Source organism: Arthrobacter sp. TJ-238 (assembly GCF_058269215.1).
The window spans coordinates 165,745-273,398 of sequence record NZ_JBZCNH010000004.1 but is presented as its reverse complement, the minus strand read 5'-3'; the positions used below and the strand labels follow the sequence as shown (position 1 = coordinate 273,398).

92 protein-coding genes and 1 tRNA gene (1 of these 93 running past the window's edge) are annotated in these 107,654 nt (G+C 70.6%); 46 read left to right on the top strand and 47 right to left on the bottom strand.

What is annotated here, in order from left to right:
* The first annotated feature begins 325 nt into the window (after positions 1-325).
* Positions 326-757, top strand: coding sequence for a PaaI family thioesterase (locus AC4D2O_RS10140; protein WP_490906894.1), 432 nt, complete (start codon positions 326-328; stop codon positions 755-757).
* Positions 754-1,632 carry an SGNH/GDSL hydrolase family protein gene (locus tag AC4D2O_RS10135; RefSeq protein ID WP_490906893.1) on the top strand — a complete coding sequence of 293 codons (879 nt, stop codon included), beginning with the start codon at positions 754-756 and terminating at the stop codon, positions 1,630-1,632. The genes AC4D2O_RS10140 and AC4D2O_RS10135 overlap by 4 nt, the downstream gene beginning before the upstream one ends.
* A 120-nt stretch (positions 1,633-1,752) precedes the next feature.
* Here AC4D2O_RS10135 and AC4D2O_RS10130 read toward each other — a convergent pair whose 3' ends face one another.
* Positions 1,753-2,433 carry a TetR/AcrR family transcriptional regulator C-terminal domain-containing protein gene (locus AC4D2O_RS10130; protein ID WP_490906892.1) on the bottom strand — a complete coding sequence of 227 codons (681 nt, stop codon included), beginning with the start codon at positions 2,431-2,433 and terminating at the stop codon, positions 1,753-1,755.
* 106 nt (positions 2,434-2,539) lie between these two features.
* Here AC4D2O_RS10130 and AC4D2O_RS10125 point away from each other — a divergent pair, with 106 nt between their 5' ends.
* From AC4D2O_RS10125 to AC4D2O_RS10105, 5 genes are read left to right on the top strand one after another with little or no spacing between them, the layout of a single operon-like run.
* Positions 2,540-3,289 carry a DUF4386 domain-containing protein gene (locus tag AC4D2O_RS10125; RefSeq protein WP_490906890.1) on the top strand — a complete coding sequence of 250 codons (750 nt, stop codon included), beginning with the start codon at positions 2,540-2,542 and terminating at the stop codon, positions 3,287-3,289.
* A gap of 58 nt (positions 3,290-3,347) precedes the next feature.
* Positions 3,348-3,668, top strand: a complete 321-nt coding sequence (locus AC4D2O_RS10120; protein ID WP_490906889.1) for a VOC family protein — start codon at positions 3,348-3,350, stop codon at positions 3,666-3,668.
* Between the two features lie 58 nt (positions 3,669-3,726).
* Positions 3,727-4,680, top strand: coding sequence for a 1,4-dihydroxy-2-naphthoyl-CoA synthase (locus AC4D2O_RS10115; RefSeq protein ID WP_490906888.1), 954 nt, complete (start codon positions 3,727-3,729; stop codon positions 4,678-4,680).
* 7 nt (positions 4,681-4,687) lie between these two features.
* Positions 4,688-5,818 (top strand): AMP-binding protein, encoded by a 1,131-nt coding sequence (locus tag AC4D2O_RS10110; RefSeq protein ID WP_490906886.1) that lies wholly within the window; start codon positions 4,688-4,690, stop codon positions 5,816-5,818.
* A gap of 50 nt (positions 5,819-5,868) precedes the next feature.
* Complete coding sequence (locus AC4D2O_RS10105; RefSeq protein WP_490906885.1) at positions 5,869-6,753, top strand: 1,4-dihydroxy-2-naphthoate polyprenyltransferase; 885 nt, start codon at positions 5,869-5,871, stop codon at positions 6,751-6,753.
* Positions 6,754-6,772: 19 nt separating this feature from the next.
* Here the strand turns inward: AC4D2O_RS10105 and AC4D2O_RS10100 are convergent, their stop codons facing one another.
* Positions 6,773-7,078 carry a DUF4229 domain-containing protein gene (locus AC4D2O_RS10100; protein WP_490906883.1) on the bottom strand — a complete coding sequence of 102 codons (306 nt, stop codon included), beginning with the start codon at positions 7,076-7,078 and terminating at the stop codon, positions 6,773-6,775.
* Positions 7,079-7,108: 30 nt separating this feature from the next.
* Here AC4D2O_RS10100 and AC4D2O_RS10095 point away from each other — a divergent pair, with 30 nt between their 5' ends.
* Positions 7,109-7,570 (top strand): PLD nuclease N-terminal domain-containing protein, encoded by a 462-nt coding sequence (locus AC4D2O_RS10095; RefSeq protein ID WP_490906881.1) that lies wholly within the window; start codon positions 7,109-7,111, stop codon positions 7,568-7,570.
* 302 nt (positions 7,571-7,872) lie between these two features.
* Here AC4D2O_RS10095 and ccsB read toward each other — a convergent pair whose 3' ends face one another.
* The 5 genes from ccsB to AC4D2O_RS10070 form a co-directional block, all read right to left on the bottom strand.
* The gene (gene ccsB, locus AC4D2O_RS10090) at positions 7,873-8,907 is read right to left on the bottom strand and encodes a c-type cytochrome biogenesis protein CcsB (RefSeq protein ID WP_490906880.1); all 1,035 of its coding nucleotides are present in this window, start codon (positions 8,905-8,907) and stop codon (positions 7,873-7,875) included.
* A complete protein-coding gene (gene resB / locus AC4D2O_RS10085; RefSeq protein WP_490906879.1) occupies positions 8,907-10,625 on the bottom strand; it encodes a cytochrome c biogenesis protein ResB in 1,719 nt (572 codons plus the stop codon). The genes ccsB and resB overlap by 1 nt, the downstream gene beginning before the upstream one ends.
* Positions 10,626-10,677: 52 nt before the next feature.
* Positions 10,678-11,394, bottom strand: coding sequence for a cytochrome c biogenesis CcdA family protein (locus tag AC4D2O_RS10080; protein ID WP_490907493.1), 717 nt, complete (start codon positions 11,392-11,394; stop codon positions 10,678-10,680).
* Between the two features lie 114 nt (positions 11,395-11,508).
* Positions 11,509-12,129 (bottom strand): TlpA family protein disulfide reductase, encoded by a 621-nt coding sequence (locus AC4D2O_RS10075; protein ID WP_490906877.1) that lies wholly within the window; start codon positions 12,127-12,129, stop codon positions 11,509-11,511.
* 39 nt (positions 12,130-12,168) lie between these two features.
* The gene (locus AC4D2O_RS10070; protein WP_490906876.1) at positions 12,169-12,843 is read right to left on the bottom strand and encodes a histidine phosphatase family protein; all 675 of its coding nucleotides are present in this window, start codon (positions 12,841-12,843) and stop codon (positions 12,169-12,171) included.
* A gap of 177 nt (positions 12,844-13,020) precedes the next feature.
* Between AC4D2O_RS10070 and AC4D2O_RS10065 the strand changes: the two genes are divergently transcribed.
* Positions 13,021-13,578, top strand: a complete 558-nt coding sequence (locus AC4D2O_RS10065) for a YceI family protein (protein ID WP_490906875.1) — start codon at positions 13,021-13,023, stop codon at positions 13,576-13,578.
* A 257-nt stretch (positions 13,579-13,835) separates the two neighbouring features.
* The gene (locus AC4D2O_RS10060; protein ID WP_490906872.1) at positions 13,836-14,549 is read left to right on the top strand and encodes a hypothetical protein; all 714 of its coding nucleotides are present in this window, start codon (positions 13,836-13,838) and stop codon (positions 14,547-14,549) included.
* A 40-nt stretch (positions 14,550-14,589) separates the two neighbouring features.
* Here AC4D2O_RS10060 and AC4D2O_RS10055 read toward each other — a convergent pair whose 3' ends face one another.
* Both AC4D2O_RS10055 and AC4D2O_RS10050 read right to left on the bottom strand, forming a co-directional pair.
* Positions 14,590-15,297 carry a redox-sensing transcriptional repressor Rex gene (locus tag AC4D2O_RS10055; protein ID WP_490906869.1) on the bottom strand — a complete coding sequence of 236 codons (708 nt, stop codon included), beginning with the start codon at positions 15,295-15,297 and terminating at the stop codon, positions 14,590-14,592.
* A 135-nt stretch (positions 15,298-15,432) separates the two neighbouring features.
* Positions 15,433-15,687, bottom strand: coding sequence for a glutaredoxin family protein (locus AC4D2O_RS10050; RefSeq protein WP_490907492.1), 255 nt, complete (start codon positions 15,685-15,687; stop codon positions 15,433-15,435).
* A gap of 90 nt (positions 15,688-15,777) precedes the next feature.
* Here AC4D2O_RS10050 and AC4D2O_RS10045 point away from each other — a divergent pair, with 90 nt between their 5' ends.
* Positions 15,778-16,590: an HAD family hydrolase gene (locus tag AC4D2O_RS10045; RefSeq protein ID WP_490906868.1), complete on the top strand. Its 813-nt coding sequence runs from the start codon at positions 15,778-15,780 to the stop codon at positions 16,588-16,590.
* Between the two features lie 148 nt (positions 16,591-16,738).
* On the opposite strand, the gene AC4D2O_RS10040 is transcribed toward AC4D2O_RS10045, so the two are convergent.
* From AC4D2O_RS10040 to AC4D2O_RS10025, 4 genes are all read right to left on the bottom strand, one after another.
* Entirely contained in the window at positions 16,739-16,837 is a 99-nt protein-coding gene (locus AC4D2O_RS10040; protein WP_003792170.1) for a 30S ribosomal protein bS22, read from the bottom strand.
* A gap of 185 nt (positions 16,838-17,022) precedes the next feature.
* Entirely contained in the window at positions 17,023-17,235 is a 213-nt protein-coding gene (locus AC4D2O_RS10035; protein ID WP_490906867.1) for a helix-turn-helix domain-containing protein, read from the bottom strand.
* Between the two features lie 203 nt (positions 17,236-17,438).
* Positions 17,439-17,963, bottom strand: a complete 525-nt coding sequence (locus tag AC4D2O_RS10030; RefSeq protein WP_490906865.1) for an ArsR/SmtB family transcription factor — start codon at positions 17,961-17,963, stop codon at positions 17,439-17,441.
* Between the two features lie 54 nt (positions 17,964-18,017).
* Positions 18,018-19,214: an acetoin utilization protein AcuC gene (locus AC4D2O_RS10025; protein WP_490907491.1), complete on the bottom strand. Its 1,197-nt coding sequence runs from the start codon at positions 19,212-19,214 to the stop codon at positions 18,018-18,020.
* A 173-nt stretch (positions 19,215-19,387) separates the two neighbouring features.
* Between AC4D2O_RS10025 and AC4D2O_RS10020 the strand changes: the two genes are divergently transcribed.
* The 3 genes from AC4D2O_RS10020 to AC4D2O_RS10010 are packed head-to-tail and all read left to right on the top strand — an operon-like array spanning position 19,388 to position 22,839.
* The gene (locus AC4D2O_RS10020; protein WP_490906864.1) at positions 19,388-20,800 is read left to right on the top strand and encodes a TrkH family potassium uptake protein; all 1,413 of its coding nucleotides are present in this window, start codon (positions 19,388-19,390) and stop codon (positions 20,798-20,800) included.
* Positions 20,793-21,461 carry a potassium channel family protein gene (locus AC4D2O_RS10015; RefSeq protein WP_104116380.1) on the top strand — a complete coding sequence of 223 codons (669 nt, stop codon included), beginning with the start codon at positions 20,793-20,795 and terminating at the stop codon, positions 21,459-21,461. Before AC4D2O_RS10020 ends, AC4D2O_RS10015 begins: the two co-directional genes overlap by 8 nt.
* 31 nt (positions 21,462-21,492) lie before the next feature.
* A complete protein-coding gene (locus AC4D2O_RS10010) occupies positions 21,493-22,839 on the top strand; it encodes a glycosyltransferase 87 family protein (RefSeq protein ID WP_490906863.1) in 1,347 nt (448 codons plus the stop codon).
* Here AC4D2O_RS10010 and proC read toward each other — a convergent pair.
* From proC to trhO, 6 genes are all read right to left on the bottom strand, one after another.
* Complete coding sequence (gene proC / locus AC4D2O_RS10005) at positions 22,805-23,662, bottom strand: pyrroline-5-carboxylate reductase (protein WP_490906861.1); 858 nt, start codon at positions 23,660-23,662, stop codon at positions 22,805-22,807. The two genes, AC4D2O_RS10010 and proC, sit on opposite strands and share 35 nt — an antisense overlap.
* A gap of 234 nt (positions 23,663-23,896) precedes the next feature.
* Positions 23,897-24,697, bottom strand: a complete 801-nt coding sequence (locus AC4D2O_RS10000) for a sugar phosphate isomerase/epimerase family protein (protein ID WP_490906860.1) — start codon at positions 24,695-24,697, stop codon at positions 23,897-23,899.
* Position 24,698: 1 nt separating this feature from the next.
* Complete coding sequence (locus tag AC4D2O_RS09995) at positions 24,699-25,712, bottom strand: Ppx/GppA phosphatase family protein (RefSeq protein ID WP_490906859.1); 1,014 nt, start codon at positions 25,710-25,712, stop codon at positions 24,699-24,701.
* A gap of 59 nt (positions 25,713-25,771) precedes the next feature.
* Positions 25,772-28,519 (bottom strand): type I DNA topoisomerase, encoded by a 2,748-nt coding sequence (gene topA, locus AC4D2O_RS09990; protein ID WP_490906858.1) that lies wholly within the window; start codon positions 28,517-28,519, stop codon positions 25,772-25,774.
* Between the two features lie 120 nt (positions 28,520-28,639).
* A complete protein-coding gene (locus AC4D2O_RS09985) occupies positions 28,640-30,256 on the bottom strand; it encodes a DUF7059 domain-containing protein (RefSeq protein WP_490906857.1) in 1,617 nt (538 codons plus the stop codon).
* Positions 30,256-31,182 (bottom strand): oxygen-dependent tRNA uridine(34) hydroxylase TrhO, encoded by a 927-nt coding sequence (trhO, locus tag AC4D2O_RS09980; RefSeq protein WP_490906855.1) that lies wholly within the window; start codon positions 31,180-31,182, stop codon positions 30,256-30,258. Before trhO ends, AC4D2O_RS09985 begins: the two co-directional genes overlap by 1 nt.
* An 86-nt stretch (positions 31,183-31,268) precedes the next feature.
* On the opposite strand from trhO, the gene AC4D2O_RS09975 reads away from it, so the two are divergent.
* The 4 genes from AC4D2O_RS09975 to AC4D2O_RS09960 all read left to right on the top strand — a co-directional run bounded on the left by AC4D2O_RS09975 (position 31,269) and on the right by AC4D2O_RS09960 (position 37,333).
* Complete coding sequence (locus tag AC4D2O_RS09975) at positions 31,269-31,919, top strand: GNAT family N-acetyltransferase (RefSeq protein ID WP_490906854.1); 651 nt, start codon at positions 31,269-31,271, stop codon at positions 31,917-31,919.
* A gap of 48 nt (positions 31,920-31,967) precedes the next feature.
* Positions 31,968-34,334, top strand: a complete 2,367-nt coding sequence (locus AC4D2O_RS09970) for a DEAD/DEAH box helicase (RefSeq protein ID WP_490906852.1) — start codon at positions 31,968-31,970, stop codon at positions 34,332-34,334.
* A gap of 242 nt (positions 34,335-34,576) precedes the next feature.
* Positions 34,577-35,908 carry a BTAD domain-containing putative transcriptional regulator gene (locus AC4D2O_RS09965; RefSeq protein WP_490906850.1) on the top strand — a complete coding sequence of 444 codons (1,332 nt, stop codon included), beginning with the start codon at positions 34,577-34,579 and terminating at the stop codon, positions 35,906-35,908.
* Positions 35,909-36,070: 162 nt separating this feature from the next.
* Positions 36,071-37,333: a sensor histidine kinase gene (locus tag AC4D2O_RS09960; protein WP_490906848.1), complete on the top strand. Its 1,263-nt coding sequence runs from the start codon at positions 36,071-36,073 to the stop codon at positions 37,331-37,333.
* A 339-nt stretch (positions 37,334-37,672) separates the two neighbouring features.
* On the opposite strand, the gene AC4D2O_RS09955 is transcribed toward AC4D2O_RS09960, so the two are convergent.
* The 7 genes from AC4D2O_RS09955 to ssd all read right to left on the bottom strand — a co-directional run bounded on the left by AC4D2O_RS09955 (position 37,673) and on the right by ssd (position 43,008).
* Positions 37,673-38,059, bottom strand: coding sequence for an Rv3654c family TadE-like protein (locus tag AC4D2O_RS09955; RefSeq protein WP_490906846.1), 387 nt, complete (start codon positions 38,057-38,059; stop codon positions 37,673-37,675).
* Positions 38,052-38,534, bottom strand: a complete 483-nt coding sequence (locus AC4D2O_RS09950; RefSeq protein ID WP_490906844.1) for a TadE family type IV pilus minor pilin — start codon at positions 38,532-38,534, stop codon at positions 38,052-38,054. Before AC4D2O_RS09950 ends, AC4D2O_RS09955 begins: the two co-directional genes overlap by 8 nt.
* Positions 38,534-39,085 carry a DUF4244 domain-containing protein gene (locus tag AC4D2O_RS09945; protein ID WP_490906842.1) on the bottom strand — a complete coding sequence of 184 codons (552 nt, stop codon included), beginning with the start codon at positions 39,083-39,085 and terminating at the stop codon, positions 38,534-38,536. Before AC4D2O_RS09945 ends, AC4D2O_RS09950 begins: the two co-directional genes overlap by 1 nt.
* A gap of 146 nt (positions 39,086-39,231) precedes the next feature.
* Positions 39,232-39,837, bottom strand: coding sequence for a type II secretion system F family protein (locus AC4D2O_RS09940; RefSeq protein ID WP_490906840.1), 606 nt, complete (start codon positions 39,835-39,837; stop codon positions 39,232-39,234).
* On the bottom strand, positions 39,837-40,625 hold the full coding sequence (locus AC4D2O_RS09935) for a type II secretion system F family protein (protein WP_490906838.1): 789 nt from the start codon (positions 40,623-40,625) through the stop codon (positions 39,837-39,839). The genes AC4D2O_RS09940 and AC4D2O_RS09935 overlap by 1 nt, the downstream gene beginning before the upstream one ends.
* The gene (locus AC4D2O_RS09930) at positions 40,622-41,800 is read right to left on the bottom strand and encodes a TadA family conjugal transfer-associated ATPase (protein WP_490906836.1); all 1,179 of its coding nucleotides are present in this window, start codon (positions 41,798-41,800) and stop codon (positions 40,622-40,624) included. Before AC4D2O_RS09930 ends, AC4D2O_RS09935 begins: the two co-directional genes overlap by 4 nt.
* 131 nt (positions 41,801-41,931) lie before the next feature.
* Positions 41,932-43,008: a septum site-determining protein Ssd gene (ssd, locus tag AC4D2O_RS09925; RefSeq protein ID WP_490906832.1), complete on the bottom strand. Its 1,077-nt coding sequence runs from the start codon at positions 43,006-43,008 to the stop codon at positions 41,932-41,934.
* A 103-nt stretch (positions 43,009-43,111) separates the two neighbouring features.
* On the opposite strand from ssd, the gene AC4D2O_RS09920 reads away from it, so the two are divergent.
* Entirely contained in the window at positions 43,112-44,809 is a 1,698-nt protein-coding gene (locus AC4D2O_RS09920; protein WP_490906829.1) for a bifunctional 3'-5' exonuclease/DNA polymerase, read from the top strand.
* A gap of 8 nt (positions 44,810-44,817) precedes the next feature.
* Here AC4D2O_RS09920 and AC4D2O_RS09915 read toward each other — a convergent pair whose 3' ends face one another.
* Genes AC4D2O_RS09915 through AC4D2O_RS09905 form a run of 3 tightly spaced genes read right to left on the bottom strand, consistent with a single transcriptional unit; the run spans position 44,818 to position 47,950 of the window.
* A complete protein-coding gene (locus tag AC4D2O_RS09915) occupies positions 44,818-45,498 on the bottom strand; it encodes an NUDIX hydrolase (protein ID WP_490906827.1) in 681 nt (226 codons plus the stop codon).
* A gap of 16 nt (positions 45,499-45,514) precedes the next feature.
* Positions 45,515-46,324: an endonuclease III gene (gene nth / locus AC4D2O_RS09910; RefSeq protein ID WP_490906824.1), complete on the bottom strand. Its 810-nt coding sequence runs from the start codon at positions 46,322-46,324 to the stop codon at positions 45,515-45,517.
* Between the two features lie 60 nt (positions 46,325-46,384).
* The gene (locus tag AC4D2O_RS09905; RefSeq protein WP_490906821.1) at positions 46,385-47,950 is read right to left on the bottom strand and encodes a hypothetical protein; all 1,566 of its coding nucleotides are present in this window, start codon (positions 47,948-47,950) and stop codon (positions 46,385-46,387) included.
* A gap of 240 nt (positions 47,951-48,190) precedes the next feature.
* Between AC4D2O_RS09905 and acs the strand changes: the two genes are divergently transcribed.
* The gene (gene acs / locus AC4D2O_RS09900; protein ID WP_490906818.1) at positions 48,191-50,149 is read left to right on the top strand and encodes an acetate--CoA ligase; all 1,959 of its coding nucleotides are present in this window, start codon (positions 48,191-48,193) and stop codon (positions 50,147-50,149) included.
* 56 nt (positions 50,150-50,205) lie between these two features.
* Here the strand turns inward: acs and AC4D2O_RS09895 are convergent, their stop codons facing one another.
* A complete protein-coding gene (locus AC4D2O_RS09895; RefSeq protein WP_490906815.1) occupies positions 50,206-50,628 on the bottom strand; it encodes an organic hydroperoxide resistance protein in 423 nt (140 codons plus the stop codon).
* Positions 50,629-50,737: 109 nt separating this feature from the next.
* On the opposite strand from AC4D2O_RS09895, the gene AC4D2O_RS09890 reads away from it, so the two are divergent.
* The 5 genes from AC4D2O_RS09890 to AC4D2O_RS09870 all read left to right on the top strand — a co-directional run bounded on the left by AC4D2O_RS09890 (position 50,738) and on the right by AC4D2O_RS09870 (position 56,363).
* A complete protein-coding gene (locus AC4D2O_RS09890; RefSeq protein ID WP_490906813.1) occupies positions 50,738-51,322 on the top strand; it encodes a TetR/AcrR family transcriptional regulator in 585 nt (194 codons plus the stop codon).
* A gap of 147 nt (positions 51,323-51,469) precedes the next feature.
* Entirely contained in the window at positions 51,470-52,795 is a 1,326-nt protein-coding gene (locus AC4D2O_RS09885; protein ID WP_490906809.1) for an MFS transporter, read from the top strand.
* A gap of 7 nt (positions 52,796-52,802) precedes the next feature.
* Positions 52,803-53,330: a type II 3-dehydroquinate dehydratase gene (gene aroQ / locus AC4D2O_RS09880; RefSeq protein WP_490906806.1), complete on the top strand. Its 528-nt coding sequence runs from the start codon at positions 52,803-52,805 to the stop codon at positions 53,328-53,330.
* A 56-nt stretch (positions 53,331-53,386) separates the two neighbouring features.
* Entirely contained in the window at positions 53,387-55,285 is a 1,899-nt protein-coding gene (locus AC4D2O_RS09875) for a dipeptide ABC transporter ATP-binding protein (protein ID WP_490906805.1), read from the top strand.
* A gap of 82 nt (positions 55,286-55,367) precedes the next feature.
* Positions 55,368-56,363, top strand: a complete 996-nt coding sequence (locus tag AC4D2O_RS09870; protein ID WP_490906804.1) for a DUF5996 family protein — start codon at positions 55,368-55,370, stop codon at positions 56,361-56,363.
* 188 nt (positions 56,364-56,551) lie between these two features.
* On the opposite strand, the gene AC4D2O_RS09865 is transcribed toward AC4D2O_RS09870, so the two are convergent.
* The 3 genes from AC4D2O_RS09865 to AC4D2O_RS09855 form a co-directional block, all read right to left on the bottom strand.
* On the bottom strand, positions 56,552-57,493 hold the full coding sequence (locus AC4D2O_RS09865) for an ABC transporter permease (protein ID WP_490906803.1): 942 nt from the start codon (positions 57,491-57,493) through the stop codon (positions 56,552-56,554).
* Positions 57,490-58,494, bottom strand: a complete 1,005-nt coding sequence (locus AC4D2O_RS09860) for an ABC transporter permease (protein ID WP_490906801.1) — start codon at positions 58,492-58,494, stop codon at positions 57,490-57,492. Before AC4D2O_RS09860 ends, AC4D2O_RS09865 begins: the two co-directional genes overlap by 4 nt.
* A gap of 99 nt (positions 58,495-58,593) precedes the next feature.
* Positions 58,594-60,288, bottom strand: a complete 1,695-nt coding sequence (locus AC4D2O_RS09855; protein ID WP_490906800.1) for an ABC transporter substrate-binding protein — start codon at positions 60,286-60,288, stop codon at positions 58,594-58,596.
* 210 nt (positions 60,289-60,498) lie between these two features.
* Between AC4D2O_RS09855 and AC4D2O_RS09850 the strand changes: the two genes are divergently transcribed.
* A complete protein-coding gene (locus AC4D2O_RS09850) occupies positions 60,499-61,503 on the top strand; it encodes a DUF2332 domain-containing protein (protein ID WP_490906799.1) in 1,005 nt (334 codons plus the stop codon).
* 15 nt (positions 61,504-61,518) lie between these two features.
* On the opposite strand, the gene AC4D2O_RS09845 is transcribed toward AC4D2O_RS09850, so the two are convergent.
* Positions 61,519-62,718, bottom strand: coding sequence for a MarP family serine protease (locus AC4D2O_RS09845; protein WP_490906798.1), 1,200 nt, complete (start codon positions 62,716-62,718; stop codon positions 61,519-61,521).
* 227 nt (positions 62,719-62,945) lie between these two features.
* Between AC4D2O_RS09845 and AC4D2O_RS09840 the strand changes: the two genes are divergently transcribed.
* A complete protein-coding gene (locus AC4D2O_RS09840) occupies positions 62,946-63,623 on the top strand; it encodes a Crp/Fnr family transcriptional regulator (RefSeq protein ID WP_104050098.1) in 678 nt (225 codons plus the stop codon).
* 139 nt (positions 63,624-63,762) lie between these two features.
* Here the strand turns inward: AC4D2O_RS09840 and AC4D2O_RS09835 are convergent, their stop codons facing one another.
* The 3 genes from AC4D2O_RS09835 to sp36 are packed head-to-tail and all read right to left on the bottom strand — an operon-like array spanning position 63,763 to position 65,327.
* Positions 63,763-64,677, bottom strand: a complete 915-nt coding sequence (locus tag AC4D2O_RS09835) for an NUDIX hydrolase (RefSeq protein ID WP_490906797.1) — start codon at positions 64,675-64,677, stop codon at positions 63,763-63,765.
* A gap of 3 nt (positions 64,678-64,680) precedes the next feature.
* On the bottom strand, positions 64,681-65,169 hold the full coding sequence (locus AC4D2O_RS09830; RefSeq protein WP_490906795.1) for a RidA family protein: 489 nt from the start codon (positions 65,167-65,169) through the stop codon (positions 64,681-64,683).
* Positions 65,170-65,171: 2 nt separating this feature from the next.
* Complete coding sequence (gene sp36 / locus AC4D2O_RS09825; RefSeq protein ID WP_108724255.1) at positions 65,172-65,327, bottom strand: Sp36 family protein; 156 nt, start codon at positions 65,325-65,327, stop codon at positions 65,172-65,174.
* A gap of 35 nt (positions 65,328-65,362) precedes the next feature.
* On the opposite strand from sp36, the gene AC4D2O_RS09820 reads away from it, so the two are divergent.
* The 5 genes from AC4D2O_RS09820 (at position 65,363) to AC4D2O_RS09800 (ending at position 72,612) form a co-directional block, all read left to right on the top strand.
* Positions 65,363-67,666 (top strand): transglycosylase domain-containing protein, encoded by a 2,304-nt coding sequence (locus AC4D2O_RS09820; RefSeq protein ID WP_490906793.1) that lies wholly within the window; start codon positions 65,363-65,365, stop codon positions 67,664-67,666.
* A gap of 1 nt (position 67,667) precedes the next feature.
* Entirely contained in the window at positions 67,668-68,615 is a 948-nt protein-coding gene (locus tag AC4D2O_RS09815) for a metallophosphoesterase (protein ID WP_490906792.1), read from the top strand.
* Positions 68,616-68,726: 111 nt separating this feature from the next.
* Positions 68,727-70,562 carry an ABC transporter ATP-binding protein gene (locus AC4D2O_RS09810; RefSeq protein WP_490906791.1) on the top strand — a complete coding sequence of 612 codons (1,836 nt, stop codon included), beginning with the start codon at positions 68,727-68,729 and terminating at the stop codon, positions 70,560-70,562.
* Positions 70,559-72,451 (top strand): ABC transporter ATP-binding protein, encoded by a 1,893-nt coding sequence (locus AC4D2O_RS09805; protein WP_490906790.1) that lies wholly within the window; start codon positions 70,559-70,561, stop codon positions 72,449-72,451. The genes AC4D2O_RS09810 and AC4D2O_RS09805 overlap by 4 nt, the downstream gene beginning before the upstream one ends.
* An 87-nt stretch (positions 72,452-72,538) precedes the next feature.
* Positions 72,539-72,612 (top strand) — tRNA-Pro (locus AC4D2O_RS09800).
* 55 nt (positions 72,613-72,667) lie between these two features.
* Here AC4D2O_RS09800 and AC4D2O_RS09795 read toward each other — a convergent pair.
* The 3 genes from AC4D2O_RS09795 to purD all read right to left on the bottom strand — a co-directional run bounded on the left by AC4D2O_RS09795 (position 72,668) and on the right by purD (position 78,090).
* Positions 72,668-75,796, bottom strand: a complete 3,129-nt coding sequence (locus tag AC4D2O_RS09795; RefSeq protein ID WP_490906789.1) for a hypothetical protein — start codon at positions 75,794-75,796, stop codon at positions 72,668-72,670.
* A 105-nt stretch (positions 75,797-75,901) separates the two neighbouring features.
* Complete coding sequence (locus AC4D2O_RS09790) at positions 75,902-76,801, bottom strand: phosphoribosylaminoimidazolesuccinocarboxamide synthase (protein WP_490906788.1); 900 nt, start codon at positions 76,799-76,801, stop codon at positions 75,902-75,904.
* Positions 76,798-78,090 carry a phosphoribosylamine--glycine ligase gene (gene purD, locus AC4D2O_RS09785; protein WP_490906787.1) on the bottom strand — a complete coding sequence of 431 codons (1,293 nt, stop codon included), beginning with the start codon at positions 78,088-78,090 and terminating at the stop codon, positions 76,798-76,800. The genes AC4D2O_RS09790 and purD overlap by 4 nt, the downstream gene beginning before the upstream one ends.
* 103 nt (positions 78,091-78,193) lie before the next feature.
* Between purD and AC4D2O_RS09780 the strand changes: the two genes are divergently transcribed.
* Positions 78,194-79,906 carry a molybdopterin-dependent oxidoreductase gene (locus AC4D2O_RS09780; RefSeq protein WP_490906786.1) on the top strand — a complete coding sequence of 571 codons (1,713 nt, stop codon included), beginning with the start codon at positions 78,194-78,196 and terminating at the stop codon, positions 79,904-79,906.
* A 113-nt stretch (positions 79,907-80,019) separates the two neighbouring features.
* On the opposite strand, the gene AC4D2O_RS09775 is transcribed toward AC4D2O_RS09780, so the two are convergent.
* On the bottom strand, positions 80,020-83,349 hold the full coding sequence (locus AC4D2O_RS09775) for a S8 family serine peptidase (protein WP_490906784.1): 3,330 nt from the start codon (positions 83,347-83,349) through the stop codon (positions 80,020-80,022).
* A 209-nt stretch (positions 83,350-83,558) separates the two neighbouring features.
* Here AC4D2O_RS09775 and AC4D2O_RS09770 point away from each other — a divergent pair, with 209 nt between their 5' ends.
* The 6 genes from AC4D2O_RS09770 to purM all read left to right on the top strand — a co-directional run bounded on the left by AC4D2O_RS09770 (position 83,559) and on the right by purM (position 89,709).
* The gene (locus AC4D2O_RS09770) at positions 83,559-84,563 is read left to right on the top strand and encodes an asparaginase (RefSeq protein ID WP_490906783.1); all 1,005 of its coding nucleotides are present in this window, start codon (positions 83,559-83,561) and stop codon (positions 84,561-84,563) included.
* Between the two features lie 12 nt (positions 84,564-84,575).
* On the top strand, positions 84,576-84,941 hold the full coding sequence (locus AC4D2O_RS09765; protein WP_490906781.1) for a sterol carrier family protein: 366 nt from the start codon (positions 84,576-84,578) through the stop codon (positions 84,939-84,941).
* Positions 84,938-86,440, top strand: a complete 1,503-nt coding sequence (locus AC4D2O_RS09760; protein ID WP_490906780.1) for a DUF2079 domain-containing protein — start codon at positions 84,938-84,940, stop codon at positions 86,438-86,440. Before AC4D2O_RS09765 ends, AC4D2O_RS09760 begins: the two co-directional genes overlap by 4 nt.
* A 19-nt stretch (positions 86,441-86,459) precedes the next feature.
* Positions 86,460-86,924: a hypothetical protein gene (locus tag AC4D2O_RS09755; RefSeq protein WP_490906779.1), complete on the top strand. Its 465-nt coding sequence runs from the start codon at positions 86,460-86,462 to the stop codon at positions 86,922-86,924.
* 116 nt (positions 86,925-87,040) lie between these two features.
* Positions 87,041-88,600 carry an amidophosphoribosyltransferase gene (gene purF / locus AC4D2O_RS09750; protein ID WP_490906778.1) on the top strand — a complete coding sequence of 520 codons (1,560 nt, stop codon included), beginning with the start codon at positions 87,041-87,043 and terminating at the stop codon, positions 88,598-88,600.
* Positions 88,597-89,709: a phosphoribosylformylglycinamidine cyclo-ligase gene (purM, locus tag AC4D2O_RS09745; protein WP_490906775.1), complete on the top strand. Its 1,113-nt coding sequence runs from the start codon at positions 88,597-88,599 to the stop codon at positions 89,707-89,709. Before purF ends, purM begins: the two co-directional genes overlap by 4 nt.
* A 118-nt stretch (positions 89,710-89,827) precedes the next feature.
* On the opposite strand, the gene AC4D2O_RS09740 is transcribed toward purM, so the two are convergent.
* Together AC4D2O_RS09740 and AC4D2O_RS09735 are read right to left on the bottom strand one after the other, a co-directional pair.
* Positions 89,828-92,863 carry an endo-1,4-beta-xylanase gene (locus AC4D2O_RS09740; RefSeq protein ID WP_490906773.1) on the bottom strand — a complete coding sequence of 1,012 codons (3,036 nt, stop codon included), beginning with the start codon at positions 92,861-92,863 and terminating at the stop codon, positions 89,828-89,830.
* Positions 92,864-93,048: 185 nt separating this feature from the next.
* On the bottom strand, positions 93,049-94,194 hold the full coding sequence (locus tag AC4D2O_RS09735) for an endo-1,4-beta-xylanase (RefSeq protein ID WP_490906772.1): 1,146 nt from the start codon (positions 94,192-94,194) through the stop codon (positions 93,049-93,051).
* A 179-nt stretch (positions 94,195-94,373) separates the two neighbouring features.
* Here AC4D2O_RS09735 and AC4D2O_RS09730 point away from each other — a divergent pair, with 179 nt between their 5' ends.
* The 3 genes from AC4D2O_RS09730 to AC4D2O_RS09720 all read left to right on the top strand — a co-directional run bounded on the left by AC4D2O_RS09730 (position 94,374) and on the right by AC4D2O_RS09720 (position 98,251).
* Positions 94,374-95,411, top strand: a complete 1,038-nt coding sequence (locus AC4D2O_RS09730; RefSeq protein WP_490906771.1) for a LacI family DNA-binding transcriptional regulator — start codon at positions 94,374-94,376, stop codon at positions 95,409-95,411.
* A 119-nt stretch (positions 95,412-95,530) separates the two neighbouring features.
* Entirely contained in the window at positions 95,531-96,721 is a 1,191-nt protein-coding gene (gene xylA, locus AC4D2O_RS09725) for a xylose isomerase (protein WP_490906770.1), read from the top strand.
* A gap of 3 nt (positions 96,722-96,724) precedes the next feature.
* Complete coding sequence (locus AC4D2O_RS09720; RefSeq protein ID WP_490906769.1) at positions 96,725-98,251, top strand: FGGY family carbohydrate kinase; 1,527 nt, start codon at positions 96,725-96,727, stop codon at positions 98,249-98,251.
* Positions 98,252-98,357: 106 nt separating this feature from the next.
* Here AC4D2O_RS09720 and AC4D2O_RS09715 read toward each other — a convergent pair whose 3' ends face one another.
* Positions 98,358-99,260: an alcohol dehydrogenase catalytic domain-containing protein gene (locus tag AC4D2O_RS09715; RefSeq protein ID WP_490906767.1), complete on the bottom strand. Its 903-nt coding sequence runs from the start codon at positions 99,258-99,260 to the stop codon at positions 98,358-98,360.
* 101 nt (positions 99,261-99,361) lie between these two features.
* Here AC4D2O_RS09715 and AC4D2O_RS09710 point away from each other — a divergent pair, with 101 nt between their 5' ends.
* A complete protein-coding gene (locus AC4D2O_RS09710; RefSeq protein WP_490906766.1) occupies positions 99,362-99,853 on the top strand; it encodes a MarR family winged helix-turn-helix transcriptional regulator in 492 nt (163 codons plus the stop codon).
* Positions 99,854-99,987: 134 nt separating this feature from the next.
* On the opposite strand, the gene AC4D2O_RS09705 is transcribed toward AC4D2O_RS09710, so the two are convergent.
* Positions 99,988-100,605: a hypothetical protein gene (locus tag AC4D2O_RS09705; RefSeq protein ID WP_490906765.1), complete on the bottom strand. Its 618-nt coding sequence runs from the start codon at positions 100,603-100,605 to the stop codon at positions 99,988-99,990.
* Between the two features lie 322 nt (positions 100,606-100,927).
* On the opposite strand from AC4D2O_RS09705, the gene AC4D2O_RS09700 reads away from it, so the two are divergent.
* Positions 100,928-101,776: a DUF2382 domain-containing protein gene (locus AC4D2O_RS09700; RefSeq protein ID WP_490906764.1), complete on the top strand. Its 849-nt coding sequence runs from the start codon at positions 100,928-100,930 to the stop codon at positions 101,774-101,776.
* A 345-nt stretch (positions 101,777-102,121) separates the two neighbouring features.
* Positions 102,122-103,285: an ROK family transcriptional regulator gene (locus AC4D2O_RS09695; RefSeq protein WP_490906763.1), complete on the top strand. Its 1,164-nt coding sequence runs from the start codon at positions 102,122-102,124 to the stop codon at positions 103,283-103,285.
* A gap of 149 nt (positions 103,286-103,434) precedes the next feature.
* Here the strand turns inward: AC4D2O_RS09695 and AC4D2O_RS09690 are convergent, their stop codons facing one another.
* Positions 103,435-103,674: a DUF3073 domain-containing protein gene (locus AC4D2O_RS09690; protein ID WP_490907490.1), complete on the bottom strand. Its 240-nt coding sequence runs from the start codon at positions 103,672-103,674 to the stop codon at positions 103,435-103,437.
* Positions 103,675-103,972: 298 nt separating this feature from the next.
* Here AC4D2O_RS09690 and AC4D2O_RS09685 point away from each other — a divergent pair, with 298 nt between their 5' ends.
* On the top strand, positions 103,973-105,331 hold the full coding sequence (locus tag AC4D2O_RS09685; protein WP_490906762.1) for a septum formation family protein: 1,359 nt from the start codon (positions 103,973-103,975) through the stop codon (positions 105,329-105,331).
* A gap of 69 nt (positions 105,332-105,400) precedes the next feature.
* On the opposite strand, the gene clpB is transcribed toward AC4D2O_RS09685, so the two are convergent.
* Positions 105,401-107,654, bottom strand: partial view of an ATP-dependent chaperone ClpB gene (gene clpB, locus AC4D2O_RS09680; RefSeq protein WP_490906761.1) — the 3' portion only. The gene runs 371 nt beyond the window's last position; 2,254 of the gene's 2,625 nt are visible here — the last part of the coding sequence; its start codon lies beyond the right edge, outside the window — the gene reads right to left on this strand; it ends in the stop codon at positions 105,401-105,403.

Below are 107,654 nucleotides of genomic sequence, written 5' to 3'. Positions count from 1 at the left end.
GAGGGGGTGGTTTCCGGGAGCACCCGGAACCCACCGCCGGTGCGAGTGGGTACTGCAGACCGAGACCGGGATCCGACCGGGAGATCAGACCCGGTGGGAGCGCTCTCACGCTGTCGGACCATCCTGACTGTGACGCACGGCACTGTCAAGTGGGAGCGCTTCCACGGCTGACGGATTCTTGATGGAACCTGCATCGTCGCAGGTCAGGGGCCGCGCCTACCTCGTCGCGTGATCGGATCGTTATCCGATTCGCGCTCTCCGCCGCTCCCGGCACGCCGCTAGAGTGGCGCATGCCCCGCTTCCCGAGCCAGGAGAACCAGTTCCGATGACGCATGAACCCTCCTCCCCCTGGACCATCGTTCTCGGGGAACTCGACGAGAAGATGGGCGTCCGGATCGTGGAGCAGTCGGTCGAGCGCGTGGTGGCCACCATGCCGGTGACCGGCAACCGCCAGTCCTTCGGCCTCCTCCATGGTGGCGCCTCCCTGGCGGTCGGCGAGGCCGTCGGTTCGTGGGCAGCCGTGATCCACGCCTCGACGCTCGGGAAGACCGCCGTCGGAGTGGATGTCTCCGCGACACACCACAGGGGTGCCCGCGAGGGCACGGTGACCATCACGGCGACGCCCATCCACCTGGGCCGCACCCTGACCACCCACGAGGTGCTGCTCACCAACGAGGCGGGGCAGCGCCTCTGCACCCTCCGCATCACCAATCTGCTCCTCGACAGGCCCATCCCGGCCGGTAGCGTGGAGGGATGAGCAGGCACTGGCCATCCGGGTTCCGCGCAGCCCTCCTCGCCGTCGTCGCCCTCGGCGCGACCCCGATGCTCGGTGGTGCCGCCGGCCCCGCCGCAGCACCGCCGCGGGACGCGCTGTCCTACGTGGCGCTCGGCGACTCCTATGCCTCCGGATTCGGTGCCGGGTCCTACTCCGACGACTGCGGCCGGTCCCCGCTCGGCCTGCCCGGCCTGCTCGACGACAGGGAACAGGTGGACCTGATCGCGGATGCCACGTGCGCCGGCGCGAGGGTCGCGGACCCGGGCGATGCCGGCGGTCCTCGCGACCTGCCGGAGCAGGTCGCGCAGGTCGTCGCCGCCGGCGCCCTGTCCGCCGACACCGACCTGGTGAGCATCTCGGCCGGCGGGAACGACGCAGGCTTCGGTGAGGTGGCAGCGGTGTGCGCCTCGCAGCCTCCGGCGGTCTGCTCGGAGGTGATCGCCGCGCGGAACACGACGTCGCTCCCCGTGCTGGCAGGAGCTCTGGACACGCTCTACGGAGACATCCGCGCCGCGGCACCGGATGCCACAGTCCTCGTCACCGGGTACCCGCACCTCTTCTCCCCGGCGTTCGGCAACGAGGTCATCCCCCTGGCCTCGCAGGAGGCGTTCAACGCCGGCACGGACGAACTCAACGCCGCGATCCGGGAGCGCGCCGAGGCCGCCGGCTTCGTGTTCGTCGATCTCGTGCCGGCCTTCGAAGGTCACGGCCTCGGCTCCCCCTCGCCGTGGATCACGCTCCGGGCCGACGCGATCGACAACCTGCACCCCACGGCCGAGGGCTACCGGGACGGGTACTACTCCGCGGTGCGCGGCACCGTGGACCTCGACCGGCTCCGGTGCCAGGCACCCCGGTGACAGGGCCGCGAGCGGCGCTTACGGGGCTCCTCACGTGGTGCGCCATGCTCGACCCGGAGGGCAACGAGTTCTGCATCACGTGACCTCGGCCAGCGGGGCCACCGACGCATCGACGCGGACTCAGACCGCGCGCCACGACTCCCGCAGCGCATCGATCCCGTCCAGAAGCACGTCCAGCCCTACGGCGAACTCCTCGTCGTAGTCGTAGCCGGACCGCGCCAGTTCGACGACCACCTCCATCAGGTAGGGGTACAGCTCCGCGGCCTCGGAGGCCTGCCCCTCCCGTGTCGCGGCAGCCACCTCGGCGGACTCCTCCGGCGTCTCGAACGACAGCGTCTTCTGCTGCAGGGCGAAGCCGTAGACGTAGGCGTCCAGGGCGGAGGTGACGTGGACGGTGGACCGGAAGGAGAAACCGCTCTCGCGCAGGCACCCCATCATCGCGTTGTGCTGCCGCAGGTTCTCCGGCCCTGGAGGGCCGTGGGCCTCCATCAGGCCGATGGCCCAGCGATGGCGGGTGAGCGCGGCGCGCAGGGAGACGGCGCGCTCACGCATGGCCCGCTTCCAGCCCCGTTCGGCACCCGGCTCGGTCACCTCGCCCCAGACGATGTCCACCATCCCGTCGAGCAGGTCCTGCTTGTTCGCGACGTGCTTGTAGAGCGCCATGGGGACCACTCCGAGGCCCTGAGCGAGCGTGCGCATCGTGAAGCCGTCGATCCCCACGTCGTCGGCGAGCTCGATGCCTGCGCGCAGCACAACCTGCCGGTTGAGGCGACGCCGCCCGGGCTCCTCCTGCTGGGCCACGGCTGCTCCTTCCCTGATATGGACTGGACCGTTGACAAAGTGTACGTGATACACCTACGGTCATCCCCAAGGTGTACAACGTACACATCAAGCCGACAGGAGCATCATGACATCCGACGACAGGGCTGCCCGCATAGCCGGGATCTTCTTCCTCCTCACGTTCATCTCGGCGATCGCGGGTGCCGTGCTCTACGCGCCGGTGCTCACCGACCCCGGTTACGTCGGCGGACCGGGGGCGGACGTCCGTATCCTCCTCGGCGTCGTGTGCGAGATCGTGCTGGTCATCACGAACATCGGCACGGCGATCGTCCTCTTCCCCGTGCTCCGGCGCCACCACGAGGCGGCGGCCCTCGGCTACGTCGCCGCGCGGATCATGGAGTGCGCCCTCATCGTCGTCGGAATGCTCGGCATGCTGACCGTCGTCACCCTCCGCCGGTCCGCAGTCCAGGGGGACGGCGGGGACACCGAGTCCTACCTGCCCGTGGCCCGCGCCCTCGTTGCTCTCCATGACTGGACGTTCCTCCTCGGCCCCGGCTTCGTCGTCGGGATCGGGAACGGTCTGCTGCTCGGGTTCCTCCTGTACCGGTCGGGCCTCGTGCCCCGTCGAATGGCGCTGCTGGGCCTCATCGGAGGGCCCCTCATGTCGGCCTCCGGGATCGCCGTGCTCTTCGGCGCCTACGAACAGACGTCGGTCTGGTCCGGGTTGGCCACACTCCCGGAGATCGCGTGGGAGGCATCGCTCGGGATCTACCTCGCGTTCGTGGGGTTCCGGCGGAAGGGCCCCGAGGGCATCGAGGGCGCCAAGGGCGTCGAGGGTGCCGCCGGAACGGCAACGGCATCGCACCTCGCTCCGTGACGGTACCCGCAGGCGCCTCGGGAGCACCCTGACTGCCGACGAGGCATTCCTCGACAGGATGATCGCCGAGGGACACGCCCGTGCGTCGGACGTGATCGAACGCCACGGCAGGCGTGTCTGGAAGGACGGCACGGCGATCTGCCGTGCGGACGACGTGGGGCGACCGGGCCGCGAGCGCATGCTCTTCCAGCCGGTCCCTGAACCGAAGACCGTGAAGAACCGCATGCATATCGACATCGACCTCGCCGGCTCGGACCGGGACGAACAGCGTGCACTGCTCGAGGCGAGGGGCGCCCGCTACGTGGAGCGGCACTCACAGGGCCCCCTCACGTGGCACGTCATGCTCGACCCGGAGGGCAACGAGTTCTGCATCGCGTGACCACGGCCACTGGAGCCACCCGAGCCGCCGCCGGCTGCCGCGCGGCTAGACTCGACGGGTGACTTCAGAGCTTCCCGCCAAGGTATCCGACATCTTCGACCCGACCCGCTGGCGGGTCGTGACGGGATTCGAGGACTTCACGGACCTGACGTACCACCGGGCGGTGGAACGCGACGCCGCAGGCGCCGTGGTCCGCGACCTCCCCACCGTGCGCATCGCCTTCGACCGACCCGAGGTACGCAACGCGTTCCGCCCGGGCACCGTCGACGAGCTCTACCGGGCGCTCGACCACGCCCGCATGTCTCCCGACGTCGCCACCGTCCTGCTCACCGGCAACGGCCCGAGCCCCCGCGACGGCGGCCACTCCTTCTGCTCCGGCGGGGACCAGCGCATCCGAGGCCGCGACGGCTACCGGTACGCCGGGGGCGAGACGACCGAGACCATCGACCCGGCGCGCGCCGGCCGCCTCCACATCCTCGAGGTCCAGCGGCTCATCCGCACCATGCCCAAGGTCGTCATCGCCGTCGTCAACGGCTGGGCGGCCGGAGGCGGGCACAGCCTCCACGTGGTCGCGGACCTGACCGTCGCCTCCGCGCAGCACGGCCGGTTCAAGCAGACGGACGCCACCGTGGGCAGCTTCGACGCCGGCTACGGCTCAGCCCTCCTGGCCCGGCAGATCGGCCAGAAGAAGGCGCGGGAGATCTTCTTCCTGGCCCGCGAGTATTCCGCACAGGACATGGTGGAGATGGGCGCGGTGAACGAGGCCGTGGACCACGCGGTCCTCGAGGAGACCGCGCTCGCATATGCCGCGGACATCGCCCGCCAGAGCCCGCAGGCCATCCGCATGCTCAAGTTCGCCTTCAACCTCCCCGACGACGGCCTGGCGGGTCAGCAGGTGTTCGCGGGCGAGGCTACCCGCATGGCATACATGACGGACGAGGCGGTGGAGGGCAAGGAGGCGTTCCTCGAGAAGCGGGCCCCTGACTGGTCCCCGTTCCCCTACTACTTCTAGGAGCGGCGTGGAACTCCTGCCCGTCCACACCCCTGATGGCTTCGACCCCCTCGGGCTGCTGAAACCCCTCGCCGCGGCCCTCGCGGGCGAGGGCCCCGCGGTCGCACCCCATGTTCGGCCGGACCAGACTTTCGACGGCACACTGCCGAACGACGAGATCGCAGCGGTGATCAGCACGTCCGGTTCCACGGGCGTGCCGAAGCAGACGATGCTCAGCGTCGACGCCCTGGCCGCGTCCGCCATGGGTACCGCCTTCGCGCTCAAGGCCGAGGGGCAGTGGCTGCTGACGCTCCCCGTACACTACGTCGCCGGCTTCCAGGTGCTCGTGCGGTCCCTGTTCGCCGGTACGCAGCCGTGGGTCATGGACACGACCGCGGGCTTCACGCCGGAGGCCTTCACCAGTGCCGCGGGAGAACTGACCGACCGGGTCCGGTTCACCTCGCTGGTCCCGACACAGCTCCACCGGCTGCTGGCCGATCCGTCGCCGGAGACCCTCCGCGTCCTGCGCCGGTTCGACGGGATACTCCTCGGCGGAGCTCCGGCCGGGGCGTCGCTGCGCTCCCTCGCCCGCAGCCACGGCCTGAAGGTCGTCGAGACGTACGGCATGAGCGAGACCTGCGGTGGCTGCGTCTACGACGGCACGCCCCTCGACGGCGTGGAACTCCGCTCGGTGGGCGGCCGCCTGCGGATCGGCGGACCCGTGCTGGCCGAGGGCTACTTCGGCGCACCGGACCTCTCCGGGGAGAAGTTCGTCTTCAACTCCGGTGAGCGCTGGTTCGTCACCGACGACGCCGGCGAGGTGGCACCCGACGGGTCGGTCACCGTGCACGGGCGCCTCGATGACGTCATCATCACGGGCGGCCTGAAGGTGTCCGCGACGAGGGTCTCCGACGTCATCGAGGCACTGGCCGGGGTGGAGCAGGCTCTGGTGCTCGGCATCTCCAGTGAGGAATGGGGCACAGCCGTGGCTGCGGCGGTGGTGGGTGACGTCGCCGCCGAGGTCATCCAGCAGGCCGTCCACGTCGAACTGGGAGCGCACGCCGTCCCCAAAGCCATCGTCTCCCTCGACGCCCTGCCCCTGCTGCCGGGCGGCAAGCCCGACCGCCGTGCCATCTCCATGCTCCTCGAACGCGCCTAGGCGTTCCAGGCATCCCGCTTCCCGCTCGACCCGACGACAAGGACCTCCCCGTGGCGACTGCCGCACAGTGGCTTGAAGGAGCCCGCCCCCGCACCCTGCCCATGGCCCTCGCCCCCGTGATCATCGGGAGCGCGGCCGCGTTCGGGCTGGGCTCGTTCAAACCGCTCAACGCGGTGCTCGCGGCGATCGTCTCGGTCCTGCTGCAGGTGGGCGTGAACTACGCCAATGACTACTCGGACGGTATCCGCGGAACGGACGACGAGCGCGTGGGTCCGCTGCGCCTCACCGGATCCGGGGTGGCCCGGCCCCGGCAGGTGAGGAACGCGGCGTTCGCCTGCTTCGGTCTCGCCGTCCTCGCGGGCCTCGCACTGATCCTGCTGTCGCAGGCGTGGGTGCTGCTGCTCGTGGGCGTGGGCTGCGTCGCCGCCGCGTGGGGCTACACCGGAGGCAAGAACCCGTACGGGTACCTGGGCCTGGGCGACCTGTTCGTCTTCGTGTTCTTCGGGCTCGTCGCAACACTGGGCACCACCTTCACCCAGGCCGACCGGCTGAGCGCGGCGGCGTGGATCGGTGCGGTCAGCACGGGCCTGATCGCGATGGCCCTGCTCATGGCCAACAACGTGCGCGACATCCCGACGGACAGCGCGGTGGGCAAGCGGACCCTCGCGGTGCGGCTCGGGGACACCCCCGCTCGGATCAGCTACGTGATGATGCTCGCCGCCGCCGTCCTGCTGCCGCTGTTCCTCAGCTACGACTACCCGTGGGTGCTGCTCGTCCTGCTGCTCGTGCCGGCCTGCCTGATGCCGAGCTGGCTCATGCTCAAGGGCAAGAAGCGCAAGAGCCTCATCCCCGTCCTGAAGCAGACCGGCCTGATCAACCTGGCGTTCAGCGTCCTCTTCGCCGCCGGGATCGTGGTCACGACGGCCCTCGCCTAGCCGGGCCGCAGCGTCCGTATCAGGCCGTGTTGCCGCGGGGCTTGCGGTCCGCGTTGACCGGGGTGTTGGGGTCCAGTGCATCCTCGGCGGCGGCGTCGTCGACCTCCACGGCCGTCCGCACGGGCGGGGCGCCCGGGGTGAGCCGGCGCTGCAGCGTGGCCGCGGCAGCGTCGCGCAGGTTCCGTGCGAAGAGGTAGGTCACGCACCAGGCGAGGACCGCGGCGACCACCGCGGAGAGGAACAATCCGAGGCCCAGCAGTACGCACGCCACGTAGAAGACGACGATCAGGAGCAGGCGCAGTGCTGTGAATTTGAGGAAGGCCACGCTCCAAGTTTACTCGCCTACAATTGGCGCATGCCCCGCCTCCTCCTCTTCGCCGCGATCCTGGCAGTCGCCGTCATCATCTATGCCCTGATCGATTGCGTCATGAGCCGAAAACACGAAGTGCGGAGCATCTCGAAGACCGCCTGGTTCCTCACCATCCTCCTGCTGCCGATCATCGGCGCCGGTATGTGGTTCCTGTTCGGTCGCCCCCGCAAGCAGGGGCCGTCCGGGCCGCGACGCCCCTCGCCGCGCCAGCCCACCGCCCCGGACGACGATCCCGCGTTCCTCCAGAACCTCGAGACCCAGCGCTGGCAGCGGGCCCGCGAGGAGGAGAGGCGCCGGCGCGAGCAGGAGCAGAAGGAACGCGACGCGAAAGCGCGCGACGCGAAGGCGCGCGAGACCGGCAAGGACTCCCCCGCCCGTGAGGACAAGCACGACGGCGAGGGCAACGACGACGCCGGGTCCGGTTCCGCAGGAGCCCGCCACCCCTGACGGGAAGTACCCGTCCCATCAGAACCGCCCCTCAGGACCGCCCCTCATGAGCGCCCCTCATGAGCGCCCCTCCGCGATGATCATGCCCACCGAGCCGCCCGCTCGGTGGGCATCGTCGTTCCTGCAGAGTGTGCCGCCCGGCTCCGTGAGCGGTGAGGTCCCGGACTGCTGGACCGCGCCGCTCGGTGGGCGGCGCGGTTCCGGCTCCCAGCGCCGCCGGGCTCCGTGAGCGGCGAGCACATGTCCCGGACACACGAGAGCCCCGCAGCGGATGCTGCGGGGCTCTCGTGGAAGGCGCCCGATCAGACGCCGGAGTAGCTGTGCAGTCCCGAGAAGTAGATGTTCACGATCGTGAAGTTGAAGACGATGCAGAGGTACCCGACGATCGACAGCCACGCCGCACGCGTGCCCGTCCAGCCACGCGTCGCGCGGGCGTGCAGGTACCCGGCGTAGACCGTCCAGATCACGAAGGTCCAGACCTCCTTGGTGTCCCAGCCCCAGTACCGGCCCCAGGCCTGCTCGGCCCAGATGGCGCCCGCCATCAGGGTGAAGGTCCAGCCGACGAACGCGACGGCGTTGAGGCGGTAGGACAGGTTCTCCAGGCTCAGGGCGGACGGCACGAGGCGCAGGAACCGGGCGGTGTCGGCCTTGCCGGCGAGGAGCTTGGCCTCGCGCGAGGTCTGCAGGAGCTGCAGCACCGACATGGAGAACGTGATGGTGAAGAGCGCCGAGGACGCCACCGCGATGGAGACGTGCACGATCAGCCAGTAGCTCTGCAGGGCCGGGATCAGGCGGGCGACGGGCGTCGGGAACCCGACGGTGGCGGCGCACAGCATGATGACCACGAGCCCCACCACGAAGGAGCCCACGAATCGGAGGTCCTTGCGCGTGAGCGCGATGAGGAAGATGAGCGCGACGAGGAACGCACCGGTGGTGCAGAACTCGTACATGTTGCCCCACGGCACCCGGTGCGCCGCGATGCCACGCGTGATGACGGCGGCGCCGTGGATCACCGCGGCCAGGACGGTCAGCGAGACGGCCACGCGGGCCAGTCCGCGCCGGGGGCCGGAACCGTAGTCCATGGAGTCGTCGGCCGTCGCCGGTGCGGTGGGGACGGCCGCCGTCGACGACCCTGCCCCGCGCACACCGACCCCGGCGAGGGCACGGGCCGGAGCGGCCTTCTCGCCGGCGAGGCGCGACTCGAGCGCCCCGATGGTGGAGCTCGACTTCACGAGGTCGAGCACGAAGAAGACCAGGGCCACCACGTAGGCGATGGAGGCCAGGAGCATGAAGAGCTCACTGACCTGCCCGAGCTCGGCATTGACTGGTTGTGGCATCAGATGTCCTTTGCGTCGTGGTGCACAGAGCCGGCTGCCGGCTGCGCGGCCCCCTGCTCCCTATGGTCCCCCGCGGGTGCGGACGGGACCAACCAGTGGTCCGCCAGCAGTTTCTCGACCGCCCTGCCCTCGGCGAGGAGCCGGGGGTCCTCGCCGCGGGCCAGCAGTCCGTATTCCAGCATGATGCGTCCGTCCGGATGCTCCCCGGTCCGTACCCACAGCCTGCGGCGCCCGATGAACAGGGAGGCCGTCAGCCCGAGCAGGGCCAGCGTCGAGAACACGAGGGCTCCCACCTGACCCGGGTCGTGGTGGATGTCCAGGGCGATGTAGCGCTTGAGCCCGTCGAACGTGACCGATCCCTTGCCCTCGGGCAGGTCGTAGGTCTGGCCGACGCCGAGCACGATGCCGCCGTCGTCGTTGTTCCGGCTGTTGAGCTCGGTCAGGTTCTCCGTGTCGAGGACGTACACGTTCTCCGGGGTGCCGTCGTCGAGCCCCAGGTCCCCGTAGTAGGAGTTGAGGTTGAGCTGCGGATTGAAGGGGTCCGGGTCCCGTGAGAAGGACACGCCCTCCTCGTCGACGAACGCCGTGGGGAGGAAGAAGCCCACGAAGCCGAGCTGGTCCGGCTTGGCGTCCGGCGCCTTGAGGACGAACAGGGAGGTGTAGAGGGCGTCGGAGGGGACCGAGACGACGGGACCCTGCGACGCGACGTTGCCCTCGCCGTCGCGGACGGTCACGACGGGCGCATAGCCGTTACCCACGAGGTACACGTTCGTGCCGCCGATGGTGAGCGGTGCGTTGACCTTGAGGACCTGCTGCTCCTCGTCCTCGCCGGGGCCGTCCTGCGTGGTGACGGCGGCGGTGAAGTCGAGCGGCTGGCCGTAGTGGCTCTCCTGCTCGCGGTCGAAGCGGACGTCGAAGGAGTCGAGGCGGAGGGAGTAGGGCGTGAGCCGGTCGTCGGAGAAGTTCGAGCCGGGGCTGAAGCTGTCGTAGCCGATCAGGGTGTTGACGAAGCTGTCGCCCTCGACGAGGACCTTCTGCCCGTTGTAGCCGAAGAGCCCGCCGACGGCCACCGAGACCAGCACGCCGATCAGGGAGGTGTGGAACACGAGGTTGCCGAGCTCCTTGGCGAGGCCGCGTTCGGCGCCGACGGACGGACGCTCCGTCACGGCGTCGCGCACGTCCACGCGGTATCCGCGCTTCTTCAGGAGTGCGGCGGTCTGCTCGGCGGCGGCGGCGGGGGTGAGCCGTGCGTCCCGGGCGCGGTGAGCGGGCACCTCGAGCGTGCCGTAGACGGGCAGGCGCGAGAGCCGCTTGGGCGTCCGCGGGGGCTTCGAACGGACGGCCCTGAAGTGGGCGATGGCACGCGGGATCACGCAGCCGATGAGCGACACGAACAGCAGGAGGTAGATCGCGGAGAACCAGACCGACGAGTAGACGTCGAAGAGCTGGAACCAGTCGAGGACGGGCCCGGTATCGGGGTTGTCCTGGAGGTACTGCGTGACGACGGCGGGGTTCGCGGGCCGCTGCGGGAACAGCGAACCGGGCACGGCCGCGACGGCGAGAAGCAGGAGCAGGAACAGTGCGGTCCGCATGCTCGTCAGCTGTGTCCATGCCCACCGCAGGGTGCCGAGGAACCCGAGCGAGGGCAGGACGACGTCGGACCCGGCGCGCCCGGCGCCCGCCCTGTCCTTCGTGTCCTGCGAGACGTCCTGCTTCACTGTGCCCTTTCCATCGGTCGCGAGCCCTCGTGGCGTGATGCGGTGCTGCGTGTCATATCGGCAGGACCACGTTCCCGATCAGCAGATCCTGCAGCTGCGTGATGAGCAGGTTCCAGACGCCGCTCACCATGAGGACGCCGACGAGCACGAGCATCCCACCCCCGGCCCGCTGCAGGAGCAGCCGGTGCCTCCGGAAGAACGCGAGCGCACCCATGCCGCGGCGCACCCCGAGCGCGATCAGCACGAACGGCAGCCCGAGCCCCATGCAGTAGACGAACGTGAGCACGGCGCCCTTGAGTGCCGTGGCATCGTCGCCGGAGATGGCGAGCAGCTGAACGGCGCCGAGGGTGGGCCCGATGCACGGCGCCCAGCCGAGGCCGAAGGTGACACCGAGCAGGGGTGCCCCCAGCAGGCCGGCAGGCACCCTGGCGTGCACGCGGCTCTCGCGCTGGAACCAGGAGAGGCCGCCCATGAAGACGATCCCCAGGAGGATCACGACGACGCCGAACACCTGGATGAGCCACCCCTGGGAGACGCGCAGGAAGGCGCCGAGCTGACCGAACAGCGTGCCGTAGGCCATGAAGACCACGGAGAAACCGAGGACGAACAGCCCGATCCCCGCGACCATCCGCCCCCTCCTCTGCTTCTCGAGGTCCACCCCGGTCAGTCCCGTGACGTACCCGAGGTACCCGGGCACCAGCGGCAGGACGCAGGGTGAGGCGAAGGAGACGAGGCCTGCCAGCAGGGCCACCGGCAGGGCGAGCAGCATGGAACCGTTGAGGACGGCGTCGGCGAAGCCGTTCCCCGCGGCGAGCGGGACGGACGCCGGCAGGCCCGCCGACAGGATGGTCGGGGGATTCATCGGCACGGCGCGACGGGCGCGCTACTCGGCGAGGGCATCGGCGATCAGGGCCTTGAGCGTGCTGCGGTCCGCGAGCCCGAGGATCCGGGCGGAGACCCGCCCCTCGCGGTCGAGGACGATCGTCGTGGGAACGGCCTGCGGCGGCACGTACTGCGTCATGTCGAGCAGCACCCTGCCGTCCTTGTCGTCGAAGCTGCCGTAGGGGATGCCGAAGCTGCGTTCGAAGGCTTCGGCCGTCGCGCGCTCGTCGCGGATGTTCACGCCGTAGAAAGCGGCACCCTGCGGGCCGAACTCGTCGTGAAGCGACACCAGGTCCGGCGCCTCCTCGCGACAGGGGGCACAGGAGGCGTACCAGAAGTTGAGGACGGTCACCTGGCCGTCCCACTCCTCGCTGGAGACGGACGTGCCGTCGAACAGGGCACCCTTGACCTCGACGGGCTCGCCCCGGTCCGATTCGGCGTACTCGGTGACGGAACCGTCACCGGCGATGTAGTTCTTGCCGTCGCCCGCGGCCGCCTGCTGCGCGAGCGGGTCCTCGGCCGCACACGACGTCACCGCGAGCGAGACGGGCACGGTGAAGGCCAGGGCCATCCCCAGCGTGAGCAGGCGACGACGCTTCGTGGAGCGAATGCTTGAAGTCACGGCATCTTCCGTTGATTTCTACGACGTGTAGTAATTCTATTACGCGCCGGGGACATTCGCCGCACCGGGCAGCAGGTCGGCGCAGGGCTCGGCGTAGCGCACCCGCTCGATGGTGTCGCCCACGAAGTCGATCGACGTGATCGAGGTGAGGGTGCACTCGCGCTGCCGCGGGTCGTGCCACAGCCGGCGGCGCTCCGCGGCGAGCCGTGTGACCCAGATGGGGAGCTGGTGGCTGACCATGATGACTTCGGCAGGGCGGTCCGAGGTGTCGCCGGCAAGTTCGACGGCGCGGCGGCGCGCGTCCTGCACGCCGGCGAGCACGCGCTCGGCCTGCAGGGCGTAGGGCTCGCCCCACGACGGCCGGAAGGGGTTGACGAGCAGCGGCCAGTAGCGCGGCTGGCGGAGGCGGCTCTTGATCCGTGACATCCCTTCGAACCGGTTCTCCGCCTCGATGATGCGCGGATCGGTGGTGATGTCGAGGCCGAGCGATTCCGCCACCGGCTGCGCCGTCTCCTGCGCGCGGACGAGCGGGGAGGCCACGAGGTGCACGATGTTGGCCCCGGCGCGACGCCGTTCCTCGAAGTGGCCGGCCATCTGCGCGGCCATCCGACGGCCGAGGTCGGAGAGGTGGAATTCGGGGAGTCGGCCGTACAGGACGCCCTCGGGGTTGTAGACCTCACCGTGGCGCACCAGGTGGACGGTTGATCGCTGCATTCCTCCAGTTTCCCGCATGCGCGCGCACTAGGGCGAATCGGGGAACCGGCGAACCCGTGCCTCGACCCGCGGTGCGGCGCGGTTTGTTGAACATTTGACCCATCCATGGAATAAATCATGCATACGCATGCTTATCCTTGGCGTACACATCGTCCGGCCCACCTTCAGGAGTTCATCATGACCGTTCCCTCCAGCCTCACCGCAGGCACCTGGTCCTTCGACCCCGCGCACAGCGAGGTCGGGTTCAGCGTCCGCCACGCCGGCATCAGCAAGGTGCGCGGGTCCTTCGGCGACGTCGACGCCTCCCTCACCGTGGGATCCTCGCTCGAGGACTCCAGCATCTCCGCGACCGTCCGCACCGCCTCCTTCACCTCGGGTGACGCCAACCGCGACGGTCACGTCAAGGGCGCCGACTTCTTCGACGTCGAGGAGTTCCCCGAGATGACCTTCGTCTCCACCTCCCACGAAGGCTCGGGCGAGACCTACCGCATCCACGGCGACCTGACCATCCGCGGCATCACCAAGTCCGTGGTGCTCGACGCCGAGTTCAACGGCGTGGCCGTGGACCCCTTCGGCGCCACCCGCGCGGGCGTCTCCGCTTCCACGAGCATCTCCCGCAAGGACTTCGGCCTCACCTGGAACGCAGCCCTCGAGGCCGGCGGAGTGCTTGTGGGCGACAAGGTGACCATCACCATCGAGGCAGCCTTCGTGGCCCCCGCCGTCGCGACGGTCTGATCCACCCGGTCCGATCCACCGGTCCGATTCACCCAGCTGATTCACCCAGCTGATTCACCCAGCTGATTCTCCGCGGCCCTCGGGCTGCCCGCTCCAGCCGGCGCTGTCCCCGTGACGGCGCCGGCTGTTGCCGTTGGGCCCTGTTCCGGCCGGCAACCGACGAACTACCCTTGCAGTGACCACATCCGCGTCGGGTACGTCCAATGGGGGCACCGGCGCACGGATGACCGCACCGCAGCGCAACGGAGGACGCCGAGATGAGCACGCCACAGGACAACCCAGGGACCGGGCAGGGCGACGGGCCGGCCTGGAACCCGCCCGGAACGAGCGGCAGCCAGACGCCGGCGGGCCAGTACGGCCAGCAGGGGCAGCAGGGCCAGTACGGCCAGCGGGACGGCCAGCAGGGCCAGTACGGCCAGCCAGGGCAGTACGGCCAGCAGGGCCAGGGCCAGTCCGGCTACCAGGCGGCCCAGCCCTACGCCTATCCCGGCGGCGGTGCGCTGCCTCAGCAGGCGGACAAGGGCCCAGCCCCCAAGGAGGTCATGAGGGCCTACTACCTCATCCTGGCCGCCGGCGCCCTGTACCTCGTCTCGTCCGTCATCACCTCGCTGACGACGGAGACGACAGGCCTCCCCGGCGCTTCCGTGGGTGTGGCGTTCGGCCTGGTGTTCGCCGTCGTCTTCACGGCCATCTACGTGGTCCTGGCCATCTTCATCCGGCGCGGCCAGAACTGGGCACGCATCACCGCCACCGTACTGGCGGCACTCGACGTCCTGGCGGTCGCCTCGACCCTGGTGCTCCTGCCGCTCGCGAGCGAGGCGGCCGCGTCGAGCGGCCAGACCATCCCGCCCACCTCCGGGCTCGCGACGGCCCTGAGTGTCGTCGTGATGCTCCTCGGCGTCGCCGGTGTCGTGATGACGTGGCTGAAGCCCGCGCGGCCCTACTTCGTGCCGCAGAAATTGGGTTACTGAGCGGGTAGGGACATGCCGCGGCGGTTCCGCAGCAGCATGATCACTGGGCGCGGGAGATCGGACCGAGGTCCGGCTCCTGCGCCCTCTGCGCGTGATAGGCCAGGATCTGCAGTTCCGTGGCCATGTCCACCTTGCGCAACTGCACGTGCGGCGGCACCTGCAGGACCACGGGCGCGAAGCTGAGGATGCTCGAGATGCCCGCTGCGACGAGCCTGTCGCACAGCTCCTGAGCGACCGCTCCGGGCACGGAGAGCACCGCCATGTTGGTGCGCGTCCTCTCCAGCACCGTCTCGAGGTCGTCGACTGCATTGACTCGGAGGTAGCCGACCTCCGCCCCCACCACGAGCTGGTCGGCGTCGAAGAGCGCCACGATCTCGAAGCCCCGTGACACGAAGCCGGAGTACCCGGCGAGCGCACGGCCGAGATTACCGGCCCCGATGATGGCCACCCGCCAGTCGAGAGTGAGGCCGAGGGCGAGGGAGATCTGGCGATTGAGGACCTGCACGTCGTAGCCGACCCCCCGGGTGCCGTACGAGCCCAGGTAGGAGAGGTCCTTGCGCAGCATGGGCGAGTTCACTCCGGCCGCGTCCGCCAACTCCTCCGACGACACGCGTTCGGTGCCCTCGGCGAGCAGCGCGTTGAGGGCCCGCAGGTAGATGGTGAGGCGGGCAACGGAGGCGGGCGGGATGTGGCGGGCCCCGTCCCCCACGGGGTGGAGGCCTGGCATGTCCGGTGGTGTCACTGTCATCGGCTCCGTTGCTAGCGCCACCGTCCGCGGTGGGCGGGCGGGCCCTCCGGCACCTCGTCGGGGGCGGAAGTACCCCCACTGTATGCCGCGCGTGCGGGGTCACCAAGCCGGCGGTCGGAACCCCCGCGGACGGGCTCAGGCACCCGGCGACGGGGACAGCAGCCGGCGGAGCCTGGCCTCGTCGATCGACCAGAAATCACGCTGCACGCCGTCGATGAACAGGACCGGCAGTTCCTCGGCGAAGCGCGCCCCGAGCGCGGGTGCCTCGACCACGGAGAGTTCCCGCCAGCCCAGCCCGACGTCGGCCGTCACCCGCGCCACCACCTCCCGCGCGTCCTCGCACAGGTGGCACTCGGGGCGGGTGAGGAGCACGACACCGGGGCCCGGCATCTCGGCTGGCGTTTCCATCCTCCCACCGTACTGCCGCGCCGCGGAGAGGGTCGGAGAGAGGGCAGGCAAGGGAAGAACTACACTACGAACATGCCGGACGCCGCCCGGGCCACGAAGCCCCTCCCAGAGCACCCGGCACCCCTCAGGGGGGAAGCGGCGTTCTTCGACGTCGACAACACCATGATGCGGGGCGCGAGCCTCTTCCATGTAGCCCGGAAGATGTACCAGCGGAAGGCCTTCACCCTGCGGTTCGCCGCGGGCCTGGCCTGGAAGCAGCTCCGCTTCATCATGCGCGGCGAGACCATGACCGATGTGAACTCGGTGCGGGATGCCGCCCTCGCCTTCGCCATCGGCATCGCCCACGAGGACATCCTGGCGCTCGGCGAGGAGGTCTACGACGAGATGATCGCGTCCAAGATCTGGCCGGGCGCCCGCGCCCTGGCCGAACAGCACCTCTCCTCCGGCCGGCAGGTCTGGCTCGTGACGGGGACACCCGTGGAGGTGGCGGGCGTCATCTCCAGCCGGCTGGGCCTGACCGGCGCCCTCGGGACGGTGGGGGAAGTAGCCGACGGCCTCTACACGGGCAAACTGGTCGGCGAATTCCTGCACGGCCCGGCCAAGGCGGCAGCGGTCCTGCTCCTCGCGGAACGCGAGAACCTCGACCTCGCACGGTGCTGGGGGTACAGCGACTCCTTCAACGACATCCCGCTGCTGAGCGTCGTCGGCCACCCCGTCGCCATCAACCCGGACAGCAGGCTGCGCCGCCATGCCCGCGCGAACAACTGGCCGGTGTACGACTTCCGCAGCGGCCGCCGCGCCGCCACGTTCGGCCTGCGTGCGGCCACCGTCGCCGGGTCCGTCTACGGACTGTGGCGCGGCTTCTCACGTTTCCGGAGCCGCTGACCACGTCCCGCCGTCGCGGGGCACGTCCTGCTCCCGCGTCCTGCCTCAGGAACGGCGACGGCCCGGGAACGACGACGGCCCGGGCCCCTGCCACATGGGCGGGGGTCCGGGCCGGTCGGCACGCACCGGCTCTGGGCCGGGCGGCTGGCTACTTCTTGTTGCGGCGCTGGTGACGCGTCTTGCGAAGCAGTTTGCGGTGCTTCTTCTTCGCCATACGCTTGCGGCGCTTCTTGATTACTGAACCCATAGAGTCCTCACAGACTGTCGTGGTGCCAGCGCGGACCGCGGCCTGAAGCCGATGAGCCAGCACTGGTGGCGGAAGGCACGTGCCTGGTGGCAGCTGCCCTGATGAAGTCGGGCGGGCCGAAAGCCCACCCAAAACGCTCCTTAACAGCCTACATCCGTTTGGAGAACAGGCCGGACGGCCCGAACTCAGGCGCTCTCGGACTGCCCGTCCACCTGGGCGCCGCGCAGGAAGTTCCCGACGGCGGACTCGGGGACACGGTAGGAGCGGCCGAACTGCACGGCCGGCAGGTCTCCTGCATGGACGAGCCTGTACACGGTCATCTTCGACACGCGCATGAGATCGGCCACCTCCGCGACCGTCAGGAACTGCACATCCGAGAAGGAATTCCCGTCTGCCATCGCACCACTTTTCCTTTGCATGGGGCCCACTCTCCACCTGAGACCGGCATCGAGAAGCTTACCCCGGGGCGACCCCGCTCGGCGTGTCGCCTTGTAGCAAAAGGATTATCCGTCTAGGGAATCACTGTAGCGGCTGGAGTGACGGATGTGGAAGCTCTTCGTCGACCTCTGCGGCGCCGACACCCCCGGGCTCCGGGACGATCCTAGGAGGACGGATCGCGACGACGGCGCAGCTGTGAGAGCAGGTCGGCTGCCCGCTCGGCCGCCCGGCCCATGGTCCTGCCGATCTGGGGGCGCGGGATGTCCACCTCCGTGGGCCCCGGTCCTGCGAGGACCGCCGCAGCCAGCACCCCGGCGTCGGCCGGCTCGGGGTCGGCGGCGGCGATCGTCTCCGCGAGGGCTCCGGGCAGCGGACCGGGACGTTCGTGCTGCGCGCCGGGATCAGCGGGCAGGCCGTCCGGGGAACCCTCCTGGTCGAAGCCCGCGAGCCATTCCCGGACGTGGCCGAGCGGTGCGGTCTCCAGCGAGTAGTAGCGCTTCTGGCCCTGGGCCCGCATGGTGACGAGCCCTGCTTCCCGCAGGACCTTCAGGTGCTTGGACACCGTCGGCTGGCTCACCTGCAGTTCGACCACGAGCTCGCCCACCGCCATGTCGCCGTCGCGCAGCTGCCGCAGGATCTGCCGGCGTGTGCCTTCGGCGATGACGGCGAATACATCATCGATTCCCATTCGCCCACCCTAGCGATATATGCGCCCTACGGCATCCTGCGACTGCCGGCGCGTTCAATCGAACCAGGGGTCGAGCCCGTGCAGGGGGAACAGGGCCTTCCGCGTGGCCATCACCGTGCGGTCGAGGTCGTCGTTGGGGTCGTAGCCGACCTCCCATGAACGCCACCACGTGTCGGCCCCGTCGCCCATGAGGTCCGGGGTCTCCACGCCGTGCCGCTCGAGGACGTACTCCCGCCAGGCAGCCGGCACAGGGGTCTTGGGGCCCGTGGACGCCCCCGCCGCCACGGCGACGAGCAGGGCCCAGGACCGCGGGACTACGCTCGCAAGGGCGTACCCGCCCCCGCCCGTCGCGATCCACCGGCCCTCGCACAGGCGGTCCGCGAGCTCCCGGACGGCGAGCATCATGGCGTGCTGGGCGTCGACACTGACCCGCAGGTTGGTGAGGGGATCCTCCCGGTGGGAGTCGCACCCGTGCTGGCTCACGATGACATCCGGCGAGAAGGCCGCGGCGAGCTGCGGGACGACGGCGTGGAAGGCGCGCAGGATCGCGGCGTCCCCGGCGGTCGTGGGCAGGGCGACGTTCACCGCGTAGCCCTCCGCGTCCGGTCCCCCCGTCTCTGCCGCGAAGCCCGTGCCCGGGAAGAGGCTCATACCCGTCTCATGGAGCGAGACGGTCATGACTCGGCGGTCGTTCCAGAAGATGCTCTGGGTGCCGTCGCCGTGATGGGCGTCGACGTCGATGTAGAGGACGCGCTGCGCGCCGCGGTCGAGCAGGCGCTGCACGGCGGCCGCGGCGTCGTTGTAGATGCAGAATCCGCTGGCCCGCGACCGGGCGGCGTGATGCATCCCTCCGCCGAAGTTCACTGCCCGGACGGCCCTGCCGTTGAGCACCGCGTCCGCTGCACCGAGGGATCCGCCGGCGAGGCGGGCACTGGCCTCGTGCATGCCCGGGAACGCCGGGGTGTCCTCCGTCCCGAGCCCCCGGGCTGCGTCGGAGGCCTCCGGGTTGCGGCTCACGTGCCGGACGGCGCGGATGTAGTCGGGGCTGTGGACCGTCGCGAGGTCCTCGTCGGACGCGACGGACGGGTCGGAGACCACCACACCGTCGAGGTCGAGCAGGCCGCAGTCGCGGACGAGGCGTGCGGTGAGATGCAGCCGCTCGGGGTTCATGGGGTGGCCGCCGCCGAAGTCGTAGGCCAGCATGGATTCGTTCCAGACGACCTGGAGGGGCACCGCTGACCTGGAGTGCATAGACATCCCTGCAAGGGTACGCGATGGGCGATATCCCGACGACGCACCCGGATGGGATGCTTTACTACTGCAAGGACAATCCACCCGCATCGATCGGCCCCGGCGAGGACCGACGCGGGTGGACACGGTGCCGCTTCGGCGGGAGGACCAGTAACGGGGCAGAGCAGGCGTCAATGGTAAGTCAACAGCCACAGTGGCTGGCGGACGATCGACACGGGTACGTCAGGCTGCTGGCCTCGATCCGCGACTTCGTCGACTCCTTCGCGAACAGCTCGCCCGCCCGCCTCGCCCTCTTCATCTTCACCGGCGTCATCCTGTTCTTCACGGTGCTGCTCAGCCTGCCCATGGCGGCCGCCGACGGACAGGTCACACCCCTCCATGACGCCTTCTTCACCGCGGTGTCGGCGGTCTGCGTCACGGGCCTCACCGTCGTGTCCACCGCCACACACTGGTCCTTCTTCGGCCAGCTGGTGATCCTGCTCGGCATCTTCATCGGCGGCCTGGGCACCCTGACGCTGGCGTCCCTCCTCGCCCTGATCGTGAGCAAGCGCCTCGGCGTCCGCGGCAAGCTGCTGGCGCAGGAGGCACTGAACAACGCCAGCCGCCTGGGAGAGATCGGTACACTGCTGCGGATCGTCATCACCACCTCGGTCGTGATCGAGATCGTGCTCGCCGTCGTGCTGATCCCCCGCTTCATGATCCTCGGCGAACCCTGGTGGCAGGCGCTCTGGCACGGCGTCTTCTACTCCATCTCCGCCTTCAACAACGCCGGCTTCACGCCGCACAGCGACGGGCTGGTTCCCTACGAGACGGACCTCTGGATCCTGACGCCGCTCATGATCGGCGTCTTCCTCGGCAGCCTCGGCTTCCCCGTGATCATGGTCCTCGTCCAAGTGCGGCACCGCTTCAGCAAGTGGACGCTCCACGCGAAGCTGACCGTGGCGGTCTCGCTGATCCTCCTCGTGGCCGGAACCTTCGCCTGGGGTTTCCTCGAGTGGGAGAACGACCGGACCATCGCGAACCTCAGCGTCGTCGACAAGACCATCCACGCCCTGTTCGCCTCGGTCATGACGCGCTCCGGCGGCTTCAACCTCGTGGACCAGAACGACATGGGCAGCACGACGATGCTCCTGACGGACGCCCTGATGTTCGCTGGTGGCGGCTCCGCCTCCACGGCCGGTGGCATCAAGGTGACCACGATCGCGGTCATGTTCCTCGCGATCGTCGCGGAGGCGCGTGGCGACGCCGATGTCCGCGCCTGGGGCCGGACCATTCCCCACGGAGCCATGCGCGTCGCCATCTCGGTCATCTTCATGGGCGCCACGCTTGTGCTGGTCGGCAGCGGCCTCATCCTCGCGATGACCGACGAACCGCTCGACAAGGTGGTCTTCGAGGTCATCTCGGCATTCGCCACGTGCGGGCTCAGCACGAATCTCAGCGCCGAGTTGCCACCCGAGGGCAAGTACGTCCTGTCCGCCCTGATGTTCGCCGGGCGCATGGGCACCATCACACTCGCCTCGGCCCTCGCGCTGAGGCAACGCAGTACGTTGTACCGCTACCCCGACGAGAGGCCGATCATTGGCTGAAAGACCCGCCCACAACGCACCCGTCCTCGTGATCGGCCTCGGCCGCTTCGGCGCGGCCACGGCCGAGCAACTGGTCCGGCAGGGCCGCGAGGTCCTGGCGATCGAGCGCGATCCGCAGCTCGTCCAGAAGTTCTCGAGCATCCTCACGCACGTGGTGGAGGCCGACGCGACGAACATCGACGCCCTCCGGCAGCTCGGCGCCCAGGAGTTCTCCGCCGCCGTCGTCGGCGTGGGCACCTCGATCGAGTCGAGCGTGCTCATCACCGCGAACCTCGTGGATCTCGGCATCGACCACCTCTGGGTCAAGGCCATCACGCCCTCGCACGGCAAGATCCTCAAGCGCATCGGCGCCAACCATGTGATCTATCCGGAGGCGGACGCCGGGCAGCGGGCTGCGCACCTGGTCGGCGGGCGCATGCTCGACTTCATCGAGTTCGACGACGGCTTCGCGATCGTGAAGATGTACCCGCCCAAGGAGACGCAGGGCTTCACCCTCGCGGAGTCCTCCGTGCGCTCGAAGTACGGCGTCACCGTGGTGGGCGTGAAATCGCCGGGCGAGGACTTCACGTATGCCCGCCCGGACACGAAGGTCTCCGGCCGGGACATGCTGATCGTGTCCGGGCACGTGGACCTGCTCGAGCGCTTTGCCGGCCGGCCCTAGGATGCCCGGCGCTGCTCCCCGGGCGGACCGCGTGACGGGCTCCGCCGGGTCACGCCGGCGTGCACACGCCGCAGCTGCCCGGCCGCACCCGCTCGTCGGGCCCCTCGGACCGCTCGCACGCCTCGGACCCCTCGGGGCGGCAGTCGTCGCGCTCGCGGGAGCGCTGGTGCTCGCCGTCGTGGTCCTGGCAGCGCAGATCCACGGGTTGGACCTGTCCGTGTACCGGCAGGGTGCACTCGCGCTGCTCGGACGGGCCGGCGACAGCGAGCTGTACGACGACGCGCTCGTGCAGACGGACACGCGCGGGCTGCCCTTCACCTATCCGCCGTTCGCCGCGATCCTCTTCGTCCCGCTCGCGCTGGTGCCGGCGTCCGTGGGGCTCGGGATCGTCACTGCCCTCTCGTGCCTCTGCCTCGTCGGCGTGGCCGTCGTCGTCGTGCGCTACCTGCGTGCGGCGACGCCCACCGGCGGGGCCGCCCCCTGGCGCGCCCCCGCGGCGGTCCTCGCGGCGATGCTGCTCATCGGCATCAGCGGCCCGTGGCGGGAGGGGCTCGGCTTCGGTCAGGTCAACGCGCTCCTGATGATCCTGATCCTCGCCGACCTGCTGCGGTCCACGCGCCTGCCGTCCGGCGTGCTGATCGGGATCGCCGCCGGCATCAAGCTGACGCCGCTGGCCTTCGGCCTGGTGTTCCTCGCCCGGCGCGACTGGCGGTCGCTGGCATGGATGGCGGCGTCGTTCGGCGGGACGGTGGCCGTCGGGTGGCTCCTGGCGCCCCGGGAGTCAGCGGCCTTCTGGCTCGATGCGCTGTTCGACGCCTCCCGCGTCGGCGCGACGGCGGACCTCTACAACGTCTCGCTCAACTCGATCGTCGCGCAGTCCGGGCTGGCCGCGACCGTGCAGCGTCCCGTCTGGCTTCTCGCGTCCCTGGCGGTCGTCGCCGTCGGCTACGTGGCGATCCGGCGGGCCGGCCGCGACGGCGACAGCCTCCGCGCGATCACCGCCAACGCCGTCGTGATGCTCGCGATCTCACCCATCTCGTGGTTCCACCACTGGGTGTGGATCGCGCTGGTCCTGCCGGTCGGCTACGTGGTCGCCCGGCAGCACGCCGGCGCCCGACGGACGGTCAGCCATGTGCTGCTCGCCGTCCTGGTGCCCGTGATGATGTTCTCCTCGATCACGGTCACCCTGACGCTCACCGGCACGGTCTCCGGTGAAGGGCCCTTGCCGCTGCGTCTCTTCACGGGCCTCGGCGTGGTGCTGCCGGTCGCCCTGCTGATCATCTGGGCGTCACTGCCCGCAAGGTCCACCCGGTCCACCCGGTCCACCTCGTCCGCATGCCCTGTCAGGACGACGGCGGGACCGCCAATCCGCGCGTGATCTCTGCAGCCCGCGCCGTCGCGGCCCGGGCCCCGTCGGCGACGACGCCCGCCAGCCCCCGTGCCTCGAACGTCTCGATGGCGGCCTGCGTGGTGCCGTTGGGGCTCGTGACGGCCCTGCGGAGGGCTGCGGCGTCAGCGCCCTCCTCGGCGAGCATGAAACCCGCCCCCGCGACCGTCTCCCGGGCGATCAGCGCGGCGAGTTCCGCGTCGAGGCCGAGCTCGACCCCGGCGGCGGCCATCGCCTCGGCCAGGAAGAATGCATAGGCGGGGCCGGACCCGCTGACGGCCGACAGCGCATCCACCTGGTCCTCGGGGATCTCGACGACGGTGCCGGCGGGCCGCAGGAGGCCGCGTGCCTGCTCCATGAGTTCCGGACCGGCGCTGGACCCGGCGGAGATCGAGAGCACTCCCCTGCCGAGCCGCGACGGCGTGTTGGGCATCGACCGGATGACGGGCTGGCCCTCGGGCAGGGCGGCCTCGATCATCGCGAGGGACACCGCGGCGGCGACGCTCACGACGACGGCTGACGGCTTGAGGGCGGCCGCGATCTCCCGGGCCAGCGGCACGATGCCCACCGGCTTCACGCCCAGCACGACGACGTCCGCGTCCTGCACGGCGGTGACGTTCGCGGCGTCGTCGTCGGCGGTGGCGAGCGCCTTCACGCCGTGGCGCTCCGCCAGCTCCGCGGCGCGGGCGGACCTGCGTACGGTGGCGGTGACCAGCGCCGGGTCGAGGCCGGCGGCCAGGAGCCCGGCGAGGATGGACTCGTTCATCGATCCGCAGCCCAGGAAGGCGACATGCTGCGCGGCTGGAGGTGTCATGGCCCCATCCTGCCACGCGTGCGCCCAGCGTTCTCCCAGCATCCTCGGTGCTCCGGCACAAGGACGGGTCCTACTGTTGGGGATACCTCATAAGGGTGCGAGTGAGACCGGACGTCCTGATCCGGTCCGGCGCCGGTGGAACCAGATGATCCCCCCAACATCTGGACGGTCCATCGGCGCCACCCCTCTTTAACGCTGTTCCACCGGACCCGCCGGCCTCCCGAGCGAGAGACCTCAGTGGCGCAGGTGTTCGCGCGCGAAGCGCAGCGTCTCCGCCAGCCACTCCTCGCGCTCCCCCGCGCCGCGCGCGCGGCGCGTGCTCACCTCCACGGCCACCACGCCGTCCCACTCCGACGCCGCGAGGTGGCCGAGGGCCTCGGCGCACCGCTGCTCCCCCTGGCCCGGCAGCAGGTGCTCGTCCTTGCCGTTGGGTGTCCCGTCGGTCAGGTGCACGTGCGCCAGCCTGCCGCCGAGCGCGCGGATCTCCTCGTAGGAGTCCATGCCCGCGATCGCGGCGTGCGAGAAGTCCCACGTGATGCGCTCGTAGGGCTCCGGGATGGGGTTCCAGTGCGGCAGGTAGGCCTTCGCCTCGCGGCCCCGGACCTTCCACGGGTACATGTTCTCGACGGCGATCTCGACGCCGTACTCCGCAGCCACCCGCGCGATCCCCTCGGGGAACTCCTCCGCGTAGCCGGTCTGCCAGCGGAAGGGCGGGTGGGTGACCACGGTCCGGGCGCCGACCTCGGCGGCCATGGCCGCGGACAGCTCGATCTTCGTCCAGGCCTTGCCCCACACCTGCTGCGTCAGGAGCAGTGTCGGCGCGTGGATCGCGAAGATCGGCATGCCGTACCGCTCGCTGAGGACGGCGAGCTGGTCCGGGTCCTGGCTCACCGAGTTGTTGGTGACCATGACCTCCACGCCGTCGTAGCCGAGATCCTGCGCGAGTGCGAAGGCGTCATGGACCGCCAGCGGGTACACGGAGGCACTGGACAGGGCCACCGGGATCGCGGGCAGGCCGCCGGCGGTTCCGGCCATGTCAGGCCCCCCTGGGCAGGGACGTACGCCGTATGGAGTCGAGCTGGGCGTGTCCTACCCCGGCCCCCGGCAGCGGTTCCTCGGCGTCGAACATCTTGGCGTCGAAGCGCCGCAGCAGCAGTCCCTCGCGCAGCGCCCAGGGGCAGATGTCCATGGACGGCACCTTGAACAGTTCGAGGGCGCACTCGGCAACGAGGGCACCGGCGAGCAGCTGGGGCGCCCGCAGTTCGGAGACGCCGTCGAGGTTCGTGCGGTCGGCGGCGCTCATCGCGGCGAGCCGCTTGGTCCACAGCGTGAGGTCCCCGAGGCGCAGCTCCCTCCGGACGAACGGCCCGGCGGCCGACGGAGCGGCGCCGGCGATGCGTGCCAGCGACCGGAACGTCTTGGAGGTGCCCGCGACGAGGTGCGGTTCACCGAGGTGCGCGAACTGCGGCACGGCCTCCCGGAGCGTCGCCCTGATGTACCGGCGCAGCTCCTTCACGCTCTTGGCCGACGGCGGGTCGCCCTGCAGCCAGTCCCGGGTGAGCCGGCCGGCGCCGAGCGGCACGGACAGCGCCACCTCCGGGAGCTCGTCCGTACCCATGGCCATCTCGAAGGAGCCACCCCCGATGTCCAGGTTGAGGATGGACTCCGAACCCCAGCCGTACCAGCGGCGGACCGCCTGGAACGTGACAGCGGCCTCCTGGTCGCCCGAGAGCTCCTGGAGGTCGACGCCGGTCTCCTCCCGCACGCGGGCCAGGACCTCGCTGCCGTTCCCGGCCTCGCGGATCGCCGAGGTGCAGAACGCGAGGAAGTCCTCGGCGTCGTGCCCTGCGGCGAAGGCCCGGGCTTCGCGGACGAATCCGACGAGCTCGTCCTGTCCCTTCCGGGAGATCCTGCCCTGCTCGTCGAGGTACGCCACGAGCTGCAGGGGCTTCTTGTGGGACGCGAACGGCACCGGCCGTCCTCCCGGATGGGCATCCACGAGTAGCAGATGGACCGTGTTCGACCCTATGTCCAGCACACCTAGCCGCATTGTTCCCGCGCTTCCAGCTCTACTCCCGCTTGTGTCCAGTGTCCGCTTGCCGCGGGGGGCTACTTGCCCGCCGAGACCTTGCGCTTGGCGGGCGCCCGCCGGGTGGTCTTCTTCGGCGCCGGGCCCTTGGCCCGCTTCTCGGCGAGCATGTCGATCGCCTGCTCACGCGTCAGTTCCTCGATCGCCGTGCTGCCCGGCACCGTGATGTTGGTGATGCCGTCGGTGATGTAGGGGCCGAACCGGCCGTCCTTCACCACGATGGGCTTCTCCGTCACGGGGTCGTCGCCGAACTCGGCCAGCGGAGGGGTGACCGTGCGGCCGCCGCGCTGCTTGGGCTGCTTGTAGATCTCCAGCGCCTGCTCGAGGGTGATCGTGAAGATCTCCTCCTCCGAGCCGATGGACCGCGAATCGCTGCCCTTCTTCAGGTACGGGCCGAAGCGGCCGTTCTGCACCGTGATCTCTTTGCCGTCCTCGTCCGTCCCGAGGACGCGCGGCAGGTTCATGAGCTTCAGGGCATCCTCGAGCGTGACGGTGTCCACGGACATCGACTTGAAGAGGGACCCCGTGCGCGGCTTGACCTTCGCAGGCTTCTTCGGGGGCTTCGGCTTGCCGTTCTTGTAGTACTCGACCGGCTGGCTGGCGAGGTCCTCCGCGGTGACCTCGGGGATGAGCTCGATCACGTAGGGCCCGTAGCGGCCGTCGCGGGCCACGACGGTGCGCCCCGTCTCGGGGTCGGTGCCCAGCACGCGCTCCTGCGAGGTGGGGGCTTCCATCAGCTCGAGGGCCTTCTCGACGGTCAGCTCGTCGGGTGCGAGGTCCTCGGGCACGTTGGCGCGCTGCGGTTCGGTGCCCTCCGGGGCGTCCGCGGGCAGCGGCTTCTCGAGGTACGGGCCGAACTTGCCCACGCGCAGCGTGATGCCCTCGGCGATCTCCACCGAGTTGATGCTGCGGGCATCGATCTCGCCCAGCTCGGAGACGATCGTGTGCAGCCCGGTGTCCTTGCGGTCGCCGTAGTAGAAGCGGTTGAGCCACTCCACGCGGCCCGCTTCACCGCGCGAGATGCGGTCGAGGTCCTCCTCGAGCTCCGCTGTGAAGTCGTAGTCGACGTAGTCGTTGAAGTGCTCCTCGAGCAGGCGCACCACCGAGAACGCGATCCAGCTCGGCACGAGGGCCTGCCCGCGGGCGCTCACGTAGCCGCGATCCATGATCGTGGACATCGTCGCCGCATAGGTCGAAGGGCGACCGATGCCGCGCTCGTCGAGCACCTTCACGAGGGATGCCTCGGTGTAGCGCGGGGGCGGCGAGGTCTCGTGGCCGACGGCCTCGATCGCCGTGGCGCCCAGCGGGTCGCCCTTGGCGACGTCGGGCAGGCGCGTGCCCTGCGCGTCGTCGTCGGTGCCGTCCTCGGAGCGGCCCGCGTCGCGGCCCTCCTCGTACGCGGCGAGGAAGCCGCGGAACGTGATGACCGTGCCGGAGGCGGCGAACTCGGCGTCGCGGCCGTCGGTGCTCCGCGCACCGAGGCGCAGGGACGCCGTCGATCCCTTGGCGTCGGCCATCTGCGAGGCGACGGTGCGCTTCCAGATCAGCTCGTACAGGCGGAACTCGTCGCCGCGGAGGGACTGGGCCACCTGCGCGGGGGTGCGGAACGAGTCGCCCGCGGGGCGGATGGCCTCGTGGGCCTCCTGCGCGTTCTTGGCCTTGCCCTTGTACACGCGGCGTGCCTCGGGGACGTACTCCGGGCCGTACAGCTCGGAGGCCTGCCGGCGGGCGGCGTTGATGGCCTGGTCCGAGAGCGCCGAGGAGTCGGTACGCATGTAGGTGATGTAGCCGTTCTCGTACAGACGCTGCGCCACCTGCATGGTGACCTTCGAGCTGAAGCGCAGCTTGCGGGCCGCCTCCTGCTGCAGGGTGGACGTGGTGAACGGCGCGGCGGGACGGCGCGTGTAGGGCTTGGTCTCGACGGAACGGATCTCGAACGCGGCGCTCTCCAGACCCGTGGCGAGTGAGCGCGCGGCGTCCTCGTCGAGCCGGACGGCGTTGGCGGCCTTCAGCTCACCACGGTCCGAGAAGTCCTTGCCGGAGGCGATACGGCTACCGTCCACGGCCACGAGCTTGGCCGGGAAGGCGCCGCCCTTGGCGGAGTCCTCGGGCGTGAAGGTGCCGGTGAGGTCCCAGTACGATGCCGCACGGAACGCCATGCGCTCGCGTTCCCGCTCGACGACGAGGCGCGTCGCCACCGACTGGACGCGGCCGGCGGACAGGCCGCGGGCCACCTTGCGCCAGAGGACGGGAGAGATCTCGTAGCCGTAGAGGCGGTCGAGGATGCGCCGGGTCTCCTGGGCGTCGACCATGGGGATGTCGACGTCGCGCAGTTCCCCGAGGGCGCGGGTGACGGCTTCCTTGGTGATCTCGCCGAAGGTCAGGCGGTAGACGGGGACCTTCGGCTTCAGGACCTGCAGCAGGTGCCAGGCGATGGCCTCGCCCTCGCGGTCGGCGTCGGTGGCGAGGTAGAGCTCGTCGGCGTCCTTGAGCGCCGCCTTGAGCTCGGCGACGGTCTTCCGCTTCTCCGGCGAGACCACGTAGTACGGCTCGAAGTCCTTGTCGAGGTCCACCGCGAACTTGCCCACGGAGGACTTCTTCAGCTCGGCGGGGAGGTCGGACGGCTGGGGCAGGTCGCGGATGTGCCCCATGGACGCCGCGACCTGGAAACCCTCACCGAGGTAGCCCGAGATGCTCTTGATCTTGCTGGGGGACTCAACGATGACGAGCTTCTTGCCGTGCTTCTTGTCCGTGGCCTTGGTCGGCACTTCTCTCCTATGAATACGGGTGCGATGCCGCGGATCGAACGCGGGCATCCGGTCCGAATGCCGCTGGCCGCGCTCCCCCAGTATGCGTCATGAGTACCTGCACAAGGGTAACCGCTGGTTTCAGGGGGCCGGAATCAGGAACCCTTCGCGGACGAGCTGCTCGACATCCACGAGCAGTTCCGAGGTGAAGGCCGCGTCGGGACGATCCAGCAGCATCGCCAGCGCGCCGGCGATCTGGCCCGCGGTCAGATCGCCGTCGCACGCGGACACGAAGCCCGCGAGCTCCGTGCTCAGCAGGGTGGTGCGGCGCAGCCCGGCCCCCTGCCGCAGCAGGATGACGCCGGGGTGCTCAGCCCCGGGCCGCTGGTGCCGTTCCTCGGTGACGTCATCGGCCACGAGCAGGAATTCGTCGGCGAGCCCGATACCGGATGCGGCCTGCTCGGTGTGCTCGGCGAGCCAGTCCCCGCGTCCGACGGTGGCCGCCAGGTGCGGACCCACCGGCTGCTCGATCTCGTGCGTGATCTCCTCGAGCACCACGCGGACGAGGTCGCTCGGATTCCGGGGGCGCCGCAGCCACACCGACCCGAACCCGATGCCCTCGACGTCCCGGGAGGCGAAGTCCGCGAGGTAGTCGGCGAAGCTCCGCAGATAGGCGTCGCGGTCCCGGTTCTCGGCGGCGTCCCGCAGCCACGTCTCCGCGTACTGCACGGGCGTCAACTGCTCGCGCTGGATGATCCACGCGTCGACGCCGGGCGGCACGAAGCCGCGGATCCGCCGCTCCCAGCCGGTGCCGTCGGTGATCTCCCAGTTACCGAGCAGCTGCGCCGCCCCACCCGGCGTGAGGATGCCGGGCAGCTCCCGGACCAGGGTCTCCACGATGGCGTCCCCGGCGAGGCCGCCGTCGCGGTAGGTGTAGGACCCGGCCGGGTCACCCGTGCGCGGGGTGATCACGAAGGGAGGGTTGGACACCACGAGGTCGAACCGCTCCCCCTCGACCGGCTCGAGCAGACTGCCGAGCCGCAGGCTGACCCGCTCGCCGGGTCGCTGCGCGTCGAGGCCGAGGGCCGGGGCGTTCAGCAGGAGGTTGAAGCGCGCGAAGGCGAGCGCACGCATGGAGATGTCGGTCAGGGTGACATGGCGTGCGTGCGACAGGAGGTGGAAGGCCTGGATGCCGCAGCCCGTGCCGAGGTCCAGCGCCCGGGCCACGGGTGCCCTCATCACGGCCTGCGCCAGGGTCAGCGACGCACCGCCGATCCCCAGGACGTGGTCGTGGGGCAGCGGCCCCGGGCGCTGCTCGGAGCCGAGATCGCTCGCCACCCAGAGGTTGCCGCCGACGTCGGAGGCGTAGGGGCGGAGCTCGACGGCGGCACGCCAGGAGCGCGGAGCCAAGGGCTCGATGAGCCTGAGCCCTTCGAGGCCTGCGACGCCGATGGTGGGGAAGGCTTTCGCGAGGTCGTCCTCGGCCACGGTCTCACCCAGGAGCCACAGCAGCACGGGGACGGCATGGTCGCCGCCGCCCGTCCCCAGGAGGCGCCGACCCTCCAGCAGCGCCGGCGCCGGCTGGTTGCGGCCGAGGGCCGCGTAGGCGGCGCTGCCGAGAAGCGCCTCGACGCCGTCGACCGTGTAGTCGAGCGCTGTCAGGTCGGCCGCGAGCGCCTCGAGCGCCGGGAGGTCGTGGCTGGACGGCGCCGAGGCGACGTCGTCGTCGAACTCCTCGCGGGCGGTGGCGACCGGCATCAGGCGGCGCCCGCTGCCGTCGCCTCGGCCTCGTCCGATTCGCAGCCCTGCGGGCAGCGCAGCGTGACGGGGTCGGCGGCGCATCCTGCGCAGTACAGGGTGAGGTTGCGGCAGGCGGGGTTGGAGCAGTTCTCGAAGGTGCTCGTGGGCGCGTGGCACCGCACGCACTTGCCGAGGGTGACGGCGTCGTCGCTGAACTCCAGGTGCATGCGCCTGTCGAACACGTAGAGGGACCCCTCCCACAGCCCGCCGTCGCGGTACTTCTCGCCGTAGCGGACGATTCCGCCGTCGAGCTGGTAGACCTCCTGGAAGCCGCGGTTCACCATCAGGCTGGAGAGCACCTCGCACCGGATCCCACCGGTGCAGTAGGTGACCACGGGCTTGTCCTTGAGGTCGTCGTACCGGCCGGAATCGAGTTCGCGGACGAAGTCGTGGGTGGTCCGCACATCGGGCACGACGGCGCCCCTGAACCGTCCGATCTGCGCCTCGAGGGCATTCCGGCCGTCGAAGAAGACGACCTCCTCCCCCGCCGCACGCTTGGCGTCGACCAGCGCGTGCAGTTCCTCGGGGGCCAGGTGCGTGCCGCCACCCACCACGCCGTTCTCGTCGACCGTCAGTTCACCGGGCGCGCCGAAGGACACGATCTCGTCGCGGACCTTGACGCTCAGGCGCGGGAAGTCGTCGGCACCGCCGTCGGACCACTTGATCTCCATGCCCTTGAAGGCCGGGTACTCGCGCGTGGTCTTCACGTACTGCTTCACCGCACCGATCTCGCCGCCGACGGTGCCGTTGATGCCGTCCTTGGAGATGAGGATCCTTCCGCGCAACCCCCACTTCTCGCAGAGGGCGCGCTGCCACAGCCGGATGGCTTCGGGATCGGGCAGGGGCGCAAAGGCGTAATACAGGGCAATACGGTTCATCGACACGTTTTAAAGCCTACTTCGCGTCTCGGAACCGTCACCCTCACGGCCGACTATGTGCATCCTCCCCGCCGGGAACTAGGGTTCAGCACATGGGCGCAGAAGCAGACAGGGAACTCCTCCAGACCTGGATCACCGGGTGGTCCGCGTGCAGGGGCTACGAACCGCACGACGACGGCCGCACCATCTCCGTGCTCCTGACGGACCAGCAGAATCAGACGGAACACTTCCTCTTCGAGCCCACCGACGAGCAGCTGCTCGACGTGGCGTCGGAGATCCGGGAGGACCCCCTGCGGCTGCTGACCGTCGTCACCAACCGGATGCAGGCCCTGATCGACGCCGTCGGGCCGCTCGGGATGCGCGTGACCGACCGCCAGCAGTCGCTGATGCGTGTCGACATGGGCGGACAGGACGTCGAGGATCCGCGGCCCCCCGGCGACGGTTTCGCCCTGGAACGCACCCGCGAGGGAGCCTGCCGCCGCGTCACGGTCCACTCCGACGGTGTCCTGGCGGCCCGCGGGTCGGTCTCGGTGGTGGGCGAGTACGCGGTCTACGACCGCATCGTCACCGAGCAACTCTTCCGGCGCCGTGGGCTGGCCAGCTACGTGATGCGCGATCTCACCGCAGCGGTGCTGGAGGATGACGTCACCGCGGGCCTGCTCATGGCATCCGCCGATGGGCGGGCACTGTACGAGTTCCTCGGCTGGCAGTACCTGGCGGACGTGTTCGTCATCAGAGGATAACGGCCGTTTCCGCCGTCCCCCCGCGTGTGCCGGTGCGATGATTGCGGCGTGGCTGTGCACTCCCTCATTCCCCTGCTCGGGGGTGGTCCCGACCCTGAGCAGCTGCTGCATGTCCGGGAGATCCCCGCGCGGGACGCCGAGCACGCCCCGTGGCCGGAGTGGGCCCACCCCGACGTCGTCTCCGCGTTCACCCTGCGCGGCGTCCGCGAGCCCTGGCGCCACCAGGTGGAGGGTGCCGCCTCCGCCCACGACGGAGCGCACACCATCATCGCCACGGGTACCGCGTCCGGGAAGTCGCTCTGCTACCAGCTGCCGGTGCTCGACGAGATCCACCGCAGCGAACTGGCGAACCGGGTCACGCTGGCCCCGAACGGATCGGTGGCCCTCTACCTCGCGCCCACGAAGGCGCTGGCCGCCGATCAGCTCTCGGCCATCAACGCACTGAAGCTGCCCACCGTCCGGGCCGAGACGTACGACGGTGACACGGAATCAGGCGCTCGGCGCTGGATCCGCGACCACGCCAACCTGATCCTCGCGAACCCCGACATGCTCCATTACGGCATCCTGCCGAACCACACGTGGTGGGCGCGGTTCTTCCGCCGGCTCAAGTACGTGATCATCGACGAGGCGCACAGCTACCGGGGGGTGTTCGGATCCCACGTCGCGAACCTCCTGCGGCGTCTGCGCAGGATCTGCGCGAGCTACGGGGCGCATCCCGTGTTCATCGGGGCGTCGGCGACCTCGGCGGCGCCTGCCGCGTCCTTCAGCAGGCTGATCGGCGCTCCCGCGCGGGCCGTCGACGAGGACTGCTCACCGCACGGTTCCACGACGGTGGCCTTCTGGGAGCCGCAGCTCACCGGGTTGAAGGGCGAGAACGGCGCGCCCTCCCGGCGGACCGTCATCGCCGAGACGTCCGACCTGCTCGCGAACCTGGTCTCCGCCCGGGTGAGGACCATCGCGTTCATCAAGTCCCGGCGCGGGGCGGAGAGCATCGCGCAGACCACCCGACGGATGCTCGAGGACGTGCACCCGAACCTGCCGCACCGCATCGCGGCCTACCGTTCGGGCTATCTCCCCGAGGAGCGACGAGCGCTCGAGTCGTCGCTGCGCAGCGGCGAGCTGCTGGGAGTGGCGAGCACCTCCGCCCTGGAACTCGGGATCGACATCTCGGGCCTCGACGCCGTCCTCGTGGCCGGCTGGCCGGGAACCCGCGCGTCCCTCATGCAGCAGATCGGCAGGGCGGGGCGGTCCGGCCAGGACGCCATCGCCGCGTTCGTCGCCAGCGACGATCCCCTGGACACCTATCTCGTGCACCATCCGGAGGCCGTGTTCGACCTCGCCGTCGAGGCCACGGTGTTCGACCCTCCCAATCCCTACGTGCTCGGACCGCACCTGTGCGCCGCAGCGGCCGAGCTCCCCCTCACGGGAGCGGACCTCGAACTCTTCGGGGCGACGTCGGAGACCCTGCTCGGCACCCTGTGCGAGCAGGGTTTCCTGCGGCGACGGCCCGCGGGCTGGTTCTGGACCCACCCCCAGAGTGCGGCGGCGATGGTCAACCTCCGGGCCGACGGCGGCGGCCCGATCAACATCGTCGACGCTGACTCCGGTGCCCTGCTGGGGACCATGGACTCGCCGCAGAGCCATTACCAGGCGCACCCGGGTGCGGTGTACGTGCACCAGGGCCGGACGTTCGTGGTGCAGGAGCTCAACGAGCAGGACCACTGCGCGGTGGTGTCCCGCGCCCATCCCGACTACTACACGCAGGCGCGGGACGTCACGCAGATCGAGGTGATCGGGCGCGATGTCAGCGCCCTGTGGGGCGGGGTTCTCGCGAACTTCGGCGACGTGAAGGTCACCACCCAGGTGGTGTCCTTCCAACGCAAGGCGTTTTCCTCCAACGAGATCCTGGGGGAGGAACCCCTCGAGCTCGAGGCCCGTGACCTGTTCACGAAGAGCGTGTGGTTCGAGATCAGCCCCGAGCTGCTCGAGGCAGAGGGCATCCTCGCGGAGGAGCTCCCCGGAGCGCTCCATGCCGCCGAGCACGCCGCGATCGGGCTGCTGCCGCTGGTGGCCTCGAGCGACCGGTGGGACATCGGAGGTGTGTCGACGGCGCTGCACGCCGACACGGGCCTGCCGACCATCTTCGTGTACGACGGGCACCCCGGCGGAGCGGGCTTCGCCGAGCGCGGATTCGAAGCCGCCCGCATCTGGCTGTCGGCGACCCGAGACGCCATCGAGGCGTGCGAGTGCGAGTCCGGCTGCCCCTCGTGCGTGCAGTCCCCGAAGTGCGGCAACAGGAACAATCCGCTGAGCAAGGGCGGTGCCGTGGCCGTGCTGTCCCTCATCCTCACCCAGGCCGCGGGTGCCGCCGGCGGGGTGGCCACCTCGAGTGCGGAGGGCCCGACGACGGCGTAGGTGCGTCGGTGGGCGGGCTTCGGGCATGGCTCCTCAGGGAACAGTTGATCGCCTCTGCCCGGCTCATGGTCCCCGGATGTCGTCGCAGTAGCAGAGCGGTCGGGTCGAGTAGCTCGACGGCCCCGTTCAGTAGCCGCCTCCGCGGATCGCGTAGGTACCTCTGTGGTGCTCGACGCTACCGCGGCCTTAGATGGAAACCACGGACTCGATGAACTGGGCAGGGCATTGTGATCACTTTGGATATGGCGAAGGAAGCACGCTTGTCAGGCGGCCCTTCGGTGGAGTACGGCGACGTATCGCGGTTGACCATTTCAGTGCTGGGGCCGCTGACGGTTCGACGCGGTCAGACGCAGGTCACTGCCGGCGAGCTCGGTGGCCCGAAACCGCGCCAACTGCTCGAGATCTTTCTCCTCAACTTCGGGTCAGCCGTGTCCAAGACCCGGATCATGGACTTGTTGTGGAACGACAAGCACCCCGCGGTGGCATTACCCACCCTGGAGAGCTACGTCAGCGTCCTACGGCGCAGCCTTCAGCCGGGCGCCGGCCGAATGGGCCCCCTACGCACCGTTTCGAGCGGGTACGTAATGGATCGCTCGCTGGTCGACCTCGATCTGGACCGATTCGAAGCGGCGACGAAGCAAGCGGAGTCCGCTCCGCCGCATGCAGCGCTCGAATTGCTGAGTGAAGCACTCGACCTTGCTTCCGCTCCGCTGTTGGGCGACGAGGTCCTGCCGACCTGGGCCGAAGAGGAGCGGGTCTTCCACGCCGAGCGGGTTCGTCTCGCCCGGGTTCTGGCCGCAGAAGCAGCAATCCAGGTAGGGGAGGTCGGCAGGGCTACCGCGTGGGGTGAGGTTGCGATCCGGGAGGACCCTTTGAACGAGAGGGCTTGGATGGCCCTGATACTGGGACTCGAGGGCCAGGGAGAAACCACCGCGGCGCTGCGCACTTTCGATCGCTGCCGAAGGGTCCTGGACGATGAACTGGGGTGTGCTCCGAGTGCGCGACTTCAGGAGGCACACGCCCGGTTGCTGGCTACGACTGCTCCGAGTCGTGAGACGGGCTTCCGGAACTCCCAGATCACCCGGGCCGACAACGGGTTCTGGGATTCTGCTGCACCCAGGCAGGAGAGCGAGCGCCTGAACATCCTGATCGTCGATGACCACACCACTTTCTCGGACCTCCTGGCCGGAGCGTTGGACAGGGAACCCGACTTTCGGAGTGTCGGCGCCGCGAAGACGGTGGACGAAGCCGCCATGATGTTCCGGGAACTGCGGCCCGATGTGGTCGTCATGGATTTGTACCTTGCTGACGGATCAGGACTCAACGCGGCCGAGCGCATACTCTCCGAAGCTCCTGAGGCGCGGATCGTCATGCTCACAGGCAACCCGTCCCAGGAGGCACTGCGCGAAGCGGCACGCATGGGAATCTGTGGGTTCCTTCCCAAGGACGGCGCTCTGGGAGTCACGCTGGACACTTTGAGGCACGCCCGCCCGGGGAACATGATCGTTCACCCCTCGCTGGTAGCGAGGCTCGGAACCACGGCTGGACCCTCACCGGTTCCGACCGAAGCCTGACCAGGCACAGCCATCGTGGATGCACCTCCAGCGGGCGCTCCAGCCGATGACTCACCTGTTCGAGGAGTCGCCGAACGACGCGAGGTCCGATCAGCTGTCCTACGGTTCCTCACGGCTGGATTCCTTGCCCTCATTCTCGTTGCGACGCCGGTCGCTTTCTGGGTGCGGGCGGAAGCGGAGCGGCATGCCCTCGCCAATGCCCGAGACATCACCCAGCGGTTGGCCGACAACGTCGTCGCACCGCTGATCACGAAGGAACTCCTGGCTCGCGACCCCGCGGCCCTGCAATTGCTCGATCAGCGATTGGCGCCGTGGCTGAGAAGCGGCAGCCTCTCGAGGATCAAGGTGTGGGATGAAGACGGTCAGGTGGTCTACTCGGACATGGGATCGCTCATCGGACAGAATTTCGGGCAGAGTGAGTGGGCGCGCCTGCTCCTCGAGGGCGGAGCAGGAACAGCAACCCTGGAGTACCAGACGGCGGACGAGAACGAATTCGAGGCAGGATCCGGCGAACTCGTGGAGGTTTATGTCCGCTCCACCTCCCAGAACGGGTCGCCGATGATCTTCGAAACCTATTCCTCCGGGGACGTGGTGCGCCATGAACAGAACGCCGTCCTGTTGGGCATGATCCCTCCGATGTTGCTGTCATTGGGATTCCTGCAACTGGCGCAACTCGTGCCGGCCGTTCGTCTGGCCCGCAGGATCCAGGTGCATCAGGCCACACGCAACGCCTTGTTGCGTTGTGCGATAGAGGCGTCGGACCATGAGCGGCGGCAGATTGCCAGTGAGCTCCACGACGAAGTCATCCAGGACCTGTCCGGACTGGCGTGCGCCCTGGAGTCGGAGGAACGCTGTGGCGCGTCCGAGCTCCGCCCGGTGTTCACCCATGCGCGAACGATGCTGCAGCACGATGTCCGGAAACTACGTGCCATGACCAGTGAGCTCTACCCTCCGGATCTCGAGGAACTGGGGCTGAAAGCCTCTCTCCTACGACTTGAGACGTTCCTGGTAGAGCGCGGAATCGCCTTCAGCATCCACATCCCGGACACTCTCGCCCTGGATCGGGAACAGGCCGTTCTGGTCTATCGTGTAGCGCGCGAGGCACTGGTCAACGCCGCCAAACACTCCTCAGCACAATCAGTGGAGATACACATCCGGCAATCCGGCCAGCAGACGCAGATCACGGTGTCGGATGATGGCGTCGGCTTCGATGCGACAGCGACCGGGCCCGAAGGCCACTTCGGCTTGAGAATTCTGGGTGACACTATCCGGCAGGCCGGAGGCTCCCTCACTATCAGCTCTGCACCGGGACACGGAACATCGATTGCGGCCACGTTCAAGGTGTCCACCCCCACCGTGCGCTGGTCCGGAAAGCACTCGTCGAGATCCTCGGTGAAGGACATCGACGCGTTGAAGGCCCTGTGATTCTGAAGGCCCTGTGATTTTGTCGGCCGTCGTGCTTCGTGCTCAACCCTGAGACCCCCAGGTCTGGAACTCCGTGCTTCCGCCCGAGGTGACCGTCAACCGGACGGTGAGTGGGCTGTGGGTCATCGGTGTCCCGTGGGTCGGCAAGGTGAACCAGGGCGCCGGGCCAGCCGATCGTCACGACCATGGGTGTGCAGGTCAGACCTGTACCAACAATCCGTCGGACACCGAGCAGCGCAAGAACGGCTGCTGAGGACTGCGGGCGGCACCTCCGGGTCGGGCCGGCCACCGGGCCCGACGCACCCGGGTAGGTCTGCATCCGGGGCGGGACCACCCCGCTCACGGCGGTGGTCCCGCCTTCGCCACGCCGAAGGCGTCGGGCAGCAGGCCGGAGCTGCTGACCGACACGCGGATCATGACCGTCCCGGAACCCGTGACGCCGATCGAACACTCCTGCACGGCCGCCCCGTGCCGTTGCGCCACCGCCTCGGCGGCCGAGCAGGGGTCCCCGGTGGTGAGCCCTCGTGCCGCATCGGCGGCGGCCAGGGCCGCGAGGTCGGCGGCCGTCGCCGCTTTCGACGCCGCCGTCACCGCCTGCAGCAGGAGGGCCGCCGATGCGATCAGGAGGAGTGCCAGCAGCGCGAGGCCTGCCATCAGGACCGTCCCGGCACCGCTCTCGGCGTCGAGGTCCTGCCGCCCGGCGCATACTCCCGGCTGCCTACTCACGGTGTTCTTCCTTCCCTGATGCCGAGGCATGCAGCTCGAGGCCCATCAGGCCGACGAACGGCCCCTCGACCCGCGCCCGCACCTCGACGGTCGCCCAGCCCGATCCTGATTCGACCCGCGCCCGTGCGTTGGGCCCGGCGAGGCGCTGCACCGTCTCGGCCACTGACGCACTGCTCTCACCCCGCATGACCTCCCGGGCGCCGGCACGTGCCGCTTCCTCCAACCGCAGTTGGACCGTCCCCACATGAGCCGTGCCCACCAGGAGGGCGAGCAGGACGACCAGGGCGGGCAGCACGACGGCGACCTCGGCGGTGACCGAGCCCCGCTGCGCCCGCTCCGGACGGTGGGTCCAAAACCGGCGTCTGGACGATCGGCTCGTCCACGACCGACCCGTCCACGTCCGGCTCGTCCACGACCGACCCGTCCACGACCGGGCGCGGGGGCTGGCGGCGGATCCGCCCTGGTCGCCGCTCATCAGCCGAAGCTGAGCGCAGAGGTGATCAGGGACATCAGGAGCCCTCTGACCTCACCGCTCGACAGGACCGCGACGAGGAGCGCGGCGAACCCCACGGCGGCAAGCGTGGCGATCGCGTATTCGGCGGTCGCCATCCCGGCTTCCCGGTCCACCACCTCGTCCCCGCGGTGCCGGACCACCCGCTCGTTCGATCGTCTACGCCGCGCGTCCGCTCGGCGGGCGGACCGGCCGCCGCCGGGTCCACCCGTGGCGGGCATGGCGGGACTGGTCCTCCAGGCGACGTCCCCGGCCCTGACGACGGGTCGCGGCAGCAGGACGACCGACAGCGGCGACGGCACGGTGCACGCGGCCGGGTTCCCCGTGATCCTCCCGGCGCCTGGTGCCGTCTCTCCCAGCTCCGGACGGGCGTGCGCGCCGCCATGATCCGCCGCGCGGTGCGTGGCGTCCTTCGACGATGGGCCGATCAACGGACGGACGGCACCCTTGCTCCCGGCGTCGGTATCCCCGGATCCCGGATCCTCAACCTCCCTGTCGTGCGATCGCTGTGCCATGGCATCTCCTTCCATCGACGTGGAACCCGCTCCACGGGGCGTGAGCGACGGTCGTCGCAGGACCAACTCTGGGGGCGCCACCCGGGGTGCTGGGCGAGGGACGGGGCTAAGTGGATAACCACTCGCTGCCCGGCGCGGCGGCCCTGTCAGAGGCCCGGAAGGAGGCCCAGCACGACGGGTACCACGCCCAGGCAGATGAAGGCAGGCAGGGAACACAGACCGAGCGGCAGGACGAGCTGCACGCCAAGGGCAGCGGCCTTCCTGCCGATCTCGCGGTTGTGCCGTCGTCGTAGCTGGGCGGCATGGGCACGCAGCAGCGCAGCTGACGGCGCTCCCGTGGAGGTGGCGAAACGAAGACCCTCGCGGATGTCCTCGACGCCTCGCCGCGGATCAGACCCGTGGCGGCGTCGGCGGCACAGCGCGGGGCGGGTTGCGCCGGATGCCTGCGTAGCTGCCCCGACATCCCAGGCCGCCTCCCACGATGCGCCCAGGAGTCGGGCCGCATGGACCCGGGCCAGGGGCGAGCCCACCCCGGAGTCGCACGCTCCGGCGATGACCAGGAGGGCGTTCTCGACCGAGGCCCCGGCCGACAGCAGGACCGCCAGCAGGTCGAGCACGAGCGGTACGTCCCGGATGCCCGGGGGCTCCGGCCGTCCCTCCATCGCCCGGGGTCGCGGCCGGGAGCGTCCCGACGGGGCGGACACCACGAGGGCTGCCGCGGCGAGCAGGAGGGACACCGCCAGGCCTGTCATCAGGGATCACCTCCGGCCCGACGGACGAGGGCGCGGGACCAGAGGCGCGACACGATCATGAGCAGGATGCCCGCGGCAAGAGCGAGCCGCCCGGGAAACGATCCCAGCAGTACCGCCAGGGGATTCAGGCCGAGGGCGAAGCCGAGGACTAACCCGACGGCCGGAAGCCACGCGAGCAGGAGCACGGTGGCCCGTGGTCCGGCCAGGGCGGTCTCGCGCGCCGACAGACCCTCGAGGTCGGCGTCGAGTTGCGCCGCGTATCTCTCGAGGATCCCGGCCAGGGGCGTCCCACTCCGTTCGGCGACGACGAGGCAGCCTGCCAGGTCCACCCACAGCCGGTCGACCTGCGCCCGCTTCTGGCCTGTTCCCGGGCGGCCGACGCCCGCCGTCGCCTGGCGGAGGGCGTCGGGGACGCTCAACCCCAGGTCGGCGGCCCGGCGCGCCGTTCCGAGCACAGGCAGGGCCGCCATCGCGAACGTGCTCCGGCCGTCGGCGTAGATGCTCTCCATGTCCGCCCACAGGGTATGGGGCGGACGTCCCGCCCGAAGGAGCCCAGCCAACTGATGGACGAACAGCGGAAGCTCGTGCGGGTCGACGGCGGCCTGCCGACCGCCGGACCGGGTCCTCGAGCCGCCCCGACCGGGCACTATCGGTGGAGGCCAGGGGATGTCCTCGGCGGCCGGCGCGCGTCCCCGCACTGATGCCATGCCCCCGGGCGGCACGGCCCGGGGCAGCGTCAGGATCATGCCTGCGCCCGCCAGCAGGAGAGCCACCATCAGCCCCGTCACGGCGCAGGGGTTGCACGCCGCTGCCAGGACCCGGAGTCCGGCTCCGGTCCGGGCCAGTCGACGCGGTGGGCGAAGTCGTCCCAGCCGGCGGCGCGCCGGCAGCCCGTTCCGGAGTCGACGAGGACGGGCCGAACGATCAGACCGCCCGGATCGCCGCCTTCCAGGAGGTTGATGCTTTCCACTCGACGGCCCTGCCGGTCGCGGACGATATGGACCACGACGTCGACCGCACTGGCGGCCTGCAGCGCGAGGGCGTCCTGCGTCAGACCCGCGAGCGCCGCAAGCGCACTCAACCGCGCCGGCACCGCCTCCGCGGAGTTCGCGTGGATCGTCGCTCCCCCGCCGTCGTGCCCGGTATTCATCGCTGCCAGCAGTTCACGCACCTCCGCGCCCCTGCACTCGCCGACCACGAGGCGGTCCGGCCGCATCCGCAGGGCCTGCCGGACAAGTTCGGTGAGGTCGAGCACTCCTGCGCCCTCGAGGTTGCCGTGGCGGGACTGGAGTCCCACCGTGTGCGGGTGCACGGGGTACAGCTCGGCGGCGTCCTCGACCAGCACGACGCGCTCGCCGGGATGCGCCAGTCCGAGGAGGGCGGAGAGGAGCGTGGTCTTGCCCGTCCCCGTGGCACCGCTGACGAGGAAGTTGAGGCGGTGCCTCATCATCAGGGCGAGTGCGCTGGCCATCGTCACCGTCATGGTTCCGCTGGTGGTGAGCTCCGCCAGGGAGAACACCCGCGGGCGCCTGATGCGGATGGACAGCAGGGTGCCCGTCGTGGAGATGGGCGGCAGGACGGCGTGGACCCTGAGCCCGCCGAGGTGGACATCCACGGCGGGGCATCCGTCGTCGAGGCGGCGGCCTCCGGCCGCTACGAGGCGGACCGCCAGGGCGCGGACCTCCTCGTCCGTCGAAAAGACCCGGCCGATCCGCCGGAGCCCGACGTCGCCGTCGACCCAGACCTCGTCGGGGCCGTTCACGAGGATGTCCGTGACCGACTCCTCCGCAAGGAGGTACTCGAGCGGACCCAGCCCTTTCAGTTCGGCTCGCACCCGGTCGAGGGCCGAGAGCGTGCCCTCCGAACCGAGCAACCGGCCGCTGGAGCCGACCGCGTCCGCGAATGCTGCGCCGGTCGGCCGGACGTCCCCCGCCAGGACTGCCCTGCGGACGGTGTCCACCATGGAAGCCGCCCCGGCAGCATCCGTCGGTGAGCTCCCGCCGCCGGCCCGTCCGCCTGCACCGGAACGGTGCGGAGGGTCACCCAGTGCACGCAACTGGCGCCGCGTGGGCCCGTCCTGTCCGCTGCCGCCCTTCATCCCGCGCGCTCCAGCCCGGCACAGACGGAGTGGACGACGTTCCGTGCCCTCCGGGGGAGCTTGAAGCCGAGCATGCCGCCACCGGCCTCCGCCGTGGCGACTCCCCGGACGAAGGGAAGGTACGGCAGCGGGCCGGGCCGTCCGGCCAGATCGGCCACGTGCCACGCGTCGAGCCCGTCGTGCACGGGGCCCCGCAGCACCACCGTGACGTGCACCGAGCCGTACACCGGCAGGACGGCCTCCAGTGCCGCGATGCTGCGCGGACGTGAGGGCACCAGCAGCACGAGGTGGTCACAGGCGGATACCAGGGAAGGGCCGGAAGGGATCCTGCCGCCGAGGTCCACCAGGGTCATGTCGAACGCGCCACGGGCAGCATCGAGCACGGCAGCCGCGGATTCCATCCCCTCACCCGTCTCACCCGCTTCGCCGGTACCGGGACGGGCCGTGTGGGACAGCACCGAGAGGTTCCCCGCGGTCGGCAGGGCGGACTTCAGCTGCCCCGCGTTCAGGGTGCCCCGCAGCTCCCGGAGATCGTGCCAGCGCACGCCGGGGCGCTCCTCGAGCCCCAGGGCGAGGTCGAGCCCGCCCTGCGGTGGCTGCCCGTCCACCAGCAGCGTGGGCCGTCCCTGGCGGGCAAGGCGGCGCGCACACCAGAAGGCGAGCGTGCTGACGCCGCATCCGCCGGCCGTCCCGAGGAAGCCGACCACCGATCCGGCGGCCGCCGGGTTCAGGCGCCGGCCCAGGTATTCGGCGAGCCACCCGGAGCCGTGCGGCAGGATGACGACCCGGGACGACGCCAGGTTCGCCGCGGCCGCCCAGACGCGCGACTCGTCGTCCGGCGCGCCCACTACGATCACCTCCTCATGCCCGGCCACCCCCTCCTGGGCCTGATCGGGCCCGACGAGCAGCACCGACGGATCCAGGGGCAGTGCATCCGCGATTCCGTCCACGAAGGTCGGCGTGGCCCCGGCCGCCGCGCACGCCCGCGCCACCTGGTCCTGCACGTACTGGGAGCCGCCCGCGAGGACCACGCGTCCTCGCCGGGCCTCCGGCGTCCAGGTCTGCTGCCTCATCCGCCAAGCCTCACCGCAGGGCCCGCGCCGCCGGCCCGCGGCGGCCGGTATGTGGACAACCATGGATTGCAGGAATGACACCGCCACGGCCGACAATATGGACATGTACATCGCCGTGGCACCGACGCCGTCGCATCAGGGCGGCAGCGGCAGCGTTTCGCTCCAGCGACTGGATCCGAGCGGCGAGCGGACGGGTGCTCCGCGAGTCGTGGAGCAAGGCGGCTTCGTGTCCGCCGTCGCCGAGGCCGAGGCCTCCCGCCCGCGCTGGGTCTGGGACCGCACGCGGCGCTGGTACCCCGAGCTGCTGGCAGCAGGGGTGACAGTGGACCGGTGCTGGGACGTGACGCTGACCCGCGCCCTCCTCGCTCATTCACCGGCGTGCCGCCCCTCCCCGTACATCGACTCCCTGCGGGCGACGGCACGGACGGACGACGGCACCGAACCCGCACGGGCCTCGCTGCCACCGCTTCCGCCCGCACCGAACCAGCAGTCGCTGTTCGACGAACCGCAGGCCACGGCGGGCCCGTTCCTCGACGACGTCGTCGACCAGTTCGGCCGGCAGCTCGCGGCCGTCACCGACACCACGGAAGCGGCCCGCCTCAACCTGCTCGTCGCGGCCGAGTCGGCGGGAGCCCTGATCGCGGCCGAGATGGAGTTCTGGGGCCTCCCCTGGCGCCGGGACATCCACGAGGAGCTGCTCGAACGGAGCCTGGGCCCCCGGCCGGCGGACGGCGCCCGGCCGAAGGAGCTGGAGCGGCTCGCCGGCGAGCTGCGGGCGGCCCTGGGGAACCCGGGGCTGAATCCGGACTCACCGCAGGAGGTCCTGCGTGCACTGCACCGGGCCGGGATCGAGGTGAAGACCACGCGGTCCTGGGAACTCGAGCGCCAGCAGCACCCTGCGATCGGTCCGCTCCTCGCCTACAAGAAACTCTCCCGGCTCCTGACCGCCAACGGCTGGACCTGGCTCGACACCTGGGTGCACGACGGCCGCTTCCGCCCGGAGTACGTGGTCGGCGGGGTCGTCTCCGGACGCTGGGCGTCGCGGGGCGGCGGAGCGCTGCAGATCCCTCACCAGGTGCGCGACGCCGTGAGGCCGGACGAGGGCCATGTCTTCATCGTCGCCGACGCCGCGCAGCTCGAACCGCGGGTGCTGGCGGCCCTCGGGCAGGACTCTGCGCTCGCCGCCGCAGCACGCGGCCGCGACCTCTATCAGGGCATCGCCGACCAGGGCTTCGGCGGTGACCGGGCGAAGGCAAAGCTCGCGATGCTCGGCGCCATGTACGGCGCCACCAGCGGCGAGTCCGGCCGGCTGATGCCGCAGCTGACCCGCGCCTACCCGCGCGCCATCGGCGTGGTGGAGGCGGCAGCGCGGGCGGGCGAGGCGGGAGACGGCGTGGCGAGCCATCTCCGCCGCGGGTGCCCGCCCGCGTCCGAGGAATGGCGGGCCAGACAGCGCACCACGACGGCGGAGGAACAGCGCAGGGCGGACAGCGCCGCACGGGCGCGGGGCCGCTTCACGCGGAACTTCGTGGTGCAGGCCTCCGCCGCGGAGTGGGCCCTCTGCTGGCTCGCCGAGATCCGTCGTCGCCTCGCGGCGAGCACCATTCCGGAACCACGGAGCCGCATCGCGTTCTTCCTTCACGACGAGGTGGTGCTGCACGTCCCGACGGACCGGGCTGAGGAGGCACGGATCGTCCTCGAGGAGGCCGCACGCGCTGCGACCCGCCTGATCTTCGGTGCCATCCCCATCGAGTTCTCCATCACGACGGTCACGGTCTCGTCCTACGCGGACGCGAAGTAGGCGCCGGTTCAGAGAGGTGCCGGGATCTCCTGCGACTGATCCCAGGGTGTGGTCCAGCCGAGCCCGTCGAACATCGCGTCGAGGAGTAACGCCGTGAACCCCCAGATCACCGCGTCGGGGGTGATGAACGCGGGCGTCCGGCTCACGAAGCCGTTCCGCCGCACCACCGCCGTCCGACGATGCGCCGGGTCGAGGAGCGTGGCCACCGGGCACCGGAAGACCGCCTCCGACTCCGCCGCGTCCACGGCGTGCACGGGCGACTGCTCCGTCCACCAGGCGACGACCGGAGTGACCAGGAAGTTGCTGACCGGGAGACCGACCTCCGGAAGCGTCCCCACGATGTCGACGCCGGCGGGATCCAGTCCCGTCTCCTCGTGCGCCTCGCGGAGGGCCGCCGCGCCCTCGTCGGCGTCGCCCGGGTCGATCGCGCCCCCGGGGAACGCCACCTGGCCGGGATGGTTGGACAGGGAGGCGGCCCGCATCAGGAAGAGGATGTCCAGGTCGTCCCGGCCCGGACCGGTCGCAGCAGATGCGGACTCGACGCCGTCGCCGACGCCGAAGAGGACGAGCACCGCCGCCCGGCGGCTCCGGGCGGGATCCAGCGCGGCGAACTGCCAGCCGCCCGGACGGACCAGCGCCGACCCCGACGCGGCCTTCGCGCTCACCCACGCGGCCAGGTCGTCGTACACCGTGCCGACCGGAGGGCTAGGCACCCAGGCCGTGCCCGGCGTCTCGGAGCTCGGCGCGGGATCGTCCGGCGCGCATGAGCTCCAGCAGGTCCTCCCGGCCCGGAGCGAGTTCGTACTTGAGCAGTTTCGCGGCTTTCATCGGGTCGGTCTCCCCCTCACCGAACGACGGGCACAGCGCGGCGACCGGGCATACGGCGCACGCCGGCTTCTTCGCGTGGCAGATCCGCCGCCCGTGGAACACCACGCGGTGGGACAGCATGGTCCAGTCCTTGCGGTCGAAGAGGGCCGCGACGTCCATCTCCACCTTCACGGGGTCCTCGGAAGTGGTCCACCGGAACCGGCGGGCGAGCCTCCCGAAGTGGGTGTCGACGGTGATGCCCGGGACGCCGAAGGCGTTCCCGAGGACCACGTTGGCGGTCTTGCGCCCGACCCCGGGCAGCGTGACGAGGTCCTCCAGGCGGGCGGGGACCTCTCCGTCGAACTCGTCGACGACGCGCCGGGACAGCGCGAGAAGGCTGTTGGCCTTGGCGCGATAGAAGCCTGTCGGCCGGATGATCTCCTGCAGTTCCGCCTCGTCGGCCTCGGAGAGGGAACGGGCGTCCGGGAAGCGTTCGAACAGCGCCGGCGTCGTCAGGTTGACCCTCACATCGGTCGTCTGCGCCGACAGGACGGTAGCTACGAGCAGCTCGAACGCGTTCCGGAAATCGAGTTCCGCCACCGCGTACGGGTAGGTCTCACCCAGGATCCTGTTGATCTTCCGCGCCCGGCGCTTGAGCGCGACCGGCGATTCCTCCTCGACCCCGGGCTTCCTGCCTGCCACGTGCATGTCTCCTTCCAGCGGTACTTCTCGGACCAACTCGGGCAGCGGCAGGGGTGGCGCTCGGTCTCAGTCGCGGGGAGCGCGCTCGACGTTGCGCAGGTCCCGCAGGATGCCGACGGCACCCGTGCGCTTGTCCTGGACGAGGAACTCGCTGCCGCGGTCCTCGATGCCCACCTCCCAGTCGCCCGGCTGCAGCCGGAAGACCTCGCGGCCGGTCTGCTCGTCGTAGACCGGCCGCTGGGACCCGACGGCGAACCAGAACGCCTCGACGACGGGCTCCTCGTCCGTCGAACGGGTCGCCGTGATCGGTTCCTGGCGGGCCCGCTCCCCGGTGGAGGAGTCGGCCGCCGCGTAGGTCCGTGTCGTGTCGTCGCGGACGACGTCATGGACGCGCGTCTCGTCGGGCTGGACCGAGGCGGAGGAGAAATGGTCCGCCGTAGCGGGGCTGTCGGTCTGACTCGAGGTCTGACTCGAGGTCTCGTCCGAGGTCTCACGCGAGGTCTCACGCGAGGTGTCATCCGAGGAGTGGCCCACAGCGTGCGCGCCGACCTGGCCGTGCGCCGCCTGGTCAGGACGCCCGGCGTCTCCTGCCGCGGTATCGGACGAGGCCGGGGCCGGGGTCGAGGGGCCGCGCTCGATGCCGGCCTGGCCGGCTGCGGCAGCGCCCGCGCCCACGGCCCCTGCACCGCCCGCACCGTACAGGCCCGCACCGTTCTGGCGGACACCGGCGGCAGCAGGATTGATGCCGGACGGAGTCGTCCGGCCGGCGCTGCCGGGAGCCGCCGCGGTGTCCACCGGAGTTGCCGGCTTGGCCGGCTTGACCGGCTTCGGCGGACGGGGGCGGGCAGCGGTGATGGGGCGGGCCGCGGTGCGGGCGGGTACCTCGGGGCGGCCCGTGAAGTCGTCCTTGAGGACGGGCAGGAACGGGGCGACCACGCTCGCGGCCAGCATGCCGAGCGAACCGATCAGGGCTACGAGAGGGCCCACGTGGTACGCGGTGACGGTCTGCAGGAAGAAGAACGTCGCGGCCAGGACGGCGGTGACGGACGCGAACTGGTCGACCGACAACGACCCCACCCGCAGCCCGGAGCTGCCCAGCCGTCGTGCGGCGAGTAGTGCCAGCGCGATGACGGGCAACAGGATGCCGATACCGATGAAGAAGAGGGACGCACTGCTCCAGAAGTTGGTGTAGAGCACGTCACCGCCGATGAAGGGCAGCAGCGTGCCGATGAAGACCAGCGCGACGCCTCCGCTGAAGATCAGCTCCCGCAGGGTGAACGGTCCCGCGGCCGCCTTGCTCGGACCCGTCGGGGCATCCGTCGTCGAGGTGCCGGACGCTGGAGTCCCGGAGGTCCCGGAGGTCCCGGAGGTCCCGGAGGTCCCGGCGAGCGACGTGCCGGAGCCCGCAGTGCCGGTGACCGACGTCCCGGCGCTCGGCATGCCGGCTCCCGCGGTCGAATCCTGGACGGGCGCAGCGTCGCTGTGCCCGGAGCCCGGCCGTGATCCCGCCGATGAGACGCCGGTGGCGCGCTTCCCCTCGGATGCTTCCGTCATGGTGTACTCCCGTTCGTAGCGCTCATCGCCCGCAGCCCTCGGCCGCCGGTCGTGGATACCTCCTTCCACCCTAGCCACCGACCCGCGCCTTCTCCACCGACGAGGGGCGGTGAGCGGGCACCGCTCACCGCACAATCGCCCCAGCTCGGCTAGGTCCTGTGACGCTGGACACACAGGACTCGAAGGACTCGGTAATGTTCCCTTGAAGCGCGCATCGCAGCGCGCACACGAGCACGCAGGCGCGCGGCCGCCCGACCGGGCACCGGGCGTCCCGTCTGCCGCCGCACACCATACGATCACGTCACAAAGGGGTAGAACATGAGCGCCGATCGCCAAGGCGACGCCTTCGAGAACCTGCTGCACGAGGAGCGCCGCTTCCCGCCGAGCGAGGAGTTCGCTGCGAACGCCGTCGCGCAGCCGTCCCTCTACGACGAGGCACGCGAGCAGGGCACGGAGTTCTGGGCCCGGCAGGCCCGGGAGCTGCTCACCTGGGACCAGGACTTCACGGAGACCCTTGACTGGTCGGACGCGCCGTTCGCCAAGTGGTTCGTCGGCGGGACGGTCAACGCCGCCTACAACGCCCTCGACCGCCACGTCGAGGCCGGTCTCGGCGACCGCGTGGCGATCCACTTCGAGGGCGAGCCCGGCGACACCCGCACCATCACCTACGCGGAGCTCACCCGGGAGGTCAAGCGGGCAGCCAACGCGTTCGAGTCCCTGGGCGTCCGGAAGGGCGACCGGGTGGCCGTGTACCTGCCGATGATCCCCGAGGCCGTGGTCACGATGCTCGCCTGCGCCCGCATCGGGGCCGTGCACTCGGTGGTCTTCGGTGGCTTCTCCGCGGACGCGCTGCGCAGCCGCATCGACGACGCGGAAGCGAAGCTCGTGGTCACCTCCGACGGCACGTTCCGTCGGGGCAAGCCGAGCGCCCTCAAGCCCGCCGTCGACGGCGCCCTCGAGCGGGAGGGCCATACGGTCACGAACGTCGTCGTGGTCCGCCGCAACAACGAGCCGGTCGAATGGACCGAGGGCCGCGACCTCTGGTGGCACGACACCGTGGGCACCGCCTCGGACGAGCACACGGCCGTCGCGCACGACGCCGAGCACCCCCTCTTCATCCTCTACACCTCGGGGACCACCGGAAAGCCGAAGGGCATCCTGCACACCACGGGCGGCTACCTCACGCAGACCGCGTTCACGCACAAGAACACCTTCGACCTGCGCCCGGAGACGGACGTGTTCTGGTGCACCGCGGACATCGGCTGGGTCACCGGGCACAGCTACGTCGCGTACGCGCCGCTGGTGAACGGTGCCACGCAGCTGATGTACGAGGGGACGCCGGACACCCCCCACCAGGGCCGCTGGTGGGAACTCATCGAGAAGTACAGGGTGTCCATCCTGTACACGGCGCCGACGGCCATCCGCACGTTCATGAAGTGGGGCCGCGACATCCCGAAGAAGTACGACCTGTCCTCGATCCGCGTCCTCGGGTCCGTCGGAGAGCCCATCAACCCCGAGGCGTGGATGTGGTACCGCGAGGTCATCGGCGGCGGCAAGGCCCCGATCGTCGACACGTGGTGGCAGACGGAGACAGGCGCGCACATGATCGCCCCCATGCCGGGGGTCACCTCGACCAAGCCCGGCTCGGCGCAGGTGGCGGTCCCGGGGATCGCGATCGACGTCGTCGACGAGATGGGTGAGTCGGTGCCGGACGGTTCCGGCGGCTACCTCGTCATCCGCGAGCCGTGGCCCTCCATGCTGCGCGGGATCTGGGGTGACCCGCAGCGGTTCAAGGACACCTACTGGTCCCGTTTCGATGCGATGTACTTCGCGGGTGACGGCGCCAAGAAGGACAGCGACGGCGACATCTGGCTCCTGGGCAGGGTGGACGACGTCATGAACATCTCGGGCCACCGCCTCTCGACCACCGAGATCGAGTCGGCCCTGGTGAGCCACCCGTCGGTGGCGGAGGCCGCCGTCGTCGGGGCGAGCGACGAGACGACCGGTGAAGCCGTGGTCGCCTTCGTGATCCTCCGCGGATCGGCGAAGGACGACGACGACATCGTCACGACGCTGCGGAACCACGTGGCGAAGGAGATCGGCCCCATCGCCAAGCCGCGGAACATCCTGGTGGTCCCGGAACTGCCGAAGACGCGCAGCGGGAAGATCATGCGCCGCCTGCTGAAGGACGTCGCCGAGGGCCGTGAGGTCGGTGACGCCACGACGCTGTCCGATCCGACGATCATGCAGCAGATCGCGGTCTCCCTCCGGAAGTAGCCGGATACGCGAAAGGCCCCCGCCTGGGCGGGGGCCTTCCGCGCGTCAGGTCGGGATCAGCCGATCGTGGCGTCGACCGTGACCTCGATGTTGCCGCGCGTCGCATTGGAGTACGGGCATACCTGGTGGGCCTGCGCGACGAGCGCATCGGCCGTCTCCTGGTCCACCCCGCCGATCTCGGCGTGCAGGGCGACCGCGAGCTGGAACGCGCCGCCCTCCACCGGGTTGATGCTGACCTCGGCGGTGACCGCGGTGTCGCTGATCTTCGCCTTGCTGCGGCTCGCGACGAGCTTCAGGGCGCTGTGGAAGCAGGCGGAGTAGCCGAGGGCGAAGAGCTGCTCGGGGTTCGTGGCCCCACCGGTGCCCCCCATCTCCCTGGGGACCGCGAGGTCGACGACGAGCTGTCCGTCGTCGGTGTGCGCCTTGCCGTTGCGTCCGTCGCCCGTCGCCGTGGCCACTGCCGTGTAGAGAGCACTCATGCGTGTCAGACCTTCCCTCGGGGTGCCCGGTCGGCGACCCGCTTCCTAGTAGACTAACTAGTCACTCTACAGCGGCATAATCCACAGGTGCCGTGCGACGATCAGGAGCATGATGGACACCTCCCTGCCGGTCCGCGAGCGACTCCTCGCCTCCGCGACCCGATTGTTCGACGAGAACAGCATCCGCTCGGTCAGTGCGGACAAGGTCATCGCCGACGCGGGCACCACCAAGGTCACGTTCTACCGGCACTTCCGGTCGAAGGACCAGCTCGTGGTGGCGTACCTCGACGCCCAGCTCGAACAGCTGCAGACCACCGTCGATGCCGAGCGGGGCGCCGGCCGGGACGCGTGTGCCGTGCTGCTCCGCCTGGCCGCGGCCAACGGGAGCGCCGCGTGCCGGCCGGGCTTCCGCGGCTGCACCTTCATCAACGCCGCTGCCGAGTACCCGGCGGACGGCAATGTGGTCCGCGCCGCGGTCGGGCGGTACCGCGCCTGGCTGCACGGCGTGGTCGCCGGGCTGCTGGAGGAGCTGGGCGTGGACCGGCCCGAGGTCGTGGCGGACCAGCTCATCATGCTGCGCGACGGTGCGATGGTGCACGGGTTCATGGGCGATCCGGGCGCCGTCACCGGGCAGCTCGTGACCGCCGGACGGGCCATCGTCGCCGCGCACCTCGGCTCGCCCCTGCCTGCCTGACAGCGGACCCGTCCCCGGCGGACGCCCTCGTCCGACGCCCGCCCGCATCATGCCGCAGGCGCGCCGGGATGATGCCGCAAGGACGGATGATGTGACGTTCGTCCTGAAACGTGGCCCGCATGCCGGGGCGGGAGGACAATCTTCACCGTGTCCACTACCGTCCAGCAGCCCCCCGTCACGAATCCACGCATGGCCCGCCGCGTCGCCGGAGCCTCCTTCGTCGGAACGGCCCTCGAGTCCTACGACTTCTACGTGTTCGGCACAGCAGCCGCGCTCGTGTTCAACGTCGTCTTCTTCACCGACCAGGATCCGCTGGCCGGGACCCTCTCGGCGTTCCTCGTGTTCGCCATGGGGTTCGTCGCCCGCCCGCTCGGCGCCATCCTCTTCGGCCACCTCGGGGACCGGATCGGCCGCAAGCGGACCCTGATCTGGACCATCACCCTCATGGGCCTCGCGACGGGGACCGTGGGCCTGCTGCCCGACTACAACACCATCGGCATCTGGGCGCCCATCATCCTCACCGCGCTGCGCTTCCTGCAGGGACTCTCCCTGGGCGGCGAATGGGGCGGCTCCATCCTCATCGCGACCGAGCACGCCGAACCCCGCAAGCGGGCGCTGTACGCGTCCATCCCCCAGCTCGGCTCCCCCGTGGGCACCATGCTGATCTCGGCCATCTTCCTGGTGCTCACCGTGGTGGCCCCCGACGTCATGACCACCTGGGGCTGGCGCATCCCGTTCCTGCTCGCGTTCCCGTTCCTCGCCGTCGCGATCTACCTGCGCCTCGCGATCGACGAGACGCCTGTGTTCAAGCAGGCGAGCGAGGGACACCAGCTGCCCCGTGTCCCCTTCCTCGAGGTCCTGAAGTCCCAGCCGGTCGCGATCGTCGTCGCCATCGCCTCCGCAGTCCTCGGCATCGGCTCCTACTTCCTCATGGTCACCTACACCCAGGCGTACGGCACCGAGACGCTCGGCCTCTCCCAGGCCACGGTGCTCAACGCCGCCCTAGTCGGGTCGATCCTCCAACTCGGCACCATCCCGGCATTCGGCTACCTCGCGATGCGCATCGGCTCCGCGAGGGTCGTCGCGGGCGGGGCCCTCGGGACGGCGCTGATCGCCTTCCCTCTGTACTGGGTCATCAGCATCGCGACCGAACCGATGTACATCGCCGCGATCATCCTCGGCGGGATCCTGCCCACGGCGAGCTGGGCAGCCCTCGGCGGCCTCATGGCGGACATCTTCAAGCCGGCGACGGCGTTCACCGCCCTCTCCTTCGCCTACAGCATCGCCGCGATCGTCGCCGGATTCGCGCCGTCGATCACGCAGCGCTTCGGTATCGCGACGGACGGCGCGTGGTGGCACCCCGGCGTCGTCCTCGCCGCCATGAGCCTCGTGACGGTGGCCGGCGCCCTCGGAGCCGTGCGCCTGCGTGCACGGCTCGCCGATCCGGTACCCGCCGGCACGCGTGCGGCATAGTGGGGGCATGACGCAGCGCACGCCCAGCATCCTCGTGATCAACGGCCCGAACCTGAACCTGCTCGGTACCCGTGAGCCGGCCGTGTACGGCACGGCCACGCTCGACGACGTCGTGCGCCTGGCCGACGACGCCGCGCAGCAGCGCGGGTGCACCACGACGGCGGTGCAGTCCAACCACGAGGGCGAGCTCATCGACGCGATCCACGCGGCGCGGGACACCGCGGACGGGATCGTGATCAACGCCGGAGCCTTCACGCACACGTCGATCGCCATCCGCGACGCCCTGGCCGGTATCGGCCTGCCCGTCGTCGAGGTGCACATCAGCAACGTGCACCGGCGCGAGGAGTTCCGCCACCACTCCTACATCTCGGGGGTGGCCGACGCCGTGATCGTCGGGGCGGGCATCGACGGCTACCGGCTCGCCGTCGACCACCTCGCCGGCCTGCTCACCGCGGACGGCGGTGCCGCCACGCCGAGGGACACCGACACCGGCAGCAACGCCGGCACCGGCGCGGCATCGTTCCCGAAAAGTTAGCGCCGCCCATCGCCGGGCGGAGGGCTTCGGACTCCCCGATAGGGCACCATGGTGCTATGACGGACATCACTCCTGCCGGTAGCGCGGTCGCCCAGCCCGAGAACCCCGACGCACCCCTGCTCGAGGTGCGGAACCTGGCGGTGACCTTCCGGACCACCCACGGCGAGGTCCACGCTGTCGAGGACGCGAGTTTCAGCCTGAAGCGCGGCAGCGCCCTGGCGATCGTGGGCGAGTCGGGTTCGGGCAAGTCGACGACGGCGATGGCCTGCATCGGCCTGCTGCCGGGCAACGGGCGGGTGACCTCGGGCAGCATCCTGTTCGAGGGCCAGGATCTCGCGACCCTGCCGGAGGCGAAGATGCGCGCCATCCGTGGCCGTGCGATCGGCCTCGTGCCGCAGGACCCGATGTCCAACCTGAATCCTGTGACGAAGATCGGCACGCAGGTCGCCGAGACGCTCCTGGTCCACGGCATGGCCACCAAGAAGAACGTCAAGCAGCGCGTCATCGAGGTCCTGACCGCCGCCGGGCTGCCCGACGCCGGCGAGCGCGCCAAGCAGTACCCGCACGAGTTCTCCGGCGGCATGCGGCAGCGGGCCCTCATCGCGATCGGCCTCGCATGCCAGCCGCGGCTCCTCATCGCCGACGAGCCGACGTCGGCCCTCGACGTCACGGTGCAGCGCACCATCCTCGACCAGATCGAATCGATGACGGAGCAGCTCGGTACGTCGGTGCTCCTCATCACGCACGACCTCGGCCTCGCCGCCGAGCGCGCCTCGCAGCTCGTGGTCATGCACCGCGGGCGTGTGGTCGAGACCGGGCCGGCCGAGCAGCTGCTCAACGATCCGCAGCACCCCTACACGCAGTCGCTCGTGCGCGCGGCTCCCAGCGTCGCCGCGGTGCGCCTGCGGCCGGGCGCGTTCACGGCGGATGCCGCGTCGCGCCTGAAATTGGCCGAGGCGGTGTTCGCGGAACACGACGCCGGCCACGCGCCGTCGGGCGCCCACGCCGCGACATCGTCGTCGGACCGGCCGACCGGGGCGGCAGGAGCGGCAGGAGCGGCAGGGGCGGCAGGGACCAACGCAACGTCCGCGACCTCCGGGGCCACGGGGGTCACGGAGGTCACGGGGGTCACGGGCAGGGCGGCCCACGGTGCTCCCCCGAACATCGTCGAGATCCGCGACCTCACGAAGATCTACAAGCGGCGCGGCAGCAAGGAGGACTTCTACGCGGCGAAGAACGTGACGCTCGACGTCCCGCGCGGGCAGACCGTGGCGATCGTCGGCGAGTCCGGCTCGGGCAAGACCACGACGGCGCGCATGCTGCTGAAGCTCATCGAGCCGACGTCGGGCACCATGACGTTCGACGGCATGGACGTGGCCACACTCGGCAAGGCGCAGCTCTCCGACTTCCGCCAGCGTGTGCAGCCGATCTTCCAGGACCCGTACTCGTCCCTGAATCCCATGTTCACGATCGAGCGCATCGTCGAGGAACCGCTCAATGCCTACCACCGTGGCTCGAAGAAGGAGCGTGCGGCGCGGGTCCGTGAGCTGATGGACCAGGTCTCCCTTCCGCAGAACACCCTGCGGCGCTACCCGGCCGAGCTCTCGGGCGGGCAGCGGCAGCGCGTCGCGATCGCACGGGCGCTCGCCCTGCAGCCCGAACTGATCGTGTGCGACGAGCCCGTGTCCGCGCTCGACGTGCTGGTGCAGGCGCAGATCCTCAAGCTCCTCGGCGACCTGCAGTCCGAGCTGGGCCTGAGCTACCTGTTCATCTCCCATGACCTCGCCGTGGTGCGCCTCATCTCGGACTACGTGTGCGTGATGAAGGACGGCGAACTCGTGGAGGCCGCGAGCTCCGAGGAGGTCTTCCAGAACCCGCGGCACCCGTACACACGCCGGCTGCTCGCCTCCATCCCGGGCAACGAGCTGAACATCGACGGGGAGCTCGCGTCCTGAGCGGGGCAGGACCGCGCCCCTGCTGTCCCCTGGGCGAAGCAGCCCCTACTGTGGTCTGATCCACCGGACAGCGGGAGACACGATGAGCGAGCAGCACAGCACGGGCAGTACAGGCAGCACGGGTACAGCAGGCGGCATGATGACGGCGGACGGGGAGTCGGACGCCTGGCCGCAGCTGCGCGTCGCGGACTGGCAGGACACGCAGGCGACCCTGCACATGTGGCTGCAGGTGGTCGGCAAGATCCGCATGGCGCACGCCCCGCTGGTCAACCACTGGTGGCAGGTTCCGCTGTACGTGACGCCACGGGGGCTCGGCACATCCGCGATCCCGTACCGCGCGGGCATGTTCGACCTCGAGGTCGACGTCGTCGCGCATCGGCTGCTCGTCCGTAGCAGTTCCGGCGAGGACCGCAGCGTGCCCCTCGAACCGCAGTCCGTCGCCCGGTTCCACGAGCGGACCATGGCGGCGCTGTCGGACCTGGGGATCGAGGCACCCATCCGGCCCGTCCCCACGGAGGTCGAGCCCGCCGTCCCGTTCGCCGAGGACCATCACCACGCATCCTACGATCCCGGGGCGGTGACGGCGTTCTGGCGGCAGCTCGTCCAGGCCGAGCGCGTGCTCACCCGGTTCCGCGCCGAGTTCCTCGGCAAGGTGAGCCCCGTGCACTTCTTCTGGGGCGCCATGGACCTCGCGTGCACGCGCTTCTCGGGCCGACCCGCACCCCTGCACCCCGGTGGCGCTCCGAACTGCGCCGACTGGGTCATGCAGGAGGGCTACTCGCACGAGCTCTCCAGCTGCGGGTTCTGGCCCGGCGGCGGCGAGGAGGGCGCCTTCTACTCCTACGCGTACCCGGAGCCCGAGGGCTACCGCGACGCTGTGATCGGCGTCGAGGGCGCCTTCTACAGCGACGAGTTCCGCCAGTTCCTCCTGCCCTACGAGGCCGTGCGCACCGCGGCGGACCCTGACGCCACCCTGCTCGAGTTCCTGCGCGCCACCTATCGCGCCGCGGCGACCACGGGCTCCTGGGACCCGGGCCTGCTGATCGATCCGCACCGCCTCGACCGGCACGCGCGGTAGGCGCGGTAGGCGGTCCGCCGCCGGAAGCCCGTGCGCCGATAGTGCGGTCGGTGATCATGCGGTCGGTGATCATGCGCCGGTGATAGTGCGGTCGGTGATCATGCGGTCCTCGGAAGGCCCCGGACACGACAGCGGCCACCACCGTCGAGGGGTGATGGCCGCCGTCGCGTGCGGGTCCTGCGGCGGGACTACTTCCGCCGTGTCTTCGGGTCGAGCGCCTCGCGCAGTGATTCACCCAGCAGGGTGAAACCGAGCGCCGTGATGGCGATGCACGCACCGGGCAGGAAGGCGAGCTGCGGTGCGACCGCGAGCTCCGCCTGCGCGTAGGTGAGCATGCGCCCCCACTCCGCGGCCTGGGGCAGTCCGCCGCCGAGACCGAGGAAGGACAGGGCTGCGGCGTCGATGACCGCGGTGGCGAGCGTCAGGGTGGCCTGCACGATGACGGGTCCCATGCTGTTCGGCAGCAGGTGGCTCATGGTGATCGTCCGGCGGCTGAGCCCGAGCGTCTGTGCCGCCAGGATGTAGTCGGCACCGCGCTGGGACAGCATCGTGGAGCGCAGGAGCCTCGCGAAGATGGGGATCTGCGACACGCCGATGGCGATCATGATGGCGTAGGAACTCTGCCCGAGGACCGCGGCGATGCTGACGGCGAGGAGCAGGTTCGGGACGGACAGCAGGATGTCGACGAAACGCATGATGACGTTGTCCACCCAGCCGCCGATGCCGCCGGCCAGGATGCCGAGCAGCATGCCGCCCGCGAGGCCGAGCGCCGTCGAGACGACGCCGATCAGGAGCGAGGCCTGGGCGCCCCAGATCAGCTTGCTGAAGACGTCCCCGCCGAAGCGGTCGAGCCCGAGGGGGAAGCCCTCGATCTCCCCGGGGCCCGGGATGGTGGTGGGGGTGATGAAGGTACGGCCCGGGAGGTCATTGCCGCCGTACGGCGCGATGATCGGGGCGAGGACGGCCACGAGCAGGAACAGGCCGATGATGACGGCGCCCACGACCGCCTGCGGGTTCCGGCGGAGGCGGAGGAACGCGTCCTTCCACAGACCGGTCCCTCCCCCGGTGTCGACCGCGGGGTCGGTGGGGGCCGCTGAACCGCCGGCGGCGGGAGGCAGGATGGCACTCATTGCACACGCACCCTCGGGTCGATGACGGAGTAGGACAGGTCGACGATCAGGTTGATCAGCGCGTAGAGGATCGCGATGAAGATGATGAAGCCCTGCAGCACGGGGTAGTCCAGCCCGAAGATCGCGTCGCGCAGGAACCGGCCGATGCCGTTGAACGCGAAGACCGTCTCGGTGAGCACCGCCCCCGAGATGAGCAGGCCGAGCTGCAGGCCGATCGTCGTGACGACGGGGAGCATGGCGTTGCGCAGGATGAAGCTGCCGCGGATGCTGCGCTCCATCAGGCCCTTCGCCCGCGCCGTGCGGACGTAGTCGGCGTTCTGCACCTCGAGGACCGAGGCGCGGGTGATCCGGACGATGATCGCGAGCGGGATGGTGCCGAGAGCCAGGCCGGGGAGGATTAGGTGCAGGAAGGCGTCCCAGGCGGCGTCGTACTCGCCGGTCAGCAGTCCGTCCAGCACGTAGAACTGGGTGTAGTGGGTGGCGTCGATGCGGGGGCTCTGCCGGCCGTCGGGTGGCAGGAGGGACCACTGGATGGCGAACAGGTACTTGAGGATGAAGGCCAGGAAGAACACCGGGATGGTGATCCCGACGAGGCTCAGCACCACGGAGCTGTGGTCCAGGAACCGGCCGTAGTGGCGCGCGGCGAGGTAGCCGAGCGGGATGCCGACGCCGATCGCGAAGATGAGGGCGACGACGGTGAGTTCGATCGTCGCGGGGAACCGGGTGGCGAACTCCTCGAGCACCGGGCGGCCCGTGTTGATGGAGACGCCGAAGTCGCCCTGCAGCAGCTTGCCCATGTAGGTCAGGTACTGGGTGATGAGCGGGCGGTCGAAGCCGTAGAGCTCGTTGACCCGGGCGACGGCCTCGGGGGTGGCCTTCTCGCCGAGGAGGGCCGTGGCCGGACCGCCGGGGAGGTTGCGCACCCACAGGAACAGCAGGATGGACAGGCCGAACAGGGTGGGGATGAGCAGGGCTATCCGTTTACCGATGACGCGTAACACTGGAGGTCCTTCCGGGTTGACCGGCGGCAGCCGGGCAGGGGTAGCACACGCACGGGCCGGCCACCGTGATCAGTGGCCGGCCCGTGCTGCGGGTCGCTGCTACTCGCTCAGCTCGATGTCGGTGAAGACCTCGTCGTTGACGGGGCTCGCCGGGTAGGAGGTGACGCGGGGCGCGAATGCCAGCGACGGGGCGGGGTGGGCGAGCGGGATGGCCGGGTTGAACTCGGCGATCTGCTCGTTGATCTCCTTGTAGAGCTCCGTCTGCTGCTCGCGGTCGCTGATCCCGCGGGCCTCGTCGAGGGCCGCGAACAGCTCGGGGTTGTCGAAGCCGAATTCCAGCTTCTCCTGGCCGAAGAACACGCCGATGAAGTTGTCGGTGTCGTTGTAGTCGCCGGTCCAGCCGAGCAGGTGCAGGCCGTGGTCCGGGGTGCCCTGGACCTGGTTCAGGTAGTCGGGCGACCAGGCTGCGGGGGCCGGCGTGACCGTGATGCCCACCTCGTCGAGCTGCGCCTGCAGGTTGGTGAAGACCTGCTCTGGCGTGGGCATGTACGGGCGGGAGACGTTCGTCGGGTAGTTGAACGTGACCTCGAAGCCGTCGGGGTAGCCTGCCTCGGCGAGCAGTTCCTTCGCACGCTCGGGGTCGTAGTCGTAGGTGGTGACGTCCTCGTTGTAGCCGTCGACGACCTCGGGGATGAACTGCGTGGCGACCTTCGTACCCTCGGGCAGGGTCTGGGCCACGAGCGCGTCCTTGTCGATCGCATGGGCGATGGCCTCGCGGACCTTCGGGTCCTTGAGTTCGGGGATGGCCTGGTTCATGCCCAGGTAGAGGATGGTGAACGGGTCGCGCGGCGTGATGTTGTAGCCGGCGTCCTTCAGCGACTGGGTGTCCGCGGGTGCCACGAGGTCGTAGCCGTCGATGTCGCCCGCCTCGAGGGCCTGGCGGCGTGCCTGCGGGTCGTCGATGATGCGGAAGATCGTCTTGGTGATCTGGCCCTTGTCGCCCCAGTAGTCGTCGTAGATGGAGAGTTCGAGCTGCTGGCCGACGTTCCAGGCGTCGAACTTGAACGGGCCGGTGCCGACGGGGTGGCCGAGCGCGTACTCGCTGAGCGAGGGGGCTTCGGCGGTGCCGCCGATCTCGTCGGCCGCGAACTCCTCGAGTGCGGTGGGGCTCTGCATGGCGAAGGCGGGCAGTGACAGCGCGGCGATGAACCCGGCGAACGGCTTGGCGAGGTTGATGGTGACTTCGTTGTCGCCATTGGCCTCGCAGGACTCGTAGACGGCCTTGTCGGGGCTGTCGGCGAAGCCGCGGAACAGGGAGCCGTAGTAGTAGGAGGTCGTCTCGGCCTGCTGGATGCCCGTCCAGTTGTACCAGCGGTCGAAGTTGAAGCAGACGGCTTCCGCGTCGAACGGCGTGCCGTCGTGGAAGGTGACACCCTCCTTGAGCTGGAAGACGGTGGACAGGCCGTCCTCGGCGGTCTCCCAGGACTCGGCGAGCAGCGGGGCGGGGTCGGCGGTGCCGGGCTCCACGCCCACGAGTCCCTCGAAGATCTGGCGGCTGACGCGGAAGGACTCGCCGTCGTTGGTGAACGCGGGATCGAGCGATTTCGGGTCGGAGGACGCGGCGAAGACGAAGGTGGAGTCGACGGCGGCGTCGCCCTCCGCCCCGGTGCTCTCCTCGCGCTGGCTCTGCACGCAGCCGGTGAGGAGGAGCGCTGCGATGGAGAATCCTGCTGTGAGCGCCGCGCGTTTCCTCGCGAAACCTGCGCCGTGCACGGATGTGCCTGGGATGGACATGTAGTACTCCTGGTGGACGAGTGTTTCCTACCGGATGGACCGGTAGCCATGGGGACCACGACGGCGAATGCGCTGATCCGTGTGACGAGCCTAACTTCCGGGCAGCCCGCCAGCAGTATTTCGGCGGCATCAGTGGTTACGATTTGGCATCGCGGGTGCTACGGCCGACGCCGGTAACGCCCCGGAAACCGCTGCGAAACCGGAGGACCCATGAGTGGCACAGAGACGGCAACATCGATACGCTACCGGCGCTTCGCGGAGGTCGATGCCCGCGGCTACTCGCCCCTGTACGACGAGTGGTGCATGGGCGTCAGCGAGGACGACGAGGTCCTCGCCCTCCTCGACACCCTCCCCCCGGCACGCAGGCAGCCCGTGCTCTTCCTCGGGGCGGTGCGCTTCGTGGGGGTCCCCCTGGAGGGCTACAGCGTCTTCCGGGCGTTCGTCGTCGAGCGTTGGGCGGACATCCGCTCCGTCATGGAGACCCGGACCACCCAGACCAACGAGGCCGGACGCTGCGCCGTCCTGCTGCCGAGCCTCGCAGCGATCAGCGCGGAGGAGGGACGGCCGCTGGCCCTGATCGAGGTCGGGGCGTCGGCGGGTGCCTGCCTCTACCCGGACCGGTACGCATACTCCTACTCGCCCGGCCCGTTCCTCGAGCCCGACGGCGGTTCACCCGTCCCGCCGCTCGCCTGCTCCGTGGCTGGGGACGTGCCCCTGCCCTCGGCGCTGCCCACCGTTGCCTGGCGCGCGGGCATCGACCTGAACCCGCTCGACGCCCGCGACGACGACGACGTCCGCTGGCTCGAGGCGCTCGTCTGGCCCGGGCACGTGTTCCGCGCGGAGCGACTGCGGGCCGCGCTCGGCGTCGTCCGGCAGGATCCCCCGCTGCTCGTCCGCGGCGACCTGAACGAGCAGATCGCCCCGCTCGTCCGGCGCGCGCCCCCGGACGCCGTCGTCGTCGTGTTCCACAGTGCGGTCCTCGCCTACCTGGACGCCGCCGGCCGGAGCAGGTTCCGCGACACCATGACAGGACTCACGGCCGACCGGGGCCGTCCCGTGCACTGGCTCTCCCACGAGGGCCACGGCGTCCTCGACGGCGTACCCGGTGCGATGGAGAAGGTGCCGGGCGAGCAGGACGGGAGGTTCGTGCTGCAGCACAACGGACGGTCGGTGGCGCGCACCGGGCCGCACGGCCAGTCGATCGAATGGCTCTAGCGGAGCCTCCGCCGCCTAGCCACGCGTGCACTGTCCCGCGGAGACGGCGTCGGCAAGCTGCGGAGCGCTCTCGGCGATGGGCCGCAACTCCTCGAGGGACAGCGCGTAGCCCACCGGTGCGTCCGCCGTCGACTTCGCGAAGACCATGCCCGTCACGCGGCCCTGCAGGTCGAGCAGCGGCCCGCCGGAGTTCCCCTGCTGCACGTTCGCGGCGAGGCTGTAGACCTGGAGCGGTTGCGGGTCGGCGCCGTAGATGTTGTTGACCAGGACGGGCGAGAGTCCCTGGATGCTCGCGGGCTGGATCCGGTACGGGCCGCCCGCGGGGTAGCCGGCGAACGCCGCCGTCGTCCCCTGCTTGAGTTCGTCGCCGAGCGGAAGCGGTGCGGCGGCCAGCTCGTCGACGGCGATCACCGCGATGTCGCGGGCCGTATCGAGCTGCACCACGCGGCCCGGCAGCGCACCGCCCCCGGGAACCTCGACCACGGGCTCGTCCACCCCGGCGACGACGTGCGCGTTCGTGATCACCCGGCCCGGCGCGACGACGAATCCCGACCCTGTCTGGTTCTGGCCGCACTGGAACGCCGTGCCGGTGATGCGGACCACCGAGGCGGCCGCCGCGCCGAGCTCGGGGGTGTCCACCGACGCGTCGGGTACCACCGCCGGCGTCGCGGGTCCCACACTCTCGAGGATGGTCGGGATCCCGTCGTCGACCGCGATGGTGCGCAGCTGCGCCATCCAGGTGCGCACCGGGCCCGGGGTGGCCGTGTCGATCCCCTGGATCACCCGCGAGGCCGCCAGCGGCTGTGAGAGGAAGGGCACGCCCAGGGTGCCGACGCTGAACGCGAGCATCGACAGCACGAGGGCGGCGACGACGACGTTGACGACGCCGCCGAGGAGACGGTCCACGATGCGCAGGGGCGGGAAGTCCGACCAGCGCCGGATGGAGGCGCCGAGCGCCGACCCGACGGCCTGACCGACGATGATCAGCACCACGACCGTGCCGATGACCGCGATGAGGCGCCACGGGTTGTCGGGCACCCAGGCGCTGACGAGCGGGATCGCGAAGAACGCCGCGACCGCCCCGCCGACGAACCCGGCGATGCCGCCGAGGGTCACCAGGAAGCCGTTGCGGATCCCGGCCACGAGATAGGCGAGGAGGACCACCACCAGCACGACGTCGAGGAGCGTGAACTCCGCGAGGCTGAATTCGGGCACGTACGTTCTCCTGGCTCTGGACGGCGGGAGGATCGCGCACCTCCGGACACTGCGAGAGATTCTAGCCGCGCAGCATGGGAAGAAGCATGGCAGTCGGTGTGAACGGGCCCCGAGGAGACCGGGCCCCGGGACGTGTATCAGTCGTCACAGGCGCTCCGGTACGGCAAGATGGTCAGCAGAAGACAGCGGGGACCGCCGCGGAACGACGCAATTCATCAGGAGATTTCATGGACATCGAGGTACTGCGCCGAGCGCCCCTCTTCGCATCACTGGGAGACGACGTCTTCGCGGCGCTCACGGACGAGCTGATCGAGGTCGACCTCCCCCGTGGTTCGTCGGTCTTCCGTGAGGGCGACCAGGGCGACCAGCTGTACTTCATCGTCTCCGGCAAGATCAAGCTCGGGCGCACCGCGCAGGACGGGCGCGAGAACCTGCTCGCGATCCTCGGCCCCGGCGAGCTGTTCGGCGAGATGGCGCTGTTCGATCCCAGCCCGCGCACCGCGACGGCGACCGCCGTGTCCGAGACGCGCCTCGCGGGCCTGAAGAACGAGGACCTGCGGACGCTGCTCGAGACGCGCCCCGAGGTGTCGGCCCAGCTCCTGCAGGCGCTCGCCCGCCGCCTCCGCCGCACCAACGAGTCCCTCGCGGACCTCGTGTTCTCCGACGTCCCGGGGCGCGTGGCGAAGGCCCTGCTCGACCTCGCCGACCGCTTCGGCCGCCCCGCGACGGACGGCATCCTCGTGGCGCACGAACTGACGCAGGAGGAACTCGCCCAGCTCGTCGGGGCGTCCCGCGAGACCGTCAACAAGGCGCTCGCCGAGTTCGTGCAGCGCGGCTGGCTCCGCCTCGAGGCGCGCGCCGTCGTGATCCTCGACATCCAACGCCTGCGCCAGCGCAGCCGCTGACCCTGCCCCGCCTGACGGAAGGCACCCGCCCTGCGGCGGGTGCCTTCCGTCATTCCGGGTGCGCAGCCATCGGTGGGTGCGCGACGTCGCGACCCACCGCGGCCATCGGGCGGGGCGATCCGAAGGCGGGACGACGGCGTCAGCGCCCCCGCTGCATCGACCCGCCCTCGGTGAGCTTCGGGCATTCGACCTGCAGCACGAGGTCGCCGTCGTGCTCCGCGAGCTGCGGGTGGTACAGCTTCACCGGGCGCTTGTGCGACAGGTAGGCGATGCACCCGCGGGAGGAGCCGATCTTCTCGAGGATGATCTCGACGGCGGGCACGGCCAGCTCGCTCAGGGTGCGGCCTACCGTGTTCGGCTGGCCCACCTCGTCGCCGAGCCTCGTGGTGTCGCGGTCCGCGATCTCCTGAGCTGCCCAGCGCCACTGCCCCCAGACGCCCTTGCTCGCAAGGATGCTCGGCTCCTGGTTCACGGGCTGCGCGGCCGCGAAGTAGTGCGTGTCGAAACGGCGGTGCGCGAAGTCGGGCGTCAACCAGTGCGAGAGCGGCTTGATGAGGTCCGTCCGGACGCCGAGCCCACGACGGTCGAGGATGTCCGTGAAGCGGCACTCGCCCTCGTTGATCGCCTCGCGCGCCTTCATCCACTCCTTGGCCTGCGTGCCCTCCACCAGCGAGGACGCGTCGGGACCGGCGAGGAGCACCCCGGTCTCCTCGAACAGTTCGCGGATGGCGCACAGCACGTGCCGGCGGGCCACGCGGTGGTCCTCGACGCCGAGGGCCTTCGCCCACATCGCCGGCGTGGGACCGAACCAGCGCAGGTCGTCGTCGTCGGACTCCTCGATGCTCCCGCCGGGGAACCCGAGCACACCGAGCGGCGAGTTGCCCCGCCGGTAGGAGAGGTAGGTCTCCGTGCCGATCGCGCTGTCGCGCAGGAGGACCACCGACGACGCCGGCCGGGCCTTCAGGGGCGTGCGCTCCCCGTGGTCGATCCAGCTCTGCGCCGCCGTGCGCTGGTCCGGCGCGACGGGGAAGAGTCGGGTGCTGAGCCGGTCCACGGTCTAGACGAACTCCGCGATGACCTCGACCTCGACGGGCGAGTCGAGGGGGAGGACGGCCACGCCGACGGCGGAACGCGCATGGACGCCGGCCGCTCCGAAGGCGGCGCCGAGCAGGTCGGAGGCGCCGTTGACGACGCCGGGCTGGCCGGTGAACGAGGGATCGGACGCGACGAAGCCGACGACCTTCACGATCCGCGTGACGCGGTCGAGGTCACCGATCTGGCTCTTGATCGCCGCCAGCGCGTTCACCGCGCAGGTGGCGGCGAGGGACTGCGCCGTCGCGGCGTCGACACCGCCGTCGGCGCCGACCTTGCCCGAAGCTGTGAGTTTGCCCTCAATAAACGGGAGCTGGCCCGAGGTGTACACGTGGTTGCCGCTGATGACGGCGGGAACATATGCCGCGACGGGCGGAGCCACGTCGGGAAGGGCGATGCCGAGGTCCGCGAGGCGCGCCTCGACGGCGGAAACCGCCGTATTTCCAGCAGGCACTGCTAGCTCTTCTCCCTCTTCAGGTACGCGACGAGGCCGTTGCCGTCGGGTCCGGGGACCACCTGTACGAGCTCCCACCCGTCCTCGCCCCACTGGTCGAGGATCTGCTTCGTTGCATGGATGATGAGCGGAATCGTAGAGTACTCCCATTTCGTCATGGGGAAAGCCTAGCGCGTGCTTGTAAACTGGAATAATGGCTGCGCGTAAATCACCCCTCTTCGACACGGCAACCACCCTCGGCAAGATCATCGCGTTCCTCGGAATCAGCGGTCTTGCGGGTGTGCTCGCCGCAGGCCTCCTCGTGCCCGTGGCCGCCGCCGCCGGCACGGGAGCTTCGGCCTCGCTGCAGTTCTTCGAGCAGCTGCCCGCCGAGATGGAACGGGAGGCGCTCGCCCAGCCGACCACCATCCAGGCGTCGGACGGCTCCCTCATCGCGACCCTGTACGAGGAGAACCGCCAGCCGGTGACGCTCGACCAGGTGTCCACGACGATGCAGGACGCCCTGATCGCGATCGAGGACTACCGCTACTACGAGCACGGCGGCGTGGACCTCGAGGGCATCCTCGGCGCGATCGCCAGCAACGTCTCCAGCGGCACGAGCCGTGGCGCCTCCACCATCACGCAGCAGTTCGTGAACAACGTCCTGATCGATGCCGCCCGCCAGAACGGCGGGACCGTCACGTTGAGCGGCGGCGGCAAGTCGGTCGGCGACAAGCTGCGGGAGATGAAGCTCGCCATCGCCGTCGAGAAGGAGATGTCGAAGGACGAGATCCTCGAGGGCTACCTCAACATCGTGCCCTTCAGCGGTACCACCTACGGAGTCCAGGCCGCGTCGAAGTACTTCTTCAACACCGAGGCCAAGGATCTCAACCTGCCGCAGAGCGCGCTCCTGGCGGGCCTGGTCAACGGCCCGAGCGCCTACAGCCCCGAGACCAACCCCGAGGGAGCCCTCCAGCGACGCAACCTCGTCCTCGGAGCGATGCTGACGCGCGGCAAGATCACCCAGGCGGAGCACGACGCCGCCGTCGCGACCGATCTCGGTCTCACCATCACACCGACCCTGAGCGGCTGCGTCGGCGCCGCGCAGGCACCGTACTTCTGCGACTACGTCACGCACCTCGTCCTCAACGATCCCGCCTACGGCGAGACCCCGGAGGAACGAAAGAAGGTCCTGTACCGGTCCGGCCTGACCATCAAGACGACCCTCGACTCCCGGGTCCAGGCCGCAGCCCAGACCGCGGTCAACGAGACCGCGAACCCCGACACCACGGACGGTGCCGTCGGTCACTCCATGACCAGCCTCGAGCCCGGAACCGGCAACATCCTCTCCATGGCCCAGAACACCCGGTACATGCCCGGCGAGGCCGCCGGCGACTCGGTGCTCAACTTCAACGTGGACCAGTACCAGGACGGCGATCCCGCCAGGAGCCTCGGCGGCGTGGGCGGGTTCCAGCCCGGGTCGACGTTCAAGCCCTTCACCGTGGCCGCGTGGGTGGACTCGGGGCGTTCCCTGAACACCGCGATCGACGGCCGCAAGCGCACCTACCCCGAGGGTGACAAGTGGCCCGCCAGCTGCCTCCCCGGCGGCTCGTACACGGTACTGAGCGACGACGGGAAGGGCTACACCCCCCAGAACTACGGCGACACGAACTACGGCACCTACACCGTGCTGCGCGGGCTGGCACAGTCCTACAACACCATCACCATGGAGACCGCGCGTCAGCTGGACATGTGCAAGATCTTCGACATCGCCCACGACATGGGCGTGCACAACGGCAAGAGCGCCGACGGTTCCGCGGAGAAGCTCGACGTCCTCGCGCCGGGCCTCATCGGCGGCGTCCAGGACGTCGCCCCGCTGTCCATGGCGACGGCCTTCGCGGGCTTCGCGGCCGAGGGCAACGTCTGCCAGCCCCGCGCCATCACCGAGGTGACCGCCGCGGACGGCACCAGCTACCCCGTGGCTCCCGTGAACTGCAGGCAGACCATCTCGAAGGAGACCGCCCGGGGCACGAACTACGCGACGCAGGAAGTCATCAAGGACGGTTCGGGTCAGCTCCTCGAGTTCGGGGACATCCCGATGGCCGGCAAGACCGGCACCAACGACCAGCGGTCGCAGACGTGGTTCATGGGCTACAACTCGGGCATGGCGACAGCGAGCTGGATCGGGAACTGGAAGGAGGGCAACACCTCCCTGAGCGGCCTGCAGATCGGTGGCCGCACCTACCCCGAGATCGATGGTTCGCTGATCGCCGGACCATCCTGGGCCCGCTTCATGCAGCAGATCCCCGGCCTGTACGTGGGCAAGCCCTTCGCGAACCCGCCGGCAGAGATGATCAACGGCACCCAGCGCGGCACCAGGCCGACCAACCCCGCGCGGCCCTCCTTCCCGGGCAACGGCACCGGCGACACTGGCACCGGCACCGCGACGGGTGGTACCACTGGAGGTAGCGCCGGCGGCAACTCCGGTACCGACGGCGACAACGGAGGCAACGGCTAGCGTGAAATCGAATTCCACATCCCGGAGCGGGGCACCGCTCGGCTGGGCGGCAGGGCTGGCCCTGACCACCGCGGCCGCGACCCTCGCCTACGCTTCGACCGTGGAGCGCACGCTGTACCAGGTGCGGGAGGAGACCCTCCCGATCCTTCCGCAGGGCACCTCCCCCATGCGGGTGCTGCACCTCTCCGACATCCACATGGTGCCCGGGCAGAAGTCGAAGGCGGACTGGCTGCACAGCCTCGCAGGCCTGAACCCCGATCTCGTGGTCAACACGGGTGACAACCTGAGCCACAAGAAGGCCGTGGGACCGCTCCTCGAAGCGCTGGAGCCGCTCCTGAAGGTGCCCGGCGTCTTCGTGCCCGGGTCCAACGACTACTACGCCCCGATGTTCAAGAACCCGCTGCGCTATTTCGCCGGCCCGTCGATCGCTCCCAAGGAGTCCGCGCCGCAGGATCTGCCGTGGGCCGACATGTTCAGCGCCTTCGGTGCCGGCGGGTGGGTGGACCTGACCAACAGGTCGCAGTCCATCGGCTTCCGCGGCCTCCGCATCGACTTCACGGGTGTCGACGATCCGCACCTCGACCGCGACCGGTACGCGCCCTACCCCTCGGGCAGCAGCACCTCGGCAGAGGCACCCCACATCCGCGTCGCCGTCGCCCATGCGCCCTACCAGCGCGTGCTGGACTACTTCACCGACGGCGGGGCGGACCTGATCCTCGCCGGCCACACGCACGGCGGCCAGGTCTGCGTGCCGGGCTTCGGAGCCCTGGTCAGCAACTGCGACCTGCCCACCTGGCGCGCCCGAGGGCTCACGCAGTGGGAGCAGAACGGCCGCTCCGTTCCCCTCAACGTCTCGGCGGGCATCGGGACGTCGCGTTTCGCGCCGATCCGCTTCGCCTGCCGGCCGGAGGCGGTCCTCCTGACCCTTACTCCCCGGAGCCCGCGCTAGCCACTCCTTCCTGCTTCTTCGGGTTCCCGTAACGTGATCGGCGTTACAGTCCTCCTGACCTAGGATGGTTGCTGAGGGACACCAATCACCATCGATCACCGAAGAGATGGCATGAAGAACCAGAACACCCTGTGGGAATCGCTCGGCCGGCTCTATCCGCACGTCCGGCCCATCATCCCGAGGCTCGTCCTCGGGCTGCTGTGCGCCCTCGGGGCGAGCGTGATGGCCCTCGCCATCCCCCAGGTGCTCCGCGTGCTGGTCAACGACGCACTGGCCGAAGGCGGGTCCGCCCGCACGGTGTGGATCGCCTCCGGCGTCGTGCTGCTCCTCGGGGTCCTCGAGGCCACCTTCGTGGCGCTGCGGCGCCAGTTCGTCATCACCCCGGCGACGACGGTGGAGACGAACATGCGCACGTCCTTCTACCGCCACCTGCAGAATCTGACGGTCGAGTTCCACGACCGCTGGGGCAGCGGCCAGCTCCTCTCCCGCGCCATGAGCGACCTCAACCTCATGCGCCGGTGGATGGCCTTCGGCCTCATCATGCTGGTGGTCACCTCGCTGACGGTCGTGATCGGCGTCGTCATCATGTTCTTCATGAGCTGGGTGCTGGCCCTGATCTTCCTCGCGGCCGCCGTGCCGCTGATCATCTACGGCTACTACTTCCGCGCCTCCTACAGCCGTGTCTCCCGCAAGAGCCAGGACCAGGCCGGCGACCTCGCGACGACGGTCGAGGAGTCGGTGCACGGCATCCGAGTGCTCAAGGCGTTCGGGCGGAGCCGCGAGGCGCTGGAGGACTTCGAGGAGCAGGCCGAGGAGCTCCGGCAGACGGAGATCTTCAAGGCGAGGTCCCTCGCGAACTTCTCCATGATCGTGACCCTGCTGCCCGAGCTCGCCCTCGGCGCGTCCCTCGTCGTCGGCATCATGCTCGCCGCGAGCGGCGACGTCAGCATCGGCGCGCTCGTGGCGTTCTTCGCCACGGCAGCGGCCGTCGCCGGACCGGTCGAGTTCATCGGTCCGCTGCTCGCCATGACGTTCACGGCGAAGACGGCCATCGACCGCCACTACGAGGTCATGGAGTCCGAGAACACCATCACCGACCCGGCCGTCCCGGTCCACCTCGGGGAACCGCGCGGCGCCGTGGTGTTCGACGCCGTGCACTTCCGCTACCCGGACGCCCCGGAGGACGCCGGCGACGTCCTGGACGGGATAGACCTGACCCTGCGTGCCGGCGAGACCATGGCGCTCGTGGGCGTGACGGGCTGCGGCAAGAGCACCCTCCTCCAGCTCGTGCCGCGCCTCTACGACGTCACGGGCGGCAGCATCAGCATCGACGGCGTGGACCTGCGCGAGCTCACCCTCGGGGAGCTGCGCACGCTCGTGGCCGTGGCGTTCGAGGACACCACGCTGTTCTCCAGCTCCGTCCGCGACAACGTGCTCATGGGCTCCGACGCCACGGGCGCGGAGGGCGACCGGATCCTCTCCGAGGCCCTCGAGGTGGCGCAGGCGCAGTTCGCCTACGACCTGCCCGAGGGACTGGACACGCTCATCGGCGAGGAGGGGCTCAGCCTTTCCGGCGGCCAGCGCCAGCGCATCGCCCTGGCACGAGCGATCGCCGCGCGACCGACGGTCCTGGTCCTCGACGATCCGCTCTCGGCGCTCGACGTCGCCACCGAGGAACGCGTCTCGGAAGCCCTGCGTGCGATGCTCAGCACGACGACCACGCTCATCGTGGCCCACCGGCCCTCCACCGTGGCCCTGGCGGACCGCGTGGCCCTGCTGCAGGACGGGCGGATCACCGACGTCGGCACGCACTCCGAGCTGCTCGCCCGCAACGACCACTACCGGTACGTCATCGCGAGCCTCGACGACGAGGAGATCGCCCAGCTGGGACGCACCGCGCAGCCCGCGCACCAACCCGCCCACGACGACGAGGAGGCGCTGGCATGAGCCGCACCACGGCGACGCCCGACGAGGCGCCCAGGCGCAAGGGCAGGGGCACAGGCACAGGCACAGGCACAGGCACAGACGACACCACGTCGGCCGGTGTCCTCAACGAGGACGACGTCCTCCTCGACCGGGCCCGGAGCAGGTCCGTCCGCGCGCGGTCCTTCACGCTCCTCGGTTCCCTCATCCGGCCCAACCGCCGGCAGTTCGTCTGGACGGTCCTGCTGGTGGTCGTCTCGCAGGCGGCCCGCGTGGCCGGCCCGGCCATCATCGCCTTCGGCATCGACCGCGCCCTGCCCGCCCTCCTCGCAGGTGATCCCCTCCTGCTGTGGACCGCCGGTGGCACGTACCTCCTGGCCGCGGTCCTCGCCTCGGTCCTGACGGCGGGTTACGTCCGCGCGACGGCACAGCTCAGCCAGGCCATGCTGCTGGACCTGCGGCTGCGGGTCTTCCGCCACACGCAGCGGCTGAGCCTCGAGTTCCACGAGAAGTACACCTCCGGGCGCATCATCTCGCGGCAGACCTCCGACCTCGAGGCGCTGCGGGAGCTCCTGGACTCGGGCGTCAGCTCCCTCGCCTCCGGGGCCATCTTCATGCTCTTCACGGCCGCCACCATCTTCGCCCTCGACTGGCGGACCGGCTTCCTGATCCTGGCAGCGGCCGTGCCCATGTTCCTCCTCGCCCGCTGGTACCAGAAGCACTCCCAGATCGCATACCGCGAGTCCCGGGTGGTGTCCGCCCGACTGATCGTCCACTTCATCGAGACGATGACCGGCATCCGCGCCGTGAAGGCGTTCCGACGGGAGGCAGTCAACGCGGAGCGGTACGACGAGCTGGCCGAGGACTACCGCACGGTCACCGTCCGCTCCATCAACCTCAACGGCGTCTTCCAGCCCGGACTCGTCCTGATCGGCAATGTGACCGTGGCCGTCGTGCTGCTGTTCGGCGGGTTCAGGGTCCTCGGTGGCACGCTCGAGGTGGGCGCGCTCCTCGCACTGCTCCTCTACAGCAAGCGGTTCTTCCAGCCGGTCGACCAGATGGCCATGTTCTACAACTCGTTCCAGTCGGCCGCCGCGGCGCTCGAGAAGGTCTCGGGGCTGCTCGAGGAGGTGCCGACCGTACGGCCGCCGAAGCATCCCGTCCCGCTGCCCCACCCCCGCGGGGCCATCGACTTCCACGAGGTCAGCTTCCGCTACGGGGAGGGCCCCGTGGTGCTGCCCACCCTGGACCTCGCCATCCCCGCCGGGCAGACCGTCGCCCTCGTGGGCCGGACGGGCGCCGGGAAGTCGACGCTCGCCAAGCTCATCGCCCGCTTCTACGACGTGTCCGAGGGCCGGCTGACGCTCGACGGCGTGGACCTCAGGGATCTCGCACCGAGGGACCTGCGGCGCGCCGTCGTCATGGTGACGCAGGAGGCCTTCCTGTTCAGCGGGTCCGTGGCGGACAACATCGCCCTGGGCAGGCCCGAGGCGAGCCGGGAGGAGATCGTCGCGGCGGCGCGGGCCGTCGGGGCCGAGGAGTTCATCCTCGACCTGCCCGAGGGCTTCGACACGGACGTGAACAAGCGCGGTGGCCGCGTCTCCGCGGGACAGCGGCAGCTCATCAGCTTCGCGCGCGCGTTCCTCGCCGACCCGGCCGTGCTGATCCTGGACGAGGCGACGTCCTCGCTCGACATCCCGAGTGAGCGGCTCGTGCAGGAGGGCCTGCAGAAACTCCTCGGCAACCGGACGGCGCTGATCATCGCGCACCGGCTGTCCACCGTGGCGATCGCCGACCGCGTGCTCGTGGTGCACGACGGCCGGGTGGTGGAGGACGGGACGCCCGCCGACCTCATCGGTGGCACGGGCAGATTCGCGACGCTGCACGCTGCGTGGAAGGACTCCCTGGTGTGAGCCCGGCCGCCGGTTTTCCTCGCCGCTGATCCTCCGCTATTCTTGGACAGTTGCGGTTCGGGAGGTTCGACCTCCCGGGTGCGACACCGGGGTGTGGCGCAGCTTGGTAGCGCGCGTCGTTCGGGACGACGAGGCCGCAGGTTCAAATCCTGTCACCCCGACCTTGCAGGACGAGAGAGGCCCGCCGGCACCAGCCGGCGGGCCTCTCTCGTGTCCTCAGGACCAGTGCTCGCGGACGAAGGGCCGCTCGGACGATCCTGCCGTGCCCCGCCGGGCCCGTGTCAGCAGCGCGAGCGCTTCCGGGGAGTCGACCTCGACCAGCGCGCAGGCACCGATCGTCCCGCGCCACCTCCGGGCGAACGCTTCCGCGTCGGCGCGCCGGCGTCCGAGGAGGGACGGCACCGGCAGCACCACCTCCCGGGGCGTGAGCAGATGGGCCACCCACAGGCCGAGCTGCAGGAGGGGCTGCCGACGAACGGACGCCGGCTCACCGCGCCCGATCCGGAGGAGGAACCTCGGTGTGCGGACGGGCCCGAACAGCTCGGCGAGCGCCGTCGCGACCACCCGGCGTTCGGTGGCCGAGCCGCCGACCACCTCCATCTCGAACCGCAGCACCAGTTCGCCGCTCTTCTCGGGCGTGACCCGGATGTCCCCGTCGCCGAAGGCCGGCACGTGCCCGGCGTCGTGGAGCGCGTCCGCGGTCACGCGGACCACCCGACGGTACGCTTCGGCAGTGCCGAAGGCCTGCCGCGCGGCGAGGCCGAACTGCCGGCACAGCGGCCAGGCCAGCCAGCCGGCAAGGCCGAGCGTGAGCGCCGTGCCGGCGAGGCCTGCCGCCACGTGGGACTGCCAGAGCTCGAGGAGCAGCCCTCCGAACCGGTACAGGACGACGACCAGCGTGGCCAGGATCCCGGCGAGGATCAGCTGGAGCGTCCATCCGGTCCGGAAGGCCCTCGGACGGGCCCGGGGCAGGACGGCTGACGCTCCCTCACGGTCGGCGTAGGGCTCCCCGATCCGCCACGCCCGGTAGCTGTCCGCACGCGACGGCAGGGCTTCCGCGGTGCTCCCGTTGATGCCGTCCACGCTCTGCCGGCGGTCCTTGCCCTCGAGGGCGCGCAGCCGGGCCGCCTGCTCGTCGCTGAGCGCGATCGAGGGCCCGCGCACCACCTGGGTGGAGTCCTCACGCCGCAGACCCCACACGCGATCGTGCTTGCGGGTCATCCGGCGGACGTCGGGCGCGGACACCAGGCCGATCCTCGCGGGGATCACGGCCGTGACCACCCAGTTGTGGGCCACCTTCTCCGGCCAGGCCGGGTCCAGGCGGAGGGTGCGCCCGCGGAGCTGCTGCGTGGAGGACGACGTGGCGACGGCGGTCAGGTCGATGAGCGTGTTGACCGCCGGGCAGTCCCACCCCTCCCCGAGCAGCCCGCGGGTGCCGACCACCACCCGCACCTGCCCCCGGGTGAGCAGGGCGGACACCGCACCGACGACGGCGGCGGAGCCCCGGCCCGCCGCGTCGAGTTCGAGGACCCCCGGCGACCCGTCGACCGGGGTGGCGGTGACGTCGGCGTCGAGGGCTTCCGACAGCGCCGGCACGAGGATGCCGGCGTCGGCCGCGGCGATCCGGAGATGCTGTGCGGTGACGAGGACGGGGCGCAGGCCGGCGAGGGTCGTGTCGGCCACGACGGAGTCGAACACGCGGAGCGCTCCTGCCGCCGGCCCGACGGCACCGCGCTTGTTCCCGTGCACGGCGAAGTCGGTCACCACGACGGCGCGCACGAGCCCGCCGGTGGGCTGCTGGAGCTCGAGGCGCAGGATGTCGCCCACCGCGGCGTCCTTCGCCGCGGACGACGCGAGGAGGGTGTCGACGGGGTCCCGTCCCCGCCGCATGCCGCGGTCCGTCAGCGTGTAGCCGAAATCGGCGACCGTCCGCCTGATCCGGTCCCACTGGTCGGTCCGCGCGGTGTCGGGCAGCACCCGGTCGAGCGCGTAACGGGCGAGCAGGCGCACGCTCTGCTCGGTCTCCGGGGGTGCGTGGAGGTCGTCGAGCAGCAACGCTTCGAGGGGATGCTCCGGCGCGAGGGAGAGCAGCATCCGGGCCGCCGATTCCGCGAGCGCGAAGTCGTCGGCGAAGGCGCGGGCGAGGCGCTGCTCGGCACGCCCGTCGCCGCCATCGGCCGTCCCGATCGACGGCTGGAGCAGCGCCGCGAGGTGGGCGACGCCGTCGTGCCCGGCCAGGAGGTCGCGGACGAGGTCGGCGAGGCGCCGCTCGTGCTCGCGCAGGAACGTCAGCTCGTCCTCGAGCGGCTCCACGAACCAGACATGGTCGCGGTAGGGGGCGAGGTTGCCCTCCTTGACGACGGCCGGGGTCGGCACCTCGTAGTCCACCTCGCCGAGCAGCGCCTCGTAGGTGTCGTAGGCCCTCCCGTCCTCGGGGGACGGCAGCGTGGCCGTCAGGCCGATCAGCAGGGGCGTGCGCCCGGCAGCACGGATGCGGGAGGCCAGGTAGGCGGCGACCAGTGCCCAGTGGTCCAGGAGGTGGTGGCACTCGTCGAGGATGATCGTCCCGACGCCGTGCGCGACGAGCCGGTCCACGAGCTCGAGGGCGTTGGGATGCAGCGCCGTCGCCAGCACGTCCGCGTCCTCCTGCGCCAGGTGCCGCCGGAGCCTGCGGGAGCGGCGCTGGATCCCGTCACGGAACGCGCGCGGGTTGGCCGTGCGCAGGTCCTCGATCCAGCGCCCGGCAGCTGCCTCGCTGCGCCCTCCGGTGACGAGCTCCCGGGCCCACTCGGCCATGGCGAGATCGGTGAGCGGGTTCCCTCCCTCGACCACGCTGAGCATCTGGTAGGTCAGGGCGGTCAGGTCGCCGAGCCGGTGCGGGTCCTCGGACACGGCTCCTGCCGCGCCCTCGAGGCCCTCGGCGGTGCGGGCCCACTGGGAGCGGATCGTGGCCGTCGGCGCGAGGGCGACGGCGCGGGCACCGTGGCGCGCGGCCAGCAGCAGGCCGAGCAGAGTCTTGCCCGAGCCCGGCGGGGCGACGATGTGCAGGGGTTCACCGGCGACGACGGGCACGCGCTCGAGGACGTCGGCCTGGTAGGTCCGCAACCGTCCGGCGAACCGCCAGGACGCGAGCGGAGTGGTGCGGACCGCGGACCCGGGACGATCGGCGTCGGCGAGCCGCCGGGCGAGGCGGCGGGCGAGGCCGGCGAAGTCGTCCTGCGCGGGCTCCGCCGCACCGGGATCGAAGAGGGTGGCCCACGCCCGCCAGGCCTCCGCGAGTGCCCGGGGGTCGTCGAGCAGCAGGGTGCCGGACCGGGTGATGACGAACTCCTCGAACCGCTGCACCGCGCTCCTCCCCCAGCCGTCGCACGCCCCGTGCGCACAGACGTGCCCGCCGTCGGATGAGGCGTGGCAGCCCTATGCTAGTCGGCCCAGCAGAGGGTGCCGGCGTCAGGCGAAGGTGCGGCCCGTGAGGCGCTCGTACGCCTCGATGTAGCGGGCACGCGTCCGCTCGACGACGTCGTCGGGCAGTGCCGGCGGCTCGGAGTGCCGGTCCCAGCCGGAGGCGTCAGAGGTCAGCCAGTCGCGCACGAACTGCTTGTCGAACGAGGGCTGCGCCTGCCCCGGCGCGTACAGCGCGGCGTCCCAGAACCGCGAGGAGTCGGGCGTGAGGACCTCGTCGCCGAGCGTGATGCGGCCCGTCGCGGGATCGAGCCCGAACTCCACCTTGGTGTCCGCGAGGATGATCCCGCGCTCCCTGGCGATGGCCTCGGCCCGCGTGTAGATGTCGAGGGTGAGGGCGCGCAGCTGGGCCGCGGCGTCGTCGCCCACGGCCATCACGACGGCGTCGTAGGAGATGTTCTCGTCGTGCTCGCCCACCTCGGCCTTGGCCGACGGCGTGAAGAGCGCGGGATCCAGGCGGGAGCCGTCCACGAGCCCTTCTGGCAACGGCAGCGAACAGACCGTCCGCGAGGCCCTGTACTCCAGCAGCCCGCTGCCCGTGAGGTAGCCGCGGGCGATGCACTCGATCGGGTACATGATGAGCTTCCGGCAGATCATCGCCCTGCCCTCGACCGCCGCCGGCACCCCGCCGGCCACATCGGCGGCGACCACGTGGTTCGGGATGCCGGGGAGCCGCTCGAACCACCAGAGGCTGAGCTGCGTCAGGACGCGCCCCTTGTCGGGGATCTCCGTGGCGAGCACGTGGTCGTAGGCGCTGATGCGATCGCTCGCGACCACCAGGACGACGTCGTCGGGTCCGTCCTCGGGCTCGTACAGGTCGCGGACCTTGCCGGAGTAGACGTGCCGCCAGCCCGGCAGCTCAGGGTGCGGAGGGGCGAAGCCGCTCACGCCGGCGCTCCCGCGGGACCGCTGACGGCGACCCCGGCCCGCGCCGCCTCGAGTGCGATGTCCGTGCGGGACTGCCCGCCCTCGAGTTCGATGCGCGAGAGTCCCTCGTACGCCGTGGCCCGCGCGTCCTCGAGGGAGTCGCCGAGCCCGACGACGGCGAGCACCCGCCCCCCGGCGCTGACCACCCTGCCGTCGTCGAGCCTCGTGCCCGCATGCAGCACGTGCGCTCCGTCCACGCGCGCGGCCTTCTTCAGGCCCCGGACACGCCGGCCGGTCGCGGGGGTGTCGGGATAGTTCTCGGACGCGAGGACGACGGCGACGGCGGCCTGCGGCGACCACATGAGCGGGTCGATCTGGTCGAGCGTGCCCTTGGCGGCCGCGAGCAGCACCCCGCCGAGCGGCGTCGTGAGGCGGGCGAGGACGGCCTGCGTCTCGGGATCGCCGAAGCGCGCGTTGAACTCGATGACGCGCAGACCCCGCGAGGTGAGGGCGAGGCCTACGTAGAGGACCCCGGCGAAGGGCGTCCCGCGGTGCGCCATCTCGTCGATGACGGGCTGCGCCACGCGGGTGAGCACCTCCTCGACGAGCGTCGCCGGGACCCACTCGAGCGGCGAGTAGGCACCCATGCCGCCGGTGTTGGGCCCCTGGTCGCCGTCGTGGATGCGCTTGAAGTCCTGTGCGGGGGCGAGCGGCACCACGGTGCGCCCGTCGGAGAGCACGAACAGTGAGACCTCGGGGCCGTCGAGGTATTCCTCGACGACCACGGTGCCGCCGGCGCTGAAGCACGCCGAGGCATGGGCGCGGGCGGCCTCGAGGTCGTCGGTCACCACGACGCCCTTGCCCGCGGCGAGGCCGTCGTCCTTCACCACGTAGGGGGCACCGAAGGTGCACAGCGCCTCGCTCGCCTCCTCGTCGGTCGCTGCGACGCGGGCCATCGCGGTGGGCACCCCGGCGGCGGCCATGACCTGCTTCGCGAAGGCCTTGGACGCCTCGAGCTGCGCGGCGGCCCTCGTGGGACCGAAGACGGGGATGCCGGCATCGATCAGGGCGTCGGCGACGCCGGCGGCAAGCGGTGCCTCCGGGCCGATGACCACGAGGTCGGCGCCGAGCGTGCGCGCGAGGCCGGTGACGGCCGCCGGATCGTTCGCATCGATGTCGTGGGTGGGGACGTCCTCGGCGATCCCCGCATTACCGGGAGCCGCGTGCACCTCCCGGACGAACGGGTCGGCCAGCAGGGCGCGGACGAGGGCGTGTTCGCGGCCGCCGGGGCCCAGTACGAGAACCTTCACAGTAGGAAAGCGTACTGGAGGGCACACCGCAGCACGCCCGGGGATCCACTGTTACGGCGGCCCCTGTACCCATACCCCCTCCACCGCTCTCCGAATACTTTCCATGAGCAACCTCACCGAGCGCCGCCGCGGTACGTCCCTCCTCGCCGCCCTGGCCGGGATCCTCGCCGCGGGCGTGGTGCTCGGGATCGCGGAGCTCACGGGCGCCTTCTTCCGCGCCAGCGCCACCCCGGTCATCGCGATGGGCTCCACCTTCATCGACTTCACCCCGCCCTGGATGAAGGACTTCGCGATCGAGACGTTCGGCACCAACGACAAGCTGGCCCTGCTGGTCGGCATGGGCATCACCATCACTCTCCTGGCGGCCGTGCTCGGCATCGTGGCGTTCCGGAGATGGGCCCTCGGCGTGGCGGGCGTGGTCCTCATGGGTGCCATCATCCTGGCCTGCGTCCTGACCCGTGCCGGAGCCTCCCTGCCCGACGCCGTCCCGACCGTGGTCGGCACCGCCGCAGGCCTGCTCGCCCTCCGATGGCTCATCGCACGTCTGCGCCACGCCGCCGCCGCACCCTCCGCACCCTCCGCACCCTCCGCTGTTCCCGCAGCGTCCCGGCGTGACCGGTCCGGGGACCTCTCCGACGAGCACGCCTCGATCACCGGGTCCCGCGCGGACGACATCGACCCCTCCCGGGCAGGATCGGCGGCGACGGCCGTCGCGACCGCTGCCGCCCCTCCTGCGACCGTGCGTGCCACCTCGCGCCGCGGGTTCTTCGCCGCGGCCGGCGTCACCGCCGTCGTCGCAGCAGCGGCCGCGGGTGGCGGACGCCTCCTCGCGGCAACCCGCACCAACATCGCCGCCGTGCGGGAGGGCCTGCAGTTCCCCGCCCCGGCCAGCCCGGCAGCCGCCCTCCCCGCGGGAGTGCAGTCCCCCGTCGAGGGCGTGACGCCGTTCATCACCCCGAACGGCGACTTCTACCGCATCGACACCGCGCTCAGCGTCCCGCAGCTCACCACCGAGGACTGGGCACTGCGCGTGCACGGCATGGTCGAGGAGGAGTTCGAACTCTCGTTCCAGGACCTCCTCGACGCCGAGCTGATCGAACGTCACCTCACCCTCACCTGCGTGTCCAATCCGGTGGGCGGATTCCTCGCCGGCAACGCGAAGTGGCTCGGCTACCCGCTCCGCGAGGTCCTGGCGCGGGCGAGGCCCCTCGACGGGGCCGACATGGTCCTGTCCACGAGCTCCGACGGCTTCAGCGCCTCCACGCCCCTGCCCGTCCTGCAGGACGACCGAGACGCCATCCTCGCCATCGCCATGAACGGCGAACCGCTGCCGGTGGAACACGGGTTCCCCGTCCGCATGGTGGTGCCCGGCCTGTACGGCTACGTGTCCGCAACCAAGTGGGTGGTGGACCTCGAAGTGACCCGCTTCGCGGACAGGACGGCGTACTGGACGGACCGCGGCTGGTCCGAGAAGGGCCCCATCAAGACCATGGCCCGCGTCGAGGTCCCGAAGCCCTTCGCCTCGCTCGACAGCGGCTCCGTGATGATCGGCGGTGTCGCCTGGTCGCAGCAGCGCGGCATCACGAAGGTCGAGGTCTCGGTTGACGGCGGCGACTGGGAGGACGTGACCCTCGCGGCTGAGGCGTCCGTGGACACCTGGCGCCAGTGGTCGCACGAGCTCACCCTCGAGTCCGGCCTGCACACCGTCCGGGCCCGGGCCACGGACCGCGTCGACGGGCTCCAGACCGAGGAGCGCGCGGACACCGTCCCGGACGGCGCGTCGGGCTGGCAGACGGTGCAGTTCACGGTCGAGTAGGCCTCCAGGGCCCGGAGCGACACCCCGAGGCCTGCGCCCACCGGATGTCCGTTCCCTCCGGTGGGCGCAGCCGGGAGGTGGAAGTGCCTCCTCGCGCCCGGCGCCCGCCGCCCCTACTGACCGGACTCGACGGCGAGGACCTCGTCCCGGTCACCGGAGGCATTGTGGTGATGGAGGAAGAGTGCCCGGCTGGTGGTGTCCCCGGCCGTCCGATGGACGCGCAGTGACGATCCATCGGTGACGATGAAGCTGGTGTCGGAGGCGTTGCCTTCGAACCACAGTGCCGGCTGCGTGATGCTGAACGGGATCCAGTCCGTCACGTCCACCGGGACCGCCGCACCCGACTCGTCGACGCTGAACGCGCTCGACGTGCTCACGCGGTAGGAGATGGTGCCGCCCGCCGGCGCCGCGGGATCGAGGCCCAGCGCCGCCACCGGGAGCGGCAGGGTCACCACGTTCGTGTCGAGCAGGTTCGTGTCGACATTGCCGGCCACGTTGTTGGCCGCACTGCCACCGACGGCGACGGCGCCGACCGATCCGTCGTCGCCCACCGGGTACACGTTGAACAGGACCAGGTCGACGTCCGCCGCGCGGCCGGTCCGCGCGAGGAACTCCGGCTCGCCGTTGTTGTCCGTGTCGATCTCGACGACGATCTGGGGTGCGCTCGAGAGGGTGTTCCAGTTGGCCCACGTGCTGATCCCGAAGGACACGGTGCCGTCGAGGGGAGTGCCGCCGGCCGCCACCACGCCGGGGACGGTCGACGACGCACCCACGGACTTCAGGTCGAGGGAGTACAGCGACTCGAGCGGCAGCGACTCCTGGCGGGCGCTCTCGGCGCCGAGGACGAACGGGGAGGCGACCGATGCGTACAGCGAGTCGACGCCGCCCTGCAGCAGGCCGCGGCCCGTGAACACGAGGTCGGTCTCGAGGTCGGCCGGGGTGTCGAAGGCGAGAACCGTGCCGGCGCTGAGGTCGGCTGTCGGCTTCGGCGCTGCATGGACAGGGACCCGGAGCGTCGACGCGGTGTCGCTGGTGAACTGCACGCGTCCCGAGGCGTCCGCGATGTACTGGCGCGGGAGGCCGAGCTGCACCCGCTCGGCGGCCGGATCGAGGGTCTTGGCCAGTTGCGTCGGATCGGTGATGGTCAGGACGACGTCGAACGTCGCCGAGCCGTCGGCCGGGACATCCGCCGTGGCGGTGCCGTTACCGGTGGCGGTGACCGAGATGTCGACGCCCGGCATGGTGGTGGCCGCGAGGTACTGGGCCGTGTAGCGCACCGGGGCGTCGGAACGGTTCTCGACGGTGATCTGCCGGGTCAGCGCGAGAGGGTCGGCGCCGACCTCGAGGACGCCGAAGACCACAGTGGTCAGCGCGGGGTCCTCGGAGGCGTAGGCGAGCGACGTCGAGTTCAGGGCGTCGAGTGCGTCCACGCGCCCGGACCCGGTGCGGTTCGGGGCGTGGACGACGCCGCCGGCGGTGAGGAGGTCGTGCGTCGCCGTGTTCATGATGACGCTCTTGACCTGCGAGGGGTCGTAGCCCGTGGCGGCCAGGACGAGCGCGGCGATGCCGGCGACGTTCGGTGCGGCCATGGAGGTGCCCGTCTTCACGGACGGCAGGTTCCCCGTGCCCACCTGTACCGAGCCGATGGACGTGCCGGGTGCTGCGACGTCGGGCTTGACCACGCCGTTGGAGCCGTGGACCCCGCGTGACGAACTGGCGCTCAGGGTGTCGAGCGCGTCCGATGCCCCGATCGAGGTGCCCTGGAGTCCGGCCGCGAGACGGATCCGGAGCGTGCCCGCGGTGGCGGCGGGGCGGAGCCTGTCGGAGGACGCCGCATTGAGCTGCACGCCCGGGATCCCCGCGTTGCCGGCGATACCGGCGACGAAGACCGATCGGGGCGAGTCGAGGACGACGCCTGCGGCACCGGCGGCCTGTGCGTTGTCGAACCGGACGCGCGAGCCGCAGGGCATCGCCCCGTTCTCCTCCCACTGCAGCCAGACCCACTTGCCCGCGAGGGATCCCGGGTCGAAGGGTGTGCAGCCGAAGCTGTTGGCAGCGGGCGCTGCGACGACGTCGCCCGTCAGCTGCTCCTCGGTGGCCGTCGCGTAGCCGGCGAAGTCGGCGCTGTACTGGCCGGCTGCACGGCCGGCGACGTCGGTCGGGGCGAGGACGTCCACCCCGTCCAGGGTGACCTGGGACCCGATCGAGTTGGCGACGGTCAGGGCCGATCCCGCGCTGCCGGGCGTCCCGCCGTTGTCGAAGACGTCCCCGCCGTTGCCGGACGAGACGACGGACAGGATGCCCTGATCGGTCAGGCTGTTCACGATGTCGATCTCGGGGTCGTCGTACGCGGGGAAACTCGATCCGAGGGACATGTTGACGATGCCCGCGCGGTCCGAGAAGTCGCCGTCCTGGTTCGGGTCGAGGACGTAGTCCAGGGCGAGACCGACGAGTTCGCTCGATCCTTCGCACCCGAAGACGCGGAGACTGACGAGCCCTGCCTCCGGCGCGGTACCCGGACCGATGCGCATGGCGTTGACCTGCTCGGCGGTGAGGCTCGAGTAGTCGCCGCGGAACGTGGTGCCGTCGGCGTTGACGCCGTAGCCGGCGGCGGTGCCGGAGACGTGGGAGCCGTGACTCTCGCAGTCGAGGGGGTTGGTATCGGGAACCGGCACGGGGCTATAGGTCGGCGACGACGGATCCGCGTTGTAGGCGTCTCCCACGAGGTCGTAGCCGCCGATGAACTTCGCGCGATCGTAGAGGCCTGAGGAGTCGTCCGGAAGGGTGGTCGAGGCCTTCGCGGCGTTGAAGGCCTCGATCGTACCGGGGCCACCGAAGCCGGCGTGCGTGTAGTCCAGTCCGGTGTCGAGGACGGCGATGGTGACGCCCTTGCCGGTCTGGTCCCGCTGGACCCAGGACGCAAGGGCTTCGGTGTCGATGGCTCCGCCCTTGTTGTCCAGCGTCTTGGGGACGATCCCGGTGATCTTCCGGACGTCGGGCCGGGCGGCCAGTCCGCGGATCTGCGCCGCGTCACCGACGATGGCGACGCCGGGGATGGTGTCCGTGGTGGTGTAGAGGCGGGTTGCGCCGGCTGCCGCCGTGACCTGCGCCGCCCGCGCCTCGATGCCGGCCCGGATGCCCTGCACCTCGGCGACCTTCGGCACGGGCGCGGTGAGACCGGCACGCACGTCCGCCGGCTGGGTCTGCTCGAACGCTCCTGCGCCCTCGAACTGGACGAAGACGGAGACCGGCCCGCTCCGGGTCTGCAGGTCCTGCGAGATCTCGAGGTCCGGTCGGGCGAACGGGCCGAGGCCCTGCGCGGTCGGCGCCTCCTGCGGCACGCCCTCCACGGCCGGGGCGGCGGTCACCGTGCCCGCTGCCAGAACGATGCCGGTGAGCGTTGCGAGCGCTGCCGTTCCGGCCCGGCGGTTCCACTTGCTCATGCTGCTCTCCTCCGTGGGGATCGATCGTGCTGACCGGGCGGAGACCGGGACCCGGGGAAGCCCGCCGGTACCGCCGAGAGACCTATGGGTGATGTATCGAAGAAGGCGCTACCAGCCGCGACCAGACGTGTCCCGTGAGGGGCGAAGCGAAGTGTTCCTACTGTCGCGGCTGGGGGCGGGAGAGTCAACGGGTAGGGAATACTGGAGACATGCCCTCCACCTTCACTACGGCCGACGCCGTGGACTTCGCCGTCCTCGAACGCAACGGTTTCATCGAGTCCCGCCATGTGGGCGCCGCGGTCGTCCTGGCCGCCGACGGCACCGTCGTGACCGAACTCGGGGACATCACGAGCCCGGTCTTCCCGCGCTCCACCCTCAAGCCCTTCCAGGCGCTCGCGAGCATGAAGGCCGGCGTACCGCTGCGCGGCCCCCAGGTGGCGCTCGCCGCGGCGAGCCACGTGGCCAGTGATCGTCACATGGACGTGGTGCGCACCATGCTCGACGCCGCCGGCGTCACCGAGGACGACCTCCAGTGCCCCGCGGACTGGCCCCAGGACGAGGAGGCCCGCAACGGCCTCGTCCGCGACGGCAAGGGCAAGCAGCGCATCGCGTTCAACTGCTCGGGCAAGCACGCCGCCTTCCTCTGGGCGTGCACGGAGAACGGCTGGGACACGGCGACCTACCTCGAGCCCACGCACCCGCTGCAGCGGTCCGTGGCCTCGGTCATCGAGGAGTACACGGAGGAGACCGTGGCGGCCTGGGCCGTGGACGGCTGCGGCGCACCCGTGGCCGCCGTCTCGCTGACGGGCCTCGCGCGCGGTATCGGCAGGATCGCCAAGGCCCCCTCCGACAAGCACGCGGATGCGCGGGCCGCGACGATCGCGACCGCGATGCTCGACTACCCCTGGGCCGTGCACGGCGAAGGCAGGGAGAACTCGGTGGTCATGGAGGATCTCGGGGTCATCGCCAAGAGCGGGGCGGAGGGCGTCCTCGTCCTGGCCGCGCCCACCGGAGCGTCGCTGGCCCTCAAGGTCCTGGACGGCAATTCCCGTGCCGCGACCCTCGTGGGACTGACGCTCCTCGCCGCCTCCGGCGCGATCGACGCCGGGAAGGTGGGCGAGGTGCTCGCCAAGGTGGTCCCGCCGGTTCTCGGCGGCGGCCGCCCGGTCGGCAGCCTGCGGCTCGCCGCCCCCGTCATGGCGCTGCTCGACTAGGCCGGCAGGACCGTGGCACGGCGACGCATCACCGCTGAGGACGGCCACCGGGCCCTCGCGCAGGTGGCCGACGGTTCGGCGGCCCGGGCGGAGCTGGCCACCGCGGTGCGCTTCGCCCTCGAGGAGCTCGCCGAACTGGCGCCCGGCAACAGCGTGGAGGTCCGGGTACCGCCCTTCGGCGTGACCCAGTGCGTCGAGGGCCCCCGCCACACGCGGGGCACTCCGCCGAACGTCGTCGAGACGGACGCGGCCACCTGGCTCGCCCTGGTCACCGGCGGGACGGACTGGCCGGCGGCGGTCGCTGCCGGCAAGGTGGCGGCATCGGGACAGCGCGCCGACCTCAGCGCATGGCTCCCCCTCTTCGGGCGCCGCGCGTGAGCACCGACCGCTCGGTGGACCCGCGCCGACCGGCAGATCCGGGCGAACCGGCAGCGCCGAGGCGCGGCTCCGGGGCGACGGGCGCGGAGGACCGACTGCGGAGGCTCCGCGTGCGGACCTCGGCGGCGGTGCGCCGCCAGCCTCCCGCAGCGTGGCTGACCGGTCTCGCCGCGGCCGCCCTCTACACCGTCTTCTCCGTCACCCAGTGGAACCAGCTCGGTTCACCGTCCTGGGACCTCGGGATCTTCACGCAGCTCGCGAAGGCCTACGCCGGGTTCGGCGCCCCGATCGTGCCGATCAAGGGTGAGGGCTTCAATCTCCTCGGCGACCACTTCCATCCGTTGCTCGTCCTGCTGGCGCCCGCCTACGCGCTCGCGCCGTCGGGCCTGACCCTCCTGATCGTCCAGAACCTCCTCTTCGGACTGTCGGTGGCCGTGGTCGCGCGCGCGGGCATGCGGCTCATCGGGCCGAGGTCCGGTTTGGCCGTCGGGATCGCCTACGCCCTGTCCTGGGGTCTCCAGTCCGCGGTCGCCGCACAGTTCCACGAGATCGCCTTCGCCGTCCCGCTCCTCGCCCTGAGCCTGGAGGCCGTCCTGATGCGGCGCGTGCTGCCCGCCGTCGTGTGGGGCGGGCTGCTCGTCTTCGTCAAGGAGGACCTCGGACTGACCGTGATGGCACTGGGACTGGTGCTCGCCTGGCGGCTGCGGACGGTGGCCGGACTGTGGCTGACCGCCTGGGGTGCCCTGTGGCTGATCGTCTCCGTCCGCCTGGTTTTGCCCGCCCTCAACGCCGCCGGACAGTACGACTACTCGGACCGCATCGACGTGGGCGCGATGCTCGGCGATCCCGCGGGCGCCGTCGTCGGCCTCGTCTCCGGTGGCGCCAAGTACGAGACGCTGCTGCTGCTCCTGCTCGCCGGCGGGCTCCTGTTCCTCCGCTCCCCGCTCGGTCTCGTGCTCGCGCCGACGCTGCTGTGGCGGTTCGCGTCGAACGAGGAATGGTACTGGGGCCCCGAGTGGCACTACAGCGCGGTGCTCATGCCCGTGCTCTTCCTGGCCCTGGTGGACGGCGTCCGTCTCCTCCGGGCGAGTCCGCGCGCATGGATCCGGACCACGGCGCTCGTCGGCGTCCCCGCCGCCGTCGTCGCCTGCCTCCTGCTCCTGCCGGCCCAGAAGTTCGCGGTCCTCGCCGACCCGGCGACCTACCGGCCGTCCGAGCGGTGGGATGCCGCCCACCGCATGATGGAGCTCATCCCCGCCGGGTCCACGGTGGAGAGCGGGGTGGTGCTCATGGCGTACCTCGCCCCCGAGACGCGCGTGTACTGGCTGGGCAACACCAATCCGGCACCGGATTACCTGATCGTCGACGCCGACGACTGGAGCTGGGGCGCCGTCCGGCCGGGCGACGCCGAGGCGCACGCCGAGGCGCACTATCCAGGGTCCGACTACACACTCGTGTTCAGCGAGGCCGGCTACCAGCTCGTCCGGCTCGAACGCTGACGCCCGCTAGCCTTGAAGCATGACCTCCGAGCAGCCCAGCAGCGCCCCCGAGCCGCCGAACAGCACGCCCGAGCAGCCCGACACGCGCGGCGCCGTCCCGGCGGACGGTCAGCCCGCTCCCGCTGACCGGGCCGTACCCGCCGAGGGACAGACCCAGGCACAGACTCAGGGACAGACCCAGGCACAGCCTCCCGCAGAGCCCGCCTACCGGGAGGTGACCATCCGGAGGGCACCGAAGTTCGTTCCGTTCATGCTGCTCGGCGCGTTCCTCGGGTTCCTCGCGGCGCTCGTCGTGGCCTACACCGGCCCGGAGGATCCCACCCTCACGCGCGAGTCGATCCTCGGCTTCTTCACCGTGGCCTTCGCCCTGCCCGGGCTCCTGCTGGCGGCCCTGCTGGTGCTCGTCGTCGACCGCCGGAGCGTCAGGCGCGCCGAGCGCGCCCGTGCGGAGCGCACGTACGACGACGACGCCGCCGCCGCCTGACACGGGACCACCGGGGGCGCGGGACGCGGGTCGCGCCCGAGGCGGCAGGGCTGCATGGGTCCGGCGGAAAGCAGATCCGCGCCGACGGCCCCCGCACGCCGTGAGAGAATGACCGCATGGTGCGCGGTGACGGACAACTCTCCCACGATCTTCTCCCCGGCGAAAAAGGACCACAGGACGCTTGCGGCGTCTTCGGTGTCTGGGCCCCCGGTGAGGAGGTGGCCAAGCTCGCCTACTACGGCCTCTACGCGCTGCAGCACCGCGGCCAGGAATCGGCGGGGATCGCCACGAGCGACGGTCGCCGGATCAACGTCTACAAGGACATGGGCCTCGTGTCCCAGGTCTTCGACGAGTCCACGCTGAACACGCTGACCGGGCACATCGCCGTCGGCCACTGCCGCTACTCCACCACCGGCTCGTCGCACTGGGCCAACGCGCAGCCCACGCTCGGTGCCACCGCCGCCGGCACCGTCGCCCTGGCCCACAACGGCAACCTCACCAACTCGGCCGAGCTCTACCAGATGGTCCTCGCCCGCCAGGGCAAGCCCCGTGCCGGTGAGATGGCGCAGGGCAACACCACCGACACGGCCCTCGTCACCGCGCTCCTCGACGGCGACGACGACCGCTCCCTCGAGCAGACCGCCCTCGAGCTGCTGCCGAGCATCCGCGGCGCGTTCTGCTTCGTCTTCATGGACGAGGGGACCCTGTACGCGGCGCGTGACGCCTACGGCGTCCGCCCTCTCGTCCTCGGCCGCCTCGAGCGCGGGTGGGTGGTCGCCTCCGAGCAGGCGGCACTGGCCACCGTGGGCGCGAGCTTCATCCGCGAGATCGAGCCAGGCGAGTTCATCGCCATCGACGAGGACGGCGTGCGCAGCAGCCGCTTCGCCTCCCCGACCGCCGCCGGCTGCGTCTTCGAGTACGTCTACCTGGCCCGGCCCGACGCCGCGATCGCCGGCCGCTCGGTCTACGAGTCCCGCGTCGAGATGGGCCGGCAGCTGGCCCGCGAGAACTCCGCCGTCGCGGACATCGTGATCCCGGTCCCCGAGTCCGGCACCCCCGCAGCCGTCGGCTTCGCCGAGGAGTCGGGGATCCCCTTCGCCCACGGCTTCGTGAAGAACGCCTACGTGGGCCGCACGTTCATCCAGCCCAGCCAGACGCTGCGCCAGCTCGGCATCCGCCTGAAGCTCAACGCCCTCGAGTCCGTCATCCGCGGCAAGCGCATCATCGTGGTGGACGACTCCATCGTCCGCGGCAACACGCAGCGCGCCGTCGTCCGCATGCTGCGGGAAGCGGGGGCTGCGGAGGTCCACGTCAAGATCTCCTCGCCGCCCGTCCGCTGGCCGTGCTTCTACGGCATCGACTTCGCGTCCCGCGCCGAGCTGATCGCCAACGGTGCGGCGATCGACGAGATCAGCGCGTCCATCGGCGCCGACAGCCTCGCGTACATCTCGGAGGACGGCATGATCGACGCCACGCAGCAGCCGCGCGAGCGCCTGTGCACGGCGTGCTTCACCGGCACCTACCCCATCCCGCTGCCCGACGACGACCGCCTGGGCAAGAACCTGCTCGAGCGGCTGGACCCCGCCGACAAGGCCGGAGCCACGGGATGCGACCCCGGGCCGGACGCCGAGTTCGAAGCCGTCCTGACCGACGAAGACAAGAAAGAGCGGGTATGAGCGTGTCCGGACCCATCACGTATGCCAGTGCAGGAGTGGACGTCGAGGCAGGTGACCGCGCCGTCGAGCTCATGAAGGACGCCGTCCGTGCCACCCACGGCGAGCAGGTCGTCGGCGGGGTGGGCGGTTTCGCCGGGCTCTTCGACGTCTCCCGCCTCCTCACCTACACGCGGCCGCTCCTCGCGACGTCCACCGACGGCGTGGGCACCAAGGTCGCCATCGCCCAGGCCATGGACATCCACGACACCATCGGTATCGACCTCGTGGGGATGGTGGTCGACGACATCGTGGTGGTCGGTGCGGAGCCGCTGTTCATGACGGACTACATCGCCTGCGGCAAGGTGGTCCCCGAGCGCATCGCGGACATCGTCCGCGGCATCGCGGCCGGCTGCTCGATCGCGGGCACCGCCCTCGTGGGCGGGGAGACCGCGGAGCACCCCGGCCTGCTCGGTGAGCACGAGTACGACGTCGCGGGCGCCGCGACCGGCGTGGTCGAGGCGGACCGCGTGCTCGGGCCGGAGCGTGTCCGCGAGGGCGACGTCGTCATCGCCATGGCGTCCTCGGGCCTCCACTCCAACGGCTACTCCCTGGTGCGCCGGGTCATCAACCAGGCCGGGTGGGCGCTCGACCGGCAGGTCTCCGAGCTGGGGAGGACGCTCGGCGAGGAACTCCTCGAGCCCACGCGCGTCTACGCCGCCGACTGCCTCGCGCTCGCCCGCAACGACGTGGCGCAGGTGCACGGCTTCAGCCACGTCACCGGCGGCGGCCTCGCGGCGAACCTGGCCCGCGTGCTGCCCCGCGGACTCGAGGCCACGGTGGACCGGTCCACCTGGGAGCTCCCGCCCATCTTCACGCTCGTGTCCCAGCTCGGCAGCGTGCCGCTGCCGGACCTCGAGCGCACGCTCAACCTCGGGGTGGGCATGGTCGCGGTCGTCGGTGCGTCCGGCGCCGATGCGGCCCTCGCCCAGCTGAACGCCGCCGGCGTGCCGTCCTGGGTCATGGGCGGCGTCCGGTCCGCGAGCGGCGGCAGCACCGACGGCCCGGACTACGTGCAGGGCGCCAAGGGCGTCGACGGCGGATCGGTGCGGCTGGTCGGCGCCTACGCCTGACCGGCACCTGCACTGACCGGCACCTTCACTGACCGCCCCCCCGTCAGCCGGGCCGACAGCACGACGAAGCCCCTGCCCTCGGAGGAGGACAGGGGCTTCGTCGCGCAGGCGGGACCGGTCAGGGCTTCCCGGGCTGCTTGCGGGTCACGACGACGTCGAACGAGCTGGTGCGGGTGTTGCCCGCCTCGTCCGTGGCGGTGCACGTGACCGTCGTGACGCCGATGACGAAGCGTGAGCCCGACACGGGATCGCAGGTCGGCGTCACTGCGCCGTCGAGGGTGTCGATGGCCGACGGCAGGGTGTACTTCACCTTCGCGCCGCTGGCTCCGCTGGAGACGGCGGTGACGTCCGGCTGGTCGGCCATCCGCGGCGGCAGCACATCGGCGGGCCGGGCGGGCAGCCTGGCCGGATCCACGATCCCCCAGTAGGCCGGTGTGACCTGCAGGTCGTCGTCGAAGGGCAGCGGCTGCTCCCAGGGACGGGCCATGGGCCAGGTCCGCAGCCAGGTGCGGGCGTTGCTGATCCCCCAGAAGGTCACCGAGTCCACGGACGCGTTGTGCTCGCGCAGCATCGCGAAGAGGTCGCGGTAGTAGTGGCCGACCTCCGCCGCCGCGTCCGCGTCGTCCTCGAAGGCGGGGCTGTAGGGGTCCACGGGAGCGCCGCTGACATCGGCGCCCTGGTTCTCCGTGGAGGCGTTGACGTCGAGTTCCGTGATGGCCTGCAGGAGAGCGGGGTCCACTGCCTCGACGGCCTTGATGGAGTCCTCGAGCCACTGCACCGGCCGGGCGACGTCCACGTGGGCCTGGTGCCCCACGCCGTCGATCGGCACTCCCCTGGCCTTGAGCGCGCGGATCAGGTCGAGGTAGTCGGCCCGCTTCTCCGGCATCTCCGTGTTGTAGTCGTTGATGAACAGCGCTGCGTCGGGGAAGTAGCGGTCCGCCAGGCGGAAGGCCTCGTCCACGAAGCCCTCGCCGAGGACCTGGAACCAGCGGCTGTCGCGCATGTCGTGCGGGTTCGCCGTATCGCCGTCCGCGATGACCTCGTTCACCACGTCCCAGGCCCAGACGGGGCTGTCGCCGTCAGGGTAGCGGGCGTCGATGTGGTCCGCGATGCCCTTGATGTGCGCTTCCATGCGTGCCTTCAGGAGCGCCTGGTCGGCCGGGCTGTTGGTGAGGTCGCGGGTGCCGTCCTTGAAGAACCACGCCGGGGTCTGCGAGTGCCAGGCGAGGACGTGTCCGTAGACCTCGATGCCGTTGGCGTCCGCGAAGTCCAGGAGCTGGTCCAGCTGGGTGAAGGCGAACTGCCCCTCGACCGGCTGGACGCTCTCCGGCTTGCCCGCGTTCTCGGGGGTGAAGGCGTTGAAGTGCTTCCGCACGAGGTCCGCGGCCGTTCCCACGGTCTCCCGGGCATCGATCGCGACACCGACGTGCTCGATCCCGTCCGCGCCGAGCACGTCCTTCAGCCCGGGGACGTCGGTCTGGATGGGCTTCTCGGTGACCGGTGCGAGGCTGAAGTCGTCCAGCAGGAAGTCCACTCCCACCGGGCCCTCGATGTAGACCTGCGCCTTGTCCGCGGCAGCACCGAGCGTGTAGGTGCCCTTCAGCTGGACCCAGCCGTCGGCGGTGACGGAGGCACCGGCGCCGGCAACGCCGTCGTATGCGCTTCCACCGCCGTTGTCACGCTGCACGGACACCTTGAGCGACGCCGGCGCCTGGCCCGGAGCGAGCTTCGCCCACACCGATACCTGCACGGCGGTACCGACGGGCAGGCCCGCCGTGACGTCGAGGGCCGCGCCGTGCCAGGGCTGGGTGCGGTTCGTGACGAGCAGGCTGCCGGTGCCGGTGCGGGCGTCGCTGCTCGTGGCGACGGAGACGCCGTCGCCCCGTGCCGTCCAGCCGTCGGTGCCGGTCTCGAAGCCGGAGGTGACCTCCACGGGTGCAGCCCCGACGCCGCCCTGCGGCAGCGTGAAGGTCCAGCCCTCGGCGAGCTTCTCGCTCACCACCGTCGTCACGGCCTTCACCGTGTTGGACCGGTTTCCGCCGCCGTCGTGGGCGAGCACCACCGCGCCGGGTGTGAACGCCCTGCGCAGTTTCTCCGTGAGGGTCGCCTCGCTGAGGTCGTTGCCGTCCCAGTCGAAGATGACGTTGCCGAGGCCCAGCGGCTGCATGCCGAGCGCGGCGGCCACCTCGCCCGTGGCGCCCCAGCTGCCGTTCGGTGCGCGGAAGTACGGCACCTGGAGTGCGGTATCGCCTGCGGCCGCACGGATGATGCGCAGGTTCTCCTTCAGGTCGTTCTCGACCTGCGCCCGGGTCCACGAGCCCATGTCCGCGTAGGACGTGCCGTGGTTGCACAGCGTGTGCCCCTCGGCGACGATGCGCCGCAGGAGGTCCGCGCCGCCGTCCGCCTGCACGTTCTGCCCGATGATGCAGAAGGTCGCCGTGATGCCCTTGTCCCGCAGGAGGTCGAGGACCGCAGCGGTCTCGCCCGGGTTGGGGCCGTCGTCGAAGGTGAGGGCGACGGCGTCCCCGGTGCCGCGGGCCGTGGCGAGGGGCGTGGTGGTGGGGTTGGCCGCCCCACCGGGGATGAACGCCGGGTCCGGCATGGGCTGCCAGGTCCCACCGCCGGGACCGGCTGTACCGGTGATCACGACGTCGTCCACGAGGTAGTCGTAGGGTGCGCCGAGGTCTCCGGTCCCGAGGTAGGCGCGCAGGGTGGCCGGGTCCGCACCGGCGGGGGCGTTGAACGTCCCGCTCACCGTGGTCCACGCGTCGGCCGACACCGTGGTGTTGCCCACCCAGCTGTAGGCGGGTTCGACGACGAAGCGAGCCGACGTCGTCGTCCCGGCCGGGGCGGAGAGCTTCACCTGCGCGGAGAAGGAGTAGGTTCCACCGGCCTGCAGGAGATCGGCCGGCGTCTTCACCCCGTCGTAGTCGTTGGTCCTGCCCGTGACCAGCAGCGCCTTGTCGCCGTCGGCGTCGACGACCGACAGCGCGGCTCCGCCGTTCGGGACCAGCGGCCCGAATGCGCCGTCCTCGAAATCCTCGCTGAGGAGCACGGTAGGCTCCTCGGCGCCCGCCGCGGGCAGCGCCAGGGCGCCCGCCCCGGCGACCAGGCCGAAGGCCGTGGCTCCTGCGATCAGACAACGTCGTCTCATGGTTCTCCTTGATGTCTCGCCCGGATCCCGGGGAAGGGCACGGGCGACGGCCGCGGACATTCCGCGGCCGTCGGTGGGTGCTGCTGTGCGTGGTGCTATGGGTGCTGCTGTGCGTGGTGCTATGGATGTTGCTGTGCCTGCTGTGGACCGGCCGGGCCGGCCGGTGACGGAGCGGTGCCCGCGGATCAGCGGTGGCCGCGCCCGGGCGCGGCCTGCTCGAGGGTGTCCTGCAGCGCGTAGTAGGCGGGCTTGCGGGTGAAGTCGTCCCACATGACGGTCGCCTCCCCCTCCCCCGTGAAGAACACCGGCACCCACGAGTACTTGTCGGTGAAGCCCCAGATGGTGAAGGAGTTGCACTCCTCGACGAGGACGCAGGCCTCGAGGGCCCGCTGGTAGTAGCTCGCCTGCTTCTCCAGCTGCGCGGCGGTGGGCTCGGTCCCCGCGGCCACGTCCATCCGGACATCGATCTCGGTGATCGCCGTCTCGAGCCCGAGGTCGTCGAAGCGCTGGAGGTTGGCCTGGAGATCACCCGGGAACCCGTAGCGCGTGCTCAGGTGCCCCTGGATGGCGAAGCCGTCCACGGGGACGCCCTGGGCCTGCAGCCGGGGGATGAGCTCCAGGTAGGCGTTGCTCTTTGCATTGATGCCCTCCACCCCGTAGTCGTTGAAGAAGAGCTTCGCCTTGGGATCCGCCTCGTGCGCCCAGCGGAACGCGTCGGCGATGATCTCCGGGCCGAGTTCGCGGATCCAGATGTTGTCCGTGGTGCGCAGCGTGCCGTTGTCGTTGAAGATCTCGTTGGCGACGTCCCACTGCTGGATCTCGCCCGCGTACCGGCCCACGACCGTCTGGATGTGCTCCTTGAGGATGGCGCGCAGTTCGTCCTTCGAGAAGTCGCCCTCCTCGAGCCAGGCCGGGTTCTGGCTGTGCCAGAACAGGGTGTGGCCGCGGACCACCTGCTTGTTCTCCTGCGAGAACTCGACGATGGCGTCCATCTCGGCGAACCGGTAGACGCCATGCTCCGGGTGGACGAACTCCCACTTGAGCTGGTTCTCCGGCGAGACGGAGCTGAACTCGGCTGCGAGCCGCTCCCGGTACTCCTGGTCGAAGGTGAACGGGTCCGGGTAGGGCTGCGTCTCGTGGTGGCCGCCCCCGGCGACGGCCGTGCCGATCTCGAGGTCCCGCGGGGCCACCCAGCGGAGGGTGTCCTTCTTGTCGCTCGCCTTCTCGACGCCCGGAGCCCTGGTGGGCTGGGCAGCGTGGGCGGGCATCGCCACCGGCAGGATGACGGCGGACGCGAGGACCGCGGCGGCAAGGGTTGAACGGATCTGCATGAGCTCTCCTTTGAGGTACCTGCGATGCGGCGACCGATACTTCGATCGGAAGTTTTCCGGAAGTTTCCGAAAATACCGTTGCTGTAGATTAGGAACATCGCATTCCGGAGGTCAAGGGTGCGTTTCGATTTCGCTCCGGGGGTGCAGGACTGCAGCGTCGGCGCCCCGAGGAGGACGATGTGCAGGACAATGCGCAGGACAATGCCCGGCCGGCCGTGACGATCTCCGCCGTCGCCACCGCGGCCGGCGTCTCGGTCCCCACGGTGTCCCGCGTCCTCAACGGCAGGTCCGACGTCGCTCCCGCCACGCGCGAGCGGGTCGAGGCGCTGCTGCGCGAGTACGGCTATCGGCGCCGTGGCGCGGTGGCCCCCGCACCGTCGGGACTCGTGGACCTCGTCTTCAACGACCTCGACAGCCCCTGGGCGGTCGAGATCATCCGCGGCGTCGAGGAGGCGCTCAACGGAGAGGGCCTGTCGGTGGTCGTGTCCGCCATCCATCGCCGCGGCGGCACCGATTCGACCCGCAAGTGGCTGGACACGCTGGCCGACAGGGCGAGCGACGGCGCCATCCTCGTCACCACCGATCTCGACTCCTTCCTGCACGCGGAACTCCAGCGCCTCAACCTGCCCGTGATCGTGATCGATCCTGCGGGAGTCCCGGACCTCGAGGTGCCCACCATCGGCGCCACGAACTGGACGGGCGCCGTGACGGCGACCGAGCACCTCCTCGAGCAGAACCATCGGCGCATCGGCTTCGTCGCCGGACGGCCGGGCCTCTGGTGCAGCCGTGCCCGCCTCGACGGCTACCGGGCAGGGCTCGACGCCGCCGGCCTCCCCTTCGACCCCGCACTCGTGGTCCCCGGCGATTTCGACTATGCCTCGGGCTTCGCCGCCGGGGTGGAGCTGCTTGCCCGGGAGGACCGCCCGAGCGCGATCTTCGCGGCGAGCGACCAGATGGCTCTCGGCGTGTACGAGGCGGCGCGCCAGCAGGGCCTCCGCATCCCCGACGACCTCAGTATGATCGGCTTCGACGACCTGCCCGAGGCGTCCTGGGCCTCCCCGCCCCTGACCACGGTGCGCCAGCCCCTGTCCGAGATGGGGATGCTCGCAGCCCGTACGCTCGTGCGGCTCATGCGCGGCGAGCCGGTCGAGAGTCCACGCATCGAGCTCTCCACGAAGCTCATCCCCCGGGCGAGCGTCCGCGCCCTCGTCTCCTGACCGGGCTGGTGCACCCCTCGCGCCGCGAATGCAAACAGGTGCCGCCCCCTTGACTCTGCGCGCAAAACTAATATGTTTGTAACGGCAACATATTGGTCACACACCCCCTGGAGCACTCAATGACGATCGAGCCCACCCGCGATGACAAATTCTCCTTCGGACTCTGGACGGTGGGCTGGGAAGCCCAGGACCAGTTCGGTTCCGCGACCCGCGCCCCCCTCGACGTGGTCGAGGCCGTCAACCGCCTGAGCGATCTCGGCGCCTACGGCCTCACCTTCCACGACAACGACCTCTTCCCCTTCGGCTGCTCGGCCGCCGACCGCCAGCGCGAGATCGACCGGCTCACCGGCGCCCTGAAGTCCACCGGCCTGGTGGTGCCCATGGTCACCACCAACCTCTTCAGCCACCCCGTCTTCAAGGACGGCGGCTTCACGAGCAACGACCGCGGCGTGCGTCGCTTCGCCCTGCGCAAGGTGCTCGACAACATCGATCTCGCCGCCGAGCTCGGCGCGCAGACGTTTGTCATGTGGGGCGGGCGTGAAGGCAGCGAGTACGACGCCGCCAAGGACATCCGCGGTGCGCTCGAGCGCTACCGCGAGGCCGTCAACCTGCTCGGCGACTACGTCACCGACAAGGGCTACGACATCCGCTTCGCGATCGAGCCCAAGCCCAACGAACCGCGCGGCGACATCCTCCTGCCGACGCTCGGGCACGCCCTGGCCTTCATCGAGACCCTCGAGCGTCCCGAGCTGGTCGGCATCAACCCGGAGACGGGGCACGAGCAGATGGCCGGGCTGAACTTCACCCACGGCATCGCGCAGGCCCTCTACCAGGGCAAGCTGTTCCACATCGATCTCAACGGCCAGCGCAGCATCAAGTTCGACCAGGACCTCGTGTTCGGGCACGGTGACCTCCAGAACGCCTTCTCCCTCGTGGACCTGCTGGAGAACGGCGGCCCCAACGGCGGACCGGCCTACGACGGCCCCCGCCACTTCGACTACAAGCCGAGCCGCACCGAGGACATGGACGGCGTGTGGGACTCCGCATCGGCCAACATGCAGACCTACCTCCTGCTCAAGGAGCGTGCCGCCGCCTTCCGCGCGGACCCCGAGGTCCAGGCGGCGCTCCAGGCGTCACGTGTGTCCGAGATCAACGAGCCCACGCTCAACGAGGGCGAGGGCTACGAGGCCCTGCGCGCGGACCGCTCCTCCTACGAGGACTTCGACACCGAGGCGTACTTCAACGGCAAGGGCTTCGGCTTCGTGAAGCTGCAGCAGCTCTTCATCGAGCACCTGCTCGGGGCCCGCTGACCCATGGCCCTGGTCACGGGCGTCGACTCGTCGACGCAGAGCTGCAAGGTCGTCGTCGTCGACACCCTGACCGGCGCCGAGGTACGCATCGGCCGCGCCTCCCACCCGGAGGGCACGGAGGTGGACCCGGAAGCCTGGTGGCGGGCGCTGCTCGACGCCATCCGCACCGCTGACGGACTCGGGGACGACGTCGACGCCCTCGCCGTCGCGGGTCAGCAGCACGGCATGGTGCTGCTGGGCCGCGACGGCCGCGTGCTCCGGGATGCGCTGCTGTGGAACGACACGCGGTCGGCAGGGGCGGCACGGGAGCTGATCGCCGAGTTCGGCATCGACGCCCTCGTGGCACGGACAGGATCGGCGCCCGTGGCATCCTTCACCGGCACGAAGGTGCGGTGGGTACGCGACGCCGAGCCCGACGTCGTCCCCGCCGTCGCCGCCGTCGCACTCCCGCACGACTGGCTGACCTGGCGCCTGCGCGGCTTCGGTCCGGAGGGCGAATCGCCCCTCGGGCCGGTCCTCGAGGAACTGGTCACCGACCGGTCGGATGCGAGCGGTACGGGCTACTGGAGCCCTGCAGCGGACGCGTACGATCTCGACCTGTTCGAGCGGATGCTCGGCCGCTCTGCCCGTGAGGCGCGGGGCGCCGATGCCGACGCCGCCGGAGCTGATGCGGAGTCCGTGGTCCTCCCCCGCGTGCTCTCCGCGGACGCCGTCGCCGGGACCGTGCACGCCTCCCTCCTCCCTTCCGGGGACCGCCGCATCGTCCTCGGTGCCGGCGCCGGGGACAATGCGGGAGCGGCCCTGGGCCTCGGAGCCGAGGAGGGCGACGTGGTCGTGTCCCTGGGCACCAGCGGCACGGTCTTCACCGTGGCCGCCGACGCGGTCGCGGATACGTCCGGCACCGTGGCAGGGTTCGCCGATGCGAGCGGGCTGTTCCTCCCCCTCGTGGCGACCCTGAACGCAGCCCGTGTCCTCTCGTCCGTGGCAGGCATGCTGGGCGTCGACCACGAGGGCTTCGCCGAGTTGGCCCGGGCGGCCGAGCCGGGTTCCGGCGGCGTCGTCCTCGTCCCGTACTTCGAGGGAGAGCGCACCCCCAACCTGCCGACGGCGAAGGCGAGCTTCCACAACCTCAGCATCGCCTCGGGCACGCGGGAGAACCTCGCGCGGGCGGCGATCGAAGGCATGCTCTGCGGGCTCGCGGACGCCCTGGACGCGGTACGCGCGACCGGGACCCTCCCGCGGCACCTGCTGCTCATCGGTGGTGCCGCGCAGAACCCCGCGGTGCAGGCGGTCGCGGCGCAGGTGTTCGACCTGCCCGTGCGCATCCCGGCACCCGGCGAGTACGTGGCGCGGGGCGGCGCCGTGCAGGCCGCCTGGGCCCTGACCGGGTCGAGGCCCCGCTGGGTCGTGGGTACGGTGGAGGACCGTGCCGCCGACCACCGTCCCGTCATCCGCCGGCAGTACAGGACGGCGATCGGATCCCTGCGGTTCCAGGGCCCCGACGCCGACCGGACGGCGTCCGAGGCCTGACCGACCCTCCGCGGTGACGTGCGGACCCGCGCGGGCCGCGCCGTAACGGCGGGGCCCGCGGTGCAGGCGTCACCGCGGTGCTGTCGGCCACTCCACGCGGTGGGGGTCAGGGCTGTGTGATGACGACCTTGCCACTGCCTTTCTCGGCCAGGGTATGCGCCTCGACGATGTCGGCCACGGAGAGCTCGTGGTCGACGCGGGGCAGGTACAGCCCCTCCTGCCCGAGCGCGGCGGCATACCGCAGGAGGGCCGGGTCGTTGCGGGCGTCGACCTTCCTGACGCCGAGGCGCGCAGCCCCCTGATCGTCGATGACGGTGACGACCCGGGACGTGTCACCGACGATGTCCACCAGGTCCGGCAGCGAGTCCGACGGGGCCGAGTGCAGGGCAGCGTCCACGCCACCGGGCGCGAGCGCCTGTACGCGCCCGGCCAGTCCCGGACCGTAGGTCGTGGCGAGGACTCCGAGGGACTCCAGGGGCGGGTGGTTGCTCTCGCGTCCCGTACCGATGACCGTGGCGCCGGCGGCGAGCGCGAAGGCCGCGGCGGCGCTCCCGACGGCCCCTGAAGCACCCTCGACGAGGAACGTCCTGCCCTTCAGGTCCCCGAGCGCTTCGATGACGGCCGCAGCGGTGGCGGAGGCGAGCCCGGCAGCGGCGGCCTGTGCCGTCGTCCACCCCCGGGGCACAGGGCTCCATGCGGTGAGCACCGCGAATTCTGCCGTGGTGTCACTGATCCCGCCCAGGCCGAAGACCACGTCACCCACCTGCGTGTCCGTCACGCCCGGACCGACCTCGTCGACGACACCGACGGCGTCCCGACCGGGGATGGCGGGTAGCGGCAGCGGCAGGAACGGCGCGAGATGGCCGGCGCGCAGGAGAACGTCGATCGGGTTCACGCTCGTGGCGCGCACCCTGATCCGCACCGAACCTTTGTCGGCATGGGGTTCCGGCGCGTCCTCGATGACGAGGACGTCGGGGGCTCCGTAGGAGTGGAAGCGGGCAGCGCGCATGGTTGTTCTGCTTTCGATGGACGAGGCGCAGCGAATACTTGCTGCGGAAAGTGACGCTAGCCTGAATTCCTTTCCGCGGCAAGGAACGGTAATCTGTTCCCGTGCCAACAGCAGATCGCCTCTCACCGCAGCAGGATCGGACCTGGTCATTGCTGGTGGGCATCATGATGTGGCTGCCGGCGGAACTGGATACCTACCTGGAGCGGTCCGCGGATCTCAGCCACGCCGAGTACGGGGTACTGCGCTGCCTGTCGCTCAGCGAGGACCGCGAGGTCCACATGAGCCGCCTTGCTGCCACCGCCAGCGTGACCCCCTCGCACCTGTCGCGGATCGTCGGCCGGCTGGAGAAACGAAGCCTCCTGACCCGGAGCGCGGACACCACGGACGCGCGGAAGACCCTGGCGAGGCTGACGCCATCGGGGGCGCACCTCCTGGCTGAGGTGGAGCCCGGCTACGTCGCGGAGGTCCGCGCCCGGGTGTTCGGACTGCTGGAGGATCGGCAGCTCGAGCAGCTGGAGGACGTTGCCGAAGCGATCCTCACACCGCTCCGAGGAGAGTGCGTGGCCCTCCTGCCTCCACGATCGGCCCGGTAGGCCGCCGCGCACCCCACGACGGCCTTCAACGGCCCTGCCCCACCGTCGTGGACGACGAGCGCGAGGTCACCCACGACGACGGAGGCACCACCCGTCAGGGCAGCGCCTCCGTCGTCGTGCGTGCTGCGTGCCGGTCAGATACCGGCCTGGTGGTTGATGCCCACCTGGTCCACCTTGCGGTGGAAGCGCATGCCGGCCTTGCCGCCGAGGATCGCGCCGATCAGCGGGACGAGGATCGCGATCGCCAGCGCGATCAGGCCGCTCGCAGTGAGGGCACTGCCGTCGACGGGGATGCTCGGGGCGCCGTTGAGGTTCGAGAGCACATTGAACTGGTCACCGGCCACGGCCGCGAGGATCGCCAGGACGATGGCGATGATGATGCCCCAGAGCCAGACGGCGACGCCCTGCTTCACGCCGTCGAACCGCGCCATGCGGCCGGCGACGTAGCCGCCGCAGTAGTAGGCGACGAACAGGATGACGGCGAGGACGATCCCACTGACGATGCCGATCGTTTGGGCGTTCTCCGTGGCCTGGTTCGCGGCCTCGTTCGCGCTGCCCGAGGTCGATGCCCCGATGCCGACGCCGATCGCCGTAGCCAGGGCGCTGAGGATGACGGTCAGGCCGATGGCCGTCAACCAGCCGAAGAACGCCGACCCGAACTTGATACCGCCGAACTGCTCCCTCTCGGCGGCGACGACGTCGTTGCGCCTGCTCTTCGGGGTACTCGCTCCCGAGATGTTCTCTGATGCCATGATGCTGCTCCTTGTGTGGTGGATGACCGCGACGGCCGCGACGGATGCTGGCCGCCACTGATCATCAGTCTGCTTACCACCGTGACCGAGGCGGAGCCGTCGGCGCAACCGCTTTCTTTTGCCCGGGGTGCAAGAACCTGTCGGACGTGGGAGCGCCCCCGCACGGGGGCCACGCTCGGTGCGTCTGCGTGTCGCCGGCGCAGCGCCGGCCATGGCCGCGGGATTAGTAAGTGCCCTTGTTATCTCTTTGTCGCTTGCCTACAGTGAGGCGGAGTGCAGTCCCCCGCTGCATGTTCACGATGGCAGATGCTAGGAGCGCTACATGATCACCTCGCACGATCTCGATCGCCTGACCACCGGCAAGGGCACGGTCTACACGAACGACGGCGACAAGCTCGGCTCGATCGGCGAACTGTACGTCGACGACAGCACCGGGCAGCCCAGCTGGGTGACCGTCAACACAGGGCTCTTCGGCACCAAGGAGACCTTCGTGCCGCTGCAGGACGCTTCCGCCGACGGCAACGATCTCCGCGTCCCCTACACCAAGGACCTCGTGAAGGATGCCCCGTCCGTCGAGCGCGACGGCCACCTGAGCCCGGAGGAGGAGGAGCGCCTCTACCGGCACTACAGCATCGGTTCCGGCACGACGGCGACCACGGACACGACGGACACGACGACCACGACGGGCACGACCTCCGGCCAGGGGCGCGAGGCGCCCGGCTTCCAGCCCGGCGACGAGCGGGTGGACCGCTCGGACAGCCGCGGGGTCGTCGGACACGACACCTCGGGACCCACGACCGACGACGCGATGACGCGCTCCAAGGAGGAGGTCCACGTCGGCACGGAGACGCACGAGGCCGGCAGGGCTCGCCTCCGCAAGCACGTGGTGACGGAGAACGTCAGCCAGACGGTCCCCGTGAGCCACGAGGAGGTCCGCGTGGAGCGCGAGCCCATCACGGAGGCCAACCGCGGCGACGCGCTGGACGGCCCCGCCATCAGCGAGGAGGAGCACGAGGTGGTCCTGAACGAGGAGCGCCCGGTCGTCGAGAAGGAAGCCGTCCCCGTCGAGCGCGTGCGCCTCGACAAGGAGACGGTCACCGAGCAGCAGACCGTCAACGAGCAGGTGCGTGAAGAGCGCATCGAGACCGAAGGCGACGGCACCCGCCGCTGACGCGCGGTTCGATCGACTTCGCCTGCTGAAGGGCGCGCCGCCCGGCGCGCCCTTCAGCCATGCGTGGCGGCCCGACTGCGGCGGGGCCGCTCACCGGGAGCGGGCCCGCCGTTCGCGGCGGGGCCCGTCCGAAGGGCCGTCAGAGTGCCGTGATCCGTATGTCGCAGTGCAGCCGCCGGGTGTGGTCGACCCGCGCCAGAGCACGTCCCCACCGTCGGACGGCATCCTCACGGTGGACGGTCCGATCGGGCAGCGGGCCTGATCCGGGGCCGCCCACCGCCCCGATACGATGGCAGTCAGACCAGGCGCACGGAGGCTCCTGCAGGACGAAGGAGGATCCGGGCTGTGCGGTCATCACCCGGCACGGCGAACGGCACCGAGGGCCTTCGCGCGCAGAACCTGTCCCAGATCCTCATCATGGTGCACCGGGACGGACCGCTGTCCCGCTCCGAGCTGACCCGCCGCAGCGGCTTCAACCGCTCCACCGTGGGCGCCCTCGTGCAGGCCCTCGTGGAGAAGAACCTCGTGCGCGAGTCCGAGCCGGCCGGCGCGGGTCGGGTGGGGCGTCCGAGCCCCATCGTGCAGGCGAACCCCGACGTGGCCGTGCTCGCGGTCAATCCCGACATCGATGCGCTGACCGTCGGCGTCGTAGGCCTCGGCGGACGTGTGCACCATCGTGTCCGCCGCGAGACCCGCGGCATCCCGTCGCTCGAGGACGCCGTCGGCCTCACCCGCGACATCGTGGCCGACCTGCAGCCGGCGCTGGCCGCCCTCGACCGGGTGCTCGGCGTCGGGATCGCGCTTCCCGGCCTCGTCAACGCGGGCACGGGCCGCGTGCTCGTCGCGCCGCACCTGGGGTGGCGCGACGCCGACCTCACCGGACCGTTCAGCCGGGCGCTCGGGCTCCCGGCGGTCGCCGGGAACGACGCCTCGCTCGGGTCCCTTGCAGAGAGTATCTTCGGCGCAGCCCTCGGAGTGGGGGACTCGGTGTACCTGAATGGCAGTGCGAGCGGCATCGGCGGTGGGATCGTCACCGGAGGAGCGCAGCTCATGGGCAGCCGGGGCTTCGGCGGGGAACTCGGCCACACCCTCGTCAGCCCGGGCGGGGCGGCGTGCCACTGCGGCCGCTCAGGGTGCCTGGACGCCGAGGTACGCCTGGAACGGCTGCTCGATGCGGCCGGCGAGGACGCCGGGGGCGGCATCGAGGCACTCGAGCGCGTGCTCTCGGACGACCCCGGGCCGGCCGTCCGGGCCGAGGCCGAGCGCCAGCGGCAGTTGCTCACCGTCGCCCTGGTCGACTTCACCAATATCTTCGACCCCCGGCTGATCGTCCTCGGCGGATTCCTCGGCGCCCTCGTCGGATTCCCCGGGGATCAGCTCAGCGGGACTGTCAACGCAGCATCGCTCGCGGGCGGGGTGGAGGTGCGCCGCGCGGCGCTGGGCCCGGAGCTGCTGCTGATCGGGGCTGCGGAGCTGGCGTTCCAGCCCTTGCTCTCAGCGCCGTCCTGACCTCCCGGAGGACGCTCTTCCGACGAGAACGTGGAGGCGGGTCCGATGCAGCTGCGTCCATGAGGGACCTGTCCGCGGGCACACGAAACGGCGCATCGTCCCTGCTGGGCTGATGCGCCGTGGTGCATGGAAAGTCGGCGGATCGAGGGTCAGCCGGTGCGGCGCGAGCCGCTCTCCTCGCCTTCGTCCTCGACCTCGTCGGCGTACTTGTCCTCGTACGCCGAGTAGTCCGGTTCAACCGGCTCGACGGGTTCGGTACGTCGGGTGGAAGCACGACTACCCGGGCCTGTGAGCTCTCGCTGCAGTGCCGAATAGTCAGTGGCCGGGCTGAAGTACTTCATATCCCGTGCCTGCTTGGTAGCTTTTGCCTTTTGACGGCCGCGCCCCATGGCGTGACCCCCTTTGTGCGTCGATCCGGAGGTGGTCACTGGGGCACGAGGCCCAAGGCTGCAGCGAGGCCCCGGAGTATTTGGTCAAATTGTCGTAAGTATAGATTACATGCTTTCACCGTCACCCGAGCCCGGTTCGATCGACGGTGCGCAGGCCGATGCGGCGGCGGTGTGTCCTGCCCGCCTGATCCACCCGCCCTGCACCGGGTCCCTGCGGGGCCGAACTTGGATAGAGTCGGAGCCACGCCGGAGCGTCCCGGCGGCGAGCGACAGGAATGCAAGGAGACAGCGGCCCACCATGAGCAACGAGGAGCAGGCACCGAGGGAGCCCGGGACCGGTCGCGCGCCGGACAGCACGGACGCGCAGGACGGCCCGGCGCTGGTCGATCCCGACGACGTGGTCCTCGACGACGGGGACGTCTCCGCCGACGCCCTCGATCCGGAGCTGTCGGTCCCACCCGAAGCCCTCGACCTGGAGGAGCCGGCCCTCGGACCCGTGCGCATCAGCACCGACGCCGCGGAGGCGGCCTCGCTCGAGGAGGCTGCCGCCGAGGCACGCGCAATAGCCGCGGAGGCCGAGAAGACCGGGACGCTCGTCGGCGGGCCGATGCCCACGGACGCTCCGCTCGTCCGCGCCGCCCCGGACGGCACGGCCCCGGCCGGGGGCGCCGCCGGCGACACGACCGGCGACACGACCGGCGACACGACCGGCGACGTGGTCGGTGATGCCGGTGTTGACAACGCCGGTACCACTGGCGCCCCTGGCGCCCCTGACACCGCGGGTGCCGGGTCCAGGACCGGCAGCCACGGCGTCTCCGCCGTCTCACCCCCGGAGGCAGGGCGGCATCCGGACCCCGAGCACGGTGGGGACGCCGAGCCCCACGAGGACGCCGGGGTCCCAATGGGCGGGCACCATGCCTTCCCGCCCGAGGGCGGCGAGCCGGGCCTCGGGCACCCGGGCCTGTACCCCGGGACGGATCCGGCCTCCATCGGCCCAGACGACGCCGGAACAGCCGGAGGCCCCGGCGGTGCGGGGGTCGCAGGAACCGCCGGCGACACGGGAGCCGCCGGGTCGGACGACTCGCCCGGGAGCGGCGCCATCCCCGCCCGCGCCGGGTGGGTCCCCGAGGCGTCCGCCGACAGGAAGCACGGCGCCGCGCAGGATTCCCCCCGGCGTGACAGGAGCCGGGCCAGGAGCAGCGCCCTGCCGTTGCTCCTGGTGGTGGGCGGCGCCGTCGTGCTCCTCGGACTCCTCGTCTGGCTGCTCGTGTCCCTGTTCCGCGGATCGGGTGACGAGCAGCGCGTGGATCCGTCGTCCCTCGCATCCGGCGAATGCCTGGCGGAGTTCACGGACATCACCGAGGACGCGGCCCGGGTGGACTGCTCCGAACCCCACAACGCGCAGCTCGTGGCGAGCGAGAGCTACCCCGAGGACGCCGAGTTCCCGGGCCGGGAGCAGCTCGGCCTGCGTGCCGAAGCGGCGTGCGCCGACGCCTCGTCGACCATCGACCCGGACGTCGTCACCGAGGACCTCCGGGTCACCCTGCTCAACGCGGTCCCGACCACGCAGACGTGGGCCGACGGTGACCGCCGCGTGGACTGCTTCGCCGTCGTCGAGGACGGCGGCACCCTGAGCCGGAGCCTGTTCACCCCCTGACGGGGCAGGATGCACGAAGGGGAGGAACCGGATGGTCCCTCCCCCCTCGTCGCGTCCGGGATGGCGATGCTACCGTGCGGCCTGCACGAGAAGGCCCTCCGGCTCTGCGCTCGCATCCCCGAGGGAATCCATGTTGGGCTCCGGACGGTCGACGACGACGGTGTCGCCGTCGACGATCTCGCCGGCAAGGATGCCCCGGGCCAGCCGGTCGCCGATCTCGCGCTGGACGAGTCGGCGGAGCGGGCGTGCTCCGTACGCCGGGTCGAACCCGGTGAGGGCGAGCCACTCGCGGGCGGCCTCACTGACCTCGAGCTCGAGCCTCCGGTCGTGCAGCCGGTCGCTCAGCGACTTGACCTGCAGCTCCACGATCCGCGACAGCTCGTCGAGGCTCAGCGGGTCGAACACCACGACGTCGTCGAGCCGGTTCAGGAACTCCGGCCGGAAGTTCGCGTTGACGGCGGACATCACGGCGGCGCGCTTCGCGGCGTCGTCGAGGGACGGATCCACGAGGAACTGCGAGCCCAGGTTCGAAGTCATCACGAGGATCACGTTGCGGAAGTCGACCGTGCGGCCCTGGCCGTCGGTGAGGCGACCGTCGTCGAGCACCTGCAGCAGCAGGTCGAAGACCTCGGGATGCGCCTTCTCCACCTCGTCGAGCAGCACCACACTGTAGGGGCGGCGGCGCACGGCCTCGGTGAGCTGTCCACCCTCCTCGTAGCCCACGTATCCCGGAGGAGCGCCGACGAGGCGCGCCACCGAGTGCTTCTCCGAGTACTCGGACATGTCGATCCGGATCATGGCGCGCTCGTCGTCGAACAGGAAGTCCGCGAGCGCCTTGGCGAGCTCCGTCTTGCCCACACCGGTGGGGCCGAGGAACAGGAAGGAACCCGTGGGGCGGTTCGGGTCGGAGACACCGGCCCGGGCTCGCCGGACGGCGTCGGACACCGCGGACACCGCCCGCTGCTGCCCGATCAGGCGCGCGCCGATCACCTCCTCCATGGCCAGGAGCTTCTCGCTCTCGCCCTGGAGCATGCGCCCGGCCGGGATGCCCGTCCAGGCGGAGATCACCTCGGCGATGTCGTTCGCAGTGACCTCCTCGGCGACCATCAGCTCCGGGGCGTTGGCGCTCTGCTCCTCGGCAGCCTGTGCCTCGCGGAGCTCGCGCTCCACCTGCGGGATCTCCCCGTACAGGATGCGCGACGCCGCCTCGAGGTCCCCTTCGCGCTGGGCACGGTCGGCCTGCGAGCGCAGGTCGTCCAGGGATGCCTTCAGGTCGCCCACGCGGTTCAGGCCGGCCTTCTCCGCCTCCCACCGCGCATTCAGTCCGTCGAGCTCCTCCTGGCGGTCCGCCATCTCGGCGCGCAGGGCGTCCAGCCTCTCGCGGGACGCCTCGTCCTTCTCGCGGGACAGAGCCATCTCCTCCATGCGCATCCGCTCGAGGGACCGGCGCAGCTCGTCGATCTCCACCGGCGCGGAGTCGATCTCCATGCGCAGGCGCGAGGCTGCCTCGTCGACGAGGTCGATCGCCTTGTCGGGGAGCTGCCGTCCCGGGATGTACCGGTGGGACAGCGTGGCCGCGGCCACGAGCGCGGAGTCGGCGATCGAAACCTTGTGGTGCGCCTCGTAGCGCTGCTTCAGGCCGCGCAGGATGCCGATCGTGTCGGGCACGGACGGCTCGCCGACGTACACCTGCTGGAACCTGCGCTCCAGTGCGGGGTCCTTCTCGACGTTCTCGCGGTACTCGTCGAGCGTCGTCGCACCGATGAGCCGGAGCTCGCCGCGCGCCAGCATGGGCTTGAGCATGTTCCCGGCGTCCATGGACCCCTCGGACGCCCCGGCACCCACCACGGTGTGCAGCTCGTCGATGAACGTGACGACCTGGCCGTTGGACGAGCGGATCTCCTCGAGCACCGCCTTCAGGCGCTCCTCGAACTCCCCGCGGTACTTGGCGCCCGCGATCATGGAGCCGAGATCGAGGCTGATCAGGCTCTTCCCCCGGAGCGACTCGGGGACGTCCCCGGCCACCATGCGCTGCGCGAGGCCCTCGACGACGGCGGTCTTGCCCACGCCGGGCTCGCCGATCAGCACGGGGTTGTTCTTCGTGCGGCGGCTGAGCACCTGGACCACACGGCGGATCTCGGCGTCGCGCCCGATCACGGGATCGAGCTTGCCGCTGCGGGCCACCTCGGTGAGGTCCACGCCGAACTTCTCGAGGGCCTGGAAGGTGTTCTCGGGATCCGGGGTGGTCACGCGCCGGTCACCGCGCACGCCAGGGAGCGCGGAGGCGAGGGCCTCACGCGTGAGCCCGGCGGACCGGAGGATG

Bases quoted from the DNA above. Each gene is read 5' to 3' on its own strand.
- AC4D2O_RS10045 (WP_490906868.1), top strand. From the start codon at position 15,778: ATGCCGGACGCCGCCCGGGCCACGAAGCCCCTCCCAGAGCACCCGGCA.
- AC4D2O_RS09895 (WP_490906815.1), bottom strand. From the start codon at position 50,628: ATGAGTGCTCTCTACACGGCAGTGGCCACGGCGACGGGCGACGGACGC.
- AC4D2O_RS09870 (WP_490906804.1), top strand. From the start codon at position 55,368: ATGAGCGAGCAGCACAGCACGGGCAGTACAGGCAGCACGGGTACAGCA.
- AC4D2O_RS09705 (WP_490906765.1), bottom strand. From the start codon at position 100,605: ATGGCATCAGAGAACATCTCGGGAGCGAGTACCCCGAAGAGCAGGCGC.
- AC4D2O_RS10125 (WP_490906890.1), top strand. From the start codon at position 2,540: ATGACATCCGACGACAGGGCTGCCCGCATAGCCGGGATCTTCTTCCTC.
- xylA (WP_490906770.1), top strand. From the start codon at position 95,531: ATGACGATCGAGCCCACCCGCGATGACAAATTCTCCTTCGGACTCTGG.
- AC4D2O_RS09810 (WP_490906791.1), top strand. From the start codon at position 68,727: ATGAAGAACCAGAACACCCTGTGGGAATCGCTCGGCCGGCTCTATCCG.
- AC4D2O_RS10030 (WP_490906865.1), bottom strand. From the start codon at position 17,963: ATGGGAATCGATGATGTATTCGCCGTCATCGCCGAAGGCACACGCCGG.
- AC4D2O_RS10025 (WP_490907491.1), bottom strand. From the start codon at position 19,214: ATGCACTCCAGGTCAGCGGTGCCCCTCCAGGTCGTCTGGAACGAATCC.
- AC4D2O_RS10000 (WP_490906860.1), bottom strand. From the start codon at position 24,697: ATGGCCGGAACCGCCGGCGGCCTGCCCGCGATCCCGGTGGCCCTGTCC.
- aroQ (WP_490906806.1), top strand. From the start codon at position 52,803: ATGACGCAGCGCACGCCCAGCATCCTCGTGATCAACGGCCCGAACCTG.
- AC4D2O_RS10120 (WP_490906889.1), top strand. From the start codon at position 3,348: ATGATCGCCGAGGGACACGCCCGTGCGTCGGACGTGATCGAACGCCAC.
- AC4D2O_RS09920 (WP_490906829.1), top strand. From the start codon at position 43,112: ATGTACATCGCCGTGGCACCGACGCCGTCGCATCAGGGCGGCAGCGGC.
- proC (WP_490906861.1), bottom strand. From the start codon at position 23,662: ATGACACCTCCAGCCGCGCAGCATGTCGCCTTCCTGGGCTGCGGATCG.
- AC4D2O_RS10140 (WP_490906894.1), top strand. From the start codon at position 326: ATGACGCATGAACCCTCCTCCCCCTGGACCATCGTTCTCGGGGAACTC.
- AC4D2O_RS09740 (WP_490906773.1), bottom strand. From the start codon at position 92,863: ATGAGACGACGTTGTCTGATCGCAGGAGCCACGGCCTTCGGCCTGGTC.
- acs (WP_490906818.1), top strand. From the start codon at position 48,191: ATGAGCGCCGATCGCCAAGGCGACGCCTTCGAGAACCTGCTGCACGAG.
- AC4D2O_RS10055 (WP_490906869.1), bottom strand. From the start codon at position 15,297: ATGACAGTGACACCACCGGACATGCCAGGCCTCCACCCCGTGGGGGAC.
- AC4D2O_RS10050 (WP_490907492.1), bottom strand. From the start codon at position 15,687: ATGCCGGGCCCCGGTGTCGTGCTCCTCACCCGCCCCGAGTGCCACCTG.
- AC4D2O_RS09865 (WP_490906803.1), bottom strand. From the start codon at position 57,493: ATGAGTGCCATCCTGCCTCCCGCCGCCGGCGGTTCAGCGGCCCCCACC.
- AC4D2O_RS09975 (WP_490906854.1), top strand. From the start codon at position 31,269: ATGGGCGCAGAAGCAGACAGGGAACTCCTCCAGACCTGGATCACCGGG.
- AC4D2O_RS09995 (WP_490906859.1), bottom strand. From the start codon at position 25,712: ATGCGGCTAGGTGTGCTGGACATAGGGTCGAACACGGTCCATCTGCTA.
- AC4D2O_RS10040 (WP_003792170.1), bottom strand. From the start codon at position 16,837: ATGGGTTCAGTAATCAAGAAGCGCCGCAAGCGTATGGCGAAGAAGAAG.
- AC4D2O_RS09685 (WP_490906762.1), top strand. From the start codon at position 103,973: ATGAGCAACGAGGAGCAGGCACCGAGGGAGCCCGGGACCGGTCGCGCG.
- AC4D2O_RS10070 (WP_490906876.1), bottom strand. From the start codon at position 12,843: ATGCAGCGATCAACCGTCCACCTGGTGCGCCACGGTGAGGTCTACAAC.
- AC4D2O_RS09985 (WP_490906857.1), bottom strand. From the start codon at position 30,256: ATGCCGGTCGCCACCGCCCGCGAGGAGTTCGACGACGACGTCGCCTCG.
- AC4D2O_RS09965 (WP_490906850.1), top strand. From the start codon at position 34,577: ATGGCGAAGGAAGCACGCTTGTCAGGCGGCCCTTCGGTGGAGTACGGC.
- purF (WP_490906778.1), top strand. From the start codon at position 87,041: ATGGTGCGCGGTGACGGACAACTCTCCCACGATCTTCTCCCCGGCGAA.
- AC4D2O_RS09945 (WP_490906842.1), bottom strand. From the start codon at position 39,085: ATGGCACAGCGATCGCACGACAGGGAGGTTGAGGATCCGGGATCCGGG.
- AC4D2O_RS10095 (WP_490906881.1), top strand. From the start codon at position 7,109: ATGCCCCGCCTCCTCCTCTTCGCCGCGATCCTGGCAGTCGCCGTCATC.
- sp36 (WP_108724255.1), bottom strand. From the start codon at position 65,327: ATGACGAAATGGGAGTACTCTACGATTCCGCTCATCATCCATGCAACG.
- ssd (WP_490906832.1), bottom strand. From the start codon at position 43,008: ATGAGGCAGCAGACCTGGACGCCGGAGGCCCGGCGAGGACGCGTGGTC.
- AC4D2O_RS09805 (WP_490906790.1), top strand. From the start codon at position 70,559: ATGAGCCGCACCACGGCGACGCCCGACGAGGCGCCCAGGCGCAAGGGC.
- purM (WP_490906775.1), top strand. From the start codon at position 88,597: ATGAGCGTGTCCGGACCCATCACGTATGCCAGTGCAGGAGTGGACGTC.
- AC4D2O_RS09735 (WP_490906772.1), bottom strand. From the start codon at position 94,194: ATGCAGATCCGTTCAACCCTTGCCGCCGCGGTCCTCGCGTCCGCCGTC.
- AC4D2O_RS10080 (WP_490907493.1), bottom strand. From the start codon at position 11,394: ATGCTGCTCGCCCTGCCGGTGGCCCTGCTGGCAGGCCTCGTCTCCTTC.
- AC4D2O_RS10060 (WP_490906872.1), top strand. From the start codon at position 13,836: ATGAGCACGCCACAGGACAACCCAGGGACCGGGCAGGGCGACGGGCCG.
- AC4D2O_RS09855 (WP_490906800.1), bottom strand. From the start codon at position 60,288: ATGTCCATCCCAGGCACATCCGTGCACGGCGCAGGTTTCGCGAGGAAA.
- AC4D2O_RS09940 (WP_490906840.1), bottom strand. From the start codon at position 39,837: ATGACAGGCCTGGCGGTGTCCCTCCTGCTCGCCGCGGCAGCCCTCGTG.
- AC4D2O_RS09690 (WP_490907490.1), bottom strand. From the start codon at position 103,674: ATGGGGCGCGGCCGTCAAAAGGCAAAAGCTACCAAGCAGGCACGGGAT.
- AC4D2O_RS09755 (WP_490906779.1), top strand. From the start codon at position 86,460: ATGACCTCCGAGCAGCCCAGCAGCGCCCCCGAGCCGCCGAACAGCACG.
- AC4D2O_RS10065 (WP_490906875.1), top strand. From the start codon at position 13,021: ATGACCGTTCCCTCCAGCCTCACCGCAGGCACCTGGTCCTTCGACCCC.
- nth (WP_490906824.1), bottom strand. From the start codon at position 46,324: ATGCACGTGGCAGGCAGGAAGCCCGGGGTCGAGGAGGAATCGCCGGTC.
- AC4D2O_RS09770 (WP_490906783.1), top strand. From the start codon at position 83,559: ATGCCCTCCACCTTCACTACGGCCGACGCCGTGGACTTCGCCGTCCTC.
- AC4D2O_RS09775 (WP_490906784.1), bottom strand. From the start codon at position 83,349: ATGAGCAAGTGGAACCGCCGGGCCGGAACGGCAGCGCTCGCAACGCTC.
- AC4D2O_RS09715 (WP_490906767.1), bottom strand. From the start codon at position 99,260: ATGCGCGCTGCCCGCTTCCACTCCTACGGAGCCCCCGACGTCCTCGTC.
- AC4D2O_RS09875 (WP_490906805.1), top strand. From the start codon at position 53,387: ATGACGGACATCACTCCTGCCGGTAGCGCGGTCGCCCAGCCCGAGAAC.
- AC4D2O_RS10020 (WP_490906864.1), top strand. From the start codon at position 19,388: ATGGTAAGTCAACAGCCACAGTGGCTGGCGGACGATCGACACGGGTAC.
- AC4D2O_RS09820 (WP_490906793.1), top strand. From the start codon at position 65,363: ATGGCTGCGCGTAAATCACCCCTCTTCGACACGGCAACCACCCTCGGC.
- AC4D2O_RS09700 (WP_490906764.1), top strand. From the start codon at position 100,928: ATGATCACCTCGCACGATCTCGATCGCCTGACCACCGGCAAGGGCACG.
- AC4D2O_RS10135 (WP_490906893.1), top strand. From the start codon at position 754: ATGAGCAGGCACTGGCCATCCGGGTTCCGCGCAGCCCTCCTCGCCGTC.
- AC4D2O_RS09950 (WP_490906844.1), bottom strand. From the start codon at position 38,534: ATGAGCGGCGACCAGGGCGGATCCGCCGCCAGCCCCCGCGCCCGGTCG.
- AC4D2O_RS09780 (WP_490906786.1), top strand. From the start codon at position 78,194: ATGAGCAACCTCACCGAGCGCCGCCGCGGTACGTCCCTCCTCGCCGCC.
- AC4D2O_RS09840 (WP_104050098.1), top strand. From the start codon at position 62,946: ATGGACATCGAGGTACTGCGCCGAGCGCCCCTCTTCGCATCACTGGGA.
- AC4D2O_RS09850 (WP_490906799.1), top strand. From the start codon at position 60,499: ATGAGTGGCACAGAGACGGCAACATCGATACGCTACCGGCGCTTCGCG.
- ccsB (WP_490906880.1), bottom strand. From the start codon at position 8,907: ATGCCACAACCAGTCAATGCCGAGCTCGGGCAGGTCAGTGAGCTCTTC.
- AC4D2O_RS09930 (WP_490906836.1), bottom strand. From the start codon at position 41,800: ATGGTGGACACCGTCCGCAGGGCAGTCCTGGCGGGGGACGTCCGGCCG.
- AC4D2O_RS09720 (WP_490906769.1), top strand. From the start codon at position 96,725: ATGGCCCTGGTCACGGGCGTCGACTCGTCGACGCAGAGCTGCAAGGTC.
- AC4D2O_RS09890 (WP_490906813.1), top strand. From the start codon at position 50,738: ATGATGGACACCTCCCTGCCGGTCCGCGAGCGACTCCTCGCCTCCGCG.
- AC4D2O_RS10035 (WP_490906867.1), bottom strand. From the start codon at position 17,235: ATGGCAGACGGGAATTCCTTCTCGGATGTGCAGTTCCTGACGGTCGCG.